The sequence below is a fragment of the Actinomyces glycerinitolerans genome (assembly GCF_900098745.1).
GTDB classification, from domain to species: domain Bacteria; phylum Actinomycetota; class Actinomycetes; order Actinomycetales; family Actinomycetaceae; genus Actinomyces; species Actinomyces glycerinitolerans.
Genome location: NZ_FQTT01000001.1, coordinates 1 through 115,343 on the forward strand (window position 1 = coordinate 1; position 115,343 = coordinate 115,343).

Here is a 115,343-nt window from a genome sequence, read left to right on the forward strand (position 1 = left end):
CCCCGCCACGGTGATGCCCGCCGGTGAGGTGATCGCCTCCTACCACGAGCTGTGGCACGTGGAGCAATCATTCCGCATGAGCAAGCACGACCTGCGGGCCAGGCCCGTCTTCCACCACACCCACGACGCCATTCAAGCCCATCTCACCGCGGTGATGGCATCCCTGGCCGTCGCCCGCCACCTACAAGCCGCCACCGGCATCAGCATCAAACGACTCGTCCGCGAACTGCGGCCCCTCCAGGAAGTCACCATCACCATCAACGGCCACCAAATAACCGCCCAGCCCCAGCTCACCCAGACCGCACAGCAAATCCTCAACAACCTGAACGCCGCAGGGCACTAAACTGTCAGGACTCAGGTCCGACACCTGCGATTGCCGCCGGTATCCGCGCATCACTTGAGCCGGCGCCTACGAGATGAGGCTGGAACGGCCGGCGGGGAGAGGACATGCGTCCTCTCCCCGCCGTCACGCGGACGTCCGTGTCAGCCGCTCACCCCTGGGCGTCGAGCTGCTGCTGGGCGGCGACCGCCCGGTTCAGCGCCTCGGTCAGCCGGTCCTGGGCGTCGCCGTAGGCGGTCCAGTCCCCGTCCTGCATGGCCTGCTCGGCGTCGTCCATGGCGGTCTGCGCGTCCGACAGGGCCGTGGACAGGTCGGCGGCCGGATCGCCGGAACCGGTCGGAGCGGTGCTGGCGTTTGCGTCGGCGGTCGCCTCCGGCGTGGCCGCCGCACTCGCCTGCTCGGTCGGCGCAGCGGTGGGCACGGCCTGGTCGGCGCCTTCTTGGGCCTCCGCCGAGGTGTCGTTGGCGGCTGCGGCGTCGCCGTCGACGGCCTCCTCCCCGGTGGTGGCGCCCGAGTCGCCGCCGAACACCTGGTCCAGCGCCTCGGACAGGGTCTCGGCGAAGCCGACCTGGTCGCCGAAGGAGACCAGCACCTCGCGCAGCAGCGGGTACTGCGTGCCGGAGGAGGCCTGCACGTAGACCGGCTGGACGTACAGCAGTCCGCCGCCCACCGGCAGGGTCAGCAGGTTGCCGCGGATGACCTCCGAGCCCTGCTGCGAGAGCAGGTTCAGCACCTGGGAGACGGTGGCGTTGGAGTTGAAGTTGTTCTGCACCTGCCCGGGTCCGGAAACGTTCGATGAGCGTGGCAGTTCCAGCAGCCGCAGCTTGCCGTAGTCGGGATTGCGTCCGCCGTTCTCACCACCGGCGGTCTCGGAGTCCACGGCGAGGAAGCCGGTGAGCACGTTGCGGTCGGTGTTGCCGCCGATGATGTAGACGCTGGACAGGGAGAAGGTCGCCTCGTCCTGGTCGGGCATCTTCAGCGTCAGGTAGTAGGGGGCCTGCGCGTCGTCGCCGGACTTGGTCGGGTCGTCGGGCACCTTCCAGAAGTCGCCGCCGGAGTAGAAGTCCTCCGGGTCGGTGACGTGGTAGTTGGCCAGCACGGTGCGCTGCACCTTGAACAGGTCCTCCGGGTAGCGCATGTGCGCCATCAGGTCGCTGCTCATCTCGCTCATCGGGGTGACCGAGCCGGGGAAGACCGCCTTCCAGGCGGCCAGGATCGGGTCGTCCTGGTCCCACTCGTACAGGGTCACGGAGCCGTCGTAAGCGTCGACGACGGCCTTGACCGAGTTGCGCACGTAGTTGGACTCCTCTGGGGCTCCCAACAGCGCGGACTCGGAGGTCGCGTCGCTCATCGTGTCCTCCAGCGACTCGTGCTGGGAGTACGGGTAGTTGTTGGTGGTGGTGTAGCCGTCGAGGATCCACACGACCCGCTTGGGGGTGGAGGCGTCGTCGTCATCGTCAACCACCGCCGGATAGGGGCTGCCGTCCAGGGTGAGCCACGGGGCCACCTCGGCGACCCGGTCCGCGGGGTTGCGGTTGTACAGGATCTGTGACCCGCTGCGCACCTCCTGGGAGAACAGGATGTTCATCTCCTGGAAGCGCACGGCGTACAGCAACCGGTTCCAGGGGTTGGACACGTCCGGGCCGCCGTCACCGGTGAAGGTGGTGTTGACCTGACCGGACTCGGCCGCATCATCGGGGTAGTCGAGCTCGCGCGGGTTGCCGCCGTCGTCGCCCCCCACGATGGAGTACGACGGCGAGGCCTGGCCGAAGTAGATGCGCGGCTCGTACTCCCCCAGGTCACCGACCGAGGGGATCCCGCCCTCCCAGAAGGAGGGGTAGCCGCCGGAGGCGACGGTATTGCCGTAGGCAGTGACCACGCCGTAGCCGTGTGTGTAGACGGTGTGCTCGTTGACCCAGGTCCGCTGGTCGGCGCCCAGACCGTCGAGGTTCAGCTCGCGCACTGCGATCACGGTGTCCCGGCTGGTTCCGTCGATGTTGTAGCGGTCGACGTTCAGCGAGGACGGGAAGGAGTAGTACTGCTTGTTCTGCTGCAACTGCCGGAAGGTCGGGGAGACCAGGTTCGGGTCCAGCAGGCGGATCGACGTCGTGGACTCGGCATCCTCCAGGAGCTGTCCGGCCTCGGCGGTGGTCTTGGCGTCGTAATTGCTGGTTTCGATGTCATCAAGCCCGTACGCGGTGAGTGTGGCCTTGATGTTGCGGTCGATGTAGGCCGCCTCCTCCCGTTGCGCGTTGGGATTAACCACGAATCTCTGGATAACGGCCGGGTAGGCGGTACCGATCAGCAGCGCCGAGACGATCATGACGGCGACGCCGGTGATCGGCAGCCGCCAGGAGCTGGTGCGCACGGAGAACAGGAACAGCAGTGCCACCACCACGCTGATCGCGGCCAGAATCGCGCTGGCGGGGATGGAGGCGTTGACGGTGGTGTAGCCCGCCCCGTCGAACTTCGAGTTGGAGGCGTACAGGGCGGAGTAGCGTCCCAGCCAGTAGGAGCCGCCGCGCAGCAGCGCGAACAGGGCCAGGAACACCGTCATGTGGATGCGGGCCGCCCGGGTGAAGTGCGGGGTGCGGGACACGGAAATGCCGCCGTACAGGTAGTGGACCACCACGGAGCAGATGCCCGCGAACACCACCACCCGCGTCAGGTAGGACACCACCAGTTGCAGTACCGGCAGGATGAACACGTAGAACGACACGTCCAGTCCGAACTGCGGGTCCGTGGTTCCGAAGGACTGGGCATTTAGGGCGAGCAGCACCTCCCGCCAGCGGGGAGCGACGTCCCAGGCCGAGCTGATCAGGGCCAGCACCGCCGGCACGATCCACGTCAGCTGCCGCTGCATGGGCTCAACCGCAGAGCGGTAGGCCTCCAGGTTGCGGGTCGCCTCATCCCGCGGCAGGCCGATCTCGCGAGCGCGGTACGCCAACCGTATGGCCGCGAAGACGGCGAAGAACATAATGACGAAGCCGATCACGAACATGGCGCCCGCGGCGATCCACTGGGTCCAGATCACCCGGGAGTAGCCCAGCTGGCTGAACCAGAGCACTTCCGTCCAGGTGCGTGACAGGAACCCGATGACGATGGCCAGCAGGGCGAGGATGCCGATGGTCAGCCCCAATGGCCCAGGGCGACGGCGCCCCCCGGCCCCGTTTCTGCGGACAGGCGGGGTGGCGGAACCCGAACCGCCGCCGGGACGCCGATGCCGCCGCGGCACGCCGCCCGCGGCGCTGCGTTGCCGGGAGGCGCCCAGGCCGAACAGGGCGGAGGGGTCAAAGGCCGCGGCGAAGGGACCGGACTCCTCGGGCTCGTCCGCGTCGTCGTCCCCGGTGTCGTCCGGCTCGTGGGGCGACGACGACGTCCCCGCGCCATCGCTCGCGCCGCGGCGGATGAACGGGTCTTCAGGGCTGTCGGACTGGAAGAAGCCGCCGCGTACGCGGTCATCGCGGCTGCCAGTCTCGGAGGAGTCGGCGGAACCGGACTCGTCGTCGGGCTTGTCGATAGGATCGTCGTCGGGCCTGGTGCTCACGCTCACGCTCCGTGTCGTTCCGTGTCATTGTGCGTGCGCACTGGGCGCACAGCGGCCGGCGCCGGTGGCGCCACCGCGGCCCATCGTTGCACAGGTCACGTCGACCTCACAAAATTCAGTCCATCCATAGGTGTCGCTGCGCCGGCTCTAAGCAACGGCGGCTATTTCACGCGGGTACGTAGTCGCCCATTTGCGGGGCCGCCGGGCCGCTGCGATCCCCAACCGGTGGGTGATGAGACGATGAGGTCATGAGCGATCAGTTGCCCCCGACCACCTCCCCCAGCGCGACCACGCCACGCCAGGCCGCCCTCGTGCGTCTTGTCGCCCAGCTTGAGGAACATGTGGCTCGGGCCGGCTGGGACGCGCCCGTCGGCGTCTTCGCGCTGGTGCGCACGGCGTCCGCGCTGGAGCAGGACCCCGCCCTGGAGCGGATGCTCGATGCTGCCGCGCTCGCCGAGGCCCGTACCGACCCGGAGGCGCTGACTGCGATCGAGCAGGGGGACCTCCCACCCGCGAACAGCCTGGAGGAGCTGTTGGCGGGCATCGTCTGGCCGGATGAGGTCGATGGCACGGCCGTGGCCACGGAACGCGTGGTACTGCCCGCCGCGGCGGAGCAGGCGGCGGCAGCGATCGAGGACCCGCAGGAGCGCGCCACCTACCTCATGTCCCGGCCGGACCGGGATGACGTGCGCATGGTCGTGGGCGTGCTGCGCTCCGGGGAGTCCTGGTGCGCCGTGCGCGCCCGCTCGCATGACTCGGCCGGCGAGGTAGCGGGTGGTGCCGATCTGGTGCCCGGCCTGGTGGAGGCGCTGCGCCGCACGCTGCAGTAGCCGCGCCGCCCGAGCCGGCACCATCGCGACCGGCCTCAGCGGCAGCGGATATTGCTACCGACCTCGGCGAGTCTCAGGCGCCGGGTTCGTCAGCGGAGTCGTCGCCGGGGTCGTCGTCGGAGCGGTCGGTGTCCTGGCCCCCGGGGCCGGCGTCGGCATCCTTGGCGCCGTCGGCGTAGCCGAGCGTGCCGTCCAGCAGCGAGGCCAGGTCGGCATCCATCTGTGCATCCATCTCCTGGGCGGCGCGCCGCATGGTCAGGAAGTCGTCGGGGTGTGCCAGTTCGGCCGCCGTCGGCACCACGTCGGGGTGACGCCAGAAGGCGTCCCGCTCGGCATCCCCCAACTCCGCACCCAGCTTCTCCCACAACCGGGCGGCCTCGCGCACGCGCCGGGGCCGGAACTCCAGGCCGATCAGCCGGGAGAAGACCTGCTCGGCCGGCCCGCCCTGGACGCGGCGGCGGCGCACCATCTCACGCAGCGCGACGGCGAGCGGCAGGTGGGGGGCCAGGGCGCGGGCGGATACGACCTCGACCCACCCCTCGACCAGCGCCAGCAGCGTCTCCAGGTTCTCCAGGGCCTCCTTCTGCGCGTCCGTCTCCTGCGGGGCGAACATGCCCGACTCCAGGGCCGCACGGATGGCCTCGGGATCGTTCGGATCGACCTGGGCAACCGCCTGCTCGACGGCGTCGACGTCGATGACGATGCCGCGCGCATAGGCCTCGACGGCGGCGAGCAACTGGCTGCGCAGCCAGGGCACGTGGGCGTACAGGCGGGCGGCGGCGGCCTCCCGGACCGCCAGGAACAGCCGCACCTGCTCGGCATCCGCCTCCAGTTCGGCGGCGAATGCGGCCACATTGGTGGGCACGAGCGCGGTGCCGGGCTCACGGGTCAGGGGCAGGCCGACGTCGGTGGCGGCCACCGCCTCTCGCCCGAGCTCGCCGATGGCTTGGCCCAGCTGCAGGCCGAAGGCGGTGCCGGCCATGGAGCGCATGAGTTTGCCCAGCGCACCCATCTGGGCGGCCGCGGCGTCGGAGTCGGACAGTCGGCCGATCTGGTGCTCCAGGGCGTCGGCGAGCGCGGAGGTGGCGGCGTCGGCGACCGGGGCGCACACGTCCTTCCACACGGGCAGGGTGCGCTCCACCCACTGGGAGCGGCTCCAGGCCTCGCGCGGCCCCGGGGCGGGCATGAAGTCGGTGGCGGCGTCGAGCCAGAGATCCGCGACCGCCAGAGCGCTGCGGGTCTGCTCGGCCTCGGCGGCGGTGACCACCGGGTCGCCGTCGCTGCGGACGGTACGCAGGGCCAGGTCCTGCCCCATGTTCCAGTTGACGGCGCCGGTGCCCGCACCGGTGAACAGCTGCTGCATCTGTGCCTGCAGACCGCCCAACTGGGCCGGGGTGAGTTTAGACAGGTCTCCCATGCCGCTCATTTGTGCCAGCTGGTTGGGGTCTACGCCGGAGGCCCGCAACGCGCCCACCGCGTCGGCCGCCATCTGTGGGCCGAACATGGCGGCGAGCATCTGCTCGATCTCCTCGAAGGGGTCCTCGCTCATGGGTTCCTCTCGGTGATTCCGGCGCGTGTGCGCCGCTGCCCGGGCCGCGGGGCGGCCGCCTGGTGGAAACACCCCGATCATGTCATCCATTCCTGTGGGCGGCCACGTTCCACCGCGGATCCCCAGCCGGGCATAGGCCGACGGTCGCGCGCTTCTCAGGAATCCGGGTCATGATGACCCCCGTGACGCAACGCCCTTCCGACACCCCCGACGCCGACGCCTCCACCGAGGCCGCCCCGGAACCCGACTCGCCAACCGCCCCCGCCGAGGACACCGGCGCTGCCGGCGGCCAGGCCGGCTTCCGGCGGATCTTCCGCGGCCGCCGCCGGGCCCGGCTGCTAGCCGGCCTGGCGGTGGTGGTGGCACTCGTGGTGGCGGGCGCCACGGTACCGATCAACAAGGTCATTCAGGCGCCCGGCCCCACCTGGAACGTCCTGGCCGACACCTCCGACGGCGCCGACCAGGACCTGCTGACCGTCACCGGCACCGACACCTATGACACCACCGGCGCCCTGCGCATGACCACCGTGTCTGTCTCCGGCTGCCCGGGCTACCCGGTCACCTTCTTCATGCTGGTGGACGCCTGGCTGAGCAGCGACAAGACCGTCCTGGACCGGGACCAGGTGTGTCCGGAGTCGCTGACGGCCGAACAGGTCGAGGAGGTCAACCAGGCCCAGATGACCAGCTCGCAGGACGCCGCCGTGGTCGCCGCACTCATGGAGACGGGCCAGGCCAGCCGCATGATCCTGACCGTTGCGGGCACCGCGGACGAGCAGGCCGGCGTCGGCGTCCAGGCCGGCGATGTACTGGAGTCGATCACCACCGCCGACGGCGAGACGACCACCATTACCTCCTATCCGCAGCTGCGGGAGTTGATGACCACGATTCCTCCGGGCACGCCCCTGACCCTGCGGGTGGACCGGGATGGCACCGACGTGGACGTGGAGCTGACCACCATCGACCCGCAGGACGCCGACGGGGACGGCGAGCCGGATTCGGAGGGGTCGCTGCTGGGGCTGAGCCTGTCCGCCCGGGCCGACTCCGACGTGGAGGCCTCCTTCGGCCTGTCCGACGTGGGCGGTCCCAGCGCCGGCACCATCTTCGCCCTGGGCATCATCGACGAGATCACCCCCGGCGACCTGACCGGCGGCAAGGACATCGCCGGCACCGGCACCATTGCCGTCGACGGCACGGTCGGCGCGATCGGCGGAATCAAGCAGAAGATGGCGGGCGCGCAGCAGGACGGGTCGGACTACTTCCTGGCTCCGGCCGCCAACTGCAACGAGGTGGTGGGCAACGTGCCCTACGGCCTGGAGGTGTATGCGGTGGGCACACTGCACGAGGCGGTTCGTACGGTTGAGGCAATCGCCGACGACGACACCTCCGACCTGCTGACCTGCGAGGCCGTGCTCGCGGGCGACTGAGCCCGCTCCCGGGGAGGTTTTCCACAGGTCGCCCGCCCCGGCTGGCGGGCCTGCGGGGGCGGTGCCATGCTGGAGCCGATGCCGTCGGCGCCGGTGCCGGCGGGGGCAGACAGGAGCACCCATGCGTATCCGCGGCCACTCCCCCATCCTGTGGCGCGCCCCCGGGGAGACTCAGATCGGGGCCGAGCCAGGGCACGCCACGATCCTGTCGGGGCTGACCAACGCGGAGCAACTGCTGCTCGACCGGCTGCCGGAGGAGATCCGGCCCGCCGGCATCTACCGCGCCGCCCGCTGGAGCCGGGTGCCGCTGGAACGGGCGCGCGAGATCGTGCGCGAACTGCGCGAAATCGGCATTATCGACGCCTCCCCCGAAGCCACGGACGACGCCGACACGCTCTACTGGGACCGGCTCGCCGTCGACGCGGCCGAGCGGTCCGCCATGCTGCGGGCGAGCAGCGTGGGGCTGCTGGGCGGTGGGAATCTGGCCCGGGAGATCATCCGCCTGCTGGTGGAGGCCGGGGTGGTGACCATCCTGCCCGACGACGAGGCGCTGGCCGACTGGGCGGCCGACCTGTCCCCCGCGGTGCGTACCCGGGCCCCGCTGGACCTGCGTCCGGACGTGGTCGTCTCCCTGAGCGGGCACGTCGTCGACCCGATACGCTCCCGCGACCTGGCGCGGGCGGGCATCACCCATCTGCCGGTGGTGGTGCGGGAGGTGAGCGTGCGGGTGGGGCCGTTGGTGGCCGAGCACTCAGCGGTGTGCACCACCTGCCTGGACCTGTGGGCGCGGGACGCCGACCCCTGTTGGCCGGCCCTGGCCACGCAGCTGCGACTGCTGCCGGCCCCGGTGTTGGAGCGACTGCTGCTGCATCAGGCGGCGGCGCTGGCGGCGCGGGCGGTGATCGACGTCGTCACCGGGCGCGGGCCGCTGTGGGAGGGACGCAGCGTGGAGCTGTCCGCGGCCGATCCCGCGGGGGTGGAGCGGCACTGGCGGCCCCACCCCGACTGCCTGTGCAGTCGGCTGGCCGTAGGACCCACGGGCACGGGGGACGCTAGCGATGCGCCGGAGGCGGTCGGCGACCCCGCCGACGCGGATGGTTTCTCCTCCTTGGAACTAGAGGCGTACCGGCCCTAGAGACGTGAACGGGGCGCGTGCTACTCCCCGGCGCCGAACTCGCGCACGATGCGCAACACGTCGGGCCCGTACTCCTTGAGTTTTACCGCCCCCACTCCCCGGATCAGGGACAGCTGGGGCAGCACGGCGGGCTTGACGATGGCGATCGAGCGCAGGGTGGCATCGGCGAACACGGTGTAGGCGGGCTTGGACGCGTCCTTGGCCACCTGGGCCCGCCAGGCGCGCAGTTGTTCGAACAGGGCCACGGTGGCCGGATCGTTCTCAGCCTCGAATTCGGCGGCGGCCTGCTTGGCGCGGGCGCGCGACCCGCCGCCGGCGCCGGAGCGCCGACCGGCGGGCCCATCGACGTCGGTGGGCCAGATACCGTCTAGGAAGCGGGAGGGCTTGCGGGAGGCGCGGCCGCCGGGGTTGCGGGCGCGCGCATAGGAGATGACCAGGTGTTCGCGGGCGCGGGTGACGCCCACATACAGCAGGCGCCGCTCCTCCTCGACCGCGGCGGGCCCCTCCGCCAAGGAGATCGGCAGCAGCCCCTCGCAGGCGCCGATCAGCAGCACCGCATCCCATTCGAGTCCCTTGGCGGCGTGCAGGGAGGACAGGGTGACGCCGTCGACGGTGGGGGCGTTCTGGGCGTCCGCACGGGCGGCGAGTTCGGCCACCAGGCCGTCCAGGTCGGTGCCGCGCCGCTCGCCGAGCTGGTCGGCCAGTTCTACGATCGCGTTCAGGGAGTCCCAGCGCTCGCGCAGGGCGCCACGGGTGGCGGGCGGCTGCTCGCTCCAGCCCTCCCGGGCCAACACCATGCGGGCGTCCGCGCCCGGATCCCCGGTGAGCTCGGCGCGTTCGGTGCGGGCGGCGGCCCGCAGCAGCACCATGGCGCGCTTGACCTCCTCGCGTTCGAAGAAGCGCTCCCCGCCGCGCACCAGGTAGCCGATGCCGGCGTCGGCCAGCGCCTGCTCAACCACCTCGGACTGGGAGTTGGTGCGGTACAGGACAGCGATCTCCGACAGCGGCACACCGGCCGCCTGGAGCCGCTGCACCTGGGCGACCACCCCGGCGGCCTCGGTGACGTCGTCGTCGTAGGCCTCGAAGCGCACCGCGGGGCCGGAGGGCCGCTGCGCCTGGAGTTGCACCGCCCCGGCGGGCAGGGCGAGTGCCCCGGCGCCGCGCCGCGAGCGCGACAGCACCCGGTTGGCCAGGGACACCACCTGCGGGGTGGAGCGGTAGTCGCGGGTCAGCCGCACGGTGCGGGCGCCGTCGTAGCGGGAGGCGAAACCGGTGAGGTATTCGGGGGTGGCGCCGGTGAAGGAGTAGATGGTCTGGGACACGTCACCGACCACGCACAGTTGGCGGCGGCGCCCGAGCCACAGGTCCAGCAGCCGCTGTTGGAGCGGGGAGACGTCCTGATACTCGTCGACCACGAAGTGCTTGTACTGGCCGCGGATCTGGGCGGCGATGTCCTCGCGATCCTTAAGGATGCCGACCATGAGCAGCAGCACGTCCTCGAAGTCGATCACGCCCCGCTCGGCCTTGACCTCCTCGTAGACGGCCAGCAGCTGGGCGACGGTGGCCGGGTCGAGGTCACCCACCCCGACGCGGCCCTGGGCGGCGGCCGCCTGGGCGTAGTCCTCCGGGAGGGTCATGGTGACTTTGGCCCATTCGACCTCCGCGGCCAGGTCGCGGATCAGGGCCCGGTCCGCGGACAGGCCCAGGCGGTGGGCGGCGGTGCCGACCAGGCGGCCCTTGTACCGCTCGATCTCGTGGCGGCGCCCGCCGATGGCGGTGGGCCAGAAGTAGGTCAGCTGCCGCAGGGCGGCGGAGTGGAAGGTGCGGGCCTGAACCCCGGGCACACCCAGGTCCGTCAGGCGCGAACGCATCTCCCCGGCGGCGCGGGCGGTGAAGGTGACGGCCAGGACCTGGGTGGGCTGGTAGGCGCCCACCGCCACCCCGTGGGCGATCCGGTAGGTGATCGCCCGGGTCTTGCCGGTACCGGCGCCGGCCAACACGCACAGGGCCCCCTCCAAGTGCTCGGCGACCTGCCGCTGGTCGGGGTCGAGGGCGTCGAGCAGTTGGGCGGGGGTGGGCAGGGCGCCGGGCGTGCCCGCAGAGCGCGGGGCGTCGGGTGCCGGGACGTGGTCGTTCATCACCGCCCAGCCTGCCACGCCGGGCCGACACGATTGACCGGCGCGGCCCGGGCCGACCGTGGTGGCCCGGCCTCGGCACGCGCGAGCAGGCGTTCAGCCGATGGGGCCGCCGTACCAGTCCTCGATCAGCATGCGGGCGATGGAGGTGGGCCCGGGCAGGACCACGGTGCCGGCGGCGATGGCGTCGGTGAGCTCGGCGCGGCTGAGGACCACCGCGTCGGTGACCTCGGCGCCGTCGGGGCGGGCCAGGTGCTCGCCGGGGGCCAGGCGGGCCCGGTAGCCGAGCATGAGGGAGCGGGGGAAGGGCCAGGGCTGGCTGGCGACGAACTCCACACCGGCGACCTTCAGCCCGGTCTCCTCGGCGACCTCGCGGACGACGGCGGCCTCGGCGGCCTCCCCCGCCTCCACGAAGCCAGCGACGGTGGAGTAGCGGTGGTGGTCCCAGGTGGCGCCGTGGACCAGGACGATGCGGTCGGCGTCGTCGGTGACGGCCATGATGACTGCGGGGTCGGTGCGGGGGAAGTCGAGGGCGCCGCAGCTGGTGCAGCGGCGGGCCCAGCCGGCCTGCACGATCTGGGTGCGGCCGCCGCACAGGGGGCAGAAGCCGGAGCGGGCGTGCCAGGCGGCCAGGGCGCTGGCGGGGGTGGCCAGGCCGGCGTCGTGGGCGTCCAGGTCGGCGCCGACGGCCCGCAGCGCGGACAGCGGGTAGCGGTCCAGGACGGCGCTGAGGGCCGGGTGGGGGTGTCCGGCGCCCTCGGCGTCGGTGGGTGAGGTGACGTCGTCGGTGGGGACGACGACGGCGAGCCAGGCGGCCCCGGCGGCGTCGCCGGTACCGGTGCCCTGCTCGCGCCCCAGGTAGAAGCAGGTCAGGCCGGTGACGTCGAGGTCCGCGGCGGTCAGGGGCGCGAGCCGGGGACGGGCGTCGGAGGAGGCGGTGCGGCCGGACCGCCAGACGGAGGCGTCGCGGTCGTGCGGTGCGGCGGGAGTGAGGCCGTCGTCGGGCAGGTTTGCGCCGATGGCCGGGGCGTCCAGGGCGATGCGGCCGCGGGCGTCCACCAGCAGCAGGCGGGTGGCGGGGTCGGCGGCGAGCGCGGCGATAAGGCCGGGCTGGCTGCGGCGGGAGGCGTCGCGGTCGGTGGTCGCCCGGGACAGGGAGCGGGCCACGGCCCGGGACGAGCGAGTCGGGGCAGGGACTTCCGGGTCGTCAGGGACGGCGGGCTGGGGCGTGGAGGTCATGGGGGCAGCCTAGGCGCGGGCGGGGCGGATACGCTGCCCGCATGAGTTCCGGAACCGCCGCCGCACGCGTCTACCTCGACCATGCCGCCACGACGCCCGTGCGGGCGGAGGTGGCCGCGCAGGTGGCCCAAGACCTGGCCGATGGCCTGGGCGGGTGGGCGAATCCGGCGGCGCAACACGCCTCGGGACGCCGGGCCGGGGCGCTGTTGGCGCAGGCGCGGTCCCGGCTGGCGGCGGCGCTGAACGTGGACCCGCACGAGGTGATCTTCACCGGCGGTGGCACGGAGGCGGACGCGCTGGCGGTCGCCGGTCGGGTGCTGGCGGCCCGTGCCGCCGGAGTGGAGCGTCCGCGCGTGGTCACCTCCCCGATCGAGCATCCGGCGGTGCTGGACAGTGCGCGCACCGCGGCGGCGCAGTTGGGGGCCGAGCATGTGCAGTTGCCCGTGGACGGCACCGGGCGGTTGGAGGCCGGTGCGCTCGAGCCGGCGCTGGCGGGCGGCGCCTGCCTGGTGAGCGTGATGGCGGCGAACAACGAGACCGGCCTGGTACAGGACCTGGCCGGGATCGTGGCGGCGGTGCGCGCCGCGACCGGCACCGACCGGCCCGGCACAGACGGGTACGTGCCCGTGCACACCGACGCGGTGGCCGCGGTGGGCCGGATACCCCTGGACTTTCACGGGTGGGGGCTGGATGCGCTGTCGCTGAGCGGGCACAAGCTCGGCGCGCCGGTCGGCGTCGGCGCCCTGGTCGCGCGGCGAGACTTCTCGCTGGTGGCGCCGACGGGGGGCGGGCGCCAGGAGCGGGGGCTGCGCTCGGGCACACAGGACGTGGTCGGGGCGCGGGCGCTGGCGCTGGCAGTGGAGCTGACCGTGGCCGAGCGGGCGGCGGAGGCGACGCGGCTCGAGGCGCTGCGGACGCGCCTGCTGACGGGGGCGACGGCGCTGGCGGGCGTGCACGCGACCCTGCCCGATGGCGCGGCGCATCTGCCGGGCACGGCCCACCTGTGGGTGGAGGACGCTGACGCCGAGGCGCTGCTGATGGCGCTGGACATGGCGGGCATCGACGTGTCCGCCGGGTCGGCCTGCCATGCGGGGGTCTCCCGGCCGAGCCACGTGCTGCTGGCCATGGGCTACGGGGAGGAGGCGGCCCGGGCGACGCTGCGCTGCTCCATGGGGCGGGAGACGCGCGCCCAGGATGTGGAGCGCCTGCTGGCGGCCCTGCCCGACGCCGTAAACACCGCCCGCCGGACCCGCCAGCGGCGGGGCGCCCTGCGCGCGTAGGCGGTTCACGCCGGGGCGGGCGCATAGGCTAGCGTCACCCGGCGCCCCAGCCGTCCAACACCCGACCGGAGGAGAGCACACCGTGGCCGCCTCTCAGCCCCCGCGCCAACGCGAGCATGCGCACGTGCCGAAGTATCAGGAGATCTACGAGTTCCTGCGCACTCGGATAGAGGACGGCAGCTTCCCCTTCCGTTCCTTCCTGCCCAGCGAGAACCGGCTGAGCGCCGACTTCGCCACCACCCGCCCCACGGTGCGCAAGGCGGTACAGTACCTGGGCTCGCAGGGTTACGTTCAGCCCATCCACGGCAAGGGCATCCAGGTGATCTACCGCCCTCGTTCGACGTCTCTGTTCTTCCTGTCCGGCATCGAGTCCCTGGCCGAGGCCGGCAGACGCATCGGCATCACGGTACGCACCGTGCTGCTGTCCGCAACGGTTGAAACCATTACCGACTCGGTGGCACAGGCCTCCGGCCTCACCGCGGACGCGCAGGTGCTGTACCTGCGCCGGCTACGGCTGCTGAACAACCGGCCCGCCATCATCGACCACAACCGGTTCCTGCGCTCGGTGGTCCCCGACATTCCCCGGGAAGCCGCGGAGACCTCCATCTACGCCTACCTGGAGAACGAACTGGGGGTGCATATCGCCACGGCCTCGCGCATGATCACCATCGAGGGGGCGGACGAGTTGGACCGCCGCCACCTGGACCTGGGCGGCCTGGACTGCGTGGGGGTTATGGAGTCGCTCGGCTTCGACTCTGGCGGGGTGCCGTTCGAATACACCCGCTCCCACCACGTCCCGCAGACCTTCGGCTTCGTCTCTGCGGCGCAGCGGCTGCCCGCCCAGCGGTGACGGCGTAGGCCGACGGCCCGGTCGGCGCGCACACAACGCGCGCCGACCGGGCCGCCAGGGGGCCGAGCTCGTCAGCGAGCCACCGGCTCGCGGTTGCCCAGCCGCACCTTCTCCACCGTGCGTTCGGTCTCGAAGTCGGACTCCTTGAACCCGAAGAAGTAGGTGGCCAGGAAGGACACGGCCAGGGTCACGAGCGAGGCGATCCAGAAGCCGGTGAAGGAGCCGTCAAGGCCCGCCGGGTTGACGAAGGACGGGAAGCCCACGAAGGCGCCGGTGAAGCCCCACATGTTGACGTCGAACAGGCCGGTGAGCAGGCCACCCACGGCGCCGCCGATGGAGGCGGTGATGAACACGCGCCCGTACTTGAGGTTCAGGCCGTACATGGCGGGCTCGGTCACCCCGCACAGGGCGGAGATGGTGGCCGGGCCGGCCAGCTGCTTGATGCGGGGGCTCTTGGCCTTGACCCACAGTGCGAGCGCGCCGCCGCCCTGGGCGATCATGGAGGCGGAGACGATGGCGTTGAGCGGCGAGTAGCCGGGGTCGGCGATCTGCTGAGAGATGATCGGGATGACCGCCCAGTGCAGTCCGAAGATGACCAGGCACTGGTAGAAGCCGCCGATGAGGAACCCGGCCACCGGGTACGAAAGGCTCAGCACCCAGCTGACGGCCTGGGCGATGCCACCGGAGATCGTCATGACGATCGGGCCGAACACCACCAGCACCAGGGTGGAGACGATGAAGATCTCCAGCAGCGGGGCGAAGATGGAGCGCACCACCGCCGGGATCCACTTCTTCAGCCACGGTTCGATCTTGCTGGCCAGCCAGGCGGCCACGATGATCGGGAAGATCGAGTAGGCGTAGGCGTTGCCCTCGGGCAGGGAGACGGGAATGCCGAAGAAGTCGGAGTTGAAGACCGTCCGCCCGATCCGGGCGATCACGTGGTAGTCCTCCGCCGAGGAGTCGGCCATGGAGACCACCGACGGGAAGGTGAGCACGCCGCCGATGATGGCGACGATGATCGGGTCCGCGCCGAGTCGGCGGGCCGAGGTGAAGCCGATGATGATGGGCAGGAAGTAGAACATCGACGAGGCCATGGCGTCGATGAAGGTGTAGGTGGAGGTGCCGTCGTCCACCACGTTGAACTGGGTGAGCAGCGCCAGGATCCCCTTGAGGATGCCGGAGGCGGCCAGCACGCCGATCACGGGGATCATGGAGCCGGTGATCACGCCGATCAGGGAGGAGAAGCCGTACTTGACCCAGCCGATGGGCGTGGTGGGCCTAGGTGCCGCCGGGGCCGCCTCCGCGTCGTCGGCCCCCTCGGCCAGGCGGGGCACCTGCTTGACGATGGCGTCGTACACGTCGCCGACGGTGGCGCCGATGACCACCTGGTACTGGCCACCCGCACGAGCGACGTCGATGACGCCCTCGGTCCCGGTCACGGCGGCGTCGTCGGCGAGGGATTCGTCCTTCAGGTAGAAACGCACCCGGGTGATGCAGTGGATGACGGAGCGGATGTTGTCGGCCCCGCCCACCCCGGCGATGATGTCGCGGGCGGTGGCGTCGAAGCCGGTCAGGCCGTCGTCGGTCGTGGCCGCGGGGAGGGACGAGTCGGCTGCCTTGAGCGCGGCGGCGGCCACGCTCGCGCCGGCCTGCGCCTCCCCCTCGACTACCTGTAGCCCGGCCAGGGCCTTGGCGGAGTTGGTCACGGCCACGATGGTGGTGGTGTCCTTGCCGGCGGCGGTGATGGCCGCCAGGTCCATGGTGCCCAGGGGCTGGCCGGAGCGGACCTCCTGGCCGACGGCGGCGGTGAGGCGGAAGGGACGCCCCTCCAACTCGACGGTGTCGACCCCCAGGTGCAGGAGCACCTCCAGCCCCTCGGGGGTGGCGATGCCGACGGCGTGGCCGGTTTCGGCCACCATGGTGATGGTTCCGGAGACCGGGGCGACGACGTCGCCGGAGGTTGGGGCCACGCCGAAACCCGCTCCGAGGGCCCCGGAGGAGAAGACCGGGTCGGGTACATCGGCGAGGGCGATTATCTTGCCGGAGACGGGCGCTACCAGCGCCGTATCCGAAGCAGATGCTGGGGACATGCGGAGAGCTCCTCTCAGAGCCTGGTCGTAGTGCGGATGATGATGGCCAGTGCCTCGTACGGGGACAGAGTCATGACGGGGCTGAGCGGCCGTGTGGGGTAGTTCCCGATGAGCACTTCTCCGGTGAGGAACTCATTGGGAACCTCGACCGTGGTCGGGTGACCACGGAAGCTGGTGATGACGAGCAGGCGGGCAGCGTCGGCCTCGTCAACGGTGGGGCCCGCGGCGTCGGCGGATGCGCCGGGCCCGGGTGTGGGCAGGGTGCGGATGTAGGCGAATACGTCGGGGTTGTCGAGCTCCCAGGGGGTGTAGTCGCCCTCGGCGATCACCGGCTCCGTCTTGCGCAGTTCCACCAGGCGGCGGTAGTAGGGCAGGATGCGGCCGCCCGCCTCCTCGGCGGCGACGTTGATCGCAGTCGCGTTGGTGGGGCGTAGCCACGGGGTGCCGGTGGTGAAGCCGGCGCCGGCGGTCGCGTCCCACTGCATGGGGGTGCGGGCGTTGTCACGCGCCTTGGCGTGGACGATGGCGAAAGCGTCCGCCTCGCTGTGCCCAGCGGACACCAGCTCGGCGTAGGCGCCCAGGGCCTCGACGTCCACGTAGTCCTCAATGCGGGTGTAGTCAGGATCGGTCATGCCGATCTCCTCCCCCATGTAGATGTAGGGGGTGCCGCGCAGCAGGTGGATGGCGGTGGCGAGCATGGTGGCGGACTCGTAGTGGTAGCGGTCCGGGTCGCCGAAGCGGTTGATGGCCCGGGGCTGATCGTGGTTGTTCCAGAACAGGGCGTTCCAGCCGCCGCCGGCCTGGAGGCCGAGTGCCCAGTCGTTGAGGATGTGCTTGAGCGCGGGAATGTCCGCAGCGGCCAGGGTCCACTTCTGACCGTCGGCGTAATCGACCTTGAGGTGGTGAAAGTTGAACACCATCGACAGCTCGCGCCGCGCGGGGTTGGTGTAGTCGACGCAGGCGGCGATGGAGGTGGAGGACATCTCCCCCACGGTCACGGAGTCCGGGTCCTGGCCGAAACTGGCCCGGCACAGTTCGTGCAGGTAGTCGTGCACGAGCGGCCCGTCGGTGTAGACGAGGCGGTCGTCGGTGCCGGCGGGCGCGTCCGCCAGGGGCTCGGTCTTGCCGATGAGGTTGATGACGTCGAAGCGGAAGGCTCGCACGCCGTGGGACCGCCAGAAGTTGATGACCTCCGCCGCGCGGGCGCGCACCTCGGGGTTGTGCCAGTCCAGGTCGGCCTGGCCGGGGTCGAACAGGTGCAGGTAGTACTCCCCGCCGCGCGGGCGGCCGGTTTCGTCCACGGGCCCGAAGGGCGCCCAGGCGGGGCCGCCGAATTTGGAGACCCAGTTGGTGGGCAGGATCGGCTGCCCCGTCGGGCCGTCACCGCGGGCCGGGCGGAGGTAGAAGTAGTCGCGGTAGCGCTGCTCGCCGGCCAGGGCCCGCTGGAACCACTCGTGCTCGGTGGACACGTGGTTGAGCACCATGTCCAGCATGGGGCTGATGCCGTGCTCGGCCAGGGCGGCGACGAGCTCGTCGAAGTCCTCCATGGTGCCCATCGCCGGGTCCACCGCGCAGTAGTCGGCGACGTCGTAGCCGTTGTCACGGCCCGGCGAGGGGTAGAAGGGGTTGAGCCAGACGTAGTCCACGCCCAGGGAGGCGATGTAGGGGACCTTCTCGAGGATGCCGCCCAGGTCACCGACGCCGTTGCCGGTGGTGTCCTTGAAGGACTTCGGATAGACCTGGTAGACGACGGCGTCGTGAAAGCTCATGGGTTGCTCCGGGATCATTCACGCTGCCGCTCCCATGCGGCAACTTGTATATACAAGTAGACACCGCGGTCGGGATCATGGCAAGTCGAGACAGCCAGGTGTGACGCAGGTCCCTGCATCCCTCGTCCGTGGCCGCCCCCACGCATCGACCCCGGCGGGAATCGACTGAGGCGCACGGATGTCCGACGGTTGCGCAGTGTCCAGCCCAACAGCCCACATCCCCTTCCCCGGCGGTATGCTGCAACCCGCCCATCCGGGCAGCGAGAGAACCGAAGCGGTGGAAGGAGCACACGTGCGCGTACTGGCAGCCATGTCCGGCGGAGTCGATTCCGCCGTCGCCGCCGCGCGCGCCGTCGAGGCCGGTCACGAGGTCGTCGGCGTGCACATGGCGCTGACCCGCAACCGGGCCGCCACGCGCTCCGGTGCCCGCGGCTGCTGCTCCATCGAGGACGCCGGCGACGCCCGCTGGGCGGCCGAGATCCTGGGCATCCCCTTCTACGTGTGGGACCTGTCGGAGGAGTTCGAGGAGCGGGTGGTCGCCGATTTCCTGTCCGAGTACCGCGCCGGCCGCACCCCCAACCCGTGCGTGCGCTGCAATGAGCGGGTCAAGTTCGACGTGCTGCTGGAGCGCGGCCTGGCGCTGGGCTTCGACGCCGTCGTCACCGGTCACTACGCCCGCCTGCGCGGCGGCGCCGTCGCCGGCCGCCCAGGTGAGGCGAACACCTTGGAGCTGCATCGGGCCGCCGATGCGGCCAAGGACCAGTCCTACGTGCTGGCCGTCTCCGGGCGCGAGGGACTATCGCGTGCCCTGTTCCCCCTGGGGGATGCTCCTTCCAAGGCGGCGGTGCGGGCCGAGGCCGAGCGCCGCGGCCTGCCGGTGGCGGATAAGCCGGACTCCTACGACATCTGCTTCGTCGCCGACGGCGACACTCGTGGCTTCCTGCAGCGCAGCCTCGGCGCTCAGGAGGGCAACATCGTCTCCCCCGACGGCGAGGTTCTAGGCACCCACGGCGGCTACTTCGGCTTCACCGTCGGCCAGCGCAAGGGCCTGGGACTGACCCGTCCCGCCGCCGATGGCCGCCCCCGCTACGTAATAGAGACGCGCCCGCGCACCAACGAGGTCGTGGTCGGTCCCGCCGAGCTGCTGCGGCGCACCGTTGTGGACGGCAAGGACCTGGTACTGCTGGACTCTCCCGATTCGCTCGCCGACGGCGTCGGCCGGCAGGACGTGACCGTACAGGTGCGGGCGCACGGCCGCCCTGTGCCTGCGGACGTGACCGTGGATGCCGCGGCCGGCACGCTGCACGCGGTGCTGCGCCAGCCCCTGCGGGGCCTGGCCGCCGGGCAGAGCGTCGTCGTCTACGGCGGGGACGACGGCGGCCGGGTGCTGGCCCAGGCGACAGTCGCCTGAACCGCACACCCGGCCGCAAAGCCGCCGTTCAGCGCAGGGAGGTGTGGTGCTCGATGGAGCGCACGCCCCACGTTCCGAGCGCCACCGCCAGCAGCGGCCACACGGCGATGAATCCCAGCCCCAGCAGGGTCGGGTCGCCGCCCGTGCGCATCGCCTCAATGAAGTCCGGCAGCATCCATGTATTCACGATGTCCCCGGACGGAATCCCCATGCTCACGGGCACGATCAGCAGCAGTAGCAGCGAGAGCACCTGCGCCGCCAGATACAGTCCCACGAAGCCGATCACGGGCGCGCCAAAGCCGAGGTGGTTCCAGCGTCCTTGCGCCCCGATGCTCATAATCGCGGACACGCACACGATCACGCAGGCAAGCTCCACGATCATGTACACGACGAAGCCGATCACCCAGCCGGTGCCGAAGAAGTCCAGCATTTCCCGCACGGGTTGGAGCAACTCACCGAGGCCGATTCCCTGAGCCCGTGCGGTCACCCACGCGGTCACCAACAGGCCGACTGCGGTGAAGCACGTCGCCACCAGGCCGGCCGCGAAGGCATACAGGGTCTTGGCGGCGTACAGCAGCCGCCCGCGCACCGGGATCGCGTGGGTCAGGTAGCCGCGTGAGCCGTACATGGACTGCCAGTACTCGACCGCGGTGTGGATGAGCACCACCGGTATGGCCAGGCCGAAGGAGATTACCCCGCCCAGTGTCCCGAAAACGTTCAGTACCGGCAGGTTCAGGAACGTGACTCCGAGGAAGACCAGCCCGAATACCGTCCAGATGCCGAGCATCTTCAGGTGTATGGGGGCCAGGAACCGGATCTCCTCATTCAACAGTGTGCGCAGCATCAGCGGTACTCCTTCCTAAACAGGGCGTCCAGGCTCATGCCGTGAGCCTCACGCAGGTCATCGGCGTCGCCGGCGAGCAGCAGGCGTCCGTCCTTGAGGAAGACGACGGAGTCGACGATCGGCTCCACGTCGGCGATCAGGTGGGTGGAGATCACCATCAGTGCCTCGGGGTCGAAGCCCTGCAGGACGCCGCTGAGGATGACGTCCCGCGCGGCGGGGTCGACCCCGGAGATGGGCTCGTCGAGCAGGTAGACACTGGCGCGGCGCGCCATGATCAGGCTGACGCGTAGCTTCTCCCCCATGCCCTTGCTCATCTCCTTCAGGCTCCGGTCCTTGGGCAGGCCGAAGAACTCCACCAGTTCGCGGGCGCGGTCGGCGTCGAAGTCGGAGAACAGCCGGGAGAACATGGCTATGGCCTGCTCGGCCTTGAGTTCCGGCGCCAGGAAGTCGGCGTCGGGAAGGAAGGCGACCAGCGCCTTGGACTGCGGTCCGGGCACGTACTCACCTACACGCACCTGGCCGTCGTACTCCGACAGCAGGCCCGCCAGGATCTTCAGCAGGGTGGTCTTGCCCGAGCCATTGGAGCCCATGAGGCCGACGATCCGGCCGGCCGGCAGGTCCAGGGTCAGGTCCGCCAGCGCCGGGCGGCCGCGGTAGGCCTTGGTCAGGTGCGCCACCCGGATCAGTGGGGCGGCACCGTCGGGGACGGGGACGGCGGTGAAGCGCGCTGCGGGCGACGGCGGAGCCGATGAGTGCCGGTTCATGATTTTTCTCCTGTGTCTGCCTGGGGCATGGCGGGACGGGCGTTCCAGCGCTCCCGCAGGAGGGCGGATGCCTGCGCCAGATCCATGCCGACGGCGGTAAGGGCGGTGATGAAGGCGTCCGTGGCGTCGGTGGCGAGCTCGCGGCGCACGGCGTCGACGACGGCGGTATCCGTGGTGACGAAGCGGCCTGCGGTCCGTTCGGTGCTGGTCAGGCCGGTGCGATCGAGTTCGGCGAGGGCGCGTTGGACGGTGTTGGGGTTGACGCCGGATTGCGTGGCCAGTTCGCGCACGCTGGGTATCCGGGTGCCGGTCGGCCAGGCGCCGGTGACGATCCGCAGGCGGAAGTCGTCGACCAGTTGCAGCCAGATCGGCCGGGAGCCGTCAAGATCCACGGGGCCTCCCCTCTTGATGGGCGGACGAATGTGCTCATGAGCGCAGCGAACAGGCGACCGGAAGGCCATCTGTATTACTGCACTAGTACAGTGACACATGCGGCATGCGGAAGTCAACAAGCTCCGTCCCGGCGCGCCGACCAGCCCTACGCCCACCGCGGTTGTGCACAGTGCGCTACTCCGCCATGTCTGGCGCTTCGTGTTTGTGGGTGTGGATGAAGGCGGGAGTCGGTTCGCCCGCGTGCTTAGCGTTGACGTCGTCTACTACGCCGGTTCGGGGTTCACTACGCCGGTTAGGCGTCTGCTGAAGGGTTCTGAGCCCTTCAGCAGAGGTCCACCCGGCGTAGCAGACGCCGAAAAGGCGCAGCAAAGGCCGAAGGGGCGTACCCAATGATCGGGCCCTGGCCTTGTCCCCACTGGCTCTACGCCCGCGACGCCGCCCCACCCCGGATGCTCGCACCACCAACCTCCACACCCCCTACGAAGAAACGGTTCGCCGTCAGGCACACAGACTCCTCGCGCTCGGAGATGTGGCGGGCCAGGAGCGGCGGCCGGCCGGGCGGTGGTGGACGCGCGCGCCCCAGTGGCGCACAACACGGCGCGACGGACGGAAGCTGGGCCGGAGCGTGCGCGCTAGGTCCTGTTGTGTGAGTGCTTGGGTGGCGGTGTGTGGCTGTTGAGCCTGTCAGTTGGACCCCTGTTCCCCGGTTGGACCCCTGTTCCCCGGTTGGACCCCTGTTCCCCGGTTGGACCGCCGTAGCCGCCGGTTACAGCGGTCCAACCGGGCGTGAGGGGTCCATCGGGGCGTGAGCGGTCCAACCAGGGCGGCGCAAGACCCACTCGCCCCCTCGGCTGCCGACAACCAGGTCCCCAACACCGCGGGAACGCCCTGCGCACAACAATCTTCACCGAGCACACGGGCTAGCCCGCCCGGAGGCACCCACATCGCCAGCACCGCCCCACCAGCACAAACGACTTACACAACACGACCTTGCCACGACGTGCCAGGCACGGCGGCCCGTACGTTCAGGTCAACGTCCGCGTATCCAGCCCGACGTCGGCCCGAGGACGTCCCCGCCAGCCCGGCGACGGTCCTCTGACCGGCCAGAACGTCCTCAACAGCCCGAGCACGACCACCTTGCCGACCGGCTCGCCCCCGAACACAACCACCTGCGGCACCTAACCACCACACCCACAAACACGAATAGCCCCATAACTACCGACCTCAGCACGTAACTTCTACCGATCGCGGCGCATGAAGCCGCCCCGCCTCGGAACGAACCGGGACGGGGCGGACCGTCGGAAGTACAGCAGGTGACGCTCAGCCGCGCAGGCGCGCCAACTCCTCAACCAGCTGGGGCACGACCTCGGCGACGTCGCCGACCACGCCGTAGTCGGCCATCTCGAAGATCGGGGCCTCGGAGTCGTCGCAGATGGCGACGATCGTGCCGGCACCCTGGATGCCACTGGTGTGGTGGACGGCGCCCGACACGCCCAACCCGATGTACAGACTGGGGGCGATGGAGACACCGGTCTGTCCCACCTGGGCGGAGCGCTCGATCCAGCCCTCGTCGCAGGCCACGCGGGTGGCGCCGATGGCGGCGTCGAGCGGATCGGCGAGGGAGTGCACCAGGGTGACGTCGCCGTCGGTGCCGCGCCCCATCACCACCACCCGCTGGGCCTCGGACAGGTCGGGGCCCGCGGCGGCGTCGCCCACCTCTCGGGAGACGACCTTGACGGCCGCCGCCTCGGCGCTGAGCGGCACCTCAAGCGCCTCCACGGCCGGGACGTCGGAGCCGGCCGCGCTCGGTGCGGATGCCGCGGCACTCGGGTGCACGGAGATGACCGGGGTGTGGTCGGCCTGCGCCGAAACGGTCATGGTGGTCGACCAGGTGCCGGACAGCACCAGCTTGGAGGCGTGCAACTCGCCGTCGACCACGCGCAGGTCGCCGACGTCGGAGGCGCAGGCCGAGCCGAGCAGCACGGCCGCCCGGCCGGCGATCTCCTTGCCGCGGTAGTCGGCCCCGACGAGCGCGACCGCGGGGGCGACGGAGCCCACGGCCGCAACCACGGCGTCGGCGGCGACGGCGGCCACGGTCTCACGGCCGCCCAGGTCGGCGGTGAGCAGGCGGGTCGCACCGGCGGCTGTCAGCGCAGCAGCGGTATCGGAGTCGATGTCGCCCGCCACGAGCGCGACGACGTCGCCGGCGGTCAGCCCCCGGGCCGTGGACACCAGACCGAGGCCGGCACCGGTCGGGGCGCCCTCGCCGGTGCGGTCCACCAGAACGAGCACGGGCGCGTCGAGACGGCCGCCGGGAGCGGTTTCGGAGGTGATTTCACTCATGATTACTCGTCATTCCTTCCGGGTTGTTCCCGCTCACACGAGCTCGTGGTCTACCAGCCAGGCGGCCAGGTCGCGCCCGGCCTCACCGGCGTCGGTGCGGATGATGCCGGCCTCACGGGCGGGCCGCTCGGTGAAGTCGATGACGGCGATGCTCGGCTCGCCGGCGGGCAGGCCGAGGTCGTCAAGATCCCAGACGTCCAGCGGCTTCTTGCGGGCGGCCCGCATGGCGGCGAAGTTGGGGTAGCGCGGCTCGTTGGCCTGGTCGGTGACGGACACCAGCGCGGGCAGCGGGGCGGAGAGCACCTCGCGCACGGTGCCGGCGGAACGGGTGATGGTCGCCTCATCGGCGCTCACCTCCAGCGATCCGGCCAGGGTCAGCGCCGGCACGTGCAGTGCGGCCGCGAGCGCGCCCGGAAGCATGGAGGTCATGGCATCCAGCGAAGCCATGCCGGTGATGACCAGATCCACGTCACCCGGCCCGGACTCCGCGCCCCCGATCTTCGACACGGCCGCGGCGAGCGTGCGGGCGGTGGTAGGTACGTCGGCGCCCACCAGCGCGTCGTCGCTGACGACGACGCCGGAGTCGGCACCCATCTGCAGGGCACGGCGCACGCCGTCCTCGGCGTCCTCGGGACCCATACACAGGGCGATCACCTCGCCACCCAGGTCCTCGACCAGGGCCACCGCGGCCTCGACGGCGTTCTCGTCCAGCTCGTTGAGGACGTCCTCCTCACCGCGGACCAGGCGCCCCTCCTCCATACGACGCTCGGACTGCACGTCAGGGACGTGCTTGATGCAGACGACTATTTTCATGCGTACAAGGTTGCCATATCGCGCCGCCGTCACCGGTGAGCGCTCGGTCACCCTCACCGACGCGCCCCGCATAATCCGCGCGCCATAAGCCGCTGCAATGGTGTAACATCCCGCGTCTCCTTGCTCAACAATAGGATTCATGTCCATGTCCTCCACGCCAGAGCCGCAACCTGCTGCCCGTGCCGACTCCGATGCCTCGGACCGCACTCGGCTGGGCGCCACGCTCACCGAGGACGGCGCCGACTTCGTGGTGGTGGCGCCGCGTGCCGACGCGGTGGACCTGTGTCTGCTGACCACCGACGCCGACGGCGCGATCACCTCCGAACGGCGCATCGGCATGCACGGCCCCGTCCGCGGCGCCTGGAGCGCGCACGTCCCCGGGGTACGCGCCGGGCAGCGCTACGGCTATCGCGCCTACGGCCCGTGGAACCCGTCGGAGGGGCTGCTGTTCAACCCCCGCAAGCTGCTGCTAGACCCTTACGCCCGCGCCATCGAAGGCGCCCCCCGCCTGGGCCCGGAGCTGTACGCGCACGCCGTCGACGCGGACCTGTCGCCCACCTATGCGCCCTTCCTGCCCTCCGAGTTGGACTCCGCCGGACACACCGCTCTCGGCGTGGTGACCGGCGAGCAGTTCCCCGTCGTCCCCGGCCCACGCGTACCCGAAGAGCGCACCGTCATCTACGAGACGCACGTGAAGGGCTTCACCCACTCGATGCCCGGTGTGCCCCCGGAGCTGCGCGGCACCTACGCGGGCCTGGCACATCCGGCCGCCGTCTCCCACCTGCGCTCACTGGGCGTGACCACCGTGGAGCTGCTGCCCGTGCACGCCGCCTTCTCCGAGGCCTTCCTGCTCCAGCGCGAGCGGACCAACTACTGGGGCTACTCGACCCTGTCCTACTTCGCGCCCGAGCCCTCCTACGCCACTCGGGCGGCCCGCGAGGCCGGTCCGCAGGCGGTGCTGGACGAGTTCCGCGGCATGGTCTCAATGCTGCACGAGGCCGGCCTCGAGATCATCATGGACGTGGTCTACAACCACACCTGCGAGTCGGGTATGGACGGGCCCGCACTGTCGCTGCGGGGCCTGGACAACCTCGAGTACTACCTGCACGCCCCCTACCGGCCCGCCCAGTACGTGGACGTCACCGGCACCGGCAACACAGTGGACTTCCGCTCCACCCGGGCGGTGCAGCTGGTACTGGACTCGCTGCGCTACTGGGCGGGCGACGTCGGCATCGACGGCTTCCGCTTCGACCTGGCGGTGACCCTGGGACGGGATGCCTCCGAGTTCCAGTCGCGCCATCCGCTGCTGATCGCCATGGCCACCGACCCTGTGCTGCAGAACACCAAGCTGATCGCCGAACCCTGGGACATCGGCCCGGGCGGCTGGCGCACGGGCGAGTTCCCGGCCCCCTTCCACGACTGGAATGACCGCTACCGCGGCACGGTGCGCTCCTTCTGGCTGCACGACGCCTCCGAGATGTCCAAGGGGCGCCCCGGCAACGACCTGCGGGACCTGGCCACGCGCCTGAGCGGCAGCGCCGACATGTTCAGCTACGGCGAGTACCCGGGCGGGCGCGGCCCGCTGGCGTCGATCAACTTCGTCACCGCCCACGACGGCTTCACCCTGCGTGATCTGGTCTGCTACGACTACAAGCACAACCTGGCCAACGGTGAAGACAACCGCGACGGCACCGACGACAACCGCTCCTGGAACCACGGCTTCGAGGGTCCCCTGCCGGAGGGCATGGGCGGAGGCCCCATCGAGATCCTGCGCCGCCGCTCCTCCCGCAACGTGTTGGGCACCCTGCTGGTCTCCGCCGGCACGCCCATGCTGCTGGGCGGAGACGAGATGGGGCGCACCCAGGGGGGCAACAACAACTCCTACTGTCAGGACTCGCCGATCTCCTGGTACGACTGGAACCTGACCACCTGGCAGCGGGACCTGATCGCCACCACCCACTTCCTGATCAACCTGCGCGACCAGCACCCGGTGCTGCGCCCGACCGCCTTCGCCAGCGGCTCCACGGCCGACGGGGACGTCCTGCCGGACCTGTCCTGGTTCCGCGCCAACGCCGACCCGATGGACGTGGCCGCCTGGCACGATCCGTGGACGCGCGTGGTGCAGATGCTCCGTTCGGGTACCCCCATGGGTGACGCCGACCTGCTGCTGGTCATCAACGGCTCCCTCGGCCAGGAGGACGTCACGCTCCCCGACGGACGCGGCACCGACTGGCACCTGATGTGGGACTCCACGTGGGCGGTGCCGCGCCCACACACCTCCGCCTTCGCCCTCGCCCACCGGGTCGGCCGGGGGCCGGCGGCCCGCGCCCGCGCCCGCGCCTCGCGCTCCGGTGCGACGGACTGCCGGCAGGACCGGCCCGGGGACACCACCACGCTGGATGCGCTTTCGCTGCGTATCTACCTGTCCGGGGAGAAGCTGGTCGGCCTGCCGGAGGAGTAGGCGGCTGATCCCCTGTGTCTCCGCCGCGCAACCGCCGCCACGGCCGCGTTTTGCCCGACGGCCGCTGGAGACACGATTCCGGCCCGCTCGGCATCGCCCCTTAGGATGTCCGCCATGACGCAGCACGAAATGACCACCACCAGCCCCTCCAGCAACTCCCAGGGGGCTGCGGACGCCGGTGAGGTCCTTTCCCGCTCTACGGACGCCGCCTCGCTGGCCCGCTCGGTGGCCCGCAGCGCCGAGATCGAGGCTGATCTGGACGTCAATCCCGGCCGCTACCGGATGCTCACGGGTGTGCGTCCCACGGGCAACATGCACCTGGGCCACTACTTCGGCACCATGCACTCCTGGAAGGGCATCCAGGACCGGGGCGTGGACACGTGGATTCTGGTGGCCGACTACCAGGTGATCACCGACCGCGACGGCGTGGGCCCGATCCGTGAGCGCGTGCTGTCGCTGGTGGCAGACTCCCTGGCGGTCGGGGTGGACCCGCGCCGATCCACGATCTTCGCTCACTCGGCCGTCCCGGCCGCCAACCAACTGATGCTGCCGTTCCTGTCGCTGGTCACCGAGTCCGAGCTGCACCGCAACCCCACGGTCAAGGCCGAGCTGGAGGCCACCGACGGGCGCGCCATGTCCGGGCTGATGCTCACCTACCCGGTGCACCAGGCCGCCGACATCCTGTTCTGCCAGGCCAACCTGGTGCCGGTGGGCAAGGACCAGCTGCCTCACTTGGAGCAGGCCCGGCTGATCGCCCAGCGCTTCGACAAGCGTTACGGGCGGGCCGTCAAGGAGCACCCGGTCTTCCGCCGTCCGGAGGCGCTGCTCTCCGAGGCGCCGCTGCTGTTGGGCCTGGACGGGGAGAAGATGAGCAAGTCGCGTCACAACACCATCGAGCTGCGCATGAGTGCGGACGAGACCGCCAAGGCGCTCAAGAAGGCCAAGACCGACTCCGACCGTCACATCACCTACGATCCCGAGGGCCGCCCGGAGGTGGCGAATCTGCTGACGCTGGCCTCCCTGTGCGGGGCCGGGGAGCCGCAATCGCTGGCCGAGCAGATCGGCGACGGCGGCGCCGGCACGCTCAAGCGGATCACCACCGAGGCGGTCAACGAGTTCTTCGCCCCCATCCGTGCCCGCCGCGCCGAGCTGGCCGCCAATGAGGACTACCTGCTGCAGGTCCTGGCCGACGGCAACGCCAAGGCCAATGCGGTGGCCGAGCAGACCCTCGACGCGGTGCGCACCGCCATGCACATGAACTACTGAGCCGGGAAGAAGAGGGCAACCATGAGCGGCCGGAGCCGATCCAGTTCACGCGTGGTGCGGCGCTCGTAATCTTCCCGATGCCGCGGCGGCCCCGCGCACGCGCGCGGGCAGGTACGCTTGCGCTGTGACCCCTAACACCACGCCGCGCGCGGCGAAGACGACGCCCACCAGCCACGTAGCCCCCGCCGACCCGACGGCTCCGCCGTCCGCCCAGGTCCCACTGCCGGCCCCATACGCGCCGGTGGGCCGCATCCCAGTAACCGAGGTCTTCCCCGTCATCGAGGACGGGCGTTGGCCGGCCAAGGCGGTGCCGGACGAGGTCTTCCCGATCCGCGCCACCGTGTTCCGGGAGGGGCATGACCGCTTCGGCGCGACCGCCGTCCTGGTTCGCCCCGACGGCAGCGACGGCCCCAGCGCCCGCATGTACGAGGTCGGCATCGGGCTGGACCGCTACGAGGCGCGCCTGGCCGCCGACGCCCCGGGCGACTGGGGCATCCGCGTGGAGGGCTGGTCGGACCCCTACGGCACCTGGGCGCACGACGCCGGCGTGAAGGTGCCCGCCGGCGTCGACGTCGCCCTCATGCTGGAGGAGGGCGCCCGGGTGATGGAGCGGGCGGCCGCCGTCCCGGGCCGCGATGCGGCCGACACCGAGGTGCTGCGCGCCGCCGCCACCGCCCTGCGCGACGAGTCCGCCTCCCCCGCGGACCGCCTGGCCGCCGGGCTGGCCGGGGAGGTGATGGCGGTCCTGGACCGGCTGCCGCTGCGCGACCACGTCTCCCCGTCCGCCACCTACCCGCTGCAGGTGGACCGCCGCCGCGCCCTGGCCGGCTCCTGGTACGAGATCTTCCCCCGCTCCCTGGGAGCGCACCGTGACGAGCAGGGGAACTGGCACAGCGGCACCCTGCAGACGGCCGCCCAACGGCTGGACCGGATCGCGGCCATGGGCTTCGACGTGCTGTACCTGACCCCGGTCTCCCCCATCGGCACCACCAACCGCAAGGGCCGCAACAACACGCTCAACGCCCGCCCCGACGACCCGGGCTCCCCCTACGGCATCGGCTCGCCCGACGGCGGGCACGACGCCATCAACCCGGAGCTGGGCACCTTCGAGGACTTCGACGCCCTCGTCATGCGGGCGCGCGAGCTCGGCATGGAGGTGGCCCTCGACCTGGCCCTGCAGTGCTCGCCCGACCACCCCTGGGTGACCGAGCACCCCGAGTGGTTCACCGTCCTGGCCGACGGGTCGATCGCCTACGCCGAGAACCCGCCCAAGAAGTACCAGGACATCTACCCCCTCAACTTCGACAACGACCCGGAGGGCATCTACCAGGCGATCCTCCAGGTGGTGCGCACCTGGATCAGCCACGGGGTGACGATCTTCCGGGTGGACAACCCGCACACCAAGCCCCTTCCCTTCTGGCAGCGGCTGATCCGGCAGGTGCGTGCGGACAACCCCGAGGTGCTGTTCCTGGCGGAGGCCTTCACCCGCCCGGCGATGATGCGCACCCTGGCGAAGATCGGCTTCCACCAGTCCTACACCTACTTCGCCTGGCGCAACACCAAGCAGGAGTTGACCGAATACCTGGTGGAGCTGTCCCAGGAGACCGCGCACATCCTGCGCCCCACCTTCTGGCCCACCACGCACGACATCCTCACCCCCTTCATGACCAACGGGAAGGTGCCCGCCTTCAAGCTGCGGGCCGTGCTGGCCGCCACCATGTCGCCCAGCTGGGGCATCTACTCCGGCTACGAGTTGGCCGAGTCGGTACCGCGTCCCGGCTTCGAGGAGCAGATCGACAACGAGAAGTACGAGTTCAAGCAGCGTGACTTCGGGGCGGCCCGCGTCAACGGCATTGAGGATCTGCTCACCCGCCTGAACGCCGCCCGTCGCGCCCACCCGGCGCTGCAGCAGCTGCGCGACGTCTGGTTCCACGCCACCAGCGACGAGTCGCTGATCGCCTACTCCAAGCGGGTGGACGCCGCCCACTCCGCCACCGGTAAGGACGACGTGGTCCTCACGATCGTCAACCTGGACCCCTACGGCGCCCGTGAGGGCGAGGTCTACCTGAACCTGGAGCAGTTGGGTCTGCCCGGCTGGGTGGATGGGTCCCGGCCGGTGCTGCGCGTCACGGACGAACTCACCGGGGACACCTACGAATGGTCGGGGCAGAACTACGTGCGCCTGGACCCCTTCGCGGGTCGTGTCGCCCACGTCTTCTCCGTCGAGCCCCTGTGACGGCCGCGCCCATCCACCACTCAACTGCCGACAAGTAAAAGGAGCCCCGTGACCGTTCCCGGTGTTCCCGTCCTGCCCGCGCAGCCGCGGCCGGGCCTGCGCCCAGACCCGGACTGGTTCCGCACCGCGGTGTTCTATGAGGCGCTGTTGCGCTCCTTCGCGGACTCCGACGCCGACGGCGTCGGTGACTTTCGCGGCCTGACCTCCCGACTGGACTACCTGGCCTGGCTGGGCGTGGATGCGATCTGGATCCCGCCCTTCTACCCCTCGCCCATGCGCGACGGCGGCTACGACATCGCCGACTACACCGGCGTCGATCCCCGCTACGGGACCATGGACGACTTCCGCGCCCTGGTGACGTCCGCCCACGAGCGGGGCATCCGCATCGTGATCGACATGGTGCTCAACCACACCTCCGCCGCCCACCCCTGGTTCGAGGCGTCCCGCCACGACCCGGACGGCCCTTACGGGGACTTCTATGTGTGGGCCGACGACGACTCCGGTTACGCCGATGCCCGCATCATCTTCGTGGACACCGAGCGCTCCAACTGGACCTACGACGAGGTGCGCGGTCAGTACTTCTGGCACCGCTTCTTCTCCCACCAGCCGGACCTGAACTACAACAACCCGGCCGTAGTGGCCGCGGTGCACGAGGTGGTGCGCTTCTGGGCGCGCACCGGGGTGGACGGGTTCCGCCTGGACGCCATCCCCTACCTGGTGGAGGAGGAGGGCACCAACTGTGAGAACCTGCCGGGCACCCACCGCCTGATCGCCGGGCTGCGCGAAATGCTCGACCGGGAGTTCCCCGGCACCATCACCATCGCGGAGGCCAACCAGTGGCCGGCCGACGTGGTGGCCTACTTCGGCAGCCCGGACGCGCCCGAATGCACCATGTGCTTCCACTTCCCCGTCATGCCGCGCATCTTCTCCGCGCTGCGCGAGGGCACGGCCACCGCGATCCGCGACGTGCTCCGGGAGACTCCGCCGATCCCGGCGCACGGCCAGTGGGGCACCTTCCTGCGCAACCACGACGAGTTGACCCTGGAAATGGTCACCGACGCCGAACGCGAGCGCATGTACCGCTGGTATGCGCCGCAGGACCGCATGCGCGCCAACGTCGGTATCCGTCGGCGTCTGGCCCCGCTGTTGGGAGACTCGCGGGCCGAGCTGGAGTTGGCCCATGTGCTGCTGCTGTCCCTGCCCGGCTCGCCCTGCCTATACTACGGCGACGAGATCGCCATGGGCGAGGACATCTGGCTGCCCGACCGGGACGCCGTGCGCACCCCCATGCAGTGGGACCGCTCGGCGAATATGGGCTTCTCCGCCTGCGCGGACCCCGCCGCGCTCACCCTGCCGCTGATCGACGCCGACGACTACGCCGACCGCTGTGTGGCCGACGCCCTGGCGGACCCCGACTCGCTGCTGCACTTCCTGCGCCGCGTGCTGCGGGTGCGGCGCGAGCACCCGGTGCTGGGGCGCGGGGACTTCCAGCTGCGCGAAGTATCCGACCCAGCCGTCCTGGCGCATACTCGCACCGAGGACCCCGCGGCCGCCGGCCGGGAGGCTGGCCAGACGCTGGTGTGCCTGGCAAACCTGGCCGACCGCCCCGTCGAGGCGGGCGTGGAGTTGCCCGAACTGGCCGGGTGGGCCACACGCACCGTGCTGGCGACCCGCCCGCATGCCGCACCACCCGCCGTCGACACCCGGGGGAGGCTGACGGTCACGCTGCCGGCGCGCGGCTACTGGTGGCTGGCCGCCGCCCCGAACCGTGAGGAGGAGAGATGAGCAACCCGATGGTTACCGGACGGGCCGCCCCGGCCTGGCCCGATGACGCCGCCCTGCTGGCGGCGCTCGCGGACTGGATGGGGCAGCGCCGTTGGTATCCGCTCAAGGGCGAGCCGGCCGGCGGACCGCTACGATTCGCGGGCCGCTGGGAGCTGGCCGACGGCGTGCGCGACCTGCTGGTTGCCGTACCCCGTGGGGAGGGGACGCCGGTGCTGGTACATGTGCCACTGGTGCTTGAACCAGCCGCCGCACTGGCCGGCTTCTCCACCGCCGGGGAGGCGGCCGGCAACGAGGGCTTCGTGATGCCCGGGCCCGACGGCGAGCCGGTGGCGCTGGTGGACGGCGCCCATCACCCGCGCTTCTGGCGTGCCTGGGCCAACTCCGCCCTGGACGCCGGCACCACCCTCGGGGACAACGGGGCGCTGGCCATCGCCGAGCGCGCCGAACGGTTGCGGGTGACCACCGGCGAGCAGTCCAACACCTCGGTGGTTATGCCCGCCCCCGGCGATGCCTCGGCGGCGGGAGACGCCGACGCCGTCACCGGCGACCTGATCGTGAAGCTGTTCCGGGTGCTCGCACCCGGCCGCAACCCGGACGTGGAGGTGTCGGTGGCGCTGGCCCGCGACGGCTGGGACCGAGTGCGTACCCCGGTGGCGTGGACGACGCTGACCTGGGCCGATGCGGATGGCGCCGAGCACACCGCGGATGCGGGCGTGGCCTGCACCTTCGTGCCCCGCGCAGACGACGGCTTCGAGCTGTTCTGCACGCTCGCCGCCGCCGACGACACCGGCCCGCAGCGCGAGCGGGCCCTGGCCCTGGCGCGGGACCTGGGCGACACCACCGCCCAGATGCACACCCACCTGGCCTCCGTCCTGGGCACCACCGCGCCGCCCTCCCCCACCGAGTTGGCCGCGGCGCTGCGCGCGCGGGCCCACTGGGCGATGGACGAGGTGCCCGAGCTGGAGAGCCGGCTGCCGAGCCTGCGCGCACGCGTGGAAGCGGTACTGGCTGAGCTGGCGGCACTGGACCGGCTGGAGCCGGCTACCCGGGTACACGGCGACTACCACCTGGGTCAGGTGCTGCACGCCGTCGAGGAGGACCGCTGGTATGTGCTGGACTTCGAAGGCGAGCCGCTGCGCCCGCTGGCCGAGCGCAGCCGCCCCGATCAGCCGCTACGGGATGTGGCCGGCATGCTGCGCTCCTTCGACTACGCGGCCGAGGTGGGCCACGCCACCCACCCCGACTGGTTGGGCGCGGTGCGCGGCGCCTTCCTGGACGGCTACTGGTCCGCCGCCCCGACGTCGGCCCCCGCCCAGGCCGCCCGACCCGGCCGCCGGGAGACCACGTTGCTGAACGCCCTCGAACTCGACAAGGCCCTGTACGAGGCGGTCTATGAGGCGCGCAACCGCCCCGATTGGGTCGCCATCCCGTTGCACGGAATCAAGATGATTCTGACCACCTGACCGTTCGTGTCCCGCGCCGCCCACCCGGCGGCGTGAGACATATTCGTCCACGCCGGGTTGCACCGGTATAAAGTCCCCCCTCAGCCGGTCACCGCATGGGAGAGTGAGAACATGACCGACGTCACCAGCCCCGAGCCCGCCCCCGAATCCAACGACGCCCCGCCGCCGCAGGCCACTGGCCCCGCGCCAGTCCCCGTGGACCCCTGGGTCCTCGCGGATGTCGCCTACGGCCGCTACCACAATCCGCATGAGGTGCTTGGCGCCCATGTGGGCGCCGACGGCGTAACCATCCGCACTGTGCGCCACCTCGCCGACGCCGTCGTCGTGGTCACCCCGGAGGGTTCCTTCCCCGCCCGCCACGAGCAGGACGGCGTATGGGTCGCCGTCGTCCCCGGAGATGAGATCCCGGACTACCGCATCGAGGTGACCTACGGGGAGGAGACCATCACCGTCGACGACCCCTACCGCTTCCTGCCGACCCTGGGTGAGATGGACACCTACCTCATCTCCGAGGGCCGCCACGAGGAGCTGTGGGAGGTGCTGGGCGCGCACCTGAAGCACTACTCCGGCACCATGGGAGACGTCGACGGCGTCGCCTTCGCGGTGTGGGCGCCCAACGCGCGGGCCGTGCGCGTGGTGGGCGACTTCAACTACTGGGACGGCACCGCCTCCGCCATGCGCTCCCTGGGCGCCTCCGGCGTGTGGGAGCTGTTCATTCCCGGCGTGGGCGTGGGTGCTCGCTACAAGTTCGAGCTGTGCTTCCAGGACGGCTCCTGGCACCAGAAGGCCGACCCCATGGCGCGCGCCACCGAGGTGCCGCCCGCCACCGCCTCCGTGGTCACCGACCGCTTCCACGAGTGGAACGACGAGGAGTGGATGTCCCACCGTGCGGTCACCGACCCGCACTCCGGACCGATGAGCGTGTACGAGGTACACATCGGCTCCTGGCGGCAGGGACTGGGCTACCGGGGCCTGGCCGACGAGCTGGTCCCCTACGTCAAGGACGCCGGCTTCACCCACGTGGAGTTCCTGCCCGTGGCCGAGCACCCCTTCGGCGGCTCCTGGGGCTACCAGGTCTCCGGCTACTACGCCCCGACCGCCCGCTTCGGCACCCCGGATGACTTCCGCTACCTGGTGGACCAGCTCCACCAGGCCGGCATCGGCGTCATCCTGGACTGGGTACCCGCCCACTTCCCCAAGGACGAGTGGGCGCTGGCGCGCTTCGACGGCACTGCCCTGTATGAGGACCCGGACCCGCAGCGCGGCGAACATCCCGACTGGGGCACCTACGTGTTCAACTTCGGCCGCAACGAGGTGCGCAACTTCCTGGTGGCCAACGCCCTTTACTGGCTGGGCGAGTTCCACGTAGACGGCCTGCGCGTGGACGCCGTCGCCTCCATGCTCTACCTGGACTACTCCCGCGAGGAGGGCCAGTGGCACCCCAACCAGTTCGGCGGCCGGGAGAACCTGGAGGCGATCAGCTTCCTGCAGGAGGCCACCGCCACCGCCTACCGGAAGAACCCCGGCACGGTCATGATCGCCGAGGAGTCCACCGCCTGGCCGGGCGTCACCGCCCCCACCGAGTACGGCGGGCTGGGCTTCGGGCTGAAGTGGAACATGGGGTGGATGAACGACACCCTGCGCTACCTGGCCGAGGAGCCCATCAACCGCCGCTACCACCACGGGGAGTTGACCTTTTCCCTGGTGTACGCCTTCTCCGAGCAGTTCATCCTGCCGCTGAGCCACGATGAGGTCGTGCACGGCAAGGGCTCATTGCTGTCCAAGATGCCGGGTGACGCCTGGCAGGAGTTGGCCGGTCTGCGCGCCCTGTACGCCTACCAGTGGTCCCACCCCGGCAAGCAGCTGCTGTTCATGGGGCAGGAGTTCGGGCAGGGCGCCGAATGGAACTCGGACAACTCCCTGGACTGGTGGATCCTGGACGATCCCGGTCACACCGGGCTGCTGCGGCTCGTCAGCGATCTGAACGCCTTCTACAAGGACTCCCCCGCCCTGTGGGCCGATGACTTCTCCCACCGGGGCTTCGAGTGGATCGAGGCCGGCGACGGCGACCACAACGTGCTGTCCTACCTACGCAAGGGCACTGGGCCGGACGGGCGTTCGGACCTGGTGGCGGTGATCGTCAACTTCGCCGGCACCCCGCACGAGGGCTACCGGGTGGGCCTGCCCTTCGCCGGCGGCTGGGACGAGGTCATCAACACCGACGCTCCCGAGTACGGCGGCTCCGGCGTGGGCAACCTCGGGCACGTCGAGGCCGAGGAACTGCCCTGGAACGGCCGCCCCGCCTCGGTGCGGCTGCGGGTCCCCCCGATGGGCGCCATCTTCCTGCGGCCGTCGCGGGACTGATAAGCAGATCAGGCGGGAAACACGCCTGCTCCGTCGTAGGGGCCCGGTGGCGCTGAAACGTCACCGGGCCCTTACCACACATACTCGAAATCCGGGTATCAGAAAGCTCCAACGCACCACAAACCAACATGTATCCGGAAAACCTGTGAGGTGTCATGACCGCTCGACAGACAGTACTGCTGGATCTTGAGGGCACGCTCTATACCCGTGAGGGCCTACTTGAGGGCGCCCGAGCGGTAGTGCAGAAGTTGCGCGCAGACGGGCACACCCTGCGGTTCCTCACCAACACGGACTCCAAAGACACGGCAGAGCTGCATACGGCACTTCTAGCACTCGGCCTCGATGTGCGGATCGACGAACTATTCACTCCCGTGGTGGCGGCTGCGGTCGCACTCGGTGGCGATCCCACAGCACGAGTGCTAGTGCTGGGCAACGAGGCCATCACCACCGAGCTTACCAATCGGATAAAAGTCGTGGGCCCGCATGAGAATCCCACACACGTCGTGGTTGGGGACGTGCGCGCGCATCTAACCTACACGCTATTGGACGATGCATTCGCCGCCCTGCGCCGCGGCGCTCATCTGATCGCCTTGCAGAAGGGACAGTACTTCCTGTCCGACGGCTCGGCACACCTCGACACCGGGGCGCTAGTCGCCGCACTCGAGTACGCCGCAAGCCTTACGGCACAGGTGGTAGGCAAGCCGAGCACCGACTTCGTAAACCTGGCGCTGCGCAGTACTCCAGCTCCTGCCAATCCACGTCGAACCTGGATAGTCGGTGACGATGCCTCCACAGATATCGCCATGGGTATCAAGGCTGGGCTGAGAACCGTCCAAGTACAAACGGGCAAATACACGTTGCAGACGACAGACACGTCTCTTCCCGTAGCCGATGACGTCGTGGAGTCGGTAAAGGCACTCCCCGCACTGATACGAAAGAAAGCGTTGTAACGTTGCCCGACTCACCCTAAGGATGATTAGACAGCGACTCTTCGTGTTTGGGGTGGAGGGGCGCTGACTTTGGTGACGGTTCATGCGTCGCGGTCGACGATTCGGCACTTGTCGCGACGGTTCGTGGGGTAGATGTACGAACCGTCGTCGTTCATGGCGAATCGTCACCCAAACACACGAGCCGCCCTCCCCCGACGCTGGCCCGAGAATATCCCCGCCGAAAACGTCCTCGTCAACCTAAGCACGACCTTGTCAGCCCGAAAACGACCACCACGCCACCAGCCGCGGACCCGAACCACCACACCCACAAACACGACCAGACAGCAAATTCAGTCGTCACGCCTCTTTCGGAAGGAGCAGCATACAATGAACGCGGAACATTTGAAGCAGGCATGGGAGCTAGAAGAGCGCGTCGCCCATATTCACGGTTGGGACTTTTCCCATATTCACGGCAGATACACAGAAGAAGACGACCTGCCGTGGGAGTTTCGAGAGATCGTTCAGAAGTACCGGACAGACGACATGCAGCTGCTGGACATGGAAACCGGAGGCGGAGAGTTGTTGCTCTCCTTCCACCACCCCAACGAACGCACCGCGGCGATCGAGGGCTATCCGCCCAACGTGAAACTGTGCGAGGAAGTCTTGCTGCCCCTGGGGATCGATTTCAAGGAGGCTGACGGAGAAGAGAGACTTCCCTTCCCCGATGACAGCTTCGACATCATCACGAACCGACATGGGGCATACGACACCGCGGAACTGCGGCGCACGCTAAGGCCGGGCGGACTATTCCTTACACAGCAGGTTGGCGCAGAGAACGACCAAGAACTGGTTCAACTCCTTCTTCCCCATGTCAAGGAAGCACCATACCCCAAGCAATACCTTGAGGTGAGAACAGCGGAGCTCCTTGCGCAGGGCTTTGAAGTGCTGGAAGGCGGAGATGCTCGCCGACCGATACGGTTCTACGATGTGGGCGCGCTTGTCTGGTTCGCCAGGATCATCGACTGGGAGTTTCCCGGGTTTTCTGTTGACGGTTGCCTTGAACAGTTGTACGAGGCGCAAGAGGTTCTTGACAGGACCGGCGTAATCGAAGGCAGCATCCACAGGTTTTATATCGTGGCGAGGAAGACATCCTAACCAGTTCCAGTTCGCCATCCGAGGCCCTCACCTCAAGCGCCAACGCCGATGTTGCCATTCCCCACCTGTTCTCTCAGTGCCCAAGCTCACCACGTGCATCATCCTCACCACCTCGACCGCATAGCCCGCACCGTTGTCATCGCCGCCATCCACGAGCCACCCGCTTCGTGAGGCAATGCCCACGCTCTCCGGGAGGCAGTAAGCCCTGTATCATGAGTACGATCGCCGTATGCTGTCCTTGCTGCAAGATCCTTGCAGCGCTGTCCTGACGCCCACGTAAGGGAATAAAGATGTCGAAGATTCTCCCCAGCAGCGTGTCCTCCCAGGTGCGCTCAGTCTCCGGCCGTCCAGCCGAGGCCTCCACCCCCATGGAGGTCTGGCAGGGGCTGTCCGCCGCCGTCGTCGACGCCATCGCGGACGACTGGTACGCCACCGAGCAGAAGTACCGTGCCGGCAGGATGGAGCACTACTTCTCCGCCGAGTTCCTCGAGGGACGCGCCCTGCTGAACAACCTGACCAACCTGGGCCTGGTCGAGGAGGCCACCCAGGCCGTGAACGCCTTCGGGCAGAACCTCACCGACGTGCTCGAGCAGGAGCCCGACGCCGCTCTGGGCAACGGCGGGCTCGGCCGTCTGGCCGCCTGTTTCCTGGACTCCTGCGCCACCCTGGACCTGCCTGTGGCCGGATACGGCATCCTGTACCGCTACGGGCTGTTCAAGCAGCTGTTCGAGGACGGGTTCCAGACCGAGCATCCGGACCCCTGGATGGAGGAGGGCTACCCCTTCGTCATCCGCCGCGAGGAGGCCCAGCGCATCGTCCGCTACAACGACCTGACCGTGCGCGCCGTCCCCCACGACATGCCCATCACCGGCTACGGAACCAAGAACGTCGTCACGCTGCGTCTGTGGCGGGCCGAGCCCATGGAGGAGTTCGACTACGACGCCTTCAACTCCCAGCGCTTCACCGATGCGATCGTGGACCGCGAGCGCACCGCCGACATCTCCCGCGTGCTCTACCCCAACGACACCACCTACGAGGGCAAGGTGCTGCGGGTGCGCCAGCAGTACTTCTTCTGCTCCGCGTCCCTGCAGGAGATCGTCGACAACTACGTCACCCACCACGGCGATGACCTGAGCGGTTTCGCCGACTTCAACTCCATCCAGCTCAACGACACCCACCCGGTGCTCGCCATCCCCGAGCTCATGCGCCTGCTCATGGATGAGCACCACCTGGGCTGGGACCAGGCCTGGGGAATCGTCACTAAGACCTTCGCCTACACCAACCACACGGTACTGGCCGAGGCCCTGGAGACCTGGGAGATGTCCATCTTCGACCGCCTGTTCCCCCGCATCGCGGAGATCGTCCGCGAGATCGACCGCCGCTTCCGCCAGGAGATGGCCGAGCGCGGCCTGGACCAGATGCGCATCGACTACATGGCTCCGCTGTCCGGCGACAAGGTGCGCATGGCCTGGATCGCCTGCTATGCCGCCTACTCCATCAACGGGGTGGCCGCGCTGCACACCGAGATCATCAAGCGCGACACGCTCAAGGAATGGCACGACGTGTGGCCCGAGCGCTTCAACAACAAGACCAACGGCGTGACCCCGCGCCGCTGGCTGCGGCAGTGCAACCCGCGCCTGTCCGCGCTGCTGGACGAAGTGGCCGGCTCCGACGCCTGGGTCAAGGACCTGTCCCTGCTCGCCGAGTACACCGATGCCGCCGACGACGCTCTGCTGGACCGCCTGGCCGAGGTCAAGCACGCCAACAAGGTTGACTTCGCGGCCTGGGTGGCCGAGCGCGAAGGCATCGAGATCAACCCCGACGCCATCTTCGACGTGCAGATCAAGCGCCTGCACGAGTACAAGCGTCAGCTGCTGAACGCGATCTACATCCTGGACCTGTACTTCCGCATGAAGGAGGACCCGTCACTGCAGGTGCCGCCGCGGGTGTTCATCTTCGGCGCCAAGGCCGCCCCCGGCTACATCCGCGCCAAGGGCATCATCAAGCTGATCAACGCCATCGCGGAGCTGGTGAACAACGACCCGGTGATCTCCCAGACCCTCAAGGTCGTGTTCATTCACAACTACAACGTCTCCCCCGCCGAGCACATCATCCCGGCCGCCGACGTCTCCGAGCAGATCTCCATGGCCGGTAAGGAGGCCTCCGGTACCTCCAACATGAAGTTCATGATGAACGGCGCCCTGACCCTGGGCACGCTCGACGGCGCCAACGTGGAGATCCTGGACGCCGTGGGCGATGAGAACGCCTACATCTTCGGCGCCACCGAGGACGAGCTGCCGGCCCTGCGGGCCACCTACAACCCGCGGGCCACCTACGAGTCCGTCCCCAGCCTCAAGCGTGTGCTTGACGCCTTCACCGACGGCACCCTGGACGACAACGGCTCCGGCTGGTTCGCGGATCTGCGCCGCAGCCTCCTGGGTGAGGGCAACGAGCAGGCGGACGTCTACTACGTGCTGGGTGACTTCGCCGCCTATCGCGAGGCTAAGGACGCCATGGCCGTCGACTACGCCGACCAGCGCGCCTGGCAGCGCAAGGCGTGGGTGAACATCACCCGCTCCGGCCGCTTCTCCTCCGACCGCACCATCAGCGACTACGCCAAGGTGTGGGGCATCGAACCGCAGCCGGTCGCCTGACGGCTTGCGTGCGGCACATGACGACGGCGCCCGCCCCCTTCGCTGGGAGCGGGCGCCGTTGGCGTGTGCCGGTAGACCACCGTTAACTCCGGCGGACCGCAGCGGATTGCTGCGAGTCGCGGTGGATCTCAGCGGATCGCGGTGGCTCCCGCATATCGCAGTGGTTGCCGGCGGATCCCGGCTGATTGCGGTGGGTGGATCACCGTCACCGGGCGTGGAGGTTCGGTAGCTCGCTTGATGGTTCGTCCCCTCGAGTCGACGATTCGGCACTTCCGGCGACGGTTCGTACCTTCTAGTCAACGATTCGTACTTTCTTACGACGGTACGTACCCCTAGGTGCCGAACCGTCGTAGAAAAGTACGAATCGTCGGTACTAAGTGCCGAACCGTCAACCGAAGGTGCAAACCGTCAGCCCAGTGCCGCCGCCCCGCCGCTCCGTTGCGGCGGGGCGGCCTCAGTCTGGGAACGGGGCCAAGCCCCCGGGGTGCCTCAGGCGATGCCCGGGGCGGAGAAGGCCGCCTGAAAATCAGCAGCGAACGCGTCCACCGCCGACTCCACCTGCGGCAGAGCCAGCATGGCGTCCAACACGTCGGCACCAATAGTCGCCGTGTGGGCGCCAGCGGCGGCCGCATCAGTGACTTGCTTGACGTTCTTGAAACTGGCCGCCAGAATCCGGGTCGGCACCCCCTCACGGTCGATGTCCTGGCGCAAAGCCCGGATCACCGCATACGGGTCCACGTCCGCATTGTACATGCGGTTGACGTACGGGGCGAGGTAGTCCGCCCCGGCCGCCGTCGCCAGCAACCCCTGCGCCGTGGAGTAGATGGCCGTCGCGGTCACGCGAGCCCCCTGGGCCTTGAGCCGCCGCATGGCCGGCAGTCCGGCCGCCGTCGTCGGGATCTTGATGAGGGTCGACTCCCCCACCAGCTCGCGGATGGTGTCGGCCTCCCGCAGCATGCCCTCGGTGTCTCGGGCCACCACCTGAACATGGAGGTCGCCATCACCGACCAGCTCCCGAATGGTGCGCAGATCGCGTTCGAAGTCCGTCAAGCCACCGACCTTAAGAATAGACGGGTTCGTGGTGACCCCAATGAGGGGGAAGGTGTTCAGGGCGCGCTCCACCCGGTCCAGGCGAGCATCGTCAATAAGGAACTGCATCTTGGTTCTCCTTCCTGATCAGTTCTGAGCCGCGGGCGATTTCAGAGGGTCTGCTCGGTGCGGGCGATGATGTCGTCCTGGGTCTGCTTGGACAGCACCACGAAGAAGGCGCTGTAGCCGGCAACGCGGACAATCAGGTCGCGGTGCTGCTCGGGGTGGGCCTGGGCGTCCAGGAGGACGGCGCGGTCAACCACGTTGTACTGGACGTGGAAGCCGCGGAGTCGGTTGAAGAAGGCGCGCAGCATGGCGATGAGCTTCGCCCGGTCCTCGGGCTTGGCCAGGATCTGCGGGTTGACCTTCTGATTAAGTAGCACGCCGCCGGTGATGCGGTCGGTCTCCAGCTTGGAGACCGACTTGAACACGGCGGTCGGGCCGTTGACGTCGGCGCCGTGGCTCGGCGAGCAGCCCTCCGCGAGCGGCTGGCCGGCGTGACGACCGTCGGGGGTGGCCGCCGTGGAGGCGCCTTGAGGCACGTTCGCGGAGATGGACGAGGTGCCTGCGTAGTAGGTTCCGCCGATGGGGCCGCGCCCGTAGCGCGAGTTCTTGTACTTGAAGATCTCGTCGATGTCGGTGGCGTAGGCGCGCACGAGTAGGTCGTCCACGTAGTCGTCGTCGTTGCCGTACTTGGGGGCGGCGACCAGGAGCTTACGGATCCGCTCGCCCTCCTCTCCGGCGAAGTCGGACTGGAGGGCCTCCCACAGCTGGGCGCCGGTGATGGCGTGGTCCTCGAAGACGACCTTCTTGATGGCGGCCAGGGAGTCACCGAGGTTGGCGATGCCGACCTGGAGGCCGGAGACGAAGTCGTAGACGGCGCCGCCCTCCTTGAGGGTCTTGCCGCGGCCGATGCAGTCGTCCACCAGTCCGGAGCACAGCAGGTCGGGGACCTGGTGCTCTAGGGCGAGGTCGCAGGCAGCGTCCAGCACGATGCAGTTGCGCTGGAACTCGCGGATGGTGGAGTCCCACGCGGACATGACCTGGTCGAAGGAGGTCATGTCCCGCAGGTGCCCGCAGGCCGGCGCCAGTCGGGTTCCGGAGGCGGGGTCGACGCCGTCGTTGAGCGCAACCAGAAGCGCCTTGGGGAAGTTGAGGAAGCTCATGCCGGTGCAGCGGTATCCCCAGCGGCCCGGGACGGCGACCTCGACGCAGCCGATCGCCGAGTAGTCGTGGGCGTCCTCGGGGGCCACCCCGCGCTCAATCAGCGAGGGGATGATGACCTCGTCGCTGTTGAAGGCCGGCATGCCGGTACCCAGCCGCATGAGCTCGATGGCCTCGTTCATGAAGTTGTCGCTCAGGCCGTGGTGGTAGCGCACGGTCAGGTTCGGCTGGGGCAGGTGGGTCTGCGCCACGGAGGTGATGATGAGGTAGGACAGGTGATTGACGGCGTCCGAGCCATCGGCGTGCTGGCCGCCGATGGTGACGTTCTGGTACAGGGGGCTGCCGGCGGAGAACCGGGTGTGGCTCCAGGAGCGGATCTTGTTGACGGTGAAGGTCTTCAGCCACAGGTTGGTCAGCAGTTCGGTGGCGGAGGCGTCGGTCTCACGGCCGGCCTCGAGGTCCTCACGCAGGAAGGGCCACAGGTACTGGTCCAGGCGCCCGTAGGACAGGGAGTGACCATTGGACTCGATCTGCAGGGCCACGTGCACGAGCCAGATCGACTGCACGGCCTCGTGGAAGGTGGTGGCCGGGTGCTCGGGAACAACCCGCAGCACGCGGGCCATCTCCCGCAACTCGGCCTGACGCTCCGGGGCGGTCTCGGCGGCGGCGAGCTGCTCGGCGAGGTCGGCGTAGCGGTGGGCGAAGGCGATGACGGCGTCGAAGACGACGATGAGGCTGCGGTAGAAGGGGGCCTGCTCGAGCTGTGCGGGGTCGGTCAGGTCCAGGGCGTCTAGCCCCTCCTGGGCGCGCCGCCGGTAGGTGGCCAGGCCGTCTGCCAGCAGGCGCCGGTAGTTGACGGCAATGTGAGCGTCCCCGGAGGTGATGTTGCCCTCGGGGTGGATGATGCCCAGGTCGTAGAAGCGCTTGGCGTCCGCGGGCATGAGGGCCAGGGCGTGCTCCTTGAGGGTGCGGCCCCGCCAGAATGGGGCGATCTCCCGCAGCGTCTGCTTCGCCTCCTCGGAGATGGTGAAGCGGTCCCCGGGGCGCTTGTCGAACTCGTCGAGCTCGTCGATCACCCAGTCCATGGCGTATTCGGGCATGATGGGGGCGGCCCGGTTGGCGCTCGCCTGGTTGCCGGCGAGCCGGGAGGCGGGCTCGATGTAGATGGTCATCCGTTCGAGCACGTTCTTGAGCATGAGGGCTCGGACCATGTCCAGCGGCTGATCGGCGTTGTCCCGGTAGGTCTGCGTGGTGATGACCGCGCGTTCAACGCAGACACTGGGTTCGGTGTCCAGAATCTCCTCGCGCCAGGCGGCCATGCGGTCGGTGAGACCGCCGAAGTGGGGGCCGCCGAGGGCTGTGGGCGTGGATTGGGCAATGGTTGTCATGACGATTGTTCCTCTTCTAGCGTGCCCGCGCCCGTGCGGATCGCGGCCGTGGGCCTGGTGGTTGCGCCGGCGGCGGCGCTGTGGGTGGTGGTGGCGCCCGACGGCGATACGGTGACGACCTGGACGCCGGAGTCGGTCAGCGCGGTGATCTGGGCGGGGTCCCCCGCCGCGTCGGTCCATACGGTGGACACGGCCGAGGCGGGCAGCAGCGGTACGGGCCCGTGTCCGCCGAGCTTCTCGGACTCGGTGACGACGACGACGTGTTCGGCCCGCTCGGCCAGCGCCCGTACGGCGGTGGCGCGCAGGTAGTCGCGTGCGGTGAAGCCGAGCCGGGCGGTGAAGCCGTCGGTGCCGACGAAGAGCCGGTCGACCAGGAACTGCTGCGCGCACAATTCGACCATGGGGCCGACCATGACGCGTGAGTCCGGCTGCTGCTCACCGCCCAGGAGGATGACCCGCGTGGCCGGGAAGGCGCGCAGCCGATCGGCGATGAAGGCCGAGTTGGTGATGATCGTTGTGCCGGAGTGCTGAGTGGCGATCTGCTCGGCCAGCAGCGTGCAGCATGAGCCGGCCTCCACCATGACGGTCTCGCCGTCGTGGACGGTGCCGGCCGCGGCCCGGGCGATGCGCGCCTTGTCAGCGTAGTGGTAGGCGAGGCGGCCGGCCGGGTCATCCGCGGAGACCAGCACGGCGAAGCCGCGCTCTCGGCGGATCAGGCCGCACGATTCCAGCGCGTCCAGGTCCTTGCGGATGGTGACGGCGGAGACCTCGGCCAGCTGCGCGAGCTCGGTGACGGCAACGCGCCCGGCGGCGACGATCGCCTCAAGGAGGGTGGTCTGACGGCTACTCATGGGTTCCATACCCCCTTTCCTACCGTACGCAACTGTGAAGTGCTTCGTTTGAAGCGTTGACACCACGATAAACGAACGACTCACTTCAAGCATAGGTCTTTGGTCCTTCGTTCGTAAGTTATACTAGTTTCGAACGAAAGGAGCTGGGGTTATGACCTCGCACCCGCTTGCCTCGCCGTTTGCCTCACCGAACGAGGCGTCCCATCGGGCGGACAACACCGCAGTGGTGTTCAACATTCAGCGCTTCTCGCTGCACGACGGGCCGGGCATTCGCACGGTTGTGTTCCTCAAGGGCTGCCCGCTGGCCTGCCCCTGGTGCGCCAACCCCGAGTCCATCAATCCCGGCATCGAGCAGCTCCTCGATCCCACCACCGGTGAGGCGACCCCCGCGGGCAGGAGGCATACGCTGGCGGAGGTACTCAAGGAGTGCGAGGCCGACCGGCCGTTCTTCGAGGAGTCAGGCGGCGGCGTCACGCTGTCGGGCGGCGAGCCGATGATGCAGCACGTCTTCGCGACGGAGCTGCTCCAGGAGCTGCAGCAACGCGGCATACATACGGCGATGGAGTCGACGGGGCACGTGGCGCCACGCGTGTTCGACCGGGCGCTGGATCACCTCGACTATCTGCTCATTGACGTCAAGCACCATGATCGCGACGCGCACAAGCGGTGGACCGGCGGGTACAACGATCTGCCGTTGCGCAACCTGTCCCGCGCTCTCGAGCGCGGCATCCGCACGCAGGTGCGCATCCCCGTCATTCCCGGCGTCAACGACGCTCTCGACGACGCCACCGCCTTCGCCGACCTGCTGCGCTCGCTCGGGGCCGAGCGCGTCCAGCTGCTGCCCTTCCACCAGTTCGGCGAACGCAAGTACACGCTACTGGGACGTCCCTACCGCATGGCCGGAGTCCCGGCACTGCACCCCGAGGATCTGGTGGATTACCGCGCTGCCATGGTGCACGCGGGCATCGAAGCGTTCTTCTGACTCCCCGGCTCGCCGTCCACGCGCTCCGCGACTCAGTACAGGATAGTGGCCAGCTGGCGGCGGGCCCGAGCCACCTCGGGAGCGGTAGCACCGATGACCTCGAACAGCTCCAGCAGACGCAGGCGGGCCCGCTCGCGCTCATCACCGGCGTGTGCACGCACGGCCTCCAGGGCGCGTCCCAGGCAGGCGTTCACGTCCCCCAGGGCGAGGGCCGCGTCCGCCCCGGCCAACTGGGCGTCCAGGTCCGCGCCGGGAGCGTCGGCCGCGGCCAGCAGTGCAGCCGGGTCCTGCCCGTCCATGCGGGCAAGCATGCGCACCTGACTGCGGGCGGCCTTCAAGTCGTCGTCGGCGGGCGAGTTGGCGATCGCGTGATCGTAGACAGCCTCGGCCCCGGCCCAGTCGCCGCGTTCGATCGCCTCGCGCGCCTCCCGCTCAACCTCGGTCTCCTCCGGCTCTGCCGGCTCCGGCTGCGCCGAGGCGTCGACGGCGATACGGCCGTCCACGCCGTTGCGGGCAGCGACCTCGAGCAACTGGTCGAGCAGGGCGCGCAGCTGCTCCTCGGGGGCACTGCCCTGGAACATGGGCACCGGCTGCCCGGCGATCAGGGCTACCACCGTGGGCACCGCCGTCGCCTGCAGGGCCTGAGCCACCTCGGGGGCGGCGTCCACGTCCACGCGGGCGAGCTGGAAGCGGCCGCCGTACTCGCCGGCCAGGCGCTCAAGCAAGGCCGCCAGGTCGGTGGAGGCCTGAGAGCGCGGGGTGTGCAGCACCACCACAACCGGCACGCGGGCGGAGCCCTCGGCGATCTCACGCAGGTTGGCGGCGTCCAGATCGACCACGAGCGCGCCCGCGCCGCCGCTGCCCGCGGCCGGCGCCGCCGTACCGGCGGCGGGGGCGGGACTGGTCCCCTGCTTGGGTGCGAGGGAGGACAGGTCGACGGCACCGAACATGCTCATGGTGTGCCTTTCCCGGGCTGTGCCCGCATGGCTTGCTGGCTTTGGTTACGAACGGGAGCGTAGTCCTCCACCGGGCGGCCCGACGCACCGGTTCGCCCGGGGCGTCAGCCCTCCGCATCCTCCTCGGCGGGCGCCTGGGAGTCGTCGCGGGACACGGAGGCCAGCACCAGGTCCATGCCCAGGGCGGTGGGGGTGGCGTCCTCGGCGTCGGCCGCCGGGATGAGAAAGGCGATCATGACGTCGTAGTTGGCGGTGACGGTGCCGACCACGTCCTGGTCGTCCCCCATCAGCGCACCGACCGTGCTGTCTGCGAGTGACAGCGTGGACCCGGCAACCGTCTTCTTGTAAACGGTGGTGAAGCTCAGCGTCGTCATGGTGATCACGCCGCCGTCGGCGGTACGCAGGCTCTTGAAGCCGTCAGAGCCGGCCTCGGCGGTCACGCTGACCTCACCGGCCTCAGAGAGATCGACCGCCCGCTCGGCGGCAATGCGCTGGCGCAGAACGTCATCGGCGAAGGCCTTGCCGTTCTCGCCGTCGGGGTCGTTCAGGGCGTCCACATAGGCGTCGAGCACGTCCTGTGGACTGGCCGCCAGGTCGGTGGCGTCATCCGCGGCGATCTGCTCGGTGCCGATGGCGGGGGCATAGGTAGACGGGATCTCCACGCCGGCAAAGAACTGAGTCCAGCCCCACAGCTGGTAATTCTCACGGGCGGAGTCCTGGGTGAGGGCGAGCAGGTAGCCCTGCTCGTCGTCGGCGAAGTCGGTGATGGCCAGCGCCGTGCGCGGGAAGTCGTTGGCCAGGGCGACGGTTCCCGCCTGGCTGGTGGTGGTGAAGGTGTGCACGAAGCTGTCATCCTCGGTGGCCGAGGCGACCTGGTACTCCTCGCCGCGCACGCGGACGGCCGGGCCGGTGAGGTAGCCGGCCAGCGCGTCGGCGTTCTTGTCCGCATCCGCCGCGTCCAAGCCGACCTGGACACGTTCGAGGACGGCGGTGAGGCGGTCGGAGTCGAGCACCGGCTGCGGCGTGGGCGTACCGGTGGCGGCATTGGTGGGCACATCCTGGGAGCAGGCGGCCAGGGCGGCGGCGAGCGCGGTCGCGGTCGCTCCCGTGAAGAAGGCGCGGCGGCTGGTGATCATGCTTGGTGCTCCTCGTCGGACTCGTCGGTGTTCGCGTCGGCGGCCGTCCCGTCCTCGACGGCGGGCATTTCCTCCGTCTCGGGGGAGGCGGTCTCCTCCTCGCCGGCGACGGCGAAGGGCTCCGTCTCATCCAGTTCACGGGCGGAACGGTGGGCGGCGGTGGTCTCGGCATCCAATCCCGGGACGACGGCGCTGCCGCGGGCGGCCCCGGAGGCCTCCACGGCGTCCGCGGATAGTTCCTCGGGCTCGGGGGCGGGCGCCTGCGGCACGGCGGGGGCCTGCACGCCGCCGACGTAGACGGCTCCGGTGCGCGGGTCGACCCACTCCTCACCGGCCGCCTCGGCGCGCTCCTTGTCTCGCTGCTCGCGGCGGGTGAGCGGACGGTTCGGATCGCCGATCTGCGGAATACCTACGGTGGCCACCGAGTCGGCCTGGGCGATGCGAGCGGCCCGCTCGGCGGCGCGGGCGCGTCGCTGTTCGTCGGCGCGGCGCGTTTGAATGTCGATCAGGAACAGGAACACCCCCACCAGCAGCAGCAGGCCGCCCACGATCAGGCCGGGAATCAGCCAAGGAGTGGACACGTGCCGCGGCCATGCCAGCGTGACCTGCGGGGCGGTGGAGGCGCCGTCGGTGGCCACCAGTACCGCCAGGTCGGAGCCGGCGGTGTCCAGTTCGAGAGTGGCCGAGCCGGTCCCGGTCTCGGTTTTGATCCACAGATCGGAGTCGGCGGGATCGGCGTCGCTGTTCTCCAGCACGGCGCAGCCGTCCGCATCCGTCGTCGCCGTCGCAGTAGCCTCAGCGGTGGGCGCGGCGGAGGCCTCGGCGGTTGCGGTGGGGGTGGCCTCCTCGGGGCAGGAGGTGGTGACCGCCGTGGACTCCAGCGTGTCCCAGTCGGTCAGGCCGGTCACCAAAATGTAGGGGTCCGAGGCGAGCCAGGCCTTGATGTCTTGTACGTGGCCGACCGCGATCAGCACCGGCTGGTCGGCGGAGGCGGCGGTAGCGGTTACCTCGACGTCGGACTCCACGAGGCTGAGCACGCCCTGCTCGGTGACGACGTAGTGCTGGTCGGGACTCTGGGCGAGGCTGGCCCGGGCAGTTGAGCTCGGACGCCACACGGTGGCGGAACAGACTGCCAGGACTATGGCGATCAGGCCGAGAACGGCAATGATCACGCTCAGCATCCGTCGATTCACGACGCGGTTCTCCTCGAACTGGGGGACATGGACCCGCCGACGTGGCCGACGGGTGTGCGCGACTCGCACCGACGCCACGAGGACGACGTTTGAGGCGGCCGGACGTCAGAATCCCATGACCGCCGCCGGTTCGCACCGGTCTCGGCGAAAATCACAGGTTGCTGCGCCATGAGCAAAAGCCTAGGGCAAAGACCCTCCCCGCGCCGGTTGTAGGGCGTGGACGCGCCGATTTGCCGGGTGTTTTGCCGTCCCGGGAGGCGGAATTGCCCACGCCCCGGCGAGCCGCGCGAAAGCGCCGGGAATGTACCGATTCCGCGCGGATTGCCCAGGGGCTACGCTTGGACGGTGGGCCGTCCCGACCCGGCCCAGGAGGAGATTTGACGTGGCCGAGGACACCGAAGAGTTCGCCATCACCATGCGCGGGTACGACCGTGCGCAGGTGGACCAGCGACTGGAAGCGCTCAACCGCCAGCTGCAGGACGCGCGCCGGGAGGTCGCCAACCTCGATCAGCGGGCGATGACCCTGGCCGGTGAACTCGCGGAGGCGCAGCGTCGCCTGCGGGAGGCGGACAAGCCGACGTACGCGGGCCTGGGATCACGCATCGAGCAATTGCTGCGCAGCGCCGAGGAGCAGAGCGCCTCGGTGCTGTCCAAGGCCAATGCGGAGGCGAACGCGCTCCTGACCCGCACGCGCGCCAACGCCGCGAATCTGTCCGAACGCTCCTCCTCCGAAGCCGCCGCGCTGATTTCGGACGCCCGCCGCGAGGCCGCGGAGTTGCGTACCCGCTCCGAAAGCGAGGCGGAGACCACACTGTCCAATGCGCAGGCGCGTGCCGATGAGCTGGTCGGGTCCGCCGAGCGCCGGGCCGCCCAGCTCGCCGCCGAAGCCGAGTCGGCCGCCACCGAGTTGCGTGCCACGGCGGAGCGGGAGGCGCAGGTCGTGCGCGCGGAGGCGAACAAGTCCGCGGCAGAGTTGGCGATCTCCTCCGAGCGCGAGGCCGCCGGGGTGCGCGAGGCCGCCGCTCAGGAGGCCGAGGAACTGCGCGGTTCCTCCTCCGAGCAGGCCGAGTCCACGCTGACCGCTGCCCAGGAGGAGGCCCGGCTCACCGTCGAGAAGGCACGCGCCGAGGCTGAGAAGCTACTGTCCACGGCACGCCGCGAATCGGAGGAATTGCGCCGTTCCGCCCAGGCCGATGCGGAGGCCGCACGTGCCGAGGCCGCCGAACTGCGCCAGCAGGCAACTTTGGATGTGGCCGCCGCGCACGAGGCCGCCGCCCAGGAGGATGCCGCCGCGCACGAGTCGGCACGCGCCCGTATCGCTGAGATGCAGGAACAGGCGCAAACGCAGGCGGCGGACGCCGAGGCCCGGCTACAGGAGGCGCTCGAACGCGCCGAGGCCGTGCGCGCACAGACGGATCAGTCCGCACAGGAGCGCCGTGCGGAGTCGACCCGGCAGGCGGAGGAGATCCTGCGGCAGGCCCGTGAGGAGGCCAAGCAGTTGGTGGAGGACGCCCGTGCCGATGCGGATGCCGAGAAGTCCGCGGCCGCTCGGGACGTGGAGGAACTGGAGCGCCAGCGTGACTCCGTGGCCAGCTACCTGGAGGAGATGCGCGGCGTGCTCGGCAACGTACTGCCGCCGGCACCGGTCTTCTCCGATGTCATCACCGAGGCCTTGAGCAGTGACGATGCCGCCGCGGTTGGGGAGGTGCAAGCGGATGCGCCCGCCGACGGTGGAGCGCCGGCCGCTGACGACGCCGAGCCAAGTGCGGTCGCACCGGCGTAATCGCCCGTCTCTGGGCCCCGGCCGTCGACCGGGGCTCAGGGCCAGGCGCGGCGCACCAACTCGAGCGTGTCCTTAAGCGACATGCCCAGGGAGTGCATGGTGGTGACGAAGCGCAGCGCCTCCCGCTCACCCGCGACCCCGGACTGGTCACGCACGAAGGTTCCACGCCGGCCACGGCCCTCGATGTAGCCCTGAACCTCGAGTTCACGGTAGGCCTTCGCCACCGTGTTGACGGCGATGTCCAGTTGGGTGGCGAGCGCGCGCGTGGGAGGCAGACGGGTGCCCGCGGGGAGTGTGCCTGCGGCGATGTCGGCACTGACCGCCGCACAGATCTGGGAGAAGACGGGTTCTGCGGAGACGGGATCAAGGTGGATGTCGAGCCGGGCGGTGCGCGGCATCGGTGTCGGCCGTACAGCCGATTCGGGAGGGCGCTGCGGAGGCTGAGTGGGCGTGTTCATGCCTCTAGTGTGCGGCAACCCGGCGGGCAACACCACAGCTCTTCCGGCGGCTCGTAGGCTACGAGCATGGCTCACGCGGACCCCGACTTCTCCCCCGACCACCCCGCAGCGGCTGTCCCGGATGCGGCGAGTGCGGCGTCGTCGCCAGGCGCGCAGGATGCGGACTGGGCGCGGCGGCGTCGCGACGCGGCGGCCGAGCGGGCACGCATGCTGCAGGCACGGCAGGCGGCGGAGCACCAGCGGGCCGCACGGATCGTCGCCCTGTTCATCGCGGTGGCCGAGGCGGAGGGGCTGGAGGCGACCCCGCTGCGAGTGCGGGGCTATGGCGGCGGATCCGCCCGCACCCCGCTGACCGGTTGGTACCTGCGCCAGGACCAGTCGGTGGCGATCGACACCACCGGCCGCTTCTACATCCTCACCCGGCCGTTGAGTGTGCGGGATCGGCTGCTCGGAGTGACGCCGGCCGACGAGCCGGTGCCCATGACCATTGGCGAGGGCGGCCGTGACGGCGACATCGTGCCCCTGCGCACCGCCCTGGACCGGCTACTGCCGGGATGGGAGGAGCGCTCCCCCGAGCCGCTGGCCTGACCGGCATCCGACCACCGGGCCGCTCACCACAGGTGACGGTCCCAGCAGGAGGTGTGCCAGTGACGGCGCTCCTCCAGGCCACGGTCCGGCCCGAACAGGGACTCGTTGGACCAGGCCACGATATGGGGCGTACCGGCGGCGATCGTCTGGTTGCAGCCGGGGCAGATGTAGGTCTTGGCTCTGCCGCGCACGCGCCGCACCGTGAACTCCGCTCCCCCGGGACCGGTCTGGGTGCGCGGCAACGACTCCAGTCGGCCCATGTCCAGCGGCCGATGCCCGGCCGCGTAGGGGCGCTTGGAACTGCGGGATCCTCGGCGTGCCATGGCACGACTGTAGCGCGAGCGCTCTCAGCCCTTTACGGTGTTGACGGCGATCTGTCCTTCCTTGGTGGAGATGCGCTGGAGCCAGTTCTTGCAGCCGGGTGACGAAGGTCGGCGGGGTAGAGCAGCGGCCCCGGCTTCCGCAAGGAGCCGGGGCCGCTGATTGTTGGCGCAGGTGTGGGTCAGATCAGGCCCATGCCGGCGACGGCGTTCTTCTCATCGACCAGCTCTGCGGCGGAGGCGTCGATCTTGGCGCGGGAGAAGTCGTCGATCTCCAGGCCCTGGACGATCTTCCACTCGCCGTTCTCGGCGGTGCAGGGGAAGGAGGAGATGACGCCCTCGGGTACGCCGTAGGACCCGTCGGACATGACCGCGGCGGAGGTCCACGCCGAGGTGGTGCCCAGGCACCAGTCGCGCACGTGGTCGATGGCGGCGGAGGCGGCGGAGGCCGCGGAGGAGGCGCCGCGGGCCTCGATGATGGCGGCACCGCGCTTGGCGACGGTGGGAATGAAGTCGTTCTCCACCCACTCGCGGTCGGCCAGGATGTCCGTGATCGGCTCGCCCTTGATGGTGGCGTGGGTCAGGTCGGGGTACTGGGTCGAGGAGTGGTTGCCCCAGATGGCGACCTTGTCGATGTCGGAGACGTGGCAGCCGGCCTTGGCGGCGAGCTGGGCCAGGGCCCGGTTGTGGTCCAGGCGGGTCATGGCGGTGAAGCGGGAGGCCGGGATGTCGCCGGCGTGGGAGGCGGCGATGAGCGCGTTGGTGTTGGCGGGGTTGCCGACCACGAGGACCTTGATGTCGTCGGCGGCGCCGGCGGCAAGCGCCTCGCCCTGGGGACCGAAGATGCCGCCGTTGGCGGAAAGCAGGTCAGAGCGCTCCATACCGGCCCGGCGGGGCATGGAACCGACCAGGAAGGCGATGTTGGCGCCCTCGAAGGCCTGCTTGGGGTCGTCGAAGATGTCGACGGAACCGAGCGTGGAGAAGGCCGAGTCGAACAGCTCCATGGCCGTGCCCTCGGCAGCCTTGACAGCCTGCGGGATCTCGAGCAGGCGCAGGTTGACGCGCTGGTCGGGGCCGAGCAGAGCACCGGAGGCGATGCGGAAGAGCAGCGCGTAGCCGATGTTGCCGGCAGCGCCGGTGACGGTGATGTTGACGGGGGCGTTGGCCATGAAGGACTCCTTCGAGACAGTCAGTTGGGCCGCGGGGGCCGTTGACCAAAGCCTATGCCGTAGCGCGTACGAAGACTTGGGACGATGGCCGGAGCGGCCGCCGCGCATGGGGAGATCTGGGCTACATCCCGGCTCGGGAGGTTCAGTGGCTGACGGCGTTGGGGCCGGCCGCGGCGGCGGAGGCCTCGAGCTCCTCGGCGCTGACCACGCCGTCGACACTGACCCGGTCCAGGTACTTCATGCCGTCGAAGGCGAGTTCGCGGGTGTTCTCCGGATCGCCCTCGGGACCGATGCGGCCGTGGGCGAGCCGGTCGACGACGATCGCGATGGCACCGTCTCCGGTGACGTTGGTGGCGGTGCCGAAGGCGTCCAGGGCGATGTAGGTGGCGATCATGAGCGCCACCTGGGCGTCGTTGAAGCCCAGCATGCTGGACAGCAGACCGGTGGCGGCCATGATGGCGCCGCCGGGCACGCCCGGGGCGGCCACCATGGTGATGCCGAGCATGAAGATGAAGCCGATCCACTGTGCGGCCGACACGGACAGCCCCTGGGTGAGGGCGATGGCGAATGCGAAGGCGAAGATCTTCGAGGTGGAGCCGGCCAGGTGGATGGTGGCGCACAGCGGCACGGTGAAGGAGGCGACGGCGTCGGCCACGCCGTTCTTGCGAGCCTGCCGCAGGGTCACCGGGATGGTGGCGGCGGACGAGGAGGTGCCCAGGGCGGTCAGGTACGCGGGCAGCATGGTGACCAAGGCCTTGAAGGGATTCCGGTGTCCGACGGCACCGGCCACCAGGTACTGCACCCCGAGGATCACCACCTCCAGCAGCAGCACGACCACGACCACCCGCAGCAGGGTGCGCATGATCGCCCAGGCCTCACCGGTGTAGGTGAGGTTCAGGAAGATGCCGAAGATGTGCAGGGGCAGCAGCGGGATGATGATTCGTTCGATCAGGGCAGTGATGATGGCGCGGAACTCGATGAAGCCCTTGCGCAGCACCCCGCGCGGCACCATGGACAGGCCGATGCCGACCACGAAGCTGAGCAGGAGTGCCGTCATCACGCTGACCGCGGCCGGCATCTCCACGCTGAAGTAGGTCTCCAGGGCGCTGCCGGGCTCCTCGACGTCGGTCAGCGTCGTACCGCCCAGCACGCGGGGCAGTGTGGCCGCGCACGCCAGGTAGGTGACGAAGCCGGCGAACAGGGTGGAGCTGTAGGCGATCGCGGCGGTGATGGCGAGCCAGCGGCCGGCGCCGCGCCCCAGATCGGCGATGGCGGGGGTGACCAGGCCGATGATGATCAGCGGGATGGAGAAGCTCAGGAACTGGCTGAACAGGTCGGAGAAGGTGGCGAATATCCGTCCGATCGGCACGGGCACCAGGTGGTTACCACCGATCTGGATGGAGCCGAGCAGCAGGGCGAGGATGATGGCGGCCAGCACCCACACCAGGATGCCGCCGCGGGCCAGGAAGCGGCGGACGGGCCCCGGGGACGCCTGCCCGGCGCGAGCTTCGGGATGCGGGGATGGGTTGCTCATGTACTGCCTTTCGGCTGGATGGGGGCGGTCGGGAACCGCTGGTCGGCGGCAGAATGCCACACTCGCCCGCGCCCGCGCGCACCGGTACCGCCCAGTGACCCGGTTCCGCCCGGCAGTAGGCGGTCGGGCTCACGGTTCTACCGCTTCAGCGCACGCGCGGCAGGTTCGCGTAATAGGACAGGGCGAACAGGCCGACGGCGAGCAGCAGCCCGAAGACGACGTCGAAGGCGCGCCCGCGGGCCGCGATCCAGGTGCCGTCGGGGCGCTGGAGCCGGATGATGGCCAGGGCCAGCACCCCCGCCCCGAGCCAGATGACGGCCAGGCGCCGGTGGCCCAGCAGGGACAGTGTGGGCACGGCCGCCAGCCAGGCGGCGACGGCGACCACCGCCAGGGTGCGGTAGGGCTGCTGCCGCTGGGGACAGTCGTCCACGGCGTCACCCCTGCGCGGGCCGACGGCGGGAGCATCGGCAGATTCACCGGTCGGCGGCACGCTGTCAACCGCCCCGTTCTGGTTGCTCACGGCCGCTACCTTAGCGCCTCCACCGGCCCTCTGCCCGCGTCTACTCACCCCGCATCCCGCCGCCCGGGTGCGGCGGGATGCGGTTGGGTGCGATGGCGTCAGTGGGCGAAGTGCCGGGTGCCGGTCAAATACATGGTGATGCCGGCGGCCTGGGCGGCGGCGATGACTTCCTCGTCGCGGATGGAGCCTCCGGGCTGGACCACGGCACGCACACCGGCGTCGACGAGCACCTGCAGGCCGTCGGCGAAGGGGAAGAAGGCGTCCGAGGCGGCCACGGAGCCGCGGGCGCGCTCGGGGGCGGGAGCTTCGGCGCCCTCGGTGCCTGCGGCGTCGGCGGCCGCGTCCCCGGTGGCGCGGGCGCCCAGGGTGTTGGCGCGCTCCACGGCCAGCTTGCAGGAGTCCACCCGGTTGACCTGCCCCATGCCCACCCCGACGGTGGCCCCGTCGTGGGCCAGCAGGATGGCGTTGGAGCGCACCGCGCGCACGGTGCGCCAGGCGAAGGCGAGGTCGGCCAGGGTGGCCTCGTCCGCGGCCTCGCCGGACACCAGCGTCCAGCCCGTGGGCGTGTCGCCGGGCGCGTCGATGGCGTCGCGCTCCTGGACCACGGCGCCGCCGGAGATCTGCTTGACCTCCCAGCCGCCGCGGGCGGGTGGGGCAACCACCAGGATGCGCAGGTTCTTCTTGGTGCTCAGGATCTCCAGGGCCTCGTCGTCGTAGGCGGGGGCGGCGATCACCTCGGTGAAGATGGGCTTGATCTGGCGGGCCATGGCGGCGGTGACGGTGGCGTTGGCGGCGATGACGCCGCCGTATGCGGACACGGGGTCGCAGGCGTGGGCCTTGCGGTGCGCCTCGGCGACGTCGCCGGCGGCGGATACGGCCACGCCACAGGGGTTGGCGTGCTTGATGATCGCCACGCAGGTGGCCTCACCGTGGTCGTAGGCGGCGCGTACGGCGGCGTCGGTGTCGGTGTAGTTGTTGTAGCTCATGGCCTTGCCGGACAGCTGTCGGGCCCCGGCGACGCCCTGCCCGGGAGCGGCGCCGACGGCGGTGTACACGGCGGCCCGCTGGTGCGGGTTCTCCCCGTAGCGCAGTGGGTTCAGCAGTGTGTAGGCGTCTCCCACGTAGGCGGGCATGGCGGGCGCCGACTCGTCGGCCTGAGCGGCGGCGTCGGCCGCGAGTTGCTGGGCGAACCAGGAGGCGACGGCGGCGTCATAGGCGGCGGTGTGGGCGTAGGCGGCCGCGGCCAGGGCGCGGCGCTGGGCCAGGCTGAAGCCGCCGTCGGCCACCGCGTCGGCCACCTCCCCGTAGCGGGCCGGATCCACCACCACCGCAACCGAGGGGTGGTTCTTGGCGGCGGCGCGCACCATGGCGGGGCCGCCGATGTCGATCTGCTCCACGCAGGCATCGAAGTCGGCGCCGGAGGCGACCGTCTGGGTGAAGGGGTAGAGGTTGACCACCACCAGGTCGATCGGCGCGACCTCGAGTTCGGTGAGCTGAGCCAGGTGCTCGGGCTTGCGGCGGTCGGCGAGGATACCGGCATGGATGCGCGGGTGCAGGGTCTTGACGCGCCCGTCCAGGCACTCGGGGAAGCCAGTGACGTCCTCCACGGCGGTCACGGGCAGGCCGGCGGCGGCGATGGTTGCGGCGGTGGAGCCGGTGGAAATGATCTCGACGCCGTGGCGGGCCAGGGCGGTGGCCAGCTCGGTCAGGCCGGTCTTGTCGTATACCGAGACCAGGGCGCGGCGGATCGGGACGCGCCCGGCGGCGTCGGCCTGGGCGGCGGGGCAGGCGGGTGTGGAGGGGGTCTGGGTGGTCACGGGGGCTCCTTGTGCCGGTGTCGGCGGGACGCCCAGGCGGGCGACGTCCCGTTTTGGGATACCGATGTCCGGCCGGCCGCTCCCCGGTGGTGCCCCACCCTCGCCAGTTGCGGCCGGGGCCAGCCTACCGCCTGTCGGTGCGTGTTTTCAGGTGCTCCCGGGCACTGCCGACGGCCGCGCTGGTGGCGGCGGCGGTCGCCTCCACGCCGCGGCGGGTCAGCGCGCGGGTGCGCGGGTGGGGCAGCACGGCCACCAGGCCCGCGCCCACCAGCACCATCAGGGCGACGATCACCGCCACGTAGCCGACGCGCGGGCCGACCTCGGCCATGCGCCCCGGCCCGATCTGCCCGGAGGCGGCCAGGCCCACCAGCAGCACGCCGACGCCGAGCAGCGCCGTGACCGTCGCCGCTGTCGCCGCCGCCTGCCGCAGCGGCAGCTCGCGCAACACCACCCGGTGCCGCCACGCCACTATGCCGGCAGCCACCGCAATCACGAACGGCAGGGCGCCGCCCCAGGTGCCGACGGCAGCGGTCGGCAGCCCACCCAGGAGCGGCAGCGCCGGCACGGCCCCGGCGAGCACACGGGTGGGCGAGAACACCGAGCCGGCGCCCACCACGAATCCGGGGCCGGCCAGCCAGGACAGGGCCCACACCATCCAGGTGGGCAGCCAGCCCAGTTGCAGCGCCACCAGGCCCACCGTCGCCGCCAACGAGCCGCCGGCGACGGCGTCGTGCAGCCGGGCGACCCGACCCGACCCCGCGATCAGGCCCGCCAACGCCACCACCGCGGCCAGCCCCAACAGCACCAGCGCCAGTTCGCGGGCGATACGCAACGCCGCCCCGAGCCACCGGGGGCGCCGTTCCTGCCAGGCGGCCGGCGCCGGCCAGCCCCGGCCGGAGCGCTGCAGGTAGCCGGCGGTGACGGCGGCATTCAGGACGGTCACCCCGATCACCGCGGTCCAGGTGCGGGAATCGGCGGGGTGGGTGGCGACGGCGATCAGCAGCGCCGTCAGGGTGGCGGCAAGCACCGCGATCGCGCCGGCGGCGGGCCCGCTGATCCGGGCCCGGCGCACGGAGGATCGGGTCAGCCACGCCTGCAGCAGCGTCAGTCCCAGCAGCGGCAGGCTGAGCGTGCCGTAGTCGCCGTCGGGGCTCCCCATGGCGCCGCCGAAGCCGAGGCTCCAAATGCCGGTGCCCGTGCGCAGCACGCCGCCCAGGGTCAGGGCCGCGGCGGCATCGCGGGAGGAGTCGACCAGGTACAGGACGAGGGTGGGCAGGACCACGACGCCCCAGCCGAGCGCCACCGCCTCCACGCCTGCGCGCACGGCCAGCGGCCAGTCGGCGGGCAGGGTCGGACGCCGGGAGCCGCCCGGCGTCGGCGGGGGCTGTCGGTGCAGCCGGTCCCTAAGGTTCATGCCCGCATCTCCATCCTGTTCAGGGGCGTACCTCCCGACGGCGTCGGGCTGATCGGCACCGACACTAACCCGGTCCGGAGGGTGGGGCGCGCTAGGACACGGGCGGACGCGGGGACGAGCTCCTGGCTGTACCCGGGCGAACCGGGCCAACCGCGCAGCCAAGGTAAACAAGGTGTGAACGAGCCCGGGCGAGCCTGGGGCATGCGGCGCGGACCACACTAGAATCGGGGTCAGCACCAGGCACCGGACGCCCACGGAAGGACCCACGATGGCTAACGACGCGCTCATCAGTACTTCGACCGGCCCCGCTGACGTAGCCGGTACTCCCCCCGCCTCCACCAGCGATGAGCCCGTGCGCATCGGCGTGCTCACCTCTGGCGGTGACGCGCAGGGCATGAACGCTGCCGTGCGCGCCGTCGTACGGACCGCGCTGCGCATGGGCGCACAGCCGTACGCGGTCATGGAGGGTTGGTCGGGCGCCGTGGCCGGCGGGGATGGGATACGCAAACTGGAGTGGGACTCGGTCGGCTCCATCCTGCACCGCGGCGGCACCATCATCGGCACCGCCCGCTCGGCGGAGTTCCGCGAGCGCGCCGGGCAGCTGGCGGCCTGCCGCAACCTGCTGGAGCATGACATCGACCGGCTGGTGGTGATCGGCGGGGACGGCTCCCTGACCGGCACCAACGAGTTCCGTAAGAACTGGCCGTCCCTGGTGGCCGAGCTGGTCGAGCGCGGGGACATCACCGAGCAGACGGCGGCCGCGCACCCGGTGCTCATGGTTACCGGGCTGGTCGGTTCGATCGACAATGACCTGGTGGGCGCCGACATGACCATCGGCGCCGACTCCGCCCTGCACCGCATCCTGGAGGCGATCGACGACATCTCCTCCACCGCCGCCTCCCACCAGCGCACCTTCATTGTGGAGGTGATGGGTCGGCACTGTGGCTACCTGGCGCTGATGGCGGCCGTGGCCGGAGGCTGCGACTACGTGCTCGTGCCGGAGCTGCCGCCCGCCGAGGGGTGGGAGGAGGACATGTGCCGCAAGCTCGCCAAGGGCCGGGAGGCGGGGCGCCGCGAGTCCATGGTGATCGTGGCCGAGGGGGCCACCGACCGCTCCGGCAACCCCATCACCGCCGACGACGTCAAGCGGGTCATGGCGGAGCGCCTCGGCGAGGAGGCCCGCGTGACCATCCTCGGTCACGTGCAGCGAGGTGGTAAGCCGAGTGCCTACGACCGCTGGATGTCCACCCTGCTTGGTTGCACCGCCGCGCGCGAGGTGGTGCTGGCCACCGCGGAGAGCGAGCCGGTGATCATCGCCGAGCGGCACAACCGCATTAGGCGTCTGCCCATGATGGAGCAGATCCGCGCCACCCGGGCCGTAAAGGACCTGGTGGCGGCCGGCGACTACCGGGGCGCGGTGGCGGCCCGCGGCTCCAGCTTCGAGCAGATGCTGGGGATCTTCGAGACCATGTCCACCCCGCCGGAGTTGGACCCGGCAGCAGAGGACACGCTGCAGGGTGCCGGCCGCGCCCGGCGGGTGGCGATCGTGCACGCCGGCGGGCTGGCGCCGGGCATGAACACGGCGGCGCGCGCCGCGGTGCGCCTGGGCCTGGACCACGGCTTCACCATGCTCGGCGTGTACGGCGGCTTCCCGGGTCTGCTGGACGGGAACGTGCGCGAACTGTCCTGGGACGACGTCGAGGGCTGGGTCGGCGACGGCGGCGCCGAGCTGGGCACACGCCGGGATATCCCCACCATTGAGCAGCTGTACGCGCTGGGGCGAACGATCGAGTCCAATCAGATCGACGCCCTGCTGATCATCGGCGGTTTCAACGCCTACCTGGCCGCGCATGAGCTGGTCACCGAGCGGGACCGCTACCCCGCCTTTAAAATCCCCATGATCTGCGTGCCCGCATCCATTGACAACAACCTGCCCGGCTCCGAGCTGTCGGTCGGGGCGGACACGGCCCTGAACAGCGCCGTGGGCGCGCTGGACGCGATCAAGCAGTCGGCGGCCGCCTCGCGTCGCTGCTTCGTGGCGGAGGCGATGGGCCGCCGCTGCGGCTACCTGACCCTGATGAGCGGCATAGCCACCGGCGCGGAGCGGGTGTACCTCAACGAGGAGGGGCTGACGCTGAAGAAGTTGGCCCAGGACTCGGCCCGCATGGTGGAGTCCTTCCGCTCGGGCCGCAAGCTCTACCTGGTGATCCGCAATGAACGGGCCAGCGAGAACTACACCCTGGACGTGCTGGCGAAGATCTTCTCCGAGGAGAGCGAGGGCCTGTACGACGTGCGGCAGGCGCAGATCGGTCACCTGCAGCAGGGCGGCGACCCGACCGCCTTCGACCGCATCATGGCCACCAAGCTGGTGGCGCACGCGCTGGACCTGCTGTCCGACCAGTTGGACGCCGGCACCTATCACTCCAGCTATGTGGGGCTCGTGGAGGGGCGGATTACTCACCACCGCCTGGAGCACATGGATGAGGAACTGGACCTGACCGCGCGCCGCCCGCTGCACCAGTGGTGGATGGGCCTGCGCGACGCCATCGGCCTGGTCAACAAGGACCTGGGGGTGATTCACCCGCAGGAGGTTCCCGACTTCGGCCAGACGGTCACCCAGGCGGCCTCCGCCGGGGAGACGGACTGAGGGGCCGGCAGTGTTGAGAGCGTCTCCGGCCGGTATGGCTTCGGGCATGATGCGGATATGGTGACAATCGCCGATGTCGCGCGGCACGCTGGTGTCTCGCCAAAGACTGTGTCAAATGTGCTCAACGGATACCGGTATCTGCGTCCCGAGACCAAGGAGCGTGTGGAGAAGGCGATTCAGGAGCTGGGGTACACGGTCAATCTTGCGGCACGAGGCCTGCGACGCGGTCGCACTGGGATGGTTACGCTGGCGGTGCCGGATCTGCGCGACCCCTACCTGGCGGAGCTCTCGGGGGAAGTCATTCACGCAGCCGAACGCAGAGGGGGCCGCGTACTGGTGACGCAGACGGACGGCCAACGCGAGCGCGAAATCGACGTCCTACACGGACCCAACCGACACTTCACCGACGGAACTATTCTCAGTCCTCAGGCCCTCGGCTCGGAAGACTTGGAGCAGTACCAAGTCGACTTCCCGCTGGTGTTGTTGGGCGAGCGCGTCGATCCGCCTGATTTGGACCGGGTGACTCTGCCGAACGTGGCTGCTGCGCATGCCCTGACCGCCTACGTGCTCAGCCTGGGCTGTCGCAGAGTGGCGCTTCTGGGCTGCGCGCCGGGTACCGACCACGGCTCGGCTCCACTGCGTGAACGCGGTTTTCGCGCGGCTCATACGGAGATGGGTCTTGAGGTCGATGAACGTCTGTTGCTTTCGGAGTCGACCTGGCGCCTGCCTCAGGGTACCCAGAGAATGAATGCCTTTATCGACTCGGGGATTCCCTTCGACGCCGTGGTGGCGATGAATGACGCCCTGGCAATTGGCGCCTTACACAGCTTCCGAGCGCATGACATCCGAGTGCCAGATGCCGTGAAGGTGGTAGGCATCGATAACATTGAGGATGCTTCCTTCACCAGCCCGACCCTCACGTCCTTATCCGTGGATCACCGGGAGTTCGCGAGAGAGGCCATCCGCCTGTTGATGATGCGGATCGACGAGCACCATCGCGATCCCGCCCTGCCCCGTCAACCCAGGGAGCTTATCCAGCCCGCCTTCCATATCGAGGTGCGGCAGTCCACCGGAGGAGTACCCGCGGACGCCAACACCCTCGACGATTCTGGTACCGGTTCGGTTTAAGTGTCGCGAAGCGTCAAATGATTTCGAGTTGAGTCAGCCTGGCCCCGGTTGGGAATCGCAAGCTGACGGCCTCGACGTTATGTACCCCCGCCGGCGACGCAGGCAGCCCGATCACCCGCGTTTCCTCGGGCCAGCGAAATACCACCCGGCGTTTGACGGCCCCGGACCACGCCCCGTCTTCACGGACGGCTATTTCCACATCAACGCTGCCGGTTCCGGTTAGAGTGGCGACCCGTGCCACCTCAGGACGATCCAACTCCACCTCCAGTCGCGTGTCGGGCGGCAGCACGGTCTCGGTATCTGCAGAGTCGTCTACGAGAGCAACAGCCCCCGGCACTGTCGAACGCAGGTTCTCGGAGTGCGCCTTGTCCCGCTGATATTCGTGTTCGTCGCTGGTCATCGACAACCGGCGGTCGCCAAGCCCCCAACTGTGGGGTTGGGAGCAAACACGAACCAGGACATGCACGTCGGCGTGCAGTGTGGAGGCGTCTACTACCGGAGCAGTGAGTGGGTGTCCGTTGACCTCGACGCCTGCGATGTACTTGCCATCACCCTCTCGGGTTATTGACAGGACACTGCCGTCACGGCGCGTCCAGCGCACAGAGGCCAGCTGCGGCGGGGTGACAACAAACTTCCCCGAACCCACGTCGAGCGGGTACAACCCCATGGCCACAAGGAGCCACCAGGCACTGAACTCGCCGTTGTCCTCGTCTCCCGGCCACCCCTGCCCGATGCGTCCACCGTTGAATAGATAATCGAAAGCGTCAGTCAGGACCTCAGCGGCTCGATCGGGCCGATCGGAGTGCAGATACATGAAGGGCACATGGTGGGCAGGCTGATTCGAGACCGCGAACTGTCCCATGCCGATAGCCCGAGCCTCCGTCATCTCGTGGAGGATATGCCCGTAAGTCCCGCGTTGGGATACGGCCGCCTTCTCCGGATCTTGGAAGTAGTCATCAAGCTTTCTTCCCAGTGCGGCGGGCCCGCCCAGGGCGTTGGCCAGCCAGGCGGCGTCGTGAACCGGGGAGAAGGCCATTCCCCAGCCATTCGTTTCGGTGTATCCCCCGCCCCATTCACGAGGGTTGAAGTTCGCCGGGGCCACCTCCCACATACCGTCATCGCGGCGTTGACGGAGGAAACCGGAATCGGGATCGAAGAGGTTACGCCAACGCAGTGAGCGGTTGATGAAATAGAACGCCTCTGCGAGCAGATCTGAACGCGCTTCCCCATCGGCGCGGTCGGCGAGTCGGCTCGCCCACCGCCCGATCGCAGCGTCGTCGATCGCATTTTGGACCGTCCAGCTCAGAGCCTCTGGAGTGGAGGAGTCCACCCAATCGCGAAAGCGCGCCGTCCGATTGCCGGCTCGGCCGACCTCGGTATGAGCCGGCGGCGTCATGGCGTTGCGCAGTGCGGACAGGTAGGCCACGTCCTGGTCGAAGTCGACGCCGTGTACGGCGGCGTCGGCGAAGATCACATCGGAATCCGTACCCACCATGCAGTCGATGAACCCGGGAGCGACCCATCTCCCCATCCACTCGCCATCTCGAAACAGCTGCAGCATCCCGTTAAGCAGCTTCCCAGCGAGTCCCGGCATCAGCAGGTGGTAGGCGGGCCAACTAGTCCGGTAGGTATCCCAGTACCCGTTGTTGACGTACAGCTCGCCGGGGAGCACCCGGCAACCGGTGACCGTGTCGGTGTGTTCACGCTCAAGCGGCAAAGCTACTGCTGCGTGCGCAATACGGGGCACGCGCTCACTCCCGGTGTTCTCGTGGGCGACATTGGGGTAGCACAGGAGCCGGTACAGGCTTGTATAGGCAGTCTCGCGTTGCTCCTCCGTGGCCCCGGGCAACTCGAGCGCGCCAAGTGGCTCCGCCCAGGCGGAGTGAGCTGCTTGGCGCAGGTCCTCGAAAGCGCGCCCCTCGGACTCGAGACTGAGGTTGTGCCAGGCCTGCTCCACTGAAATGAACGAGGTGGCCAGGCGAACCTCGTGCGTGCCCGCCGGCAGGGGAACGTGCGCAGCTTGGCTACGTACGTGACCGTCATCCTCAAACGCCGGAATCACCTCGCCTCCGCCATTGATCTCGCCGACGAAGAACACGCGTGGTGGGCTGGGATGCGATGGACGAACAACGTTTCCAGGAGCCCAGCCATGCAGCAGAACCCCCGTATCGGTGACACTGGTGTGCAGGCGCCCGTCGAAGGCCTGGTCGACGGTGATCCCGCCGGCACACGGCAAACAGATGCGGACCGCCGCGGTGCGGGCAGTCGCTGTCATCTCCAGCTCGATGCCGCCGTCAAGGCGCACCCGATAGTAATCGGGATGGGTGATCTCCTCCTCATGGCTGAAACGTAGTGCCCGACGCTGCGGGTCCAACACCGGGGCGTGCACGTAGGGCATGATCTGCATGGAACCGCGGTCACCGATCCAGGGACTGGGCTGATGACTCAACGCGACGGCTTCTAGGCGTGGATTCGGATCCCCGTGCCAGCGATAGAGCCAGCGTCGGGTGCGGGCGTTGGTCACTGGAGTAACAAAGTTCATGCCGTGCGGCAGGCAGACCGCCGGCAGGGTGCTGCCACGGGAGAAACCACGACCTGTATGAGTTCCCCTGGTGGTACGCACGTAGTCGACCACGTCCCGAGCTCTACGCGTCTGCGTGGAAGAGTCCCCGCCCACTACACGCGCCTGTATCCAACCGGCACCATGGTCCGCGAACGAGATCAGCCTCACCGCGCTGAGCGGCGTTCCGGACGGAAGAGCGTCGAGCGGTACTCGCCAGAGATTCCACTGCTCGGGGATCAGCGTTGTGGCAGCCAAGTGCGCAGGACGCGGTGGGGGCACGGCAGTCAGATCGTGCCCGTTGTCGTCACACAGGTGCCGGAGTGCGCCCCGTCCATCGTCCGCACCCACACCCAGCAGGGTGGATGCCCTATCTGGCGCACCATCGTGCTGCAAGAGCAGCTGAGGGAACAGGGCTACCTCGAGAATCTCCCCCGCGACAGCAGGCCGATCGGGTAGGCCGATGCCGATCTCCCCGGGGCGAACAACCGTGTAAGCGCGCACTTCCCCCTCGAACAGCCCGCAACGCGGCGTTGAACTCGGCGGCGCACTCGGGCCACGGGACGCGGCGAAGCGGATGGCCTGTGGCGGCGCTGAGGGCGACATGGTGAAGTCTCTTTCCATCCGGGGGACATGCATGTACACTCATAGTACATCGTGGTACTACATCGCTGCACTACCTCGATGTACAAGGTGTCGTGACGCACCGTCGTTTGAGCTGCAAAGGAGCCTTAAATGTCGACACACTTCTTCCGCCCCTCACGTCGCGCCGTGCTCGCCTACGGCGGCTTCGCAACCGTGTCGGGCCTGCTGGCCGCCTGCGGATCATCGGGGGCGGGTTCATCAGGCGGCGGCTCCGATGCCAACAGCATCGAGATGTGGGCGCGTGGCGGCGCCACGACCGCCGATGCCTACGCCGAAATCGTCCCTGCGCTTGAGGAGGCAACCGGAGTCACCGTCAGTTTCTCGACGGTGGACAACTTCGGCCAGGAGCTTCAAAGCCGCGCCCAGTCCAAGAACCTGCCGGACCTGTGGATCAATGACGACGTACTGCTGGGCACCTACCAGCGTCAGGGCCTCCTCCGGGAGATCACCCTCGGCGACTACGCCGAGGCCTCCGGTATCGACGACGCCCGCTGGGCCGAGACTCAGATCGATGGCGGCGCCTACGCCGTGCCCTACTCCCGACAAACGATGGTCGACTGTTTCCGCTCCGACTGGCTGGAGACACTGGGCCTCTCGGTCCCAACCACCTGGGAGGAGTACGTGGCCTTTCTCGACGCAGCCGTCTCGGGGGACCCCGACGGTGACGGCTCGGCGAACACCTACGGCACCAACGTCGCCGGAACCGCCAAGAACGGCTACCTGGCCCGCTGGGCTATGAGCTATATCTGGCAGGGCGGCGGCTCGCTATGGACCGACAATGGCGACGGCACCTTCACCGTGGACACCACCTCTGAAGCTACAGTGTCAGCGATTCGCTGGATCCAGGATCTCTTCGCCGTCAGCGGGCGCGTCCAGCCAGGCGCCCTGACCGCCGACACCTCTGTATCCACCCCCTTCTTCGCCGAGGGCAAGGTCGGCCATACACTTACCGGCCCCTACCAATTCTCGGCAATGGACGAGGCACCCGGAAAAGACCTCTACGTCGTCGCCCCGGCGCCTGTCGGCCCACAGGGCGGCACAGTCCTTGCCGAGGGCGAGAACATCTATGTGTCTGCTGGCACCGAGAAGCTGGACGCCGTCAATAAGGTCATCTCCTGGTTCATTTCCGAGGAGGGCCAGACCACGTGCATGACCAACAGTAAGCAGCCGGTCGTGCGAGTTCCGGTCCGTTCCGATATGGATGCGGCCACGATCTACGACGACGAACGTTGGGGCGTCGTACAGGACAGCCTGGCGAACTCGTCCCAGGCCTTCCCCGCGGTTGCAGATGCTTCGGCAATCAAGCAGGTCATTGCCGAGTCACTCAACACCATCGTCGCCAGCCCGGAGCAGGATCCGGTGAACGAACTGGAGAACCTCAAGACCGAGTTGGAAGACGTCTTTGACGAGCTGGGGTTGCTGTGACGGCTCCAAGCGTTCATGCAAGCACACGTAGGAGACTGCCCACACCGAAGGCGACCACGGTCACCATGTGGCTCCTACTGGCGCCAGCGCTGCTGCTTGCCGTCATGTTCAAGTTCATCCCGCTGGCAGAAGGAATCTACTACAGCTTTCACAAGGTGACCCCCTACCTGGGCAATACCTGGGTGGGCCTGGACAACTATGTCAAGGTGCTCAGTTCCTCCGGGTTTACCGCCGCTCTGGGACACACCGTCATCCTCGCACTGGTGCAGACCACGGGAAGCGTCGTAGGCGGCCTGTTGCTCGCGCTCGTCCTAGAGGGATCCGGCATCGGCTTGTGGCTCACACGCACCGTTGTCGTCCTGCCGGTAGTGACCGCGACCGCCGTCATCGGTGAAATCTGGCGAATTATCTACTTCCCGGATCCGGGCGGCTTCCTCAACACCGTTCTGGGGTGGTTTCATCTCGGACCCTCCACCTTCCTGGACAGTCCGAGCACGGCGCTGATGTCAGTTGCCGCAGTGGGTATTTGGTCTGGAGCCCCGTACAACATGGTGATATTCCTCGCGGGCTTGGCGGGCATAGACAGGGACCTTTACGAGGCCGCCGCAGTCGATGGTGCCGGACGGTGGCGGCGCTTGTGGAGCATCGTTATTCCCAGCCTGCGCAGTTCGATGATCATCGTTCTGACGCTCGCTGCCATTCGTGCACTGGGTATCTTCACCGAGGTCTACGTGCTGACGGGCGGCGGCCCTGCCAATTCGACCACCACATGGATGACGCAGGTGTACACGCAGGGGTTCGACCGTAGCGACGTGGGTGTTGCCAGCGCCGCGTCCATTCTGCTGCTGGTCACGACGCTGACACTCACGATCATCGTACGTTGGCTGTCCGCGCGTAGGAGGGACTCATGAAACGCACTGATAAACCGGCTCTCAGCCGGTTCGACTCGGCGCTGGGCTGGACCAGGAGCCCAAGCTCCAGAGTGACCCGGGTGCTGATCGCGGCGGTGCTGCTGGCCGTCTTCGGCGTCCCGTTCCTCACGGTCATATCCAGTGCCTTCAGCCACACCTCTGATCCGACTCAACTCGCGGTGTTGCCTACGGACCCTACGTTGGACAACTTCCGCGCGGCCGGCGAATGGGACCTTTACACCTACCTACGCAACTCCCTGATCATCGCCGGCGGCGGACTGCTGCTCCAGATGACGGCGTCGGTACTCGCCGGCTATGCACTGTCACGGCGCAGGTTCCGCGGGCAGGCACTGGTAATGATGCTGTTCCTCATGACCATGATGTTGCCCGAGGAAGTGATCGCGGTCCCGTTGTCCATCGTGCTGGGTGATCTCCCGTTGCTGGGGATCAATCTCAAGGGCACCGTCTTCGCGATCATCCTGCCGGTGGGCATCTGGGGATTCTCAATCATGGTGATGACCGAGTTCATGCGGGACATCCCCGAGGAGATCTGCGAGGCAGCCAGGCTCGATGGGCTCAGCGAGATTGGTGTGCTGGGCAGGATCGTTCTGCCAATGTGCAAGCCCGCCCTGGGCGTCATCACCATCTTCGGATTCATTATGATCTGGAACCAGTATCTGCTTCCGCTAATCGCCTCCAACGGTCCAGGCTCATACACGATCACCGTTGCCATCGCCCTGCTACGGGATGATCCATCGGGGTCCACGGGCCTACTCGCGGCAGGATCGGTACTCGCACTAGTACCGAGTCTCATAGTGTATCTACTGCTGCAAAGCTCTCTGGTACGGGGAATCACCGCTGGGGCGGGGAAATAGGTGACGACGAACGGGGCCGGCCCATAGCGTTCACGCACCGAAAAGCTCCCCCTGGCGGCACATCCTCACCTACCGGCGGTCGTCGACCGCCGGTAGGTAGGGTCATCCGGTGACCTCAGGTGCTTCCTCACACTCGCCCGCCGTGCCGTCCCACACCTGCGCGCGCCTGCTGGCGGCCGCACTCGTCTCCGGCGTGGCGGCGGGCCTGATAGGCATCGCCATGGCCTTCCTGCTGGAGGGCTTCGAATGGCTCTTCTACGGGGTCGGCGAGGGCACGCTCCCCCAGCGCGTGCAGGCGGCCGCCGCCTGGAGGCGGATCGCCGCACCGGCTGTCGGCGGGCTGGCCGCCGGCGCCCTGTGGTGGTGGGAGCGATCCACCGGCGGCGTCGTCGGCGTGGAAGCGGCGGTCGGGGACGTCTCCGGCCGGACCGGCCGCCACATGGGTCTGCTGCGTCCCTTCGCCGACGGCGTGCTCCAGGTGCTCACGGTGGGCGCCGGCAACTCGGTGGGACGTGAGGGCGCGCCTCGTCTCATGGCCGGGGCCGTCGCCGCCCGAGTCTCCTCCCGCCTCGGCCTGCAGCCGCGCACAGCCCGCACCCTGGTGGCCGCGGCGGCCGGCGCGGGCCTGGCGGCCATGTACAACGCGCCCCTGGGCGGGGCCGCCTTCGCCGTCGAGATCACCATGCTGGCGGGGATGCGCCGGCGGGGCGTGTGGCTGGCCGTGCCGGTGAGTCTGCTGGCCACGGTGGTCTCCTGGCTGCACTCGGGCGGGCGGCCGACCTTTCAGGTAACCATGGGCGCGCCCGACACCGCGACACTGGTGGCGGCGTTGCCGGTGGCGGGGCTGGCAGCGCTGTTGGGTGTGGGCGCACGGTCGTTGTGGAGGCGGTTCAAGGATCACCGACTGCCGGACACCTGGGCGCTGCCACTGGGCATCGGGGCTGCCGGGCTGCTTACGGGGGCGGCCTCCCTGTGGCTGCCGGTGCTGCCCGGCAACGGCCGCGACGCCCTGGAGGCGGCACTGGTCTCCCCCGTCACCGCAGCCGCTCTGGCAAGCCTGCTCGGCGTCGTCGTACTCAAGCCGCTGTTGACCGGGCTCACGCTGGGGGCGGGCGCCACCGGCGGCCTGCTGGCTCCGTCCTTCGCCCTGGGCGGCAGTGCGGGCGCGGCGGTGGCGGTCGCCGCGAACCTGGCCGGCTGGCAGGTGAGCATTCCGGTGCTGGCACTCGTCGGCGCCGGCGCCGTGCTGTCGATCACGCAGCGAGCGCCCGTGTTCGGCACGGTGTTCGTGTGGGAGCTCGCCCGCGGGCCGCTTTGGGTGCTGGCCCTGATGGCGGTGGTCTCCGTATGCTGCTGGTGGCTGACCTCGCCTCTGGGGCTGGACAGACACATTCGACCTCGACGCCGGGGAGGCCCAGCAAGTTCCTGAACCGAGAGTCCTCGCCATGTCCACTCGCCCGCAAGCCACCTTCCTCCTACTGACCCTGCTCATCGCCGCCCCCGTGACGGCCATCCTCTTGGCGCTGAGCGGAGGCCCGTGGCGGTTGCTGCTCCTGGCGTTCTACCTGTGCGCGCTGTGCTACTGGCGTCTGGCGGAGCAGCGACCGTGGCGCGATCTCATGTACTCGGACGGGAGATCGAGAACGTGGGCCCTGCTCGCAGTCGGCGCCGCCGCACCGGTCATTGGTGGGCTCCTCCTGCGCGCGCAGGAGGAGCCCGGCTACGTAACAGCCGTAACCGCTGCCACACCGGCCCAGCTAGTGAGCGCTGTCGGCATGGCGGTGCTTGTCGGCTGCTGCCTGAATGCGATTCCCGAGGAGGTTGCCCTGCGCCGCGTCCTTCTGGATCCACTGCTCCGGCGCTGGGGCGCGCCGTTGGCCATATCCGCCACCGCCCTGGCGTTCGTGGCCTGGCACCTGCCCACCTGGCTGGATTCCGGGCTGACCGCATCGGCATACGCGGTCGAGGTTCCTGACAAGCTGGTCTTCGGTCTGGTAGCCGGCTGGTCGGTGGTACGACTGCGGTCCTTGTTCTTCGCCCTGGGTATGCACATGGGCTCGAACGCGGTCGGAGTGTTCCTCGACGCACTGGCTCCGCGGGAACAGTCCTGGGCCGCGCCCGATGCGCCCACCGTGCTCATCACCTCCGCCCAGCTGGCCGCGGCCGCACTGCTCGTGTGGTGGCTGAGTCGAACGCCGAACCCCGCCCACGGGAACGCCTCGTAAGCCCGCTTACTGTCCGAGTTCGGGACAAACGCCGCCGGTGAGACCCGGACCGAATCCAGAAACCGCATGATTCCAACGATCCCGAAAACGGAGATCGGCAAGACTGGATCGTTTGTCCCGGATTCGGACAGTTCTCAGATCCGACGGCGCAGAATCACGGAGTCCCAGCCGTCCAGGTCGGGCACGCCCAGGGCCGCATCGGCCGGCAGGGAGGCCATGAGCACGCGCTCGGCATCCTCCCACTCCCCCAGGTCCAGCCCCTCGGCCGCCAGTCGACCACGCAGGGCGGAACCGGGCCCGGTCTCCAGCCCGGCACGCGTGCACGAGGCGATCAGCAGGATCTGCTCACGTTCGCCGTCGGCCCCCACGTACTCGCGCAGCAACGTCCACGAGTCGGCGGCGTCGGCATCCAGGAGCCGGAAGGTACCCAGGGCGACGGCGTCGTCATGGTGGCGCAGGGCGATCAGCGCCCGGTAGTGCTCGAAGACGCTGCCGGGCACGCCCACCTGGGCGGCGGCGTTGATCTCCGTGTAGTTGGGGGCGACGTCGATCCAGGGGGTGGCGGCGGTGAAGCCGGCGTTTGCGGTCGCGTCCCACTGCACCGGGGTGCGGGCGTTGTCGCGGGAGTTGACGGCCAGGCCGGCCAGCAGGGCGGTCGGGTCGTCGCCGACGCCGGTGCGCTCGTGGAAGTAGTTGATGGACTCCAGGTCCCGGTAGGAGTCGATGCCGTGGAAGACGGTGTTGGTCTGGCCGAGTTCCTCCCCCTGGTAGACGTAGGGGGTGCCGCGGTGCAGGTGCAGGATGGAGGCGATGGTCTTCGCGCTCGTCTCCCGCCAGGCGGGGTCGTCGTCGCCGAAGCGGGAGACGGCGCGCGGCTGGTCGTGGTTGTCCCAGTAGTTGGAGTTCCAGCCGCGCTCGCGGGTGATGCGGCCGGTGGCGTCGACGTCGGGGGCGAGAGCGGCCTGCCAGCCGGCGAGGTTGCGCTTGAGGGCCACACGGTCCAACGGCTGCGGGTCGAATTTGCCGCCGGGGCCGTCGGTCAGGCCAACGTGCTCGAACTGGAAGACCATATCCACCTCGGCGCTCGCGGGATCGGTGAAGCGGGAGGCTTCGGCGGTGGTGACACCGGGGGTCTCGCCGACGGTGATGATGTGTCGGCTGCGCGGGGCGAAGACCGCCTGGTTCATCTCGTGCAGGAACTCGTGCACGCGCGGCCCGTTGGCGACCAGTGCCGCGCCGTCGCCGTACAGGGCGCCGTCCGGGCGGGGGCCGTCGGCGAGTGGGTAGGTCTTGGAGATCAGGTTGATGACATCCATGCGGAAGCCGTCCACCCCGCGGTCGAGCCAGCGCCCCATCATGTCGTAGACGGCGCGGCGCACCTGCGGGTTCTCCCAGTTCAGGTCGGGTTGCTTGGTGGAGAACAGGTGCAGGTAGAACTCCTGCGTGTCCTCATCCCACTGCCAGGCGGGGCCGGAGAAGAAGGATCCCCAGTTGGTGGGCTCGGTGCCCGGTTCCCCCGGCTGCCGGCCGGGGACCACCCGGGCGGGCCGCCAGATGTACCAGTCCCGCTTAGGGCTGTCCTTCGCACTGCGGGAGGCGGCGAACCAGGGGTGCTCGTCGGAGGTGTGGTTGACCACCAGATCCATCACCAGGCGCATGCCGCGCGCGTGTAGCCCCGCGATCAGGGCGTCGAGGTCCGCCAGCGAGCCGAACATCGGGTCGATGTCCTCGTAGTCGGAGATGTCGTAGCCGTTGTCGTCCTGCGGGGAGCGGTAGACGGGGCTGAGCCAGACGACGTCGACGCCGAGGGCGTCCAGGTGATCCAGGCGGGCGGTGATGCCGGGAATGTCGCCGTAGCCGTCACCGTCGGTGTCCTGGAAGGAGCGCGGGTAGATCTGGTAGACGACGGCGCGGCGCCACCAGTCGGCGTCGTCTCCGGCGTGATGGGCGCTGACAACGAACGACGGCTGGGTCATGGCGAAAACCTTCCGGGCTGGACAATATCGAGGCCCGGGGGCATGGGACGACGGCATCCCTCTGCCCCCGAGTACCGTCTTGACCGGTCCTAGCCGTTACTCGTACCGGTTAAGGTGTGTCACTGGTGCCGGTCTGGTGGTGTTGGAGCCAGCCTACGTCAAAGTGGTGGAGCGGTAAACCGTCCGGTCGAGGCGCGGCTGCCCCGACCGGACGGCCGACTCACTTCTGGCTACCGCGCATGACGCCGGAGATGACCCAGCGCTGAGCGATCACGTAGACGAGGAACATCGGGGCGATCGCCATCAGGTAGGAGGCGAAGGACACCGGATAGTTCGTGTTGAACTGTCCCTGGAAGACGTACTGGGCCAGCGGCAGGGTCGCCTTGGACTGGTCGGTCAGGATCACCAGTGGGAGCAGGAAGTCGTTCCAGGCCCACAGGCAGGTCAGGATCCCGACGGTGGCGTTCATGGGCGACAGCAGCGGGAAGATGATCCGCCAGAAGATAGTCCAGCGGCTGGCACCGTCCATGGCGGCCGCTTCCTCCAGCTCCTCCGGAATGGACTTGATGAAGGAGGTGTACATCAGGATGTTGAAGGCCAGACCGTAGACCACGTACAGCAGGATCAAGCCGGCCTCGTTGTCCAGGTGCAGCAGAGCGGTCTCCTTGACAACCGGCAGCATGATGATCGGGAACGGTACGAACAGGGCCGCCACGAAGTAGTAGTACAGGCGGCGGAACCAGGGGCGGTGCATGTTGCGGCCCAGCGCATAGGCGACCATGGAGTTGGACAGCAGCGTGAACACCGTGGCGCCGACGGTGATGATGGCGGAAGTCAGCACCCGCCGCGGGTAGGAGGTCATCTCCCAGGCGGTGGCGAAGTTGTCCAGGCTCCAGGACCGGGGCTGTGCCCAGCCGGAGGTGGCCAGTTCCTCGGGCGTCTTGAAGGCGGTGACCACGGTGAAGTAGAGGGGCACCAGCACGGTCAGGCTGAGCACGATCGCCAGCAGGGTGGTCCACCAGTTGGTGCGACCGAAGACGCCCTTGGAGCGTCTGCGAACCCGGTAGACCTCGGGATCGGCGGTGCCCAGGCGGCTCTCAGCGGAGCCGGAGTTGTCAATGTTGGCGGTTGTGGCGGTCATGGCGGATCAGACCCTTTCCTGGCTCTGGGTGAAGCGCAGCTGGGCGAAGGACAGCAGCACCACGATGAGGAAGTAGATGACGCCGTTCGCCGTCTGGTAGGCGTATTCGCCGCCCTGGAAGCCGTTCTTGAAGATGAGGTAGGAGATGGACTGCGTGGCGGTGCCCGGGCCGCCGGAGGTCAGGGCGACGATCTGGTCGAAGACGCCCAGGAAGTTCTTGAAGGAAAGCACCATGTTGATGCCCAGGTAGGGGATGATCAGCGGCAGGGTCATGGACCACAGCCGCCGCACCGGGCCGGCGCCGTCGATGGCGGAGGCCTCGTAGATCTCATCGGGCACGGTCTGCAGGCCGGCCAGGTAGATGATCGTGTTGTAGGCGACCGCCTGCCACACGCCGACGACGACGATCGCGAGCCAGGCCAGGTCCTCGTTGGCCAGCAGCGAGGTGCTCAGCCACTCCCAGCCCAGCGCCTGCCCGATCTGGGGCAGGTTGTTGGTGAACAGGTAGCTGAAGATGTAGGAGACCACCAGCACCGGCAGGATGTAGGGCACGAAGAACACGCCGCGGAAGAAGGTGCGGGCCTTCATCTTGGAGTTGAGGATGAGGGCTAGCCCCAGGGCGATGATGTTGGTCAGGATGGAGGCGACGATCGAGTACTTGAAGGTGAACAGGTACGAGCCCCAGATGATGTCATCGGAGAACAGGTTCTTGTAGTTGGTCAAGCCGACGAAGTGCCAGTCGCCGTAGCCCTTGAAGTTGGTGAAGGTGTAGAAGACGCCCGTCAGCAGCGGGATCGTCAGCAACACGGTGAAGACGAGGGCCGCGGGGACGAGCATCCAGATGAAGGCCGGGTCGACCTTCTTGGCCTTGTTGTCCTGAATCTTGTGGGATACGGCCTGCGAGTCGCCGGCCCGCGGCGCAGTGGCGGTTTGCGTGGTCATGGTGGTTCGGTCCTCCTGCCTCAGGCCGTCTCGTTAATGCGGCGGACGACCTTGTTCCACTGGGCGTCCAGCGTGGAGATCAGCTGGTCCAGGTCGCCGTTGAACAGGTACTGCTGTATGTAGGCGTTCAGGGTGATGGCCGGCGGGAAGTTGTGGTCGGAGTAGGTGGCCACGCGCCCGGCGTCGAAGTAGGGCTGGAGCCCCTCCAGGGCGGGATCCTGGGCGGATAGTGTCGTCAGGGTCGGGTAGGCGACCTGCTCGTCGCAGTAGGCGGTCATGTTCGCCTCATCCATCAGGTACTGGAAGAAGCGCAGGTTCTCCTCCAGGTGGGCCGGGTTCTCACCCATGGTCAGGGCCACGTCGACGCCGGAGACGACCTTGGTGTCGGCCGCGTCGTCGGCGGGAGCGGCGAAGGTCCCCAGGTTGATGTCCGGGTTGTAGGAGCGGATGGCGGGGATGGCGTAGGTGCCGTGCCAGTACATGGCCGCCTTGCCCTGCGCGAAGCCCTGGTTGCCGTCGTTGTAGCCCAGGGCGGCCTTGTCTGCGTTGCCGTACTGGATCGCCTGGTACATCTTCTCGAACACCGGGCTGAGCTCGGCGAAGGAGGTGCCCGAGTCGAGGTCGCGGCGCTGGTCGTACCAGGCGGCGACGCCGTCGGCGAGGAAGGAACCGGACAGGGAGTTAAAGGCGGGTGCGCCGGTCCAGTTGTCCTTGATGGCCCAGTAGAAGGGATCAATCCCCTGGGCGGTGAACTCGTCACAGATTTCGATGAGCTCGTCCCAGGTGGTCGGCGGCTCGAGGCCGGCGGCATCGAAGACGTCCCTGTTGTAGATGATGCCCGAGCCGTTGTCGGCGAAGGCGACGCCATTGGTCTGGCCCTCACCACCGGTGCCGAGCGTGTCCAGGATGGAGGCGATGGACGGGTTCACGCCGTCGAGCAGGTCGGTGCGGTTGAAGTCGTAGAAGATGCCCGTGTCGGCCAGGGCACCGTAGTTGTAGTCGCCGTTGATGGTGATCAGGTCCGGGGTGTCGCCCTTGACCAGGCGGGCGCGCAACGAGGTGATGTTGTCGGCCTGGAAGTTCTGAGTGACGACGATGTCCGGGTTGGCGGCATTGAAGTCCTCACAGATCTGATCGAACAGGGTGATGGCCTCGCTCTTGAACTGGAACAGCTCCAGGTGAACCTTGCCGTCTCCGGACGAGCAGCCGGCGAGCGTGCCGCCCGTGGCCGCGAGCGCCGCCGCCGTCGCCGTGCCGGCGAGGAAGGAGCGCCTGCTCAGTGCTCTCATGGGTACCTCCGTGCATCCTTGCTGAGGTTGGGGGGGGTGGGAATGCCACCGGTCGGCGGCAACACAGATTATTCTGCACCAGAAGAAACCCGTGCGCAAGCACACGGGCACAGGCGTCGACCCCGAGTCGGGCATGATGGAGTCATGGCCGACTCAAGCGCCCCGGCCGGGCCCGCATCGCTCTGGACCGCTCTCAGCGACACCCAGCGCGAGATCGTGCTGGCCCTACTGCGTTACGGGCGACTACTGCGCCCCGAGATCATGCGCATCGTCGGTATCTCCCCTGGCTCGGTCACCCGACTGACGACACCGCTGGTAGAGGCCGGACTTCTCACCACGCACACACTGCAGGTGGCCGACACCGGGCGGCCGCAGTCCCCGCTTGAGGTACGCGCCGACGCCGAGTCCGTGGTGGGGGTTGGCCTGTCAACGAACTTGCTGACCGCGGTCCTGACCGACCTGCGCCTGGGCCTTCTCGCCACTGTGCGCCGCCCGCTTACGGGCCACTCCCCCGCAGAGATCGTAACCGAGTTGGCCGCCGCGCTCACCGATCTCGCCGGCGCTGCCGCGGACGCCCCGCCGCCCTCCTGCCTGGGGATCAGCCTGGGCGGCACAGCGCGCGACGGGCGCACGGTGGACGAGGCCGTGTTCTACGGCTGGCACCGAGTGCCCCTGGCCGATTTCGTTGAGGCCCGGCTGGGCGTGCCGACCATTATCGGCAACGACCTGACCGCACTGACGCTGCGGGAGGCCTGGTTCGGAGTGGGACGGGAACACGGCCGCTTCAGCCTGCTCACGGTGGGTGCCGGCGTCGGCCATGGACTGGTAGTGGACGGCCAGGTCGTGACCAACGCCGACGCCGAGATGGGTCTACTGGGCATGGTGCCAGTGCCCGACGGCGCCCGGCCGGCCAGCGCCGCAGCGGCGATGGACTGCCTGACCAATGAGGCGATCGAACGCACCTGGGTGCAGCGCGGCCACGACTGGCTGGCGGCGGCGGACGTCGTCGAGCTGGCGACCGCTGGTGACGGCGACGCCGTGTCTCTATGCGCTTCCTACGCGCGCAGGCTGGGGCGCTTGCTGGGTATGGCCGCGGCGTTCACCCTGCCCGAGGTCGTGGTGGTTGCGGGCGAGCGCGCCGCCATCGCCACGCTCTTCGAGGACGAGGTGCAGCAGGGGATCGCCGCGGTGCGCCGTGCCAGCGCGACTCCGCTCGATGTGGTCGTGCGCGAGCACGACCGGCCCGAATGGGCCACCGGCGCTGCCGCCCTGGCCCTGCGCGCCCGAGTTCTGGGGCAGTTGTAAACGCGGCCGACCGCCCCAAAACGGGCCCTTCGTGTTTGGGGGGTGGTGGGCAAGAGCGTCTGCTACGCGGGTTAGACGTTAACAACGCTACTTAACGGTCTGCTGTATACCTCGGAGCCCTTCAGCAGACGGTTAACCGGCGTTGTTAACCCCGAAGTGGCGTTGCAGACGTCCCCGCTTCCGGGCATGGGTATGTCGGCAGCCGACTCGGACGCGGGATGCCGGCGGCTGACTCGAGCACGGCCGGCAGCCGACTCGAGCACGGCCGGCGGCCGATTCCGGCACGCCATGGTCAACGTGGATGCGGGCGACCTCAAACGGGCTTGTCTGTTTCGTGGGTGTGGGGGTGAGCGCTGCTGCCCTGGCATGTTGGGTGGTGGGTGTGGGCGCGCCCCCGGACGCCCCGCCGGAGGCGGAACGTCCAAATCCGGCACAAAGGCCGTCGACGACCGCAGGGGCCGAGTTTGAAACCGCATGATTCCAACGTTTTGCCTGCGGCTGCCGGCGACGTCAGAGTCGTTCATGCCGATCCTGGACACTTTGGGCCGCCACGCACGGCACTCGGCGCCGACGGCGGGCCGCGAGTGGGCAGGCCGCCCGCGCACCCGACGTCACGCCGGAATCCAACACCACACCACTGGGAGCTGGTTTGCGTCTACCCAGCGACGACGTCCCCGTCGGCCCGAAAACGACCACTACATCACAGCCCCGGCCCGAACCAAAACACCCGCAAACATGAAGAGCCCTGTAAGCGACGCCGCGTTCCTCAAACGGCGTCACGTAGCCGCAAGATCTCTTCCGTTAGGCGGCGCCGAAGTTCCCGATGAGCCTCACCTAGTGCGTATGCCGAACTGGTCCAGGACGACCGCGGATACAGCCACACCGGGTAGGGCCTGAGCTCGACCGACTCCCACTCATAACGAGGAAACACATGCGCGTGTAGGAAGGCGTCGGAGTTGCCGAGAATCTCGATGTTGACGCGACGGTACCCCGAGTCCATTTGTGAACAGACATTCTCAACCGCGCTGGCCACGAGGTCGACGTCGGCCAGGAAGGCGACTCGCCGCAGGCGAGGCAGGTCACTGAGCCGATCAACGCCAGGATGTCTAGTAATCGCGAGCGAATACCCCGGAAGGAACTGCGTATCGCCAATCACCGCGAAGGCCTCCTCCAACTCGGCAAGGACTGTCGGATTCGAACCGTCAATCGCGGAGCCCACTCGGTCAGCACGCCAGTCAGTCATTTTTCACTCTCCCACAGTCTGGCAGGCAACCCACGGTCTGACCGAAACACTCTCGGTCACAGCAGGCCAACTCCTATTATTCCCCCATGGGCACAGGTCAAATCGGGGCCGGCCCGAGCGTCCCGCCCTCCTGCCAGGCGACCGGTAGCACGGTTTGCCGTGGGGCGCCGGCGCCGTCGCGCAGCTCGTCCAGGAGATACGCAACCGCGGCGGTGGCCTTGTCGCGAATCGGCTGACGCACCGTCGTCAGCGGCGGGTCGGCGTAGCGCGCCAGGTCCAGGCCGTCGAAGCCGACCACGGAGACGTCGTCGGGCACCCGGCGCCCCGCCCGGCGCAGTCCCGCGGCAACGCCGAGGGCGAGCACGTCACCGGAGGCGAACACAGCGGTCACGGGAGACCTGCGCTCCGTCAGCCGCGCCGCCGCAGCGATCCCCTCATCGAAACCGACCTCGGTGAGCAGCACGTCCCGCCGCTCCACTCCACCGCCGTGGGCGGCGAGACCCTCACGCAGGCCGCGCAAGCGCTCGCGCACCACCCCGGGGATATCAGTCGTGGGGCCGACGAAAGCCACACGCCTATGCCCCACAGCCCCGAGCCGCTCGCCCACCATCCGCGCACCCCCGGCGTCGTCGATGTTGACGTAGGAGATACCGTCGCCGTCACGGTAGGAGTCGATGAACACCGCCGGCACACCGGAGCGCTCCAGGAACTCGCTGGGAGCCATACGGGTGGTGGCCATGACAATCGCGCCGGCGACATTCCATGAGCGCAGCTGGGCGACCGTGTCCTCCGCCTTGGAGGCGCCGCAAAGCATGAGGGCATAGCCCTCCGCCCGTGCCGCCTGCTCGCACACGCCCACGAACATCGACTCGTACGGGGACTCCAGTGCCGGTCGCCCCGGAACCGCCTCGTAAACCAGGGCGAGGATCCGCGAGGACGAGCCCGCCAGCGAGCGGGCCGCGGCGCTGGGCACGTACCCCAGGGCGGCGATGGCCTCCTGCACGCGGGCGATGGTCGGCTCCGAGACCTTGCCAGTGCGGCCGTTGATGACGTTGGACACCGTCATGGCGCTCACACCGGCGCGCGCCGCCACGTCTCGTAACGTCGACATGAACCACTCCTGCCTGCTAGCAACACCTTGACGGCCGTACTTCCCGTCGATACAGTGTATGACGTTTACCGGTAAACCTCAGCCCGGTACCGACGAAGGACTCCATGATGCACACCCCCTCCCCCAAGCCAATCTCTCGACGCGGTTTCATCGCCGCCGGAACCAGCGCTGCTCTGTTGACCACCCTGGCCGCCTGCGGCGGCGGGAATACAACCGCGACAGTCCAGGACACCCAGGCCGCAAAGGGCCTCGACATTCAGGGCGACCACCTGACATACGACCCGAATACTCTGGTCAACAACGGAGACCCCATCACTATCGAGTGGTGGCTATGGGACGGCGACGAAAAGTTCAAGGCATTTGCCGATGCCTACAGCAAGATCCACCCCAACGTAGAGATCAAGATCGTAAACCAGGCCTGGGACGATTATTGGACCAAGCTGCCTCTCGCCCTCCAGGGTGATGACGGACCAGCCTTGTTCAACATCCACAACTCCTACCATGAGAACGTCCTGCCCTACTGCGAGGCTTACGATATGGACCTGGACAGTCTCTCCCAGGACTTCGTCGGAGTCGACGGCCATGTAATAGACGACTCGGTTTACTACATCGACTACGGACTCATGACCGGCCTGATCTTCTACAACAAGGCCATGTGGGAGACCGCCGGCTTGACGGATGAAGATATTCCGACGACGTGGGACGAGTTCCGTGAGATAGCGAAGAAGCTCACCGTGCGTGACGGCAACTCGTTCCAACAGGCCGGATTCGACTTCAATGACAGCCTCTACCTCATGCTGTTGGGGAAGCACTACCAGTCAGGCTATAACCTGTTCGACGCTTCCGGAACTTCCGTCCAGGTCGACAACGAAGTGATGAAATCTGATTTCCAGTACTTCAAGGACCTGTACGACGTAGACCAGGTGGGATCACCGGACTTCGGCCCCAACGCGCAGGAAGCCTTTGGCCAGGGCCTATCCGCCATGCACTATTCGTGGGGACACCTTTACGGCACGATGGCTAACGACTACCCCGAGATCGAGTTCGGTACCTTCCAGTTCCCCGTCAACAACGCAGACGAGACCCCCTACGCATACGACCGCTACAACGGGGAATCCACTCCCGGCATCAACAAGAACGCCTCTGACGGCGCACGCGAGGTCGCGCAGGACTTCCTCAAGTTCTTCCTGACGAGTAACGATCTGCTCGTCGACCTCTGCCTCAACTACAGTCTCTTCCCCTCGTCGGTCGCGCTCGCTGACAACACCGAGATCAAGCAGCACCCCGTCACCAGCGCGCTCGGTTCGATCGACCGTTACGTGTGGCCCGGGCCTATGCCTGCCACCGTTGAAGACAACATGAAGATTGCCGTGTCCGACGTGCTTTACAACGGCGTCGGCATCCCCGAGGCCTTGACCACCGCAAAGGCGGCCATTGACGCTGACATCGCCAAGACCGACTTCAGCTCTGTCGAAGGTCTGTACGCCCACGCCGACGAGCTGGTCGGCTGACATCCACGGTGCACCCAGCCAGACGCCACCTAAAGGAGGACGGGTGGGCGGGGAGGGGGTCTCCCCGCCCACCTATCGTCATGAACCAACAAGTATTAGCGGCCGACTCATCGGCCCCGTCTCGCACCATCGCGCGGCACCGCCGCGCTTACAAGGGAGAAAGAACTCTCCGCAACAGCGTCGTCACCCTGATCGTCCTGTTCAACGCCGTTCTGCTCGTCTATCCGATAGGCAAGGCGCTCCTGGGATCCTTTCACCAATGGAACCCACTGAACGGAACCTATAAGTGGGTCGGCACGCAAAACTATGCCGACCTCTTTCGAGATCCGACTTTTTGGACCTCCCTCACCAATACCCTGTACTTCTCTGTCGTCGTAATCGTCCTGCGAGTCGGTCTCGGCCTCGCGCTCGCCTACGCCATTTGGTCGAAAGTGACTCGCCACAAGACCCTCTTCCGCACCATCTTCTACATGCCGACCGTCACTCCGATGGTAGCTATCGCCTACGTGTGGAAGATGATGTACAACCCTCAAATCGGCATTTTTCACAGCTTCCTCAACATTGACATCAACTGGTTGTACGACTCGCACTGGGCTTTGCCCGCGATCATGCTCATGACGGTGTGGAAGGACTTCGGTTATGCGGTTATCCTCTTTCTATCCGCACTGCACTCCCTGCCCGAGGACGCTCTTGAGGCCGCCAGCGTCGATGGAGCGAGTTCATGGAAGCGTTTCTGCCACATCATTTGGCCCCTACTGCGGCCGATGACAATATTCGTAGTCATCACCTCTCTCATAAGCTACGTGCAAGCCTACGTTCAAATCCTCATCATGACCCAGGGTGGGCCAGGAAAGTCCACGTTCCTCATTTCATACATCATCTTCGACGAGGCCTTCCAACAGTATGACTTCGGGTATGCGTCCGCGATTGCGTTCGTGCTTCTGGTTATCACCGCGGCACTCACTGCGGCGTCATTCGGCCTCAACTCACGGCGTTCAGGAGGCCAGCGATGACCAAGCGCGTCCAAACCATCGCCCTAGAAGCGGTCCTGCTCATTATCGGCGTCACGACGGTGTTCCCCTTCGTGTGGATGCTGTTTTCGGCCTTCAAGCCCAATTCGGAGATCCGCGCACTCAACCAGACGCTCCTCCCGCAGGAGTGGACACTCGACAACTTCCTTAACCTGCAGGACAAGTTCGACTTCATCCGCTTCTTCGCGAACTCGCTGGGCATTGCGCTTGTTGTCACCGGGGTAACCATATACACCAGTTGCCTGTGCGGCTTCGTGCTCGCTAAGTACCGGTTCCCCGGCCGTAACGCCATTTTCGGTTTCATCCTTGGCACGATGATGATCCCCTGGGCCGTGACCATCATCCCGCGTTACACCATGTTTGCCGCATGGGGCCTGCGCGACAACTATCTATCGCTGATCCTGCCGGCAGCGATGAGCGGCTTCGGCATTTTCATGATGCGGCAGTCGATGGATGACATACCTGATGCAGTACTCGAGGCAGCGCGCATAGACGGCGCCAGCGAGATCTACATCTTCCACCGCATAGTCCTGCCAATGAGCCGTAACCCGATCTCGGCGCTCGCGATCTTTCAGTTCCTGTGGGCATGGGAGGACTACCTGTGGCCATACCTCATGATTGACAATGAGAAGATGCAGGTTCTCGCGGTCGGCCTTACGACCTTCAACGGACGCTATGGCACCGACTACGGCGGCCTGTTCGCCGCCACTACAATTTCGGTCATCCCCGTTCTCGTGGTTTACCTTATCTTCCAGAAACGCTTCATCGCCGGCGCCGCCGCCGCGGCAGTAAAGGGCTGATTACATGGCTTCCCCTCTTTCCTCCGCTTCAAACGACCCCCGTCCTGCGCCTGCCCCCGTCGGCGCCGTCGTCGCGGGCCCCGACTGGCGGTTCACGGTGCTGACCTCGCGGCTGATCCGCATGGAGTACTCCCGCGACGGCAACTTCGTGGACGCAGCCACCCAGCTGGTGGTCTCCCGCGACCTGGGCCCGATTCCGGACTTCGAGGTGCGCCGCGGCGAGGACCGCGTCGAGATCATCACCGAGCATCTGCACCTGACGTACCTGCCTGCGCGGGGCTTTTCCCGCTCCGGCCTCAGCGTCACCCTCCGCACCGCCGTCATTGGCGTCCACGGCGGAACCTGGCGCTACGGGGACCGCTGGGCCCCGGAAGAGGCCTACCGCACCAACCTGGGCGGCACCGTACGCACCCTCGACACCGTGGATGGTGCCACCGCGGTGCAGCCCGGTCTGCTGTCAATCACCGGGCACTCGGTTATCGACGACTCCGGCTCCCTGCTCATTCAGGAGGACGAGTGGGTGTGCCCGCGTCCGCACTCCGACGCCGCCAACACCGCAACCGCCCCGGATAAGGACCTGTACTTTTTCGGCTACGGGCAGGACTACCGGGCGGCCCTGCGCGACTTCTTCACACTGACCGGTCCTACGCCGCTGATCCCGCGCGCACTGCTGGGCAACTGGTGGAGCCGTTTCCACCGGTACTCCGAGGAGTCCTACCTGGAGTTGATGGACCGCTTCGCCGCCGAACGGCTGCCCTTCTCGGTTGCCGTGATCGATATGGACTGGCACCTGGTGAACATTGATCCCGCCATCGGCAATGGCTGGACCGGCTACACCTGGAACCGGGAGCTGTTCCCCGATCCGGAACGCTTCCTGGCGGCACTGCACGAGCGCGGCATGCAGGTGACGCTCAACCTGCATCCTGCCGCGGGCATACGCCGCCACGAGGACGCCTACGAGCCCGTGGCCCGCGCACTGGGGCTGGATCCCGCCACGGGAGCCGACATCCCCTTCAACATCGGAGACAAGGACTTCACCGCCGCTTACCTGGAGCACGCCCACCACACCCTGGAGGCGCAGGGCGTCGACTTCTGGTGGCTGGACTGGCAGCAGGGAGGCGACACCGACATTCCGGGACTGGACCCGCTGTGGATGCTCAATCATGTCCACTACCTCGACTCCGGGCGCGAGCGCAGTGGTCCCGGCCGGACCAGTTATCGGCGTCGTCCCATCACCTTCTCCCGGTTCGCCGATGCCTCAAGTCACCGCACGCCGATCGGCTTCTCGGGAGACACAGTGACCTCCTGGGAGTCGCTGCGCTTCCAGCCGGAGTTCACCGCCACCTCTGCCAACATCGGCTACTACTGGTGGTCCAACGACATCGGTGGCCACATGCTCGGCGTCAAGGACGATCAAATGACGGCCCGCTGGGTGCAACTGGGCTGCTTCTCCCCCATCAACCGCATGCACTCCACCATGTCGATGTTCAACTCCAAGGAGCCGTGGCGCTACTCGCGCGACGCCCACGCCACCATGGATGCGTACCTGCGGCTGCGACACCGGCTCGTGCCCTACCTGTATACGTGGGCGCGCCGTGCGCACGCCGAGGGCATCGGCCCGGTTCGTCCGCTCTACCACGATTACCCCTGGCGCATGGGGTCCTACGACAACCGCAATGAGTTCCTCTTCGGGGACCTGCTGGTCATGCCGATCACGCGGCCCGCCGACCCGGCCTCGCGCCTGGCTCAGGAGGAGGCGTGGCTGCCCCAGGGCACCTGGTTCGACCTGCCCACCGGACGCCGCTACGACGCCGCTGCCGCCGACGGGCGCATGCTCACCTTCTCCCGTCCCCTGGAGCAGGTGCCCGTCCTGGCGCGCGCCGGGTCCGTAATCGTCGGCGCCGAGGACCTTGGCGAGGCGGCCGGCGACAATCCACGCCATCTCTCCGTGGTGGTCGTGCCGGGAGCCGACGGCGAGTTCGTGCTCGAGGAGGACGACGGCTCACCCGAGCCCGGGCCCGACGGCGTGGTGCGCACCCGCTTCACGCTCACCTGGGACGAGGCGGCCGGCTCGGCCCGCCTGGCAATCACCCAGGACGGTCCAGACGGCGTCGTACCGGAAGAACGGGAGATCACCGTGCACCTGCTGTCCGCCGGCGGCCAGGCCACGGCCCGCGTGAACGACACCGACACCCCTGTCAAGGAACGCCCCGCCGACGGCTTCACGCTCGGCGGCGGCATGGACGTCTCCCTGGGCACGGTGCGCCCGGCCGACGGCGTCGTGCTCGAGCTGTCGGGCGTGAGCACTAAGCCGCCGTCGCTGGCAGACGAGGTCTTCGGGATCCTTGAACCCGCCCAGATGTCCTACCCGGCCAAAGACCGGGCCTGGGGCGTGGTCTCCTCCGGGGCCACCGGCGGCGCACTCATCGGCGGCCTGCGAGCAGCCGGCTTGTCTGAGCAGCTGTTGGCCGCCATTAGCGAGGTCGCCTGACCCCGCACCCGCGGGAGCCGTTGCTCCGCCGAGGTCGGTCGGCATGTCGACCGACCTCGGCGGATCAGGCAGGACCCGGCGAGGCGGTCGAACCGTGGTCAATCAGGCGCGGCTCGACCAGCGTTACACCGGATACTGAATCATCGGTCAGGTAATGCAATAGCAGGTCCCCGGCCATACGCCCGAGCGCCGGCCGGTCCACCCCCACCTCGGTTACCAAGTCCCCGGCCGGGGTGCGGGCCGCGGTCAAGCCGACCGACACGAGGGACAGATCGTTTGGAAGAGACAGGCCGCGCGCCCACGCCGCCGCAATCACGCCTTCGAGCGCACTGGCGTTGTTGGAGACCACGGCTGTGCATCCCCCCGGCAGCCCGTCTGGTCCGAGTACATGCGCGCCGGCAATGACGTTGTCGGGACAAGAACGGAACACGGCCTCAACCCCATGCCTACGGGCGGCCTGACGTACAGCCTGACTCTGAGCCGCATAGGCGTGAGACCGATCGGCATGCACGTCGCGCATGAGGAACAGGATGCGGCGGTGGCCGAGCTCCACCAGGTGGTGCACACCCAGATCCGCCATCCGCTCGAAGTCGGCGTCCACCCCCGGCGCGCCGTCGGCACGGTTCGACGTGCCAATCAGCACGGTCGGCACGCCCTCCCCCAGCAGATACTCCTCACGTTCGTCGTCAATGGCTACGTCCATGAGGACGGCGGCCTCCAGCGCCCGGGAGCGAACCAGGGCCTCCAGCGCGTCCATCGGTCCCGAACGCCGTCCCACGGGAACGAAAACCTGCATGCCCTGCGGCTCCACGCCCTGGCGCAGACCCTCGACATACTCCAGATCGTTGACATCAATGCCGGAGCGCTGCATGCGAAACAGCACCCCGACCGTGCGCACCGAGCGAGCCGCCAGCACGGAGGCATGCCGGTTGGGCCGATAACCCAACTCGTCGATGGCGCGCTGCACCCGCTTCCGCGTGGCCCGGGTGGTGGGTCGCTGTCCCGTCAGGACATAGGTGACGGTTGACGGGGAGACTCCGGCCAGGCGTGCGACCTCGGCACGGGTGGCCATGCGTTCTCCTTCCGGGGCCTGATGGGGCCGCCCGCCCTGCCTCAACTCATGCGGCTAGCCACACGGCGGCGTTCGCGGGAACTGTGATGGCGTCGAGGCGTCCGCCCGTCTGCCCGCTCCAAGACTGCACCAGCACCGTACCCGTCAACGGCAGTACGGCCTCCCCGTCCCCCATATTGATAGCAACAGTGACCTCACCGTTGCGGAAGGCAAGCACCTGCTCGGGCAGATCCTGCACCCATTCGACCTCGCCCCGCCCCAACTGCCATTCGCGCCTGGCCGTGATGGCGCGCCGGTACATGGACAGGGTGGAGTCGGGGTCGGACTCCTGTACGGCAGGGGCGTAGACACCCCAGCCATCGGGCTGCGGCAGCCAGGTCCGCCCGGTGGTGTTGAAGCCGTAGGCGGGTCCAGTGGCAGCCCAGGGCAGGGGAACGCGGCAGCCGTCGCGCCCGCGCGTGCGCTTGTCGGTGCGCAGCCAGGCCGGGTCCTGGCGGCAGGCGTCGTCCATGGTGGTGTGCTCAGGCAGGCCCAGCTCCTCCCCCTGGAACATGTACATGCTGCCGGGCAGACCGAGGGCGAACAGGGTGGCGGCGCGGGCCTTGCGCAGCCCCAGGGCGGTGTCAGGCTGCGGATCCTCGGCGCCGATGCCGTCGTCCGGCTCGGCGCCGGGAGCAAACCCAAAACGGGTGGCGTGACGGACGACGTCGTGGTTGGACAGCACCCAGGTGGTTGGCGCGCCCACGGCGGCGTTGGCCGCCCTTGAGGTGTCGATGACTCTGCGCAGGTCGGGGGCACGCCAGGGGGACTTGAGGTAGTCGAAGTTGAAGGCCTGACTCATCTCGTCCTCGCGGACGTACTTGGCCATCTGCTCGGGCGGATCCACCCAGGCCTCGGCCACCAGCAGGATGTCGGGGCGGATGCCGCCCAGCACGCTGCGCCAGTCGCGATAGATGTCGTGTACGCCGGGCTGGTCGAACATGGGGCCGTTGTCGGCGGTCTTGGGCCGCTCATCGTCGACGGCGGTGCCGCGCCAGCGGTCCTCCCCCAGAGCGTCGTCGGGCAGACCGGGAGCCTTTACCAGGCCGTGGGCGACGTCCACACGGAAGCCGTCCACCCCGCGCCCAGCCCAGAAGCGCAGGAATTCGCGGAACATCTCGTGTACGTCGGGATGCTCCCAGTTGAAGTCGGGCTGCTCGGCGGCGAACATGTGCAAGTACCACCAGTCGCGGTCCTCCTCCCGGCCGGTAAGCGGCTCGACCCGAGTCCACGCCGGGCCGCCGAACAGACTGCCCCAGTTGTTGGGCGGCCCGTCCGGGCTGTGGCGGAAGATGTAACGCTCGCGCTCCGGCGAGCCGGGTCCCGCCTGCAGCGCCGCACAAAACCAGGCGTGCTGGTCGGAGGAGTGGTTGGGCACCAGGTCGATCACAACCCTGATGCCGACGGCGCGGGCGGCGGCCACCATTTCGTCGAAGTCCGCAAGTGTCCCGTACTCGGGGGCCACGTCGAAGTAGTCGGCCACGTCGTAGCCGGCGTCAACCTGCGGAGACGGGTAGAAGGGCGACAGCCAGATGGCATCCACCCCCAGAGCGGCCAGGTGGTCCATGTGTGAGGTGATTCCGGGCAGGTCACCGAGGCCGTCGCCGTCGGAGTCGGCGAAGGAACGGGGATAGATCTGGTAGATGACGGCGTCGCGCCACCAGGCGTCCTGGTCATTGCGCACGGTCACGAGCGGAGCAAGCGAGGTCATGAGGTCTTGTGTGTCCTGGAGCGGGATCGGAGTCCGGGCGGTGGAGGAGCGGCCGCCCGGACACGGAATGAGTAGGTACATAAGTTAGTACAGAAGACAGGCGGCAGGCCTGTGGTCCGGGTGCGCGCCCTCCTACAGCGTGCACCCGGACCGCATGGGTCACTGCTTGAGGCCCCCTGCAGCCAAGCCGGCAACGATACGGCGCTGGAAAAGCAGCACCATGATCACCAACGGCAGTGTCATCACCACGCCCGCAGCCATCTGTGAGCCGAAGGGCGTGTTGAACTGGGAGGCGCCGGTGAACTTCGACAGCAGTACGGTGGCCGGCTGCATGGTCGGGTCATTGATCATCGTGACGGCCACCAGGAACTCATTCCAGGCGCCGATGAAGATGATGATCGCGGTGGTGAAGATTCCGGGCGCGGCGATCGGCAGAATGACCTTGCGGAACGCCTGCCCGGGCGTGCAGCCGTCAACCATGGCGGACTGCTCCAACTCCTGAGGCATCTGGCGGAAGAAACTGGTCAGGTTCCACACGGCCAGCGGCAGTGAGAACGACAGGTCCGGGATGATCATGGCCTGATAGGTGTTGATCCAGCCCCAGGCTGAGAAGTTCTTCAACAGCGGCACGATGATGGCAACGAGCGGGAACATGGAGGTCGCCAGCACCACCAGCAGCAGCACGCTCTTGCCGCGGAAGTCCAACCGGGCTAGCGCGTAGGAGGCGAAGGTGGCAATCGCCAGGGCAACCACGGTCACCACCACGGAGACGATGAGCGAGTTGATCAGGCCTTGCCCAAAGTTGTTCTTGGCGGAGAACACCGCCTGATAGTTCTCGAAGGATACGTGCCTGGGCCACCAGGTGTTCTCGAAGATCTCCGTGTCAGGCCGCAGGGAGGACACCAACATCCAGTAGAACGGGGCGAGACAGTAGATGACGATGAGGACGATGCCGAAGGTGGACAGTGCGCCGGCCCAGTCGAACTTCTTCCGGGGACGCTCGATCACCGGCGCCGAAGCGGCTGCTGTACTCATGACGCGCTCCTCTCACTGGTCTCGATGATGGGGGTCGCATGCGTTGTGTCGGCCGCCGCTCGCCGCCGTCGGGGCAGGAAGACCGTGGCGGGGAGTTTGCGGCCCCGTCTACTGCCACGGCGCGGGGCGGTGGCACCCAGGTCGGCGTGGGTGATGCGTGTGAACGCGAAGGCGAAGATGAACACGTACAGGAACAGGATGAGCGCGTAGGCGGCCGCCGAGCCATAACGCAGGTTGGAGGCCTCGTCCTGCACGAGCATTGAAATCGTCTCGACTGAGCTCTTGCGCGGGCCGATCAGGATGTAGGGCAGATCGAACATCCGCAACGCATCCAGGGCACGGAACAAAACTGCCACCACCAGCGCCGGCTTCACCAGTGGCAGGGTGATACGAGTGAAACGCTTCCAAGCATTCGCCCCGTCGATCTTGGCGGCCTCGTAGACCTCATCCGGGATCACCTGAAGCCCGGCGAGCGTGAGCAGCCCGATATAGGGGGCGGTCTTCCACACGTCGGCGATGATGATGGTCAGCTTCGCTGATGCATTACCCGATGCCCACATGATGTGCTGGCCCAGGATGGCGTTGGCCACACCGTTCTGATTGAAGATCCAGCTCCACAGGATGGCGGACACGGCAGTGGGGATCGCCCACGGGACCAGGATCGCCGCGCGGACGAAGCCGCGTCCACGCATGGCCCGGTGCATGATCAGCGCCATTGCCACACCGAGGATGGTTTCCAGGACGACGGTGACGACGCCGAACAGCGTGGTGTTCCAGGCGGCAGTCCAGAAGTGGGATCCGGCGTCGCTGAAAATGGCGGTGTAGTTGTCCAGTCCGACGAAGGGCTCGACGTCGGAAACGAACCCGGTTTCCGGGTCGAGTCCGGCCTTGCCGTGCAAGGACTGCTGTAGCGACTGGATGACGGGAATGATGATGACGATTGTCAGTACGATCATCGTCGGGGTGATTAGCAGCCACGCCAGACGTGACTGCGCCCGACTGGCCTTCGACCGGCGATTCACATCCGGCACATAGGTATTAGTGCTCATGACAGGCTCATGTCTTTGACTCATTTGGTTCACTGTTCGGGCAACCGGTTGCGCGGCCGCGCCGCGAGCAGGCGCAAGACGCCCGGCGTGTGGGGCAGGAACGTTTCCCGCCCCACCGCGGGTCGGACGGCGCGCGCTCCAACGGGCTCCAGCCCCGCCGGGGCCTTGTTGCGCGTCAGGACAGGGCGTTCAGCGAGCTCTCGAGAGTGGCGATGGCGTCTTCGGCCGTGGTCTGCTGCTGAATGGCCGGGTAGATGGCGTCCTGGATAGCGGCGGTCACATCACCGTAGGAGACTGCCTTCGGACGCCCCTTCGCCGAGTCGAGCGACTCGCGCAGCGTCGGCAGGTAGGGGAACTGCTCAAGCATCTCGGAATCCTCGTACAGGGATCCGATGACAGGCGCGAGGGTCTGCGTCTCAAGCGCGTACTTCTCAGACTCCTGGCTCGTCCACCACTGGACGAACTTCAGCGCCGTGGCCTTGTTCTTGGAATAGACGGAGATTCCGCAGTTGTGCCCGCCCAGGGTGGGGACGAAGTCGTTGCCGTCGATGCTGGGCAGGGCGGCGACGCCGAACTTCTCCTCCCCGAGGGCCGCCATGTTGTTGGCGTACTGGTAGGGCCACTGCCGGTAGAAGAGCAGGTTGCCGGCCTCGAAGGCGTTGCGCCCGTCCTCCTCCTTCCACTCCAGGGAATCCGTGGGGATGTAACCGTCCTTGAACCCGTCGATCAAGGTTTGCAGTCCGGCGATCGCCTCCGGAGAGTTGATGGTGACGTTGCCCTCATCGTCGTAGAAGGATCCGCCGGCGGTGTTGATGAACTCGCTGGCGCAGCAGGTCAGGCCCTCGTACTTGGCGAACTGGCCGCCGAACCCGCCAATGTCCTCGTGACCGGGCAGAGCCCGCACGGCGTCGATGGCGGACTTGACCTCATCCCAGGTGGTGGGGACCTCGACGCCGGCCTCCTGGAGGAAGTCCTTGCGATAGAACATAATCGACGAGTCCGTCGCGAACGGTATCCCGTACAACGTGCCCATGTACAGGCCGGTCTCCCACACCGATTCGATGATGTCGTCGTTCTTAAGCTCATCCGTGGGCAACGGCACGACCCACTGGTTGGCCGCGAACTCGGCCACCCATACATTGTCGATGGAGATCACGTCGTACGCATCGGACTGCGTCTGGGCGTTGTTGATGAGGGACTGACGCTGTTGGTCGGCCTCGGCGGACAACTCGATCAGCGTGACCTTCTCATCGGGGTAGAGCTCGTTCCACTCGTCGATGCGCTCTTGCACCTTGCCATCAGAGTTGTCCTTGCCCTGCACCCAGGTGATCGGTCCCGTGCCGGTGAAGTCGGCCGTTGACGCGGCGGATGCACTCGTGCCTGAACTGTTGGATCCGCCGCCGGAACAGGCGGCCGCGGCGGACAGGGCCGCGACCACAGCTGAGCCCTGGATGAAACGACGACGGGGTAAACGAGATGCCATGTGCTTTTCCTCCTTGAAACACCACGCGCGGGCTCGCTCACTCGTTGGGCGAACACACGCCGTCGACGCGCGTCGACTGTATGGCGAGATCAATGTAGCCCAGCCAGCACCTCGACGGAATACAGCCCGCAACCGACAGGATTCGTCGTTACGAGATCGTGATCCAACGGGATGGTCGACTCCTGTGCACCAGGGGTGCCCAATACCTCTCCGCACTGGTTTCGCAGCGCACCCGCACGTTTGGCAAAATTTGTTGCGCGGCACGCCCTTCCCGGCTTCGGGCCCTTCCCCACTTGGCGTGCCGCGAGGAGAGATTCGAGGTAATGAGCAACACCCCCACGCACGGCGAACAGATGAACGCGCAGCCGGACTCGCAGGGGATCTCCGGCACCGTCGAGGGCATGACCTTCCGCCCCGACCGGCGGTTCTGGGTCGTGTACATCTGCCTGATGATGGTCCAGTTCCTCACCGCGATGTACCACACGGTGATCGCCACCGCACTGCCGACCGTCATTGGTGACCTGGGCGGCGTGGCACACATGTCCTGGGCAATCACCGCCTACACGCTCGGCCAGACGCTGGCCATGCCGATCAACGGCAAGCTCGGCGACCTGGTGGGCCGCAAGCGGCTCTACCTGCTGGCCATTGCGCTGTTCGTCGGCGGCTCGGCCCTGTGCGGCCTGGCGACCGACATGTTTGCCTTCACGGTCTTCCGCTTCGTACAGGGCCTGGGCGGTGGTGGCCTGATGATCTGCTCTCAGGCCATCACCGGTGACATCATCCCGCCACGTGTACGCGGCACCTACATGGCGCCCATGGGCGCCATGTTCGGCATTGCCGCCATTCTCGGCCCGCTTCTGGGCGGATGGCTGTCGGACTGGCTCGGTTGGCGCTGGATCTTCTGGTTCTTCCTGCCTTTCGGCCTGTTCGCCTGGGTGGCGGTAGCCATCGCGCTGCGCATGCCGCGGCGCTCCAGCAGCTTCAGCGTCGACTGGGCCGGGCTGGCGCTGACCAGCATCGGCGCCGCGGGGATCGTCCTCATCGCCACCTGGGGCGGGACCACATACGCCTGGAGCAGCCCGGCAATGCTGGGGCTCATCTGCGTCACCGTGGCCGCCTGGGCCGCCGTCGTCCCGGTGGAGAGGCGCGCCGCAGACCCGATCCTGCCGCTGCAGGTACTGACCGATCACACCTTCATCATCGCCACCGTCGTCTCGGTGCTCATGGCTGCCTGCATGTTCGGCATGAACGGGTACCTGCCGACCTACCTGCAGATGGTCCACGGCGTCTCCGCCACCATGTCGGGTCTGCTGCTGGTGCCGGGCAGCGTCGGGATGTTCACCGGGTCGCTGTTGTCAGGCACTCTGGTCACCCGCACCGGCCGCTACAAGCCCTTCCCGATCGTAGGCTCGCTGGTGGCCGCGACCGGCATGGCCATGCTGGGTCTGCTGCCCGCCGACGCCCCCGTGGCCTGGACCGGCGTGGCCGTATTCGTCCTGGAAATCGGCATTGGGATGTTCCTGCAACTCAGCGTCCTCGTCATCCAGAACGCGCTACCCGCCAGCATGCTCGGCACCGCCACCTCCACCAACAACTTCTTCCGGGAGATCGGGGTGTCGATCGGCAACACGGTCGTTGGCGTGCTGTTCACCGGCCGCCTGACCGCGTCCCTGCTCTCCCTCGGCTTCGACTCGCGTGAGGCCGCTTCAATCACTCCAGCCATCGCCCGGAGTTTGAACGCCGCCACGGGCGCCGCAGTGGTGGACGCCTACCACCATGCGCTGGCTCCCGTGCTGCTGTCGCTGGCCCCGGTGCTGCTGGTGGCGGCGGCAGTCGCGGGCCTGTTCAAGCCGATCCCGCTGTCGACCAAAACCGGCCTGGAGCAGCTTGAGGAGGAGCTCGCCGAGGACGGGCCCGCCGACGCCTATCACACCGACCGCACGGACGGTTAGGCTTGGCCTGACACCGCCGTCCCACCCGACCTGCATGCACTTTTACGGAGACAATCAGCCATGACCGCCAACACCACCAGCGAGGTCGCGCAGAACCTGAACACCTCCGCTACCGCCCCCGACGCCGACCGCTCCTATGACCCGCGCCTGGCCGAGCTGGCCCGCCGAGCCGCCGCCGAGGGCACCGTCCTGCTCACCAACGACGGCGTGCTGCCGCTGTCCCCCACGGAGCCGGTCGCGGTCTTCGGCCGCGTGCAGATCGACTGGTTCGCCGTCGGCTACGGCTCCGGCGGTGACGTCAACGCCGTGTATACCACCAACCTGCTCGGCAGCCTGGTGGAGCAGGGCGTCAGCGTCGACGCCGAGTTGGCCTCCACCTACCGGCAGTGGTGCAACGCGCAGGAGCCGCCCACCGAGGAGTGGGGTAACTGGCCGCGCTTCTACCCGGAGATGGAGGTGTCCGAGGAGCTGGTCGCCGCGGCCGCCTCCCGGGCCCGCACCGCCGTCGTCGTGATCGGCCGGGCCGCCGGTGAGGACCGGGAGAATGTGCTGGAGCCCGGCGGCTACTACCTAACCGATATCGAACGTACCCTGCTGGAGCAGGTCACCGGGCACTTCGAAAGCACGGTGGTGATCATCAACTCCGGCAACGTCATGGACCTGTCCTGGGCCGAGGAGTTGGGCGTATCAGCCCTGCTGCTGGCCTGGCCCGGCGGTATGGAGGGCGGCCGGGCCGTGGCCGACGTGCTCACCGGTCTCACCGAGCCGGGTGGGCGCCTGACCGACACGATTGCCCGCGCCTACGCGGATTACCCGTCGGCCGCGAACTTCGGTGGTCAGGACTTCAATAACTACGCCGAGGACGTGTTCGTCGGCTATCGCTACTTCGAGACCTTCGCACCCGAGAAGGTGCTGTTCCCCTTCGGGCACGGCCTGGGCTACACCTCCTTCGACCTGAGCCAGGCGCGTCTGGACTCCGTCTCCGTCGACGCCGACATCACCGCGCGGGTGCGGGTCGCCAACACCGGGCCGCGGCCGGGAGCCACGGTGGTGCAGGTCTACCGGGGCGTGCCCGCCGACGCCGCCCTGCCGCGCCCGGCCCGGGAACTGGTCGCCTTCACCCGCACCGGCGTGATCGCCCCTGGCGATTCCCAAGAAGTGGTGGTTTCCTTCCCGCGGGAGCGTCTGGCTTCCTTCGACGACGGTCGCGCCGGTCACGCCCACGCCTGGGTGATCGAGTCCGGCACCTACCCGGTGCACGTGGGGACCTCGGTGCGGCAGACCGTCGAAGCCGGCGCCGTCGTCGTGGAGAAGACCGAGGTGATCGAGCAGCTTCAGGAGGCGCTCGCCCCCTCCCCCGACGTTCCCTTCGATCGCATGACGGTGACGCGTGACGCGGAGGGCCGGGTGCAGGTCGGCTGGGAGGCCGTCCCCACGGCCACCGTCGACCTGCGTGAGCGCATCCTGGCGCACCTGCCACAGGCCATTGAACCGACGGGCGACGTCGGCATCCGGTTCAGCGATGTGGTCGCCGGGCACGCCACCATGGAGGCCTTCGTCGCCCAACTGGACGCCGCCGACCTGGCGCAGCTGGCCTACGGGGACGTCGAGATGAACTCCCCGCTGGGCGCGCCGGGCAACGCCGGTGCCTTCGGCGGGCTGACCGAGCGCCTGCGCGAGCTGGGCGTCCCCCCGGTTATCACCACCGACGGCCCCTCCGGGATTCGCGTTTCCGCCTACGCCAGCCTGCTGCCCTGCGGCACCGCCCTGGCCTCCACCTGGGACACGCCGCTGCTGGAGGAGCTGGCCGCCCTGCACGGGCAGGAGATGCTCCGCAAGGGCTCGGACGTGCTGCTGGCGCCGGGCATGAACATTCACCGCGACCCGCTGTGTGGACGCAACTTCGAGTACTACTCGGAGGACCCGCTGCTGACCGGGCTGGCGGCGGCCGCCGTCGTACGCGGCATCCAGTCGCAGGGCGTATCCGCATGCCCCAAGCACTTCGCCTGCAACAACCAGGAGACCAACCGCATCTACAACGACTCGCGCGTATCTGCACGGGCTCTGCGGGAGATCTACCTGCGCGGCTTCCGCATCTGCGTGCAGGAGGCGGACCCGCACAACATTATGACCAGCTACAACAAGGTCAACGGCCAGTGGGCCCACTACAACTACGACCTGGTCACCACCATCCTGCGCGGCGAGTGGGGTTACCGGGGCAATGTGATGACCGACTGGTGGATGCGCTATGCGCCCGACCCGAACTTCCCGCAACTTAAGGACTCCGCCACGCGGGTGCGCGCGGGTGTGGACGTGCTCATGCCCGGCGGCGAGACCTGGTCCTCCACCCGTGCCGATGGTCATGACGACGCCGTGCTGGACGGCTACTCGCCGGATGACACCAGCGGAGAGCACCTCACCCTGGGTGAGCTGCAACAGACGGCACTGCACGTACTGCGCATGGCGGCCACCACGCCGGCCGCCCGGACGGCCGCCGCCGACTGAACCCGCGGGCGGCCACGGGCAAAGGAGCCTTCCCGCTACTGTGCCCGGCCGCGAGCGCTGCGGCGCGGCAGCAGCAGGCCGCGGTGGCGTGCCACCAGCAGCATCACCGCGCCCGCCGCGGTGCACACCACCACGGCCCCCAGGGAGCCCTCGACCCCCATCTCTCCTCCGGTGAGCAGATCGGGGCCGGAGAAACGGGCCGCAAACAGTCCGCGGCCCATGCCGGTGCCGGAGACGTCCGAGCCGAAGATACCGCCCTGTACGAAGTTCCACGCCACATGGGTGCCGAAGGCCATCCAGAGTCGACGTGTAGCCAGGTAGCAGGCCCCCATCAGAATGCCCGCCTCAAGCATGATCGCCACGGCGCCGAATATGCTCGCCTCCGGATTGGTGATATGCACGGCCCCGAACAGGACCGCGGTCAGTCCCAGCGCCCAACCGGTGCCGAGCCATTGTTCCAGCAGTCGCAGCAGCAGGCCCCGGAACAGGATCTCCTCCGCGAAGCCCGCGGCCAGACCCGCGGATGCGCCAATAAGTATGCCCGCGCCCCATCCGACGGCGGTCACCCGGTAGCAGCCGACCGCCGCAAGCAGCGCCACCACGGTGGCCATCAACAGCGCCCCCAGCCCCATTCCGAACAAGAACTCGCTGAGCTTCCCCGGACCGGCCAGCTCCGAAACACTCGTGCCGCGAATCCACCGCATGAGCGCCCAGTAGCCGGCCACGGCGGCCAGTGCCGAGACGCCGGAGCCTACGAGGAACACGGCGGGCTCATTGAAAAGGTTCTCCAGTAGGTGCCCCGCACCGATCCGCTGCCCACTCATGACAGCGGCAGTGATCGAGGTCAGGGCAATCGCGACCTGTGACGCGCTGAATGTGAAACAGCCTGCCAGCAGTTGCCAGCCCCAACGCCGGGCCGCTTCCGGAGCACGGCGGGCCTGCGGCGACGCCGCCGGGATCACCCGGTCCGCGATCGCCAGTAGACCGCGTTCGCCGGTCGTGACCGGGTCTGAGGAACTCGCTGGTTGGGGGGCGTGGATTGTCATGCCGTCTCCTAGAACCGTTCAGGGGCGGGGTGAGCCGTGTAGCCGCCCCGGTGGCCGGTCAGCATGCCCCATGCATCCGGTTTCAGAGTGTTCCCCAGCGCGGCCGAGTCGTGCCGATCTGAGAACACTACACTCACGCCTATGAGCCCCGACACCGGTTGCCCCGGCCCCGCAGGCCCCACCACCGCCGCCGACTACCTTCCGACCGATGGCGGCCGTAGCAACCGGCAGCGGATGCTTGCCGGTGAGTGGTACGTGGCCGACGACCCGGAAAACGCGCGCATCGCCGCACACGCCCGCCGCGAGCTGGCCCGCTACGAGCATGCCTTCAATGAGGGCGCTCCCGACGCGGCCAAGCACCTGCGCTCCGCCATCCCGCATCTGGGTGAGGACGTGGTGCTGCTGCCGCCCGTTCGCGTCGACTACGGGGAGAACCTCACTATTGGCCCGGGGACTTTTGCAAACTATGGGCTCACCGCGCTGGACGTCGCCCCGATCCGAATCGGGGCGAACTGCCAGCTGGGTCCGAATGTGCAGTTGCTGACCCCGGTGCACCCGTTGGAGCCGGCGCCGCGCCGTGCCCGCCTGGAATCCGCGGACCCGATCACCATTGGCGACAACGTGTGGTTCGGTGGCGGAGTCATCGTCTGCCCCGGAGTCACCATCGGGGACGACTGCGTCATCGGTGCGGGCGCCGTAGTCACCCGGGATATCCCGGCGGGTTCACTGGCCGTGGGCAACCCGGCCCGGGTCATCCGCACCCTGGATGACACGACCTTCCGCCCGCACCGTCACTGACCACTGCCGGCGTCGCCCCCGATGCGCAGCACCTGCCCGTCGGGGGCGGTGACGACGGCGACCGGGGCCGGCTCCAGGCGCAGTTCGACGGCGAGCCGCTGCCCGTCGGGGCCCAGCGTGTCGTAGCTGTAGGCGCGGTTGTCGAGGTGACGGGTCACCGTGGTGGCGGTGGTCAGCCACGGGTTGCGGCGGCGCAGGGCGATCAGGTCCTGGTGCAGGCGCAGCATCGGCGCTCCCAGGGGCGAGAGCTGCTCGGGGCCGGCGGGGAAGGCGGGCCGCACCTCGTCGTCGCCGCCGAGCCGCTCGGTCTTCTCCCCGCGGAAGGCCTGCTCGTCCCCGTAGTAGATCGACGGAATCCCCCCGACGGTGAACAGGATCGCCGCGGCCAGGGACGCCTTGGCATCACCGATCTTGCTGGCGATGCGGGTGACGTCGTGGTTGCCGATGAAGGTCAGGGGCGTGAAGGCGGGCAGCAGCTCGTTGTGCCGCTTGAGGCACCAGTCGAGCTCGAAGAAGTTCTCATCCAGCAGTGAGCTCCAGATCGCCTTCCACAACTCGTACTGGGTCACCGAGTCCATGCCGGAGCGGGTCACTATGTCCACATAGTCGCCGTGGATTACCTCACCCATGAACCAGGCCTCGGGGAACTCCTCGCGCACGCGCGGCAGCACCCGCGCCCAGAACTCCGGGGGGACGGCGTAGGCGGCATCCAGGCGCCAGGCCATGGCCCCGCGGCGCAGCCAGTGGCGCATCACGTCGGCCACCAGCTCGACGACGGCGTCGGAGTCGTGGTTGAGAGCCGCCAGGCCCCGGTGCCCCTCGAAGTCCTGGTGGGTCACGCCGGCATCGGTGTGCTCCAGGCGGAACAGCTCCTGTGCCCGCTCGTCCCCGGCCATCGCTGCGCGGAAACTCGGGTGAGCGGTGCCGACGTGGTTGAACACGCCGTCGAGCATGACGTTGATGCCGCGTCGGCGGCAGGCGGCGATCAGCCGGTCGAAGGCGGCGTCGTCCCCCAGGCGCGGGTCGATGGAGTAGAAGTCGACCGTGTCATAGCCGTGGGTCTCCGAAGTGAAGATCGGCCCCAGCGCCAACCCGTTGGCGCCCAGGGCGATCAGATAGTCCAGCCACGGTTCCAGGGCGTCCAGCCGGGGGGTGAGCACCCGCTCGGCCTCGGTGGGGCGAATCGGCGCACCGGTGAAGCCCAGCGGGTAGACGTGCCACCAGATGCAGGAATCACTCCAAGAGGACACGGGAACTCCTTCGCTGAGTCGGTGCGGCTTCGCTGAGCGGGGTCACGGACGAGCACTGGGCCACGCGCGTGGCCCGGGCTCGCGGTGCGCCCTGCTTCCGCTAACTTCGGATAGGCGTGGTCAACATAACATCGTCGGCGCTCGTCGTGGGCGGCGCCGCACGGGTGTGTGCAAACGTGCGGCGCCGATCCGACTCTCAGAGCTTCTCGACCGGGGCGAGGCGCAGCATGAGGCGCTTAGTCGCCCGGGTACCGTCGATGATGAACTCCACGCGGGCGACGGTGGAGCGGCCCGTACCCTCGATGGCGATCACACTGCCCTCCCCGTAGGTCTTGTGCCGGACCCGGTCGCCGGTCTTGAGCCCGGTCACCGCCTCGGGCAGGGCGGACTGCGCGGACTCGGCCTCGGATTGCGCCGTGCCCAGGCGCACCGGCTTGCCGCGCGCCGCCAGGCGCTTGGCGCGGCGTGCCTCGGCCCGGTCCTTAGGAGTCTCGACCCGGCCCAGTTTCCCGGTGCGGGTGCGCCGCCCGGAGCCGATGGCGGGGGCGAAGTCGCCGTCGTCGTCGGGGGTCGCCTCACTGCTGCGCCCGTAGCCGCGGCGCGCGCCGAAGCCGCCCTCGTCCCAGGAGGCGCCCCAGCCGGTGCCGCCGCCGCGCAGCGCGTCCATGGAGGAGGCAATGCGCTTCCACTCGATCGTGTCTTCGGGGACGTCGTCGAGGAAGCGGGAGGGGGGCATGGCGGTGGCGGTGCCCCAGGCGGAGCGCACGGCGGCGCGGGTAAGGTACAGGCGCTCGCGGGCGCGCGTGACGGCCACGTAGGCCAGGCGGCGTTCCTCGGCCAGCTCGGTCTCGTCCGCCAGCGAGCGCGCGTGCGGGAAGGTGCCGTCCTCCAGCCCGGTGACGAACACGACCGGGAACTCCAGCCCCTTGGCGGTGTGCACCGTCATCAGGGTGACCTGGCCTTGCTCGCGGGCCTGGACCTCGGCCTGTTCCCGGTTCTCGGCCTGGTCGGCGACGTCGGCACTGGGGGGCAGCTGGTCGGAGTCGGCCACCAGCGAGACCCGCTCGAGGAAGTCGGCAAGCGTCCCGTCGGGGTTGGCGGCTTGGAAGTCGGAGGCGACGGCGTGCAACTCGGCCAGGTTCTCCACCCGGCTGGCGTCCTGCGGGTCGTCGCTGGCGCGCAGTTCCGCCAGGTAGCCGGAGGCGTCCAGGGCGGCGTCGAGGATGTCGGCCACGCCGTCGCCGGCGTCGCGCGAGTGCCGCAGGGAGGTGAGCAGCTCATGGAAGCCCGTCACCTGCCGGGTGGCGCGCGTCGTCAGCCCGACGACGGCGGGCGGCTCCGCGCCCTCGTCCTCCCCCGGGCGCGGGGCGCCGGCGGCGTCGGCCACGGCGGTGCCGAAGGAGACGGCGTAGCGGGCGGCATGCTCGGCCAGGGCGGCCTCGGCCTTGTCCCCCAGGCCCCGCTTGGGGACGTTCAGGACGCGGCGGATGGAGACGTCGTCGTCGGGGTTGTCGACGGCGCGCAGGTAGGCGATGGCGTCCTTGACCTCGCGCCGCTCGTAGAAGCGGGTGCCGCCAACCACCTTGTAGGGCTGGCCGGAGCGGACGAAGGCCTCCTCCAGCGCCCGGGACTGGGCGTTGGTGCGGTAGAAGATGGCGACGTCTCGCGGGCGAATGCCGCACTCGTCGGCGAGCCGGTCGATCTCGGAGCTGATCCAGCGGGCCTCGTCGTGCTCGGAGTCGGCAACGTAGCCGATGATCTTGGGGCCGTCGCCGGAGGCGGTCCACAGGTTCTTCTCCCGGCGCCCGGTGTTGCGGGCGATCACCGCGTTGGCGGCGGACAGGATGTTCTGGGTGGAGCGGTAGTTCTGCTCCAGCAGGATCGTGCGCGCGCTGGGGTAGTCCTGCTCGAACTCCTCAATGTTGCGGATGGTGGCCCCGCGGAAGGCGTAGATGGACTGGTCCGAGTCGCCCACCACGGTCAGCTCGCCCGGTGGGACGGGCGAGTCGGCACCGGAGGTGCCGGGCCCGCCCACCAGTTCGCGCACGAGCACGTACTGGGCGTGGTTGGTGTCCTGGTACTCGTCGACGAGCACGTGCCGGAAGCGGCGCCGGTACATCTCCGCCACCGCCGGCTTGGCCTGCAGCAGCTGCACGGTGCGCATGATCAGATCGTCGAAGTCCAGGGCGTTGGCGGCGACCAGTCGGCGCGCGTAGGCGCTGTAGACCTCGGTCAGGTGTCGCTCGAAGGGGTTGGAGGTCACGGCACGCTCGGCGAACTCCGCCGGGGTGATCAGCTCGTTCTTCAGGTCGGAGATGCGGGCGGCGAAGGTTTTGGGGGTGAAGCGCTTGGGGTCAATGCCGAGCTCGCGCACGATCAGGGTGATCAGACGGGTGGAGTCGGCGGCGTCGTAGATGGAGAAGGTGGAGCGCAGCCCGGCGGCGTCGTGCTCGCGGCGCAGGATGCGCACGCATGCGGAGTGGAAGGTGGACACCCACATGCGCTCCCCCGCGGGCCCCACCAGGCCGGCCACGCGCTCGCGCATCTCTGCGGCGGCCTTGTTGGTGAAGGTGATGGCGAGGATCTCGCCGGGGCGGGCGCGGCCAGTGGCCAGCAGGTAGGCGATGCGGTGGGTCAGTACCCGGGTCTTGCCGCTGCCAGCGCCGGCGATGATCAGCAGCGGCGAGCCCGCGTGGGTGACGGCCTGCTCCTGGGCGGGGTTGAGTCCGGCGAGCAGCTCGGCGGGGTCCGCGACGGTGATGCCGTAGCGGGGCGGGGCGCCGGGGCCGCCCGCCGCACCCGCGGCGCTGCCGTCCACGCCGGCGCGGGCGCGCGCGGCCGCGGCGTTGGCCTGGGCACGGGCGACAAGAGCCGAGACCTCTGCCTGACGCTCCTCCCAGGTGGGGGCGACCGCGGCCTCATCGGCAGCCGAGGGGGCGGAGGTCTCCTCGTCGGGGCCGTAAGCAGCCAGATCCTCCTCGGCGGGAGGCTCGACGTCGGCCCACGAGTCGTCGTCCCAGGCGGCACCGGCCGGGTCGAGCGAGGGCAGGGCGGCCTCCGGCGGAGGCGTGGCCTCGGAGCCGGAACCGGGCATGGGCAGTGCGCCGAAGAGGGCGTTCATCGCGTCGTTCATCTCGGGGCCAAGCCTAGACGATTTGCTGCCCTGCCCCGGCTGCTGTCCGTGGTAACCGTGCCGACAGCCTTGAAACTGTCCAAGACTGGCACGAACGCCGCCGCCTGGAGCCGCCACACCCGACGAAACCGCAGAATACCAACGATCTGCTAGGTGCCACTCGCCGTCTCAGACTCCTTTATGCCGATCTCGGACATTTCCCACCGCCGTCCGTTGCCGGGTCAGTTCACCGCGCCGGGGTTGACTGCCCGCGCCTCCCAGGGACCGATGGTGAGGCCATCTGCTACGCCACTTCGGGGTTAACAACGCCTGTTAACGGTCTGCTGAAGGGCTCCGAGGTATACAGCAGAGCGTTAAGTAGCGTTGTTAACGCCCAACCGGCGTAGCTGACAGCCCCTTCCTTTCTTCGGGTAAGGAGGGATGGCGGGCCAACGTGTGGGTGGGATGCTGAGCTGTCTGCCCGCGGGCGTGCTGGCAGCAACCGACTTGCCGTCGGCCCGCATATCGCTGTGGATGGTGGCCCAGAGTGTCACCAGTCGGGACAAACGAGCCTTAACACCCGCCGGGGGTGATCCGGCACCCGCATGATTCCAACGTTTCGCTCACGGCCGCCGGCACCGCCGGACTCGTTTGTCCCGAATCATGACAATCACCCCCTTGGTGGCTCTCGGGCTTGGTCAAGTTTCTTGGCGTGTTTCGGTGACGGATAGTCAGGCAGTATCTCGCCCCACCGCGCACACCCCCCATACCGGAAGAACCGGTAATCCCGGCCTGGCACAGACCACCAAGCGAGCAGTCTTGAGTATCAGGACACCGGCACCGTCATCCGTTGAGCAAAGCGACGGCTGAGCCCGCCCTCGAAATCGGGGGGCGGGCTCAGCCGTAGCCGCATCGCGAGTAGTGCGCGTCAGTTGTCGCTCGTCTGAGAGATCACGAAGTGCTGCTCACGGCGGCTGATGCGCCAGACGCCGTCACGCAGAACCAGGGTGTCGATGTAGCGGATCGAATGGGATAGGAGCACGTCCTTGCCGTCCTGCTCCTGGACGAGCAGGGCCTGCCCGTAGTGGACGTCGGTGGCGGTGTCGCCGTCGATCGTGATGACCTGCTGGCCGTTGATGTGGAAGGAGGTCTTAACGGCGGCCATGGCGGCTCCGAAGAGCTCGACCAGCTGGTCGGCACCGTCGAACTCCATCATCTTCGAGCCGTCGGCGTTGTACACCTCGACGTGCGTGTCCGGGGTGAACAGCTTGGACTGCTCGGCGACGTCGATCTCCAGGTTGGAGAAGCGGTCGATGACCTCGCGGATGGCGTCCTTGTGCTCGAGTTCGGTGGGCATGAGTGTTCTCACTTTCTCAGGGTGGTTCGGGTTGAGGCTGCGCGGCATGGGTCGACCGCTCGGCTACTTCTCGCGGATCACTCGCGCCGGCACACCGGCGACGACGCTGCGGGGCGGGACGTCCTTGGTGACCACGGCTCCGCCGGCGATGACGGCGTCGTCGCCCACGGTGACTCCGGGCATGATCGAGGCACCCGCACCGATCCACACGCGCCGCCCAATGTCGATGGGGTGGCAGTTGAGGATGGTGACGTCGTCGAGCCGGTGGTTGTCGGTGACGGCGGTGACGTTGGGCCCGATGAAGGTGCCCTCGCCGATGCTGATCCCGCCGATCGACATGGCCGTGAAGCTGTGGTTGATCAGCACATTCGGGGCGATGTGCATCCGCTTGCCGAAGTCGATCTGCATGGGGTGAATGAGCCGGATCGAAGGGTCCAGCGGCCCGTCCAGCCCCAGCAGGTCGCCCCACATTCCGGGCAGCGCCGGGTCGGAGGGGCGGGTGAGGTTGATGTCGAACATGAGTTCGCGGCAGCGGGCGAACTCGACTCGCACGATGTCGGTGTACTCCTGCTCGAACAGGTCTACGTCGTCGCCGTCGCGCAGGCGGTCCCAGATGTCCTTATGCGGCATTCCGGGCCCTGCCGTCACTTGCCGAACCGGGCGACGTCATCCTGCACGCGCTGCGGCTCGCTGGCCAGCGGCACGTTGTTGGTGTCCAGCACGCCGTCGAGTGCGCCGGCCTCGTCGGCACGCGTCGCGGCGAACAGGGCCTCGAAGTCGGTGACGGGCGCGCCGGCCTTGCTGAATACCTCCACGGTGCGGCGCGCGCCGGAGGGGTTGAGGGCGCCCTCCAGGAGCACCTGGGCGATGTGGCGCCGGTCGACTCCGGGCTGCCCGGTGACCAGGTCGCCCTGGCGCAGGTCGATCTGCCGGTCGGCGGGACCCTGGTAGTCGAACCAGCCGGGGCGCACGATGGTGTAGGGGTGGCCGGAAGCGCGCACGAGCCGCTCGGCGCGACGCTTCCACTCCACGAACTCGTAACCGCTGGCGCCGGCACGGGCGGAGTGGGAGGCGTTCATGGTGGTCATGAGGCTGATGTGGGTCGGGCCGTCGCCCAGGGCGTCGACCACGGCGCGGACCACGTCGTAGAAGGTCGCGCCGCCCTTGCCGTCGTTGTCCGTGCCGTGGGTGAGCACGACGGCGTCGACGTCCTGCAGCAGCGGGCGCAGTGCCTCCGCATCGGTGGCGGCCGCCTCGACGATCTCGGCGCCGTCGGCCAGGGAGCGGCGGGCGCGGGCGGCATTACGGGTGACGGCCCGGACCTCCAGACCGCGCTGCAACGCCTCGTCGACGACGACGCGTCCGACCTGTCCGGTGGCTCCAATGGCGAGGATAGTGGTCATGGGGTGCTCTTTTCTGCACTTGCGGTTCGGGCCGGGTGAGCCCCGGCGACGTGGTGTTGCCGGCCAGGGTGCCCGTCGCGAAGCGGGTCCTGCCTGTCGGCGCACAGAACCATGCCGCGATCCAACCGGGGCTTCCAGGTCCCAGGAAACGGGGTCTGGCAGGACTCCCCTCGACCGAGCCGCCACGCTTGCAGCCGGTCACCCTACCGTACCGCCCGCAGGAAGCGGCCCCGCCCGGTCAGGTCCGCTCCGGTGGTGGCTTTAGCGAATCCGGCCTCCCGGGAGGCGGCCCGCAACGGCGCGGCCTGGCTGGGGTCGTGCTCCATGACCAGAACGCCGCCGGGGCGCAGCAAGGCCCTGGCCCGGGTGACGACGGCGCGCGGCACGCGCAAACCGTCCACTCCCCCGCCGTACAGGGCCAGGTCCGGGTCATGCCGCTCGGTCTCCAGATCCTCCACCGCTCCCGCGGGCACGTACGGCGGGTTGGCAACCACCACATCTACGTTCCCGTCCAGTTCTGCGAGCACGGCCGGGTCGGTGGCATCACCGCGGATCACCTTCACCCGGCCCGGCATCAGGCGTTCACAGTTCTCGCGCGCCAGTGCGACGGCGACGCCGTCCTCCTCCACCGCCCACACGCGGGCGGTGGGAACCTCCGCGGCGACCGCAACGGCGATGGCGCCCGAGCCGGTGCACAGGTCGACGACCACGGGGGCGCGTCCCTGTTCCGCCGCGACGGCGCGGGCGGCATCGACCGCCGCCCCGGCCACGACCTCCGTCTCGGGGCGGACGATGAACACGCCTGGTCGGCAGGTGAGCTCCAGCCCCCGGAACCACATCACGCCCAGGATGTGCTGCAGCGGCTCACGGGCGGCCCGGCGCTCCACCAATTCCGCGTATGCGGGGGCAAAGCCCTCCGGGGCGCCGTCGGCGAGCAGCACCGGGCAGCCCAGCAGGTGCTCGGCCAGTAGCCGGGCGTCGACGTCCGGCGAGGCGACCCCCGCCCGAGCCAGCGTCTGCCCCGCCTCGCGCACGAGGCGCCGCAGCGCGTAGCGGTCGAGTGCGGTCACGGTTGCTCGCCGGCGGCGGCCAGGCGCTCGGCCTCATCCATGGCGATGGCCGAGTCGATGACCGGGCCGAGGTCGCCGTCGAGCACGGCGTCGAGGTTGTAGGCCTTGTAGCCGGTGCGGTGGTCGGCGATGCGGTTCTCGGGGAAGTTGTAGGTGCGGATGCGTTCGGAGCGGTCGACCGTGCGGACCTGGGAGCGGCGCGTGGCCGCGGCCTCGGCGGCCTGGGCGGCGGCGCGTTCGGCGAGCAGCCGCGCCCGCAGCACGCGCAGGGCCGCCTCCTTGTTCTGCAACTGGGACTTCTCATTCTGCATGGACACTACGATCCCGGTGGGCAGGTGGGTGATGCGCACGGCGGAGTCGGTGGTGTTCACGGACTGCCCGCCGGGCCCGGAGGAGCGGAACACGTCGATGCGCAGGTCGGCGGGGTCGATCTCCAGCTCGCCTGGGTCGTCGACCTCCGGCATCACCAGCACACCGGCTGCGGAGGTGTGGATGCGCCCCTGGCTCTCGGTGACGGGTACGCGCTGGACCCGGTGCACTCCCGCCTCGTACTTCAGGTGCGCCCACACGCCGTCGGCCGGCTCGACGGCTCCCTTCGCCTTGATGGCCAGGCGCACGTCCTTGTAGCCGCCGAGCTCGGAGTCGGTGGCGTCCATGACCTCCACGGCCCAGCCCATGCGTTCGGCGTAGCGGGTGTACATGCGGGCCAGGTCGGAGGCGAACAGGGCGGATTCCTCCCCGCCCTCTCCGGCCTTGACCTCAATGATGACGTCGCGGGCGTCGTCGGGGTCGTGCGGGGCCAGCACCTCACGCAGGTGAGCGGCGGCGTCCTGCTCGGCCTGACGCAGGGCGGGCAGCTCGGCCGCGAAGTCGGCATCGTCACGCGCCAGCTCGACGGCATCGGCCAGGTCCGCGGCGGCGGCACTCCAGGCCCGGTGTGCTTCCACGATGCGTCCGAGCTCGGCGTAGCGGCGCCCGAGGCGACGCAGGGCACCGGGGTCGGAGGCGACGGCGGGATCTGCCATTTGCCGCTCAATGTCGGCATGCTCCTGCAACAGGGGCGCGACGGCGGAGAAGTCCTCGGCGCTCACGACTCACCTTTCTCCGCCTGGCGCGGGCGGACGGGATACAACGGCGACAGATTACGACCTTGGGGTACGTTCCACGCGCATTGTGCGGTCGTGGAGCGTACCCCAAGGTCGAGTCGCCGAAGCGAAAAAGCTTGTGCGCTTACTTCTTGCGCTTGCCGTAGCGGGCCTCGAAGCGGGCCACGCGACCACCGGTGTCGAGGATCTTCTGCTTACCGGTGTAGAAGGGGTGGCATTCCGAGCACACGTCCACGCGGATCTCACCGGAGGCGACGGTGGAGCGGGTCTCGAAGGTGTTGCCGCAGGTGCACGTGACCTTGGTGGGCACGTATTCGGGGTGGATACCCTGCTTCATGTTTCTCCTTAAGGATTCTGAGGGTCCCGGGTCCCACACGGGCGCGCGGGTGAACCGGAGGCCAGTCGGATATTGTGCCAGCCCGCCCGGCCGGTCACAACGTCGTGCCGTGGTGAGGCGCAGCACGCCGCCGCCGGCGGGGCGCTGCCGCCACCGTGAACACTGCGCGCCGGAAACCACGCCGCCCGCCCGGAAGTCCCGGGCGGGCGGCGTGGCTCAGACGAACGGTCAGACGAGCTTGGAGTCGTCGTCGGCGTCGGCCAGGGAGGTGCCCTGCGGGGTCGTCTTGGAGATGACCATGAGGAACTCCGCGTTGGACTGGGTCTCCTTGAGCTTGCCGAGCACCAGCTCCAGGGCCTGCTGCTGCTCCAGGCCGGAGAAGAGGCGCCGCAGCCGCCACATGATCTTCAACTGGGCGGGGTCGATGAGCAGCTCCTCACGGCGCGTGGAGGAGGCGGCGACGTCGACGGCGGGGAAGACGCGCCGCTCGGCCAGCTGCCGCGACAGGCGCAACTCCATGTTGCCGGTGCCCTTGAACTCCTCGAAGATGACCTCGTCCATCTTGGAGCCAGTCTCCACCAGGGCGGTGGCCAGGATCGTCAGGCTGCCGCCGTTCTCAATGTTGCGGGCGGCACCGAAGAAGCGCTTGGGCGGATACAGGGCGCTGGCGTCCACACCACCGGACAGGATGCGGCCGGAGGCGGGCGCGGCCAGGTTGTAAGCGCGACCCAGGCGGGTGATGGAGTCGAGCAGCACCACCACGTCCTGTCCCAGCTCAACCAGCCGCTTGGCGCGCTCGATTGCGAGCTCGGCGACGGTAGTGTGGTCGGAGGCGGGCCGGTCGAAGGTAGAGGCTATGACCTCTCCCTTGACCGTGCGCTGCATGTCGGTGACCTCCTCGGGGCGTTCGTCAACGAGCACCACCATCAGGTGCGCCTCGGGGTTGTTCACGGAGATCGCGTTGGCGATCTGCTGCAGGATGATCGTCTTACCGGCCTTGGGCGGGGAGACGATCAGTCCACGCTGGCCCTTGCCGATGGGGGCGACCAGGTCGATGATGCGCGGGGTGAGTGCCTTGGGCGTGGTTTCCAGGCGCAGCTGCTCCTGCGGGTACAGGGGGGTGAGCTTGGTGAACTCGGGACGACGCTTGGCGCGCTCCGGATCCATGCCGTTGACGGTCTCCACCGACACCAGCGGCTTGTACTTAAGCCGGTTTGTGCGGTTCTGACGACGACCGCGCCCGGAGCCGGGGTTGGGGCCGGAGGCATCACCGTTCTCGCGCACCCAGCCGGTGATGGCGTCGCCTGCGCGCAGACCGTTGTCCTTGATCTGTTGGGCGTTGACGTACACGTCCTTCGGTCCGGGCAGGTAGCCGGAGGTACGCAGGTAGGCGTGCTGGTGGTCGGCCATGTCGAGGATGCCGGCTACCGGCAGCAGGACCTCCTCCTCGCGGGCCTGTTGCTGGCCCCGGGAGTCCTGGTTGCCGTCAAAGTCCCGGCCGTCACGATCGCGGCGCTTGCGGCCCCGACGCCGACGTCCACCGCGGTTATCCTCTTCGACCTGGGCCTCCCAGTCGTTGCCGCCGCGACGACGACGCTCGCCGAGTTCGACGGCGGGGTTGCCGGTGGCGTCGGCCAAGTCGCGCATCAGGGCGGCCTTGGCGTCGGCGTGATCCTCGGCGGCATCCTCGTTGCCGTTGCGGCGCTCGGGGGCGCCGGAGGGGGCCTGGGCGCGGCGCCGGGGGCGACGGGGGCCATCGTGTCCCTCGTGCGCCTGGGGTTCGCGGCGGGCCGGGCGGCCGCCCCGGCTGGGCTCCGCGGCGGGTTCAGGGGCCTGCGAGCGCTCGGGAAGGTCTAGTACCAGGGGGACCTCCGCTGTGGAGGACACGTCCTGGGGGGCGCCGGCAGCGGCGGTTACGCGGCGGCGGGAACGGCCGCGGGCAGCGCGCTCGCCGGCCTGCGGCGCGGGCGATTCAGTGTCCGCCTGTGCGGCGGGTGCTGGCGCCGCCGACGCGGTGACGGCGGCATCGGCGCTCGTCTCCGGAGCGGAGGCGGCGGTCTTGCGGGCGGCCCGACCGCGGCTCCGGATGGGAGTAGTGGGTTCGATCGGCTCGGTCTGTTGCGCCGTCGGGGTGGCGGCGGAGTTGCCGGACTGGTGTTCGCGGATGGCGGCGATGAGTTCGCTCTTCCGCATGCGTGAGGTGCCCTTTAGCCCCATGGTTGAGGCGAGCTGCTGAAGCTCGGCCAGCCGCATGGTGGACAGCGGAGGGCGGGCGCTGGAAATCTCGGTCACGAGTGTCCTTAACGGTGTGAGCATCCGCCAGGTAAGGCAGATGTATCTGGGACTGTCCCGGAATATCACGGGATGAAGTCGTGCACCAATGAGGTCCATGGCAGGGCCTGCGGCCTCAGCCTGGTGCGCATACGGCGTGCCGCTTCGTTTCGGCTTACCGTCGGTGCAAACACTAGCAGACCTTGCGCGTGGTTCGACTCGCCACGCGATGCACAGGGAGTGTGAATCCTCTCCCCTTTGCTAGATGACATTACTGGGTGACATCAGCGCAGCGGCCCAACCAGCTGCGCGCCGTCCAGGTCAATGCCGGGGCGCAGCACCATCCACCCGTGCCGCTCCAGGGTGAAGCGGGTCTGCTGGGATAGGTCCGCCAGCACGAGCACCGTGGGGCCGGCGCCGGATATGACCGCCGGGTAGCCCTGCTCGCGCAGTGAGTCCATGACGGCCATGGAGGCGGGCAGGACGCCGCGCCGGTACTCCTGGTGAAGGCGGTCCTCGGTCCCGGCCATCAGCAGGTCCGGTCGGCCCGCGAGCGCCAGCATGAGGATGGCGGCGCGGGAGGTGTTGAACAGGGCGTCGGCGCGCGGCACCGAGTCGGGCAGGACCTTGCGCGCCTCCTCGGTGCTGAGCCGCGTCGTCGACGGCGGCACGAGCAGGCTGACCGCCAGGCTCGCGTCCACGGGCATGGGTGCGGCACGCGGGGTTCCGTCCGTCTCGATCCAGGCGACGGTGGCTCCGCCGAATACGGCGGGGGCGACGTTGTCGGGGTGCCCCTCGAAGCCGGTGGCGATCCGGAAGATCTCCTCATCGGGCAGTGCGTCCGGGTCTGACAGTAGGCCGCGGGCGAGCATCAGGCCGGCTACGGCAGCGCTCGCCGAGGAGCCCATACCGCCGCCGTGGGGGATGCGGTTGATGCAGCGCATCTCGAAACCGGCCTGCGGCGCGCCGGCGGCGTCCAGGCCGGCGCGCAGGGCGCGCACCACCAGGTTGGAGTCGTCGGTGGGGACGACTCCCTCCCCCACGCCTTCGACAGCGACGTTGGTGGGGCCCACAACGGGGCGAACCTCGACCTCGTCGTAGTAGGTGAAGGCCATGCCGAAGGAGTCGAAGCCGGGGCCCATATTCGCGGTAGTTGCGGGCACGCGCACCGCTGCGCGTTCGTTGGCCAGTCTCATTGCGGCGTCACAGCCCCTCGACGCGGCGGGTGGAAACGACCTCGGCGACGCGTTCCTGCGCCCGCAGCCCGTCCACGGCCGCCTCCAGCCGGGACACGGGGGCGGCGTGAGTGACGATGGTGACCAGCGCCAACTCGTCGCCGACGTCCACGTAGCTGGCCTGCCGCACGGAGTTGATGGACACGTCGTGATCGCCGAAGACCTGGGCGACGGCGGCCAGTGAGCCGGGTGCGTCGGCCACCCGGAGCTGTATCTGGTAGCGGGTCAGGGCCTGCTCCGGGGCGAGGATGGGCAGGTCGGCGTAGCTGGACTCGCGGGGCGCCTGCCCGCCGTTGACGCGGTGGGCGGCGGCGGCGACGACGTCGGAGAGTACGGCGGAGGCGGTGGGGGCCCCGCCGGCTCCCTGCCCGTAGAACATCAGGCGGCCGGCGGCCTCGGCGTCCACCAGGACCGCGTTGAAGCCGCCGTGGACGCTGGCCAGCGGGTGGTCGGCCGGGACCAGGGCGGGATGTACGCGCACGGAGATGCCCTCTACGCCGTCGGGCTCGCTGCTGACCCGCTGGGCGATGGCCAGGAGCTTGAGCTCGCAGCCGGAGGCGTGAGCCTCGCGGATGTCGTCGGCGGTGATGGAGCGGATACCCTCGACCTCGACGTCGTCCATTCCCACTCGGGTGTGGAAGGCGAGGGAGGCGATGATGGCGGCCTTGGCGGCGGCGTCGAGACCGTCGACGTCGGCGGTGGGGTCGGCCTCGGCGTAGCCGAGTTCCTGGGCGGCGGCCAGGGCGGCGTCGAATGACAGACCCTTGGTGCTCATCTCGTCCAGGATGTAGTTGGTGGTGCCGTTGACGATGCCGAGCACACTGGTGACGCGGTCACCGGCCATGGACTCGCGCAGGGCGTAGACCACCGGGATGGCGCCGGCGACGGCGGCCTCGTAGTAGAAGTCGGTGTTGGCGGCTGCGGCCGCCGCGTACAGCTCGGGGCCGTGGGCGGCGATGAGTGCCTTGTTTCCGGTGATGACGCTGGCCCCGGATTCGAAGGCCGCCAGGATGAGGGTGCGGGCCGGCTCGATGCCGCCGATGAGTTCGATGACGATGTCGTTGGAGGTGGCGACGGACTCGGCGTCGTCGGTGAGCAGCTGGCGCGGGACCGCCTCGTCGCGGGGGGCATCGACATCGCGCACGGCCACGCCGGTGATCTCCAAGCGGGCACCGGAGCGGGCGGCGAAGTCGTCGGCCTGTTCCAGCAGCAGGCGGATCACCTGGGTGCCGACGGTGCCGGATCCGAGGACTCCGACGCGCAGTGTGGGGCGGTCGGCCGCACCGGCGGCGCGCCTGGCCGGCTGCGCAGGTCTTGCTACCCGGCCTGGGCGGAGCGCGGCCGACGGTGGGGCGTCCTGGGGTGCCTGCTGATTCAAGGGAACCACCTCGCGAATGTGTGCGGGCTCGCCGGGCGGACGAGCGTGACTCGGCACAGCATAGGCGGCGCCATCGAGCAGGCGCCGCCGCCTCTCACATCCGCACCGAGGTCGGTCGACAGTTACATGCCGAGATCAGTCAGGGTGGGCATCAGCGCAGACCATGCAGCACCTTGGCGCTGAGGACACCCCAGCCGGCCAGCGCCGACAGGCTCAGCGCGAGCCCCGAGGCGTTGTACAGGGACGGGGTGACGGCGACGGCTAGCAGCAGGCCGACCAGCATGCAGGTCAGCAGCGCCCAGACAACCAGCATGCCGTCGCTTCCCCGCCCGACGGTGCCGCGGCGCTGCCCCATCGGCTCGTCATGGCGTCCCCACGCCGGGGGCGGGGTCTCCAGGGAAGAACGCATCGTGTCCATATCCCGACAGTAAGGAAGATCTCATCCGCGCAGTACATCCCCGGGGTGGAATCACAGCTCCCATCCCTCCTCCTCAAGGAGTAGGGGCCTTCCCCTATGACTCGGTGCGCACGGCACCCCGCCGAGCAGACTCTTGTAGAGCATGTAGAACATTTGGGATAATCCAGTCATGAACGCTCAACCCGTGGGCAGCCCGCATGGCACCCCGGCGCAGTCCTCCGGCTCCGGCCCCGCCGTCGCTGCCAGCAACCGCACCGTCAGCCTGCGCGAACTCAACCAGCGCTCCGGACGCATCGTCGCCGACGTCGTCTCATCCGGTCGCCCCGTCACCATCACCGACCGGGGCCGCCCGGTCGTCCGCCTGATGCCGATCGAACCCGAGGAGACACCCTACGAGCGTCTGCTGCGCGAAGGACTCATCCACGAAGCCACACACGAGCGAACCGGCCCGCTGCCCAGTATCAATGTTCCAAACGGCGCTCAGCTGTACGCCGACTTCATGGCTGAACGAGAGGAAGAACGGTGATCTACCTTGATACCTCCGCCGTGCTCCTAGTGCTCCTGGCCCAACCCGGTCATGAGGCGGTCTCCGCTCACCTCGCTGCTACGGAAGACAGGCTGCTCTCCTCGGCATTACTAGAACTCGAGGTATTCAGGGCGTTGCGCCGGGAGAAGCATGCACTGGCCGTTGCTGACACGGCACTGCGGATGATTGGGCTATGCGCAATCAATGACGCCGTGATAGACCGAGCCAAGGCACTGACCAGCGAGCTCAAGTCGCTGGATGCGATTCACCTGGCCACAGCCCTCATCCTGCATGACCCGCGCGACCCGGTGACGGTCCTCACTCATGACGCGCGCCTGGCCAAAGCCGCCCGCGCACAAGGGCTCCGCGCACTCGACCCGGCAGAACCGTCGGCCTAGTCCCCCTCCAGGGCGAGCAGGTCGGCAATGGTCTCCGGGCGCAGCACCCAGCCCTGCCGGCCGTCCTCAACCCAGGCGACGCCGGGCCGGGTGAACAGGTTGTAG

86 protein-coding genes and 1 riboswitch (1 of these 87 running past the window's edge) are annotated in these 115,343 nt (G+C 68.6%); of the genes, 36 read left to right on the forward strand and 50 right to left on the reverse strand.

All coding sequences use genetic code 11. The features are described 5' to 3' along the window. Positions 1-343, forward strand: a 343-nt coding sequence (locus ACGLYG10_RS00005; protein ID WP_432416217.1) for an IS1634 family transposase, incomplete at its 5' end; no start/stop codon positions are given. 148 nt (positions 344-491) lie between these two features. Here ACGLYG10_RS00005 and ACGLYG10_RS00010 read toward each other — a convergent pair. Further along, positions 492-3,887 carry a UPF0182 family membrane protein gene (locus ACGLYG10_RS00010; RefSeq protein ID WP_211482949.1) on the reverse strand — a complete coding sequence of 1,132 codons (3,396 nt, stop codon included), beginning with the start codon at positions 3,885-3,887 and terminating at the stop codon, positions 492-494. A 248-nt stretch (positions 3,888-4,135) separates the two neighbouring features. Here ACGLYG10_RS00010 and ACGLYG10_RS00015 point away from each other — a divergent pair, with 248 nt between their 5' ends. Further along, positions 4,136-4,717: a PPA1309 family protein gene (locus tag ACGLYG10_RS00015; protein ID WP_073326928.1), complete on the forward strand. Its 582-nt coding sequence runs from the start codon at positions 4,136-4,138 to the stop codon at positions 4,715-4,717. A 73-nt stretch (positions 4,718-4,790) separates the two neighbouring features. Here ACGLYG10_RS00015 and ACGLYG10_RS00020 read toward each other — a convergent pair whose 3' ends face one another. After that, complete coding sequence (locus tag ACGLYG10_RS00020) at positions 4,791-6,266, reverse strand: zinc-dependent metalloprotease (RefSeq protein WP_073326929.1); 1,476 nt, start codon at positions 6,264-6,266, stop codon at positions 4,791-4,793. A gap of 173 nt (positions 6,267-6,439) precedes the next feature. Between ACGLYG10_RS00020 and ACGLYG10_RS00025 the strand changes: the two genes are divergently transcribed. Beyond that, complete coding sequence (locus tag ACGLYG10_RS00025) at positions 6,440-7,690, forward strand: YlbL family protein (protein ID WP_432416219.1); 1,251 nt, start codon at positions 6,440-6,442, stop codon at positions 7,688-7,690. A gap of 121 nt (positions 7,691-7,811) precedes the next feature. Then, entirely contained in the window at positions 7,812-8,825 is a 1,014-nt protein-coding gene (locus ACGLYG10_RS00030) for a thiamine biosynthesis protein ThiF (RefSeq protein WP_073326932.1), read from the forward strand. Between the two features lie 20 nt (positions 8,826-8,845). On the opposite strand, the gene ACGLYG10_RS00035 is transcribed toward ACGLYG10_RS00030, so the two are convergent. Together ACGLYG10_RS00035 and nudC are read right to left on the reverse strand one after the other, a co-directional pair. Beyond that, a complete protein-coding gene (locus ACGLYG10_RS00035) occupies positions 8,846-10,963 on the reverse strand; it encodes an ATP-dependent helicase (RefSeq protein WP_073326934.1) in 2,118 nt (705 codons plus the stop codon). A 93-nt stretch (positions 10,964-11,056) separates the two neighbouring features. Continuing rightward, the gene (gene nudC, locus ACGLYG10_RS00040; protein ID WP_083565208.1) at positions 11,057-12,199 is read right to left on the reverse strand and encodes an NAD(+) diphosphatase; all 1,143 of its coding nucleotides are present in this window, start codon (positions 12,197-12,199) and stop codon (positions 11,057-11,059) included. A gap of 41 nt (positions 12,200-12,240) precedes the next feature. On the opposite strand from nudC, the gene ACGLYG10_RS00045 reads away from it, so the two are divergent. Further along, on the forward strand, positions 12,241-13,479 hold the full coding sequence (locus ACGLYG10_RS00045; protein ID WP_073326937.1) for a cysteine desulfurase family protein: 1,239 nt from the start codon (positions 12,241-12,243) through the stop codon (positions 13,477-13,479). Positions 13,480-13,561: 82 nt separating this feature from the next. Then, on the forward strand, positions 13,562-14,329 hold the full coding sequence (locus ACGLYG10_RS00050; RefSeq protein ID WP_244542507.1) for a UTRA domain-containing protein: 768 nt from the start codon (positions 13,562-13,564) through the stop codon (positions 14,327-14,329). 71 nt (positions 14,330-14,400) lie between these two features. Here ACGLYG10_RS00050 and ACGLYG10_RS00055 read toward each other — a convergent pair whose 3' ends face one another. Then, positions 14,401-16,419, reverse strand: a complete 2,019-nt coding sequence (locus ACGLYG10_RS00055; RefSeq protein ID WP_073326938.1) for a PTS sugar transporter subunit IIABC — start codon at positions 16,417-16,419, stop codon at positions 14,401-14,403. 14 nt (positions 16,420-16,433) lie between these two features. Beyond that, positions 16,434-18,188 carry an alpha,alpha-phosphotrehalase gene (locus tag ACGLYG10_RS00060; protein ID WP_073326940.1) on the reverse strand — a complete coding sequence of 585 codons (1,755 nt, stop codon included), beginning with the start codon at positions 18,186-18,188 and terminating at the stop codon, positions 16,434-16,436. 292 nt (positions 18,189-18,480) lie between these two features. Between ACGLYG10_RS00060 and mnmA the strand changes: the two genes are divergently transcribed. Further along, positions 18,481-19,599 (forward strand): tRNA 2-thiouridine(34) synthase MnmA, encoded by a 1,119-nt coding sequence (gene mnmA, locus ACGLYG10_RS00065; RefSeq protein WP_073326942.1) that lies wholly within the window; start codon positions 18,481-18,483, stop codon positions 19,597-19,599. A 28-nt stretch (positions 19,600-19,627) separates the two neighbouring features. Here mnmA and ACGLYG10_RS00070 read toward each other — a convergent pair whose 3' ends face one another. From ACGLYG10_RS00070 to ACGLYG10_RS00090, 5 genes are all read right to left on the reverse strand, one after another. Beyond that, on the reverse strand, positions 19,628-20,443 hold the full coding sequence (locus tag ACGLYG10_RS00070; RefSeq protein ID WP_073326943.1) for a hypothetical protein: 816 nt from the start codon (positions 20,441-20,443) through the stop codon (positions 19,628-19,630). Continuing rightward, positions 20,443-21,207 (reverse strand): ABC transporter ATP-binding protein, encoded by a 765-nt coding sequence (locus ACGLYG10_RS00075; protein ID WP_073326945.1) that lies wholly within the window; start codon positions 21,205-21,207, stop codon positions 20,443-20,445. The genes ACGLYG10_RS00070 and ACGLYG10_RS00075 overlap by 1 nt, the downstream gene beginning before the upstream one ends. Then, positions 21,204-21,599, reverse strand: coding sequence for a GntR family transcriptional regulator (locus ACGLYG10_RS00080; RefSeq protein ID WP_073326946.1), 396 nt, complete (start codon positions 21,597-21,599; stop codon positions 21,204-21,206). Before ACGLYG10_RS00080 ends, ACGLYG10_RS00075 begins: the two co-directional genes overlap by 4 nt. A 1,321-nt stretch (positions 21,600-22,920) precedes the next feature. Further along, positions 22,921-23,943, reverse strand: coding sequence for an electron transfer flavoprotein subunit alpha/FixB family protein (locus tag ACGLYG10_RS00085; RefSeq protein ID WP_073326948.1), 1,023 nt, complete (start codon positions 23,941-23,943; stop codon positions 22,921-22,923). A 33-nt stretch (positions 23,944-23,976) separates the two neighbouring features. Beyond that, complete coding sequence (locus ACGLYG10_RS00090; protein ID WP_073326949.1) at positions 23,977-24,756, reverse strand: electron transfer flavoprotein subunit beta/FixA family protein; 780 nt, start codon at positions 24,754-24,756, stop codon at positions 23,977-23,979. A 145-nt stretch (positions 24,757-24,901) separates the two neighbouring features. On the opposite strand from ACGLYG10_RS00090, the gene glgX reads away from it, so the two are divergent. The 9 genes from glgX (at position 24,902) to ACGLYG10_RS00135 (ending at position 41,069) form a co-directional block, all read left to right on the forward strand. Next, positions 24,902-27,217, forward strand: coding sequence for a glycogen debranching protein GlgX (glgX, locus tag ACGLYG10_RS00095; RefSeq protein WP_073327730.1), 2,316 nt, complete (start codon positions 24,902-24,904; stop codon positions 27,215-27,217). Between the two features lie 114 nt (positions 27,218-27,331). Further along, positions 27,332-28,483 (forward strand): tryptophan--tRNA ligase, encoded by a 1,152-nt coding sequence (trpS, locus tag ACGLYG10_RS00100; RefSeq protein ID WP_083565211.1) that lies wholly within the window; start codon positions 27,332-27,334, stop codon positions 28,481-28,483. A gap of 124 nt (positions 28,484-28,607) precedes the next feature. Next, a complete protein-coding gene (locus tag ACGLYG10_RS00105) occupies positions 28,608-30,719 on the forward strand; it encodes an alpha-1,4-glucan--maltose-1-phosphate maltosyltransferase (protein WP_073326951.1) in 2,112 nt (703 codons plus the stop codon). Between the two features lie 48 nt (positions 30,720-30,767). Beyond that, positions 30,768-32,504 (forward strand): maltose alpha-D-glucosyltransferase, encoded by a 1,737-nt coding sequence (treS, locus tag ACGLYG10_RS00110; RefSeq protein WP_244542508.1) that lies wholly within the window; start codon positions 30,768-30,770, stop codon positions 32,502-32,504. Further along, complete coding sequence (locus tag ACGLYG10_RS00115; RefSeq protein WP_244542509.1) at positions 32,501-33,967, forward strand: maltokinase N-terminal cap-like domain-containing protein; 1,467 nt, start codon at positions 32,501-32,503, stop codon at positions 33,965-33,967. Before treS ends, ACGLYG10_RS00115 begins: the two co-directional genes overlap by 4 nt. Before the next feature lie 111 nt (positions 33,968-34,078). Next, entirely contained in the window at positions 34,079-36,331 is a 2,253-nt protein-coding gene (glgB, locus tag ACGLYG10_RS00120; protein ID WP_073326954.1) for a 1,4-alpha-glucan branching protein GlgB, read from the forward strand. Between the two features lie 155 nt (positions 36,332-36,486). Beyond that, positions 36,487-37,281 carry an HAD-IIA family hydrolase gene (locus ACGLYG10_RS00125; protein ID WP_073326955.1) on the forward strand — a complete coding sequence of 265 codons (795 nt, stop codon included), beginning with the start codon at positions 36,487-36,489 and terminating at the stop codon, positions 37,279-37,281. Positions 37,282-37,647: 366 nt separating this feature from the next. After that, positions 37,648-38,415, forward strand: coding sequence for a class I SAM-dependent methyltransferase (locus ACGLYG10_RS00130; protein ID WP_073326957.1), 768 nt, complete (start codon positions 37,648-37,650; stop codon positions 38,413-38,415). A 290-nt stretch (positions 38,416-38,705) separates the two neighbouring features. Then, a complete protein-coding gene (locus ACGLYG10_RS00135; protein WP_073326959.1) occupies positions 38,706-41,069 on the forward strand; it encodes a glycogen/starch/alpha-glucan phosphorylase in 2,364 nt (787 codons plus the stop codon). A 489-nt stretch (positions 41,070-41,558) separates the two neighbouring features. Here the strand turns inward: ACGLYG10_RS00135 and ACGLYG10_RS00140 are convergent, their stop codons facing one another. From ACGLYG10_RS00140 to ACGLYG10_RS00150, 3 genes are read right to left on the reverse strand one after another with little or no spacing between them, the layout of a single operon-like run. Continuing rightward, entirely contained in the window at positions 41,559-42,227 is a 669-nt protein-coding gene (locus ACGLYG10_RS00140; protein WP_073326960.1) for a fructose-6-phosphate aldolase, read from the reverse strand. 41 nt (positions 42,228-42,268) lie between these two features. Next, on the reverse strand, positions 42,269-44,710 hold the full coding sequence (locus ACGLYG10_RS00145) for a glycyl radical protein (RefSeq protein WP_073326962.1): 2,442 nt from the start codon (positions 44,708-44,710) through the stop codon (positions 42,269-42,271). After that, entirely contained in the window at positions 44,707-45,570 is an 864-nt protein-coding gene (locus tag ACGLYG10_RS00150; RefSeq protein ID WP_073326964.1) for a DeoR/GlpR family DNA-binding transcription regulator, read from the reverse strand. Before ACGLYG10_RS00150 ends, ACGLYG10_RS00145 begins: the two co-directional genes overlap by 4 nt. A gap of 142 nt (positions 45,571-45,712) precedes the next feature. Between ACGLYG10_RS00150 and ACGLYG10_RS00155 the strand changes: the two genes are divergently transcribed. Beyond that, entirely contained in the window at positions 45,713-46,543 is an 831-nt protein-coding gene (locus ACGLYG10_RS00155; RefSeq protein ID WP_083565213.1) for a glycyl-radical enzyme activating protein, read from the forward strand. Positions 46,544-46,575: 32 nt separating this feature from the next. Here ACGLYG10_RS00155 and ACGLYG10_RS00160 read toward each other — a convergent pair whose 3' ends face one another. The 3 genes from ACGLYG10_RS00160 to ACGLYG10_RS00170 all read right to left on the reverse strand — a co-directional run bounded on the left by ACGLYG10_RS00160 (position 46,576) and on the right by ACGLYG10_RS00170 (position 49,828). Continuing rightward, on the reverse strand, positions 46,576-47,499 hold the full coding sequence (locus ACGLYG10_RS00160; RefSeq protein ID WP_073326965.1) for a tetratricopeptide repeat protein: 924 nt from the start codon (positions 47,497-47,499) through the stop codon (positions 46,576-46,578). A 104-nt stretch (positions 47,500-47,603) separates the two neighbouring features. Continuing rightward, positions 47,604-48,635: a hypothetical protein gene (locus tag ACGLYG10_RS00165; RefSeq protein ID WP_073326967.1), complete on the reverse strand. Its 1,032-nt coding sequence runs from the start codon at positions 48,633-48,635 to the stop codon at positions 47,604-47,606. Beyond that, positions 48,632-49,828 carry a hypothetical protein gene (locus ACGLYG10_RS00170; RefSeq protein WP_139240667.1) on the reverse strand — a complete coding sequence of 399 codons (1,197 nt, stop codon included), beginning with the start codon at positions 49,826-49,828 and terminating at the stop codon, positions 48,632-48,634. The genes ACGLYG10_RS00165 and ACGLYG10_RS00170 overlap by 4 nt, the downstream gene beginning before the upstream one ends. 382 nt (positions 49,829-50,210) lie before the next feature. Between ACGLYG10_RS00170 and ACGLYG10_RS00175 the strand changes: the two genes are divergently transcribed. After that, entirely contained in the window at positions 50,211-51,611 is a 1,401-nt protein-coding gene (locus tag ACGLYG10_RS00175) for a hypothetical protein (RefSeq protein ID WP_073326970.1), read from the forward strand. A gap of 35 nt (positions 51,612-51,646) precedes the next feature. Here ACGLYG10_RS00175 and ACGLYG10_RS00180 read toward each other — a convergent pair whose 3' ends face one another. Next, on the reverse strand, positions 51,647-52,069 hold the full coding sequence (locus tag ACGLYG10_RS00180; protein ID WP_244542510.1) for a GntR family transcriptional regulator: 423 nt from the start codon (positions 52,067-52,069) through the stop codon (positions 51,647-51,649). Positions 52,070-52,135: 66 nt separating this feature from the next. On the opposite strand from ACGLYG10_RS00180, the gene ACGLYG10_RS00185 reads away from it, so the two are divergent. Continuing rightward, positions 52,136-52,657 (forward strand): hypothetical protein, encoded by a 522-nt coding sequence (locus tag ACGLYG10_RS00185; RefSeq protein WP_073326973.1) that lies wholly within the window; start codon positions 52,136-52,138, stop codon positions 52,655-52,657. Between the two features lie 23 nt (positions 52,658-52,680). On the opposite strand, the gene ACGLYG10_RS00190 is transcribed toward ACGLYG10_RS00185, so the two are convergent. The 6 genes from ACGLYG10_RS00190 to ACGLYG10_RS00215 form a co-directional block, all read right to left on the reverse strand. Then, on the reverse strand, positions 52,681-52,980 hold the full coding sequence (locus ACGLYG10_RS00190) for a hypothetical protein (protein ID WP_234416139.1): 300 nt from the start codon (positions 52,978-52,980) through the stop codon (positions 52,681-52,683). Between the two features lie 179 nt (positions 52,981-53,159). Beyond that, positions 53,160-54,146 (reverse strand): malate dehydrogenase, encoded by a 987-nt coding sequence (locus ACGLYG10_RS00195; protein ID WP_073326974.1) that lies wholly within the window; start codon positions 54,144-54,146, stop codon positions 53,160-53,162. Between the two features lie 142 nt (positions 54,147-54,288). Further along, on the reverse strand, positions 54,289-55,680 hold the full coding sequence (locus tag ACGLYG10_RS00200) for a dicarboxylate/amino acid:cation symporter (RefSeq protein ID WP_073326976.1): 1,392 nt from the start codon (positions 55,678-55,680) through the stop codon (positions 54,289-54,291). 145 nt (positions 55,681-55,825) lie between these two features. Then, complete coding sequence (locus ACGLYG10_RS00205) at positions 55,826-56,200, reverse strand: DUF3017 domain-containing protein (protein WP_244542511.1); 375 nt, start codon at positions 56,198-56,200, stop codon at positions 55,826-55,828. 98 nt (positions 56,201-56,298) lie between these two features. Then, positions 56,299-58,017, reverse strand: a complete 1,719-nt coding sequence (purH, locus tag ACGLYG10_RS00210) for a bifunctional phosphoribosylaminoimidazolecarboxamide formyltransferase/IMP cyclohydrolase (protein WP_073326977.1) — start codon at positions 58,015-58,017, stop codon at positions 56,299-56,301. 23 nt (positions 58,018-58,040) lie between these two features. Then, positions 58,041-58,138: riboswitch (ZMP/ZTP riboswitch) on the reverse strand. 3 nt (positions 58,139-58,141) lie between these two features. Further along, positions 58,142-59,431, reverse strand: a complete 1,290-nt coding sequence (locus ACGLYG10_RS00215; protein ID WP_073326979.1) for a cell division protein PerM — start codon at positions 59,429-59,431, stop codon at positions 58,142-58,144. A 268-nt stretch (positions 59,432-59,699) separates the two neighbouring features. Here ACGLYG10_RS00215 and ACGLYG10_RS00220 point away from each other — a divergent pair, with 268 nt between their 5' ends. Both ACGLYG10_RS00220 and ACGLYG10_RS00225 read left to right on the forward strand, forming a co-directional pair. Further along, positions 59,700-62,078 carry a 6-phosphofructokinase gene (locus ACGLYG10_RS00220; RefSeq protein ID WP_083565221.1) on the forward strand — a complete coding sequence of 793 codons (2,379 nt, stop codon included), beginning with the start codon at positions 59,700-59,702 and terminating at the stop codon, positions 62,076-62,078. A gap of 57 nt (positions 62,079-62,135) precedes the next feature. Next, positions 62,136-63,206, forward strand: a complete 1,071-nt coding sequence (locus tag ACGLYG10_RS00225) for a LacI family DNA-binding transcriptional regulator (RefSeq protein ID WP_073326980.1) — start codon at positions 62,136-62,138, stop codon at positions 63,204-63,206. Between the two features lie 13 nt (positions 63,207-63,219). Here ACGLYG10_RS00225 and ACGLYG10_RS00230 read toward each other — a convergent pair whose 3' ends face one another. After that, positions 63,220-65,841 carry a GH92 family glycosyl hydrolase gene (locus tag ACGLYG10_RS00230; protein ID WP_170866415.1) on the reverse strand — a complete coding sequence of 874 codons (2,622 nt, stop codon included), beginning with the start codon at positions 65,839-65,841 and terminating at the stop codon, positions 63,220-63,222. A 660-nt stretch (positions 65,842-66,501) separates the two neighbouring features. Between ACGLYG10_RS00230 and ACGLYG10_RS00240 the strand changes: the two genes are divergently transcribed. From ACGLYG10_RS00240 to ACGLYG10_RS00260, 5 genes are all read left to right on the forward strand, one after another. Then, a complete protein-coding gene (locus tag ACGLYG10_RS00240) occupies positions 66,502-67,836 on the forward strand; it encodes an extracellular solute-binding protein (RefSeq protein ID WP_073326985.1) in 1,335 nt (444 codons plus the stop codon). A gap of 104 nt (positions 67,837-67,940) precedes the next feature. After that, positions 67,941-68,747 carry a carbohydrate ABC transporter permease gene (locus ACGLYG10_RS00245; RefSeq protein WP_211482950.1) on the forward strand — a complete coding sequence of 269 codons (807 nt, stop codon included), beginning with the start codon at positions 67,941-67,943 and terminating at the stop codon, positions 68,745-68,747. Then, positions 68,744-69,622 carry a carbohydrate ABC transporter permease gene (locus ACGLYG10_RS00250; RefSeq protein ID WP_073326988.1) on the forward strand — a complete coding sequence of 293 codons (879 nt, stop codon included), beginning with the start codon at positions 68,744-68,746 and terminating at the stop codon, positions 69,620-69,622. Before ACGLYG10_RS00245 ends, ACGLYG10_RS00250 begins: the two co-directional genes overlap by 4 nt. 109 nt (positions 69,623-69,731) lie before the next feature. Next, the gene (locus ACGLYG10_RS00255; RefSeq protein ID WP_432416218.1) at positions 69,732-71,051 is read left to right on the forward strand and encodes a chloride channel protein; all 1,320 of its coding nucleotides are present in this window, start codon (positions 69,732-69,734) and stop codon (positions 71,049-71,051) included. A gap of 16 nt (positions 71,052-71,067) precedes the next feature. Then, positions 71,068-71,847, forward strand: a complete 780-nt coding sequence (locus tag ACGLYG10_RS00260) for a CPBP family intramembrane glutamic endopeptidase (RefSeq protein WP_073326989.1) — start codon at positions 71,068-71,070, stop codon at positions 71,845-71,847. 134 nt (positions 71,848-71,981) lie between these two features. Here ACGLYG10_RS00260 and ACGLYG10_RS00265 read toward each other — a convergent pair whose 3' ends face one another. The 4 genes from ACGLYG10_RS00265 to ACGLYG10_RS00280 form a co-directional block, all read right to left on the reverse strand. Continuing rightward, entirely contained in the window at positions 71,982-73,823 is a 1,842-nt protein-coding gene (locus tag ACGLYG10_RS00265; protein ID WP_073326991.1) for an alpha-glucosidase, read from the reverse strand. A 220-nt stretch (positions 73,824-74,043) separates the two neighbouring features. Continuing rightward, the gene (locus tag ACGLYG10_RS00270; RefSeq protein WP_083565229.1) at positions 74,044-74,964 is read right to left on the reverse strand and encodes a carbohydrate ABC transporter permease; all 921 of its coding nucleotides are present in this window, start codon (positions 74,962-74,964) and stop codon (positions 74,044-74,046) included. 6 nt (positions 74,965-74,970) lie between these two features. Further along, entirely contained in the window at positions 74,971-75,906 is a 936-nt protein-coding gene (locus ACGLYG10_RS00275; protein WP_234416136.1) for a carbohydrate ABC transporter permease, read from the reverse strand. Between the two features lie 20 nt (positions 75,907-75,926). Further along, on the reverse strand, positions 75,927-77,195 hold the full coding sequence (locus tag ACGLYG10_RS00280; protein ID WP_073326992.1) for an ABC transporter substrate-binding protein: 1,269 nt from the start codon (positions 77,193-77,195) through the stop codon (positions 75,927-75,929). Positions 77,196-77,339: 144 nt separating this feature from the next. Between ACGLYG10_RS00280 and ACGLYG10_RS00285 the strand changes: the two genes are divergently transcribed. Continuing rightward, positions 77,340-78,500, forward strand: a complete 1,161-nt coding sequence (locus tag ACGLYG10_RS00285) for an ROK family transcriptional regulator (RefSeq protein ID WP_073326994.1) — start codon at positions 77,340-77,342, stop codon at positions 78,498-78,500. 766 nt (positions 78,501-79,266) lie between these two features. Here the strand turns inward: ACGLYG10_RS00285 and ACGLYG10_RS00290 are convergent. Beyond that, positions 79,267-79,743, reverse strand: a complete 477-nt coding sequence (locus tag ACGLYG10_RS00290; protein WP_073326995.1) for an HIT family protein — start codon at positions 79,741-79,743, stop codon at positions 79,267-79,269. A gap of 97 nt (positions 79,744-79,840) precedes the next feature. Next, on the reverse strand, positions 79,841-80,854 hold the full coding sequence (locus tag ACGLYG10_RS00295) for a LacI family DNA-binding transcriptional regulator (RefSeq protein ID WP_073326997.1): 1,014 nt from the start codon (positions 80,852-80,854) through the stop codon (positions 79,841-79,843). Between the two features lie 104 nt (positions 80,855-80,958). Between ACGLYG10_RS00295 and ACGLYG10_RS00300 the strand changes: the two genes are divergently transcribed. The 4 genes from ACGLYG10_RS00300 (at position 80,959) to ACGLYG10_RS00315 (ending at position 86,687) form a co-directional block, all read left to right on the forward strand. Further along, entirely contained in the window at positions 80,959-82,365 is a 1,407-nt protein-coding gene (locus tag ACGLYG10_RS00300) for an ABC transporter substrate-binding protein (protein ID WP_244542512.1), read from the forward strand. A gap of 80 nt (positions 82,366-82,445) precedes the next feature. Next, positions 82,446-83,378, forward strand: a complete 933-nt coding sequence (locus tag ACGLYG10_RS00305; RefSeq protein WP_083565231.1) for a carbohydrate ABC transporter permease — start codon at positions 82,446-82,448, stop codon at positions 83,376-83,378. Then, positions 83,375-84,196 (forward strand): carbohydrate ABC transporter permease, encoded by an 822-nt coding sequence (locus ACGLYG10_RS00310; protein ID WP_073327000.1) that lies wholly within the window; start codon positions 83,375-83,377, stop codon positions 84,194-84,196. The genes ACGLYG10_RS00305 and ACGLYG10_RS00310 overlap by 4 nt, the downstream gene beginning before the upstream one ends. Before the next feature lie 4 nt (positions 84,197-84,200). Then, positions 84,201-86,687: a glycoside hydrolase family 31 protein gene (locus ACGLYG10_RS00315; protein WP_073327002.1), complete on the forward strand. Its 2,487-nt coding sequence runs from the start codon at positions 84,201-84,203 to the stop codon at positions 86,685-86,687. Between the two features lie 64 nt (positions 86,688-86,751). On the opposite strand, the gene ACGLYG10_RS00320 is transcribed toward ACGLYG10_RS00315, so the two are convergent. The 5 genes from ACGLYG10_RS00320 to ACGLYG10_RS00340 all read right to left on the reverse strand — a co-directional run bounded on the left by ACGLYG10_RS00320 (position 86,752) and on the right by ACGLYG10_RS00340 (position 93,076). Continuing rightward, on the reverse strand, positions 86,752-87,759 hold the full coding sequence (locus ACGLYG10_RS00320; protein WP_073327003.1) for a LacI family DNA-binding transcriptional regulator: 1,008 nt from the start codon (positions 87,757-87,759) through the stop codon (positions 86,752-86,754). 46 nt (positions 87,760-87,805) lie between these two features. Then, positions 87,806-89,509 carry a glycoside hydrolase family 13 protein gene (locus ACGLYG10_RS00325; RefSeq protein WP_073327005.1) on the reverse strand — a complete coding sequence of 568 codons (1,704 nt, stop codon included), beginning with the start codon at positions 89,507-89,509 and terminating at the stop codon, positions 87,806-87,808. A gap of 159 nt (positions 89,510-89,668) precedes the next feature. Continuing rightward, the gene (locus ACGLYG10_RS00330) at positions 89,669-90,544 is read right to left on the reverse strand and encodes a carbohydrate ABC transporter permease (protein WP_073327007.1); all 876 of its coding nucleotides are present in this window, start codon (positions 90,542-90,544) and stop codon (positions 89,669-89,671) included. Then, positions 90,541-91,593, reverse strand: coding sequence for a carbohydrate ABC transporter permease (locus ACGLYG10_RS00335; RefSeq protein ID WP_073327008.1), 1,053 nt, complete (start codon positions 91,591-91,593; stop codon positions 90,541-90,543). Before ACGLYG10_RS00335 ends, ACGLYG10_RS00330 begins: the two co-directional genes overlap by 4 nt. Positions 91,594-91,768: 175 nt before the next feature. Next, the gene (locus ACGLYG10_RS00340) at positions 91,769-93,076 is read right to left on the reverse strand and encodes an ABC transporter substrate-binding protein (protein ID WP_073327010.1); all 1,308 of its coding nucleotides are present in this window, start codon (positions 93,074-93,076) and stop codon (positions 91,769-91,771) included. Positions 93,077-93,399: 323 nt separating this feature from the next. Here ACGLYG10_RS00340 and ACGLYG10_RS00345 point away from each other — a divergent pair, with 323 nt between their 5' ends. Beyond that, positions 93,400-95,028: an MDR family MFS transporter gene (locus tag ACGLYG10_RS00345; protein WP_244542513.1), complete on the forward strand. Its 1,629-nt coding sequence runs from the start codon at positions 93,400-93,402 to the stop codon at positions 95,026-95,028. 60 nt (positions 95,029-95,088) lie between these two features. Next, positions 95,089-97,533 (forward strand): glycoside hydrolase family 3 C-terminal domain-containing protein, encoded by a 2,445-nt coding sequence (locus tag ACGLYG10_RS00350; protein WP_073327011.1) that lies wholly within the window; start codon positions 95,089-95,091, stop codon positions 97,531-97,533. Positions 97,534-97,568: 35 nt separating this feature from the next. On the opposite strand, the gene ACGLYG10_RS00355 is transcribed toward ACGLYG10_RS00350, so the two are convergent. After that, entirely contained in the window at positions 97,569-98,579 is a 1,011-nt protein-coding gene (locus tag ACGLYG10_RS00355) for a CPBP family intramembrane glutamic endopeptidase (RefSeq protein ID WP_073327013.1), read from the reverse strand. 234 nt (positions 98,580-98,813) lie between these two features. On the opposite strand from ACGLYG10_RS00355, the gene ACGLYG10_RS00360 reads away from it, so the two are divergent. Then, positions 98,814-99,377 carry a sugar O-acetyltransferase gene (locus ACGLYG10_RS00360; protein WP_170866434.1) on the forward strand — a complete coding sequence of 188 codons (564 nt, stop codon included), beginning with the start codon at positions 98,814-98,816 and terminating at the stop codon, positions 99,375-99,377. Here ACGLYG10_RS00360 and ACGLYG10_RS00365 read toward each other — a convergent pair. The 12 genes from ACGLYG10_RS00365 to ACGLYG10_RS00420 form a co-directional block, all read right to left on the reverse strand. Continuing rightward, a complete protein-coding gene (locus tag ACGLYG10_RS00365) occupies positions 99,371-100,627 on the reverse strand; it encodes an alpha-amylase family protein (RefSeq protein WP_073327016.1) in 1,257 nt (418 codons plus the stop codon). The two genes, ACGLYG10_RS00360 and ACGLYG10_RS00365, sit on opposite strands and share 7 nt — an antisense overlap. A 196-nt stretch (positions 100,628-100,823) precedes the next feature. Further along, the gene (locus ACGLYG10_RS00370) at positions 100,824-103,760 is read right to left on the reverse strand and encodes a UvrD-helicase domain-containing protein (protein WP_073327017.1); all 2,937 of its coding nucleotides are present in this window, start codon (positions 103,758-103,760) and stop codon (positions 100,824-100,826) included. Positions 103,761-104,667: 907 nt separating this feature from the next. After that, positions 104,668-105,096, reverse strand: coding sequence for a nuclear transport factor 2 family protein (locus ACGLYG10_RS00375; RefSeq protein WP_073327019.1), 429 nt, complete (start codon positions 105,094-105,096; stop codon positions 104,668-104,670). A gap of 63 nt (positions 105,097-105,159) precedes the next feature. Further along, positions 105,160-105,726, reverse strand: a complete 567-nt coding sequence (locus ACGLYG10_RS16765; RefSeq protein ID WP_073327020.1) for a DapH/DapD/GlmU-related protein — start codon at positions 105,724-105,726, stop codon at positions 105,160-105,162. Between the two features lie 14 nt (positions 105,727-105,740). Next, on the reverse strand, positions 105,741-106,499 hold the full coding sequence (locus tag ACGLYG10_RS00385; protein WP_073327022.1) for an NAD(P)H-binding protein: 759 nt from the start codon (positions 106,497-106,499) through the stop codon (positions 105,741-105,743). Positions 106,500-106,702: 203 nt separating this feature from the next. Next, complete coding sequence (gene prmC, locus ACGLYG10_RS00390) at positions 106,703-107,569, reverse strand: peptide chain release factor N(5)-glutamine methyltransferase (RefSeq protein ID WP_073327024.1); 867 nt, start codon at positions 107,567-107,569, stop codon at positions 106,703-106,705. Beyond that, entirely contained in the window at positions 107,566-108,660 is a 1,095-nt protein-coding gene (gene prfA, locus ACGLYG10_RS00395) for a peptide chain release factor 1 (protein ID WP_073327025.1), read from the reverse strand. Before prfA ends, prmC begins: the two co-directional genes overlap by 4 nt. Positions 108,661-108,799: 139 nt before the next feature. Continuing rightward, positions 108,800-109,012: a 50S ribosomal protein L31 gene (gene rpmE, locus ACGLYG10_RS00400; RefSeq protein WP_073327027.1), complete on the reverse strand. Its 213-nt coding sequence runs from the start codon at positions 109,010-109,012 to the stop codon at positions 108,800-108,802. A 228-nt stretch (positions 109,013-109,240) separates the two neighbouring features. After that, the gene (rho, locus tag ACGLYG10_RS00405; protein ID WP_073327028.1) at positions 109,241-111,304 is read right to left on the reverse strand and encodes a transcription termination factor Rho; all 2,064 of its coding nucleotides are present in this window, start codon (positions 111,302-111,304) and stop codon (positions 109,241-109,243) included. Between the two features lie 263 nt (positions 111,305-111,567). Further along, positions 111,568-112,479: a homoserine kinase gene (thrB, locus tag ACGLYG10_RS00410; protein ID WP_073327029.1), complete on the reverse strand. Its 912-nt coding sequence runs from the start codon at positions 112,477-112,479 to the stop codon at positions 111,568-111,570. A gap of 7 nt (positions 112,480-112,486) precedes the next feature. Further along, the gene (locus ACGLYG10_RS00415) at positions 112,487-113,782 is read right to left on the reverse strand and encodes a homoserine dehydrogenase (RefSeq protein ID WP_073327749.1); all 1,296 of its coding nucleotides are present in this window, start codon (positions 113,780-113,782) and stop codon (positions 112,487-112,489) included. Between the two features lie 265 nt (positions 113,783-114,047). Further along, on the reverse strand, positions 114,048-114,314 hold the full coding sequence (locus ACGLYG10_RS00420; protein ID WP_073327030.1) for a hypothetical protein: 267 nt from the start codon (positions 114,312-114,314) through the stop codon (positions 114,048-114,050). A 169-nt stretch (positions 114,315-114,483) separates the two neighbouring features. Between ACGLYG10_RS00420 and ACGLYG10_RS00425 the strand changes: the two genes are divergently transcribed. Both ACGLYG10_RS00425 and ACGLYG10_RS00430 read left to right on the forward strand, forming a co-directional pair. Continuing rightward, positions 114,484-114,840 carry a type II toxin-antitoxin system Phd/YefM family antitoxin gene (locus ACGLYG10_RS00425; RefSeq protein ID WP_083565236.1) on the forward strand — a complete coding sequence of 119 codons (357 nt, stop codon included), beginning with the start codon at positions 114,484-114,486 and terminating at the stop codon, positions 114,838-114,840. After that, positions 114,837-115,238, forward strand: coding sequence for a PIN domain-containing protein (locus ACGLYG10_RS00430; protein WP_073327031.1), 402 nt, complete (start codon positions 114,837-114,839; stop codon positions 115,236-115,238). The genes ACGLYG10_RS00425 and ACGLYG10_RS00430 overlap by 4 nt, the downstream gene beginning before the upstream one ends. On the opposite strand, the gene lysA is transcribed toward ACGLYG10_RS00430, so the two are convergent. Continuing rightward, positions 115,235-115,343: the end of a diaminopimelate decarboxylase gene (lysA, locus tag ACGLYG10_RS00435; RefSeq protein WP_073327033.1), read on the reverse strand. The gene runs 1,352 nt beyond the window's last position; 109 of the gene's 1,461 nt are visible here — the last part of the coding sequence; its start codon lies off the right edge, out of view; it ends in the stop codon at positions 115,235-115,237. The two genes, ACGLYG10_RS00430 and lysA, sit on opposite strands and share 4 nt — an antisense overlap.

What these genes read in the sequence shown, in the direction of transcription:
- ACGLYG10_RS00015 (WP_073326928.1), top strand. Translation starts at nt 4,136, where the DNA reads ATGAGCGATCAGTTGCCCCCGACCACCTCCCCCAGCGCGACCACGCCA.
- ACGLYG10_RS00020 (WP_073326929.1), bottom strand. Translation starts at nt 6,266, where the DNA reads ATGAGCGAGGACCCCTTCGAGGAGATCGAGCAGATGCTCGCCGCCATG.
- ACGLYG10_RS00025 (WP_432416219.1), top strand. Translation starts at nt 6,440, where the DNA reads ATGACCCCCGTGACGCAACGCCCTTCCGACACCCCCGACGCCGACGCC.
- ACGLYG10_RS00030 (WP_073326932.1), top strand. Translation starts at nt 7,812, where the DNA reads ATGCGTATCCGCGGCCACTCCCCCATCCTGTGGCGCGCCCCCGGGGAG.
- ACGLYG10_RS00035 (WP_073326934.1), bottom strand. Translation starts at nt 10,963, where the DNA reads ATGAACGACCACGTCCCGGCACCCGACGCCCCGCGCTCTGCGGGCACG.
- nudC (WP_083565208.1), bottom strand. Translation starts at nt 12,199, where the DNA reads ATGACCTCCACGCCCCAGCCCGCCGTCCCTGACGACCCGGAAGTCCCT.
- ACGLYG10_RS00045 (WP_073326937.1), top strand. Translation starts at nt 12,241, where the DNA reads ATGAGTTCCGGAACCGCCGCCGCACGCGTCTACCTCGACCATGCCGCC.
- ACGLYG10_RS00055 (WP_073326938.1), bottom strand. Translation starts at nt 16,419, where the DNA reads ATGTCCCCAGCATCTGCTTCGGATACGGCGCTGGTAGCGCCCGTCTCC.
- ACGLYG10_RS00060 (WP_073326940.1), bottom strand. Translation starts at nt 18,188, where the DNA reads ATGAGCTTTCACGACGCCGTCGTCTACCAGGTCTATCCGAAGTCCTTC.
- ACGLYG10_RS00070 (WP_073326943.1), bottom strand. Translation starts at nt 20,443, where the DNA reads ATGCTGCGCACACTGTTGAATGAGGAGATCCGGTTCCTGGCCCCCATA.
- ACGLYG10_RS00075 (WP_073326945.1), bottom strand. Translation starts at nt 21,207, where the DNA reads ATGAACCGGCACTCATCGGCTCCGCCGTCGCCCGCAGCGCGCTTCACC.
- ACGLYG10_RS00085 (WP_073326948.1), bottom strand. Translation starts at nt 23,943, where the DNA reads ATGAGTGAAATCACCTCCGAAACCGCTCCCGGCGGCCGTCTCGACGCG.
- ACGLYG10_RS00090 (WP_073326949.1), bottom strand. Translation starts at nt 24,756, where the DNA reads ATGAAAATAGTCGTCTGCATCAAGCACGTCCCTGACGTGCAGTCCGAG.
- glgX (WP_073327730.1), top strand. Translation starts at nt 24,902, where the DNA reads ATGTCCTCCACGCCAGAGCCGCAACCTGCTGCCCGTGCCGACTCCGAT.
- trpS (WP_083565211.1), top strand. Translation starts at nt 27,332, where the DNA reads ATGACGCAGCACGAAATGACCACCACCAGCCCCTCCAGCAACTCCCAG.
- ACGLYG10_RS00115 (WP_244542509.1), top strand. Translation starts at nt 32,501, where the DNA reads ATGAGCAACCCGATGGTTACCGGACGGGCCGCCCCGGCCTGGCCCGAT.
- glgB (WP_073326954.1), top strand. Translation starts at nt 34,079, where the DNA reads ATGACCGACGTCACCAGCCCCGAGCCCGCCCCCGAATCCAACGACGCC.
- ACGLYG10_RS00125 (WP_073326955.1), top strand. Translation starts at nt 36,487, where the DNA reads ATGACCGCTCGACAGACAGTACTGCTGGATCTTGAGGGCACGCTCTAT.
- ACGLYG10_RS00130 (WP_073326957.1), top strand. Translation starts at nt 37,648, where the DNA reads ATGAACGCGGAACATTTGAAGCAGGCATGGGAGCTAGAAGAGCGCGTC.
- ACGLYG10_RS00135 (WP_073326959.1), top strand. Translation starts at nt 38,706, where the DNA reads ATGTCGAAGATTCTCCCCAGCAGCGTGTCCTCCCAGGTGCGCTCAGTC.
- ACGLYG10_RS00140 (WP_073326960.1), bottom strand. Translation starts at nt 42,227, where the DNA reads ATGCAGTTCCTTATTGACGATGCTCGCCTGGACCGGGTGGAGCGCGCC.
- ACGLYG10_RS00145 (WP_073326962.1), bottom strand. Translation starts at nt 44,710, where the DNA reads ATGACAACCATTGCCCAATCCACGCCCACAGCCCTCGGCGGCCCCCAC.
- ACGLYG10_RS00150 (WP_073326964.1), bottom strand. Translation starts at nt 45,570, where the DNA reads ATGGAACCCATGAGTAGCCGTCAGACCACCCTCCTTGAGGCGATCGTC.
- ACGLYG10_RS00155 (WP_083565213.1), top strand. Translation starts at nt 45,713, where the DNA reads ATGACCTCGCACCCGCTTGCCTCGCCGTTTGCCTCACCGAACGAGGCG.
- ACGLYG10_RS00160 (WP_073326965.1), bottom strand. Translation starts at nt 47,499, where the DNA reads ATGAGCATGTTCGGTGCCGTCGACCTGTCCTCCCTCGCACCCAAGCAG.
- ACGLYG10_RS00165 (WP_073326967.1), bottom strand. Translation starts at nt 48,635, where the DNA reads ATGATCACCAGCCGCCGCGCCTTCTTCACGGGAGCGACCGCGACCGCG.
- ACGLYG10_RS00180 (WP_244542510.1), bottom strand. Translation starts at nt 52,069, where the DNA reads ATGAACACGCCCACTCAGCCTCCGCAGCGCCCTCCCGAATCGGCTGTA.
- ACGLYG10_RS00185 (WP_073326973.1), top strand. Translation starts at nt 52,136, where the DNA reads ATGGCTCACGCGGACCCCGACTTCTCCCCCGACCACCCCGCAGCGGCT.
- ACGLYG10_RS00190 (WP_234416139.1), bottom strand. Translation starts at nt 52,980, where the DNA reads ATGGCACGCCGAGGATCCCGCAGTTCCAAGCGCCCCTACGCGGCCGGG.
- ACGLYG10_RS00195 (WP_073326974.1), bottom strand. Translation starts at nt 54,146, where the DNA reads ATGGCCAACGCCCCCGTCAACATCACCGTCACCGGCGCTGCCGGCAAC.
- ACGLYG10_RS00200 (WP_073326976.1), bottom strand. Translation starts at nt 55,680, where the DNA reads ATGAGCAACCCATCCCCGCATCCCGAAGCTCGCGCCGGGCAGGCGTCC.
- ACGLYG10_RS00215 (WP_073326979.1), bottom strand. Translation starts at nt 59,431, where the DNA reads ATGAACCTTAGGGACCGGCTGCACCGACAGCCCCCGCCGACGCCGGGC.
- ACGLYG10_RS00220 (WP_083565221.1), top strand. Translation starts at nt 59,700, where the DNA reads ATGGCTAACGACGCGCTCATCAGTACTTCGACCGGCCCCGCTGACGTA.
- ACGLYG10_RS00225 (WP_073326980.1), top strand. Translation starts at nt 62,136, where the DNA reads ATGGTGACAATCGCCGATGTCGCGCGGCACGCTGGTGTCTCGCCAAAG.
- ACGLYG10_RS00240 (WP_073326985.1), top strand. Translation starts at nt 66,502, where the DNA reads ATGTCGACACACTTCTTCCGCCCCTCACGTCGCGCCGTGCTCGCCTAC.
- ACGLYG10_RS00245 (WP_211482950.1), top strand. Translation starts at nt 67,941, where the DNA reads ATGTTCAAGTTCATCCCGCTGGCAGAAGGAATCTACTACAGCTTTCAC.
- ACGLYG10_RS00250 (WP_073326988.1), top strand. Translation starts at nt 68,744, where the DNA reads ATGAAACGCACTGATAAACCGGCTCTCAGCCGGTTCGACTCGGCGCTG.
- ACGLYG10_RS00260 (WP_073326989.1), top strand. Translation starts at nt 71,068, where the DNA reads ATGTCCACTCGCCCGCAAGCCACCTTCCTCCTACTGACCCTGCTCATC.
- ACGLYG10_RS00265 (WP_073326991.1), bottom strand. Translation starts at nt 73,823, where the DNA reads ATGACCCAGCCGTCGTTCGTTGTCAGCGCCCATCACGCCGGAGACGAC.
- ACGLYG10_RS00270 (WP_083565229.1), bottom strand. Translation starts at nt 74,964, where the DNA reads ATGACCGCCACAACCGCCAACATTGACAACTCCGGCTCCGCTGAGAGC.
- ACGLYG10_RS00275 (WP_234416136.1), bottom strand. Translation starts at nt 75,906, where the DNA reads ATGACCACGCAAACCGCCACTGCGCCGCGGGCCGGCGACTCGCAGGCC.
- ACGLYG10_RS00280 (WP_073326992.1), bottom strand. Translation starts at nt 77,195, where the DNA reads ATGAGAGCACTGAGCAGGCGCTCCTTCCTCGCCGGCACGGCGACGGCG.
- ACGLYG10_RS00285 (WP_073326994.1), top strand. Translation starts at nt 77,340, where the DNA reads ATGGCCGACTCAAGCGCCCCGGCCGGGCCCGCATCGCTCTGGACCGCT.
- ACGLYG10_RS00290 (WP_073326995.1), bottom strand. Translation starts at nt 79,743, where the DNA reads ATGACTGACTGGCGTGCTGACCGAGTGGGCTCCGCGATTGACGGTTCG.
- ACGLYG10_RS00295 (WP_073326997.1), bottom strand. Translation starts at nt 80,854, where the DNA reads ATGTCGACGTTACGAGACGTGGCGGCGCGCGCCGGTGTGAGCGCCATG.
- ACGLYG10_RS00300 (WP_244542512.1), top strand. Translation starts at nt 80,959, where the DNA reads ATGATGCACACCCCCTCCCCCAAGCCAATCTCTCGACGCGGTTTCATC.
- ACGLYG10_RS00305 (WP_083565231.1), top strand. Translation starts at nt 82,446, where the DNA reads ATGAACCAACAAGTATTAGCGGCCGACTCATCGGCCCCGTCTCGCACC.
- ACGLYG10_RS00310 (WP_073327000.1), top strand. Translation starts at nt 83,375, where the DNA reads ATGACCAAGCGCGTCCAAACCATCGCCCTAGAAGCGGTCCTGCTCATT.
- ACGLYG10_RS00315 (WP_073327002.1), top strand. Translation starts at nt 84,201, where the DNA reads ATGGCTTCCCCTCTTTCCTCCGCTTCAAACGACCCCCGTCCTGCGCCT.
- ACGLYG10_RS00320 (WP_073327003.1), bottom strand. Translation starts at nt 87,759, where the DNA reads ATGGCCACCCGTGCCGAGGTCGCACGCCTGGCCGGAGTCTCCCCGTCA.
- ACGLYG10_RS00325 (WP_073327005.1), bottom strand. Translation starts at nt 89,509, where the DNA reads ATGACCTCGCTTGCTCCGCTCGTGACCGTGCGCAATGACCAGGACGCC.
- ACGLYG10_RS00330 (WP_073327007.1), bottom strand. Translation starts at nt 90,544, where the DNA reads ATGAGTACAGCAGCCGCTTCGGCGCCGGTGATCGAGCGTCCCCGGAAG.
- ACGLYG10_RS00335 (WP_073327008.1), bottom strand. Translation starts at nt 91,593, where the DNA reads ATGAGCACTAATACCTATGTGCCGGATGTGAATCGCCGGTCGAAGGCC.
- ACGLYG10_RS00340 (WP_073327010.1), bottom strand. Translation starts at nt 93,076, where the DNA reads ATGGCATCTCGTTTACCCCGTCGTCGTTTCATCCAGGGCTCAGCTGTG.
- ACGLYG10_RS00345 (WP_244542513.1), top strand. Translation starts at nt 93,400, where the DNA reads ATGAGCAACACCCCCACGCACGGCGAACAGATGAACGCGCAGCCGGAC.
- ACGLYG10_RS00350 (WP_073327011.1), top strand. Translation starts at nt 95,089, where the DNA reads ATGACCGCCAACACCACCAGCGAGGTCGCGCAGAACCTGAACACCTCC.
- ACGLYG10_RS00355 (WP_073327013.1), bottom strand. Translation starts at nt 98,579, where the DNA reads ATGACAATCCACGCCCCCCAACCAGCGAGTTCCTCAGACCCGGTCACG.
- ACGLYG10_RS00360 (WP_170866434.1), top strand. Translation starts at nt 98,814, where the DNA reads ATGCTTGCCGGTGAGTGGTACGTGGCCGACGACCCGGAAAACGCGCGC.
- ACGLYG10_RS00370 (WP_073327017.1), bottom strand. Translation starts at nt 103,760, where the DNA reads ATGAACGACGCGATGAACGCCCTCTTCGGCGCACTGCCCATGCCCGGT.
- ACGLYG10_RS00375 (WP_073327019.1), bottom strand. Translation starts at nt 105,096, where the DNA reads ATGCCCACCGAACTCGAGCACAAGGACGCCATCCGCGAGGTCATCGAC.
- ACGLYG10_RS16765 (WP_073327020.1), bottom strand. Translation starts at nt 105,726, where the DNA reads ATGCCGCATAAGGACATCTGGGACCGCCTGCGCGACGGCGACGACGTA.
- ACGLYG10_RS00385 (WP_073327022.1), bottom strand. Translation starts at nt 106,499, where the DNA reads ATGACCACTATCCTCGCCATTGGAGCCACCGGACAGGTCGGACGCGTC.
- rpmE (WP_073327027.1), bottom strand. Translation starts at nt 109,012, where the DNA reads ATGAAGCAGGGTATCCACCCCGAATACGTGCCCACCAAGGTCACGTGC.
- thrB (WP_073327029.1), bottom strand. Translation starts at nt 112,479, where the DNA reads ATGAGACTGGCCAACGAACGCGCAGCGGTGCGCGTGCCCGCAACTACC.
- ACGLYG10_RS00420 (WP_073327030.1), bottom strand. Translation starts at nt 114,314, where the DNA reads ATGGACACGATGCGTTCTTCCCTGGAGACCCCGCCCCCGGCGTGGGGA.
- ACGLYG10_RS00425 (WP_083565236.1), top strand. Translation starts at nt 114,484, where the DNA reads ATGAACGCTCAACCCGTGGGCAGCCCGCATGGCACCCCGGCGCAGTCC.